Source organism: Nocardioides sp. GCM10027114, from assembly GCF_042659625.1.
Lineage (GTDB): Bacteria > Actinomycetota > Actinomycetes > Propionibacteriales > Nocardioidaceae > Nocardioides.
This window is the reverse complement of record NZ_JBHSSS010000026.1, coordinates 333,448-444,327: the sequence shown is the minus strand read 5'-3', so window position 1 is coordinate 444,327 and position 110,880 is coordinate 333,448. Positions and strand designations below refer to the sequence as shown.

The 110,880-nt window shown below is 72.8% G+C and carries 113 protein-coding genes and 2 tRNA genes (1 of these 115 only partly in view); 59 read left to right on the top strand and 56 right to left on the bottom strand.

All coding sequences use genetic code 11. The features are described 5' to 3' along the window. The 6 genes from ACFP2E_RS16585 to rsmI all read right to left on the bottom strand — a co-directional run. Positions 1-214 carry the 5' portion of a 4-(cytidine 5'-diphospho)-2-C-methyl-D-erythritol kinase gene (locus tag ACFP2E_RS16585; RefSeq protein WP_378523912.1) on the bottom strand. The gene continues 719 nt to the left of window position 1, outside the view, so the window shows 214 of its 933 coding nt (coding positions 1-214); it begins with the start codon at positions 212-214; its stop codon lies off the left edge, out of view. Beyond that, positions 211-1,149, bottom strand: coding sequence for a 16S rRNA (adenine(1518)-N(6)/adenine(1519)-N(6))-dimethyltransferase RsmA (gene rsmA / locus ACFP2E_RS16580; RefSeq protein WP_378523911.1), 939 nt, complete (start codon positions 1,147-1,149; stop codon positions 211-213). Before rsmA ends, ACFP2E_RS16585 begins: the two co-directional genes overlap by 4 nt. 52 nt (positions 1,150-1,201) lie before the next feature. Further along, complete coding sequence (locus tag ACFP2E_RS16575) at positions 1,202-2,344, bottom strand: transglycosylase family protein (protein ID WP_378523910.1); 1,143 nt, start codon at positions 2,342-2,344, stop codon at positions 1,202-1,204. Positions 2,345-2,623: 279 nt separating this feature from the next. Beyond that, entirely contained in the window at positions 2,624-3,514 is an 891-nt protein-coding gene (locus ACFP2E_RS16570) for a TatD family hydrolase (RefSeq protein ID WP_378523909.1), read from the bottom strand. Beyond that, entirely contained in the window at positions 3,511-4,350 is an 840-nt protein-coding gene (locus ACFP2E_RS16565; RefSeq protein WP_378523908.1) for an alpha/beta fold hydrolase, read from the bottom strand. The genes ACFP2E_RS16570 and ACFP2E_RS16565 overlap by 4 nt, the downstream gene beginning before the upstream one ends. After that, on the bottom strand, positions 4,347-5,216 hold the full coding sequence (rsmI, locus tag ACFP2E_RS16560; protein ID WP_378523907.1) for a 16S rRNA (cytidine(1402)-2'-O)-methyltransferase: 870 nt from the start codon (positions 5,214-5,216) through the stop codon (positions 4,347-4,349). The genes ACFP2E_RS16565 and rsmI overlap by 4 nt, the downstream gene beginning before the upstream one ends. 67 nt (positions 5,217-5,283) lie before the next feature. Between rsmI and ACFP2E_RS16555 the strand changes: the two genes are divergently transcribed. The 4 genes from ACFP2E_RS16555 to ACFP2E_RS16540 all read left to right on the top strand — a co-directional run bounded on the left by ACFP2E_RS16555 (position 5,284) and on the right by ACFP2E_RS16540 (position 7,968). Continuing rightward, positions 5,284-6,930: a dolichyl-phosphate-mannose--protein mannosyltransferase gene (locus ACFP2E_RS16555; RefSeq protein ID WP_378523906.1), complete on the top strand. Its 1,647-nt coding sequence runs from the start codon at positions 5,284-5,286 to the stop codon at positions 6,928-6,930. A 26-nt stretch (positions 6,931-6,956) separates the two neighbouring features. Next, positions 6,957-7,313 (top strand): YidH family protein, encoded by a 357-nt coding sequence (locus ACFP2E_RS16550; RefSeq protein ID WP_378523905.1) that lies wholly within the window; start codon positions 6,957-6,959, stop codon positions 7,311-7,313. 2 nt (positions 7,314-7,315) lie between these two features. Further along, positions 7,316-7,612, top strand: a complete 297-nt coding sequence (locus tag ACFP2E_RS16545; protein ID WP_378523904.1) for a DUF202 domain-containing protein — start codon at positions 7,316-7,318, stop codon at positions 7,610-7,612. A 104-nt stretch (positions 7,613-7,716) separates the two neighbouring features. Further along, on the top strand, positions 7,717-7,968 hold the full coding sequence (locus tag ACFP2E_RS16540; RefSeq protein ID WP_378523903.1) for a hypothetical protein: 252 nt from the start codon (positions 7,717-7,719) through the stop codon (positions 7,966-7,968). A gap of 44 nt (positions 7,969-8,012) precedes the next feature. Here the strand turns inward: ACFP2E_RS16540 and ACFP2E_RS16535 are convergent, their stop codons facing one another. The 3 genes from ACFP2E_RS16535 to ACFP2E_RS16525 all read right to left on the bottom strand — a co-directional run bounded on the left by ACFP2E_RS16535 (position 8,013) and on the right by ACFP2E_RS16525 (position 9,386). Further along, on the bottom strand, positions 8,013-8,288 hold the full coding sequence (locus tag ACFP2E_RS16535) for a DUF6343 family protein (RefSeq protein WP_378523902.1): 276 nt from the start codon (positions 8,286-8,288) through the stop codon (positions 8,013-8,015). A 5-nt stretch (positions 8,289-8,293) separates the two neighbouring features. Then, complete coding sequence (locus ACFP2E_RS16530) at positions 8,294-8,533, bottom strand: hypothetical protein (RefSeq protein ID WP_378523901.1); 240 nt, start codon at positions 8,531-8,533, stop codon at positions 8,294-8,296. A 61-nt stretch (positions 8,534-8,594) separates the two neighbouring features. Further along, positions 8,595-9,386, bottom strand: coding sequence for an HAD-IIA family hydrolase (locus ACFP2E_RS16525; protein ID WP_378523900.1), 792 nt, complete (start codon positions 9,384-9,386; stop codon positions 8,595-8,597). 159 nt (positions 9,387-9,545) lie between these two features. Here ACFP2E_RS16525 and ACFP2E_RS16520 point away from each other — a divergent pair, with 159 nt between their 5' ends. Further along, complete coding sequence (locus tag ACFP2E_RS16520) at positions 9,546-11,501, top strand: hypothetical protein (RefSeq protein WP_378523899.1); 1,956 nt, start codon at positions 9,546-9,548, stop codon at positions 11,499-11,501. A gap of 25 nt (positions 11,502-11,526) precedes the next feature. Here the strand turns inward: ACFP2E_RS16520 and ACFP2E_RS16515 are convergent, their stop codons facing one another. From ACFP2E_RS16515 to ACFP2E_RS16500, 4 genes are all read right to left on the bottom strand, one after another. Beyond that, positions 11,527-13,044 (bottom strand): hypothetical protein, encoded by a 1,518-nt coding sequence (locus ACFP2E_RS16515; RefSeq protein WP_378523898.1) that lies wholly within the window; start codon positions 13,042-13,044, stop codon positions 11,527-11,529. Between the two features lie 227 nt (positions 13,045-13,271). Further along, entirely contained in the window at positions 13,272-13,448 is a 177-nt protein-coding gene (locus tag ACFP2E_RS16510; RefSeq protein WP_378523897.1) for a hypothetical protein, read from the bottom strand. A gap of 93 nt (positions 13,449-13,541) precedes the next feature. Next, positions 13,542-15,122: a hypothetical protein gene (locus tag ACFP2E_RS16505; protein ID WP_378523896.1), complete on the bottom strand. Its 1,581-nt coding sequence runs from the start codon at positions 15,120-15,122 to the stop codon at positions 13,542-13,544. 153 nt (positions 15,123-15,275) lie between these two features. Beyond that, entirely contained in the window at positions 15,276-16,115 is an 840-nt protein-coding gene (locus ACFP2E_RS16500) for a siderophore-interacting protein (protein WP_378523895.1), read from the bottom strand. A gap of 257 nt (positions 16,116-16,372) precedes the next feature. Between ACFP2E_RS16500 and ACFP2E_RS16495 the strand changes: the two genes are divergently transcribed. Then, positions 16,373-17,992 (top strand): ATP-binding protein, encoded by a 1,620-nt coding sequence (locus ACFP2E_RS16495; protein WP_378539353.1) that lies wholly within the window; start codon positions 16,373-16,375, stop codon positions 17,990-17,992. Next, entirely contained in the window at positions 17,989-20,388 is a 2,400-nt protein-coding gene (locus tag ACFP2E_RS16490; protein ID WP_378523893.1) for a putative bifunctional diguanylate cyclase/phosphodiesterase, read from the top strand. The genes ACFP2E_RS16495 and ACFP2E_RS16490 overlap by 4 nt, the downstream gene beginning before the upstream one ends. Here the strand turns inward: ACFP2E_RS16490 and ACFP2E_RS16485 are convergent. Both ACFP2E_RS16485 and ACFP2E_RS16480 read right to left on the bottom strand, forming a co-directional pair. Beyond that, positions 20,375-20,761, bottom strand: a complete 387-nt coding sequence (locus ACFP2E_RS16485; protein WP_378523891.1) for a hypothetical protein — start codon at positions 20,759-20,761, stop codon at positions 20,375-20,377. The two genes, ACFP2E_RS16490 and ACFP2E_RS16485, sit on opposite strands and share 14 nt — an antisense overlap. A gap of 9 nt (positions 20,762-20,770) precedes the next feature. Then, on the bottom strand, positions 20,771-21,460 hold the full coding sequence (locus ACFP2E_RS16480) for a hemerythrin domain-containing protein (protein WP_378523890.1): 690 nt from the start codon (positions 21,458-21,460) through the stop codon (positions 20,771-20,773). Positions 21,461-21,615: 155 nt separating this feature from the next. Here ACFP2E_RS16480 and ACFP2E_RS16475 point away from each other — a divergent pair, with 155 nt between their 5' ends. Then, a complete protein-coding gene (locus ACFP2E_RS16475) occupies positions 21,616-22,041 on the top strand; it encodes a MarR family winged helix-turn-helix transcriptional regulator (RefSeq protein WP_378523889.1) in 426 nt (141 codons plus the stop codon). 89 nt (positions 22,042-22,130) lie between these two features. On the opposite strand, the gene ACFP2E_RS16470 is transcribed toward ACFP2E_RS16475, so the two are convergent. The 7 genes from ACFP2E_RS16470 to ACFP2E_RS16440 form a co-directional block, all read right to left on the bottom strand. Continuing rightward, positions 22,131-22,206, bottom strand: a tRNA-Ala gene (locus tag ACFP2E_RS16470). A gap of 43 nt (positions 22,207-22,249) precedes the next feature. Continuing rightward, entirely contained in the window at positions 22,250-23,092 is an 843-nt protein-coding gene (locus ACFP2E_RS16465) for a hypothetical protein (protein ID WP_378523888.1), read from the bottom strand. 506 nt (positions 23,093-23,598) lie between these two features. Beyond that, entirely contained in the window at positions 23,599-24,153 is a 555-nt protein-coding gene (locus tag ACFP2E_RS16460) for a GNAT family N-acetyltransferase (RefSeq protein ID WP_378523887.1), read from the bottom strand. Positions 24,154-24,188: 35 nt separating this feature from the next. Further along, the gene (locus ACFP2E_RS16455) at positions 24,189-24,698 is read right to left on the bottom strand and encodes a molybdenum cofactor biosynthesis protein B (RefSeq protein ID WP_378523886.1); all 510 of its coding nucleotides are present in this window, start codon (positions 24,696-24,698) and stop codon (positions 24,189-24,191) included. Further along, positions 24,695-25,210: a cyclic pyranopterin monophosphate synthase MoaC gene (gene moaC, locus ACFP2E_RS16450; RefSeq protein ID WP_378523885.1), complete on the bottom strand. Its 516-nt coding sequence runs from the start codon at positions 25,208-25,210 to the stop codon at positions 24,695-24,697. Before moaC ends, ACFP2E_RS16455 begins: the two co-directional genes overlap by 4 nt. Continuing rightward, positions 25,210-26,442: a gephyrin-like molybdotransferase Glp gene (gene glp / locus ACFP2E_RS16445; protein WP_378523884.1), complete on the bottom strand. Its 1,233-nt coding sequence runs from the start codon at positions 26,440-26,442 to the stop codon at positions 25,210-25,212. Before glp ends, moaC begins: the two co-directional genes overlap by 1 nt. Beyond that, positions 26,435-27,841 (bottom strand): UTP--glucose-1-phosphate uridylyltransferase, encoded by a 1,407-nt coding sequence (locus ACFP2E_RS16440; RefSeq protein WP_378523883.1) that lies wholly within the window; start codon positions 27,839-27,841, stop codon positions 26,435-26,437. Before ACFP2E_RS16440 ends, glp begins: the two co-directional genes overlap by 8 nt. Before the next feature lie 23 nt (positions 27,842-27,864). Between ACFP2E_RS16440 and ACFP2E_RS16435 the strand changes: the two genes are divergently transcribed. Beyond that, positions 27,865-28,512, top strand: coding sequence for a 5-formyltetrahydrofolate cyclo-ligase (locus ACFP2E_RS16435; protein WP_378523882.1), 648 nt, complete (start codon positions 27,865-27,867; stop codon positions 28,510-28,512). Here ACFP2E_RS16435 and ACFP2E_RS16430 read toward each other — a convergent pair. Beyond that, complete coding sequence (locus ACFP2E_RS16430; RefSeq protein ID WP_378523881.1) at positions 28,478-31,123, bottom strand: penicillin acylase family protein; 2,646 nt, start codon at positions 31,121-31,123, stop codon at positions 28,478-28,480. The genes ACFP2E_RS16435 and ACFP2E_RS16430 overlap by 35 nt on opposite strands. Positions 31,124-31,218: 95 nt before the next feature. Between ACFP2E_RS16430 and ACFP2E_RS16425 the strand changes: the two genes are divergently transcribed. The 3 genes from ACFP2E_RS16425 to ACFP2E_RS16415 all read left to right on the top strand — a co-directional run bounded on the left by ACFP2E_RS16425 (position 31,219) and on the right by ACFP2E_RS16415 (position 33,179). Then, positions 31,219-31,509 (top strand): FmdB family zinc ribbon protein, encoded by a 291-nt coding sequence (locus tag ACFP2E_RS16425; RefSeq protein WP_378523880.1) that lies wholly within the window; start codon positions 31,219-31,221, stop codon positions 31,507-31,509. A gap of 584 nt (positions 31,510-32,093) precedes the next feature. Beyond that, complete coding sequence (locus ACFP2E_RS16420; protein ID WP_378523879.1) at positions 32,094-32,765, top strand: SAF domain-containing protein; 672 nt, start codon at positions 32,094-32,096, stop codon at positions 32,763-32,765. A 57-nt stretch (positions 32,766-32,822) separates the two neighbouring features. Further along, positions 32,823-33,179 (top strand): MscL family protein, encoded by a 357-nt coding sequence (locus ACFP2E_RS16415; protein WP_378524178.1) that lies wholly within the window; start codon positions 32,823-32,825, stop codon positions 33,177-33,179. 34 nt (positions 33,180-33,213) lie between these two features. Here ACFP2E_RS16415 and ACFP2E_RS16410 read toward each other — a convergent pair whose 3' ends face one another. Both ACFP2E_RS16410 and ACFP2E_RS16405 read right to left on the bottom strand, forming a co-directional pair. Beyond that, complete coding sequence (locus tag ACFP2E_RS16410; RefSeq protein ID WP_378523878.1) at positions 33,214-33,426, bottom strand: hypothetical protein; 213 nt, start codon at positions 33,424-33,426, stop codon at positions 33,214-33,216. A gap of 8 nt (positions 33,427-33,434) precedes the next feature. Beyond that, entirely contained in the window at positions 33,435-34,670 is a 1,236-nt protein-coding gene (locus tag ACFP2E_RS16405; protein ID WP_378523877.1) for an LCP family protein, read from the bottom strand. Positions 34,671-34,861: 191 nt separating this feature from the next. On the opposite strand from ACFP2E_RS16405, the gene ACFP2E_RS16400 reads away from it, so the two are divergent. From ACFP2E_RS16400 to ACFP2E_RS16385, 4 genes are all read left to right on the top strand, one after another. Then, a complete protein-coding gene (locus tag ACFP2E_RS16400; protein WP_378523876.1) occupies positions 34,862-35,410 on the top strand; it encodes a GrpB family protein in 549 nt (182 codons plus the stop codon). A gap of 131 nt (positions 35,411-35,541) precedes the next feature. After that, the gene (locus ACFP2E_RS16395; RefSeq protein WP_378523875.1) at positions 35,542-36,375 is read left to right on the top strand and encodes a universal stress protein; all 834 of its coding nucleotides are present in this window, start codon (positions 35,542-35,544) and stop codon (positions 36,373-36,375) included. A 144-nt stretch (positions 36,376-36,519) separates the two neighbouring features. Beyond that, positions 36,520-36,592, top strand: a tRNA-Arg gene (locus ACFP2E_RS16390). A gap of 34 nt (positions 36,593-36,626) precedes the next feature. Next, entirely contained in the window at positions 36,627-37,400 is a 774-nt protein-coding gene (locus ACFP2E_RS16385; RefSeq protein WP_378523874.1) for a 2-phosphosulfolactate phosphatase, read from the top strand. Positions 37,401-37,418: 18 nt separating this feature from the next. Here the strand turns inward: ACFP2E_RS16385 and ACFP2E_RS16380 are convergent, their stop codons facing one another. After that, the gene (locus tag ACFP2E_RS16380; protein WP_378523873.1) at positions 37,419-38,591 is read right to left on the bottom strand and encodes a saccharopine dehydrogenase family protein; all 1,173 of its coding nucleotides are present in this window, start codon (positions 38,589-38,591) and stop codon (positions 37,419-37,421) included. 142 nt (positions 38,592-38,733) lie between these two features. On the opposite strand from ACFP2E_RS16380, the gene ACFP2E_RS16375 reads away from it, so the two are divergent. The 3 genes from ACFP2E_RS16375 to ACFP2E_RS16365 are packed head-to-tail and all read left to right on the top strand — an operon-like array spanning position 38,734 to position 42,137. Further along, complete coding sequence (locus ACFP2E_RS16375; RefSeq protein ID WP_378523872.1) at positions 38,734-40,989, top strand: beta-propeller domain-containing protein; 2,256 nt, start codon at positions 38,734-38,736, stop codon at positions 40,987-40,989. A 15-nt stretch (positions 40,990-41,004) separates the two neighbouring features. Next, positions 41,005-41,274 (top strand): DUF2277 domain-containing protein, encoded by a 270-nt coding sequence (locus ACFP2E_RS16370; RefSeq protein WP_378523871.1) that lies wholly within the window; start codon positions 41,005-41,007, stop codon positions 41,272-41,274. Then, on the top strand, positions 41,271-42,137 hold the full coding sequence (locus ACFP2E_RS16365; RefSeq protein ID WP_378523870.1) for an NAD-dependent protein deacetylase: 867 nt from the start codon (positions 41,271-41,273) through the stop codon (positions 42,135-42,137). The genes ACFP2E_RS16370 and ACFP2E_RS16365 overlap by 4 nt, the downstream gene beginning before the upstream one ends. Positions 42,138-42,264: 127 nt before the next feature. On the opposite strand, the gene ACFP2E_RS16360 is transcribed toward ACFP2E_RS16365, so the two are convergent. Continuing rightward, a complete protein-coding gene (locus ACFP2E_RS16360) occupies positions 42,265-42,951 on the bottom strand; it encodes a metal-dependent transcriptional regulator (protein WP_378523869.1) in 687 nt (228 codons plus the stop codon). A gap of 60 nt (positions 42,952-43,011) precedes the next feature. Between ACFP2E_RS16360 and ACFP2E_RS16355 the strand changes: the two genes are divergently transcribed. The 3 genes from ACFP2E_RS16355 (at position 43,012) to ACFP2E_RS16345 (ending at position 47,020) form a co-directional block, all read left to right on the top strand. Continuing rightward, positions 43,012-44,367: a cryptochrome/photolyase family protein gene (locus tag ACFP2E_RS16355; protein WP_378523868.1), complete on the top strand. Its 1,356-nt coding sequence runs from the start codon at positions 43,012-43,014 to the stop codon at positions 44,365-44,367. Then, positions 44,364-45,161, top strand: a complete 798-nt coding sequence (locus tag ACFP2E_RS16350) for a hypothetical protein (protein WP_378523867.1) — start codon at positions 44,364-44,366, stop codon at positions 45,159-45,161. Before ACFP2E_RS16355 ends, ACFP2E_RS16350 begins: the two co-directional genes overlap by 4 nt. A gap of 236 nt (positions 45,162-45,397) precedes the next feature. After that, positions 45,398-47,020 (top strand): glycoside hydrolase family 13 protein, encoded by a 1,623-nt coding sequence (locus ACFP2E_RS16345; RefSeq protein WP_378523866.1) that lies wholly within the window; start codon positions 45,398-45,400, stop codon positions 47,018-47,020. Positions 47,021-47,146: 126 nt separating this feature from the next. On the opposite strand, the gene ACFP2E_RS16340 is transcribed toward ACFP2E_RS16345, so the two are convergent. Further along, positions 47,147-47,593: a MarR family winged helix-turn-helix transcriptional regulator gene (locus ACFP2E_RS16340; RefSeq protein ID WP_378523865.1), complete on the bottom strand. Its 447-nt coding sequence runs from the start codon at positions 47,591-47,593 to the stop codon at positions 47,147-47,149. 150 nt (positions 47,594-47,743) lie between these two features. Here ACFP2E_RS16340 and ACFP2E_RS16335 point away from each other — a divergent pair, with 150 nt between their 5' ends. Further along, positions 47,744-48,388 (top strand): response regulator, encoded by a 645-nt coding sequence (locus ACFP2E_RS16335; protein WP_378523864.1) that lies wholly within the window; start codon positions 47,744-47,746, stop codon positions 48,386-48,388. 336 nt (positions 48,389-48,724) lie between these two features. Here the strand turns inward: ACFP2E_RS16335 and ACFP2E_RS16330 are convergent, their stop codons facing one another. The 7 genes from ACFP2E_RS16330 to flgN all read right to left on the bottom strand — a co-directional run bounded on the left by ACFP2E_RS16330 (position 48,725) and on the right by flgN (position 54,938). Continuing rightward, positions 48,725-50,398, bottom strand: coding sequence for a GMC family oxidoreductase (locus ACFP2E_RS16330; RefSeq protein WP_378523863.1), 1,674 nt, complete (start codon positions 50,396-50,398; stop codon positions 48,725-48,727). Continuing rightward, positions 50,395-50,913, bottom strand: coding sequence for a sugar dehydrogenase complex small subunit (locus tag ACFP2E_RS16325; RefSeq protein WP_378523862.1), 519 nt, complete (start codon positions 50,911-50,913; stop codon positions 50,395-50,397). The genes ACFP2E_RS16330 and ACFP2E_RS16325 overlap by 4 nt, the downstream gene beginning before the upstream one ends. A 489-nt stretch (positions 50,914-51,402) precedes the next feature. Further along, positions 51,403-51,639: a carbon storage regulator CsrA gene (gene csrA, locus ACFP2E_RS16320; RefSeq protein ID WP_378523861.1), complete on the bottom strand. Its 237-nt coding sequence runs from the start codon at positions 51,637-51,639 to the stop codon at positions 51,403-51,405. A 79-nt stretch (positions 51,640-51,718) separates the two neighbouring features. Next, complete coding sequence (fliW, locus tag ACFP2E_RS16315) at positions 51,719-52,114, bottom strand: flagellar assembly protein FliW (RefSeq protein ID WP_378523860.1); 396 nt, start codon at positions 52,112-52,114, stop codon at positions 51,719-51,721. 31 nt (positions 52,115-52,145) lie between these two features. Then, positions 52,146-53,036 carry a flagellar hook-associated protein FlgL gene (gene flgL, locus ACFP2E_RS16310; protein ID WP_378523859.1) on the bottom strand — a complete coding sequence of 297 codons (891 nt, stop codon included), beginning with the start codon at positions 53,034-53,036 and terminating at the stop codon, positions 52,146-52,148. Beyond that, positions 53,036-54,451, bottom strand: coding sequence for a flagellar hook-associated protein FlgK (flgK, locus tag ACFP2E_RS16305; RefSeq protein ID WP_378523858.1), 1,416 nt, complete (start codon positions 54,449-54,451; stop codon positions 53,036-53,038). The genes flgL and flgK overlap by 1 nt, the downstream gene beginning before the upstream one ends. Position 54,452: 1 nt before the next feature. Continuing rightward, positions 54,453-54,938 (bottom strand): flagellar export chaperone FlgN, encoded by a 486-nt coding sequence (gene flgN, locus ACFP2E_RS16300; protein ID WP_378523857.1) that lies wholly within the window; start codon positions 54,936-54,938, stop codon positions 54,453-54,455. A 272-nt stretch (positions 54,939-55,210) separates the two neighbouring features. Between flgN and ACFP2E_RS16295 the strand changes: the two genes are divergently transcribed. The 19 genes from ACFP2E_RS16295 to ACFP2E_RS16205 all read left to right on the top strand — a co-directional run bounded on the left by ACFP2E_RS16295 (position 55,211) and on the right by ACFP2E_RS16205 (position 70,011). Beyond that, the gene (locus tag ACFP2E_RS16295) at positions 55,211-56,080 is read left to right on the top strand and encodes a sigma-70 family RNA polymerase sigma factor (RefSeq protein ID WP_378523856.1); all 870 of its coding nucleotides are present in this window, start codon (positions 55,211-55,213) and stop codon (positions 56,078-56,080) included. A 138-nt stretch (positions 56,081-56,218) separates the two neighbouring features. Beyond that, positions 56,219-57,016: a flagellin gene (locus ACFP2E_RS16290; RefSeq protein ID WP_378523855.1), complete on the top strand. Its 798-nt coding sequence runs from the start codon at positions 56,219-56,221 to the stop codon at positions 57,014-57,016. 98 nt (positions 57,017-57,114) lie between these two features. Continuing rightward, positions 57,115-58,446: a flagellar filament capping protein FliD gene (gene fliD / locus ACFP2E_RS16285; RefSeq protein WP_378523854.1), complete on the top strand. Its 1,332-nt coding sequence runs from the start codon at positions 57,115-57,117 to the stop codon at positions 58,444-58,446. A 13-nt stretch (positions 58,447-58,459) separates the two neighbouring features. Continuing rightward, positions 58,460-58,843 (top strand): flagellar export chaperone FliS, encoded by a 384-nt coding sequence (fliS, locus tag ACFP2E_RS16280; protein ID WP_378523853.1) that lies wholly within the window; start codon positions 58,460-58,462, stop codon positions 58,841-58,843. 5 nt (positions 58,844-58,848) lie between these two features. Next, positions 58,849-59,232, top strand: coding sequence for a hypothetical protein (locus tag ACFP2E_RS16275; protein ID WP_378523852.1), 384 nt, complete (start codon positions 58,849-58,851; stop codon positions 59,230-59,232). A gap of 62 nt (positions 59,233-59,294) precedes the next feature. Beyond that, positions 59,295-59,666, top strand: a complete 372-nt coding sequence (locus ACFP2E_RS16270) for a response regulator (RefSeq protein ID WP_378523851.1) — start codon at positions 59,295-59,297, stop codon at positions 59,664-59,666. Next, positions 59,663-60,181, top strand: a complete 519-nt coding sequence (locus ACFP2E_RS16265) for a hypothetical protein (RefSeq protein WP_378523850.1) — start codon at positions 59,663-59,665, stop codon at positions 60,179-60,181. Before ACFP2E_RS16270 ends, ACFP2E_RS16265 begins: the two co-directional genes overlap by 4 nt. Before the next feature lie 198 nt (positions 60,182-60,379). Then, the gene (locus ACFP2E_RS16260) at positions 60,380-60,727 is read left to right on the top strand and encodes a flagellar basal body rod protein FlgB (protein WP_378523849.1); all 348 of its coding nucleotides are present in this window, start codon (positions 60,380-60,382) and stop codon (positions 60,725-60,727) included. Further along, complete coding sequence (locus ACFP2E_RS16255) at positions 60,727-61,119, top strand: flagellar basal body rod protein FlgC (protein ID WP_378523848.1); 393 nt, start codon at positions 60,727-60,729, stop codon at positions 61,117-61,119. The genes ACFP2E_RS16260 and ACFP2E_RS16255 overlap by 1 nt, the downstream gene beginning before the upstream one ends. Next, complete coding sequence (locus ACFP2E_RS16250; protein ID WP_378523847.1) at positions 61,119-61,460, top strand: flagellar hook-basal body complex protein FliE; 342 nt, start codon at positions 61,119-61,121, stop codon at positions 61,458-61,460. The genes ACFP2E_RS16255 and ACFP2E_RS16250 overlap by 1 nt, the downstream gene beginning before the upstream one ends. After that, positions 61,457-63,064: a flagellar basal-body MS-ring/collar protein FliF gene (gene fliF, locus ACFP2E_RS16245; RefSeq protein WP_378523846.1), complete on the top strand. Its 1,608-nt coding sequence runs from the start codon at positions 61,457-61,459 to the stop codon at positions 63,062-63,064. Before ACFP2E_RS16250 ends, fliF begins: the two co-directional genes overlap by 4 nt. Further along, the gene (gene fliG / locus ACFP2E_RS16240) at positions 63,064-64,077 is read left to right on the top strand and encodes a flagellar motor switch protein FliG (RefSeq protein ID WP_378523845.1); all 1,014 of its coding nucleotides are present in this window, start codon (positions 63,064-63,066) and stop codon (positions 64,075-64,077) included. Before fliF ends, fliG begins: the two co-directional genes overlap by 1 nt. Continuing rightward, positions 64,061-64,750, top strand: a complete 690-nt coding sequence (locus ACFP2E_RS16235; protein WP_378523844.1) for a FliH/SctL family protein — start codon at positions 64,061-64,063, stop codon at positions 64,748-64,750. The genes fliG and ACFP2E_RS16235 overlap by 17 nt, the downstream gene beginning before the upstream one ends. Next, positions 64,747-66,066 carry a FliI/YscN family ATPase gene (locus ACFP2E_RS16230; RefSeq protein WP_378523843.1) on the top strand — a complete coding sequence of 440 codons (1,320 nt, stop codon included), beginning with the start codon at positions 64,747-64,749 and terminating at the stop codon, positions 66,064-66,066. Before ACFP2E_RS16235 ends, ACFP2E_RS16230 begins: the two co-directional genes overlap by 4 nt. Continuing rightward, positions 66,063-66,566 carry a flagellar FliJ family protein gene (locus ACFP2E_RS16225; RefSeq protein WP_378523842.1) on the top strand — a complete coding sequence of 168 codons (504 nt, stop codon included), beginning with the start codon at positions 66,063-66,065 and terminating at the stop codon, positions 66,564-66,566. The genes ACFP2E_RS16230 and ACFP2E_RS16225 overlap by 4 nt, the downstream gene beginning before the upstream one ends. After that, positions 66,563-67,525, top strand: a complete 963-nt coding sequence (locus ACFP2E_RS16220) for a transglycosylase SLT domain-containing protein (protein WP_378523841.1) — start codon at positions 66,563-66,565, stop codon at positions 67,523-67,525. The genes ACFP2E_RS16225 and ACFP2E_RS16220 overlap by 4 nt, the downstream gene beginning before the upstream one ends. Next, positions 67,522-68,640, top strand: a complete 1,119-nt coding sequence (locus ACFP2E_RS16215) for a flagellar hook-length control protein FliK (RefSeq protein WP_378523840.1) — start codon at positions 67,522-67,524, stop codon at positions 68,638-68,640. Before ACFP2E_RS16220 ends, ACFP2E_RS16215 begins: the two co-directional genes overlap by 4 nt. Before the next feature lie 9 nt (positions 68,641-68,649). Continuing rightward, positions 68,650-69,132: a flagellar hook capping FlgD N-terminal domain-containing protein gene (locus tag ACFP2E_RS16210; RefSeq protein WP_378523839.1), complete on the top strand. Its 483-nt coding sequence runs from the start codon at positions 68,650-68,652 to the stop codon at positions 69,130-69,132. Positions 69,133-69,153: 21 nt separating this feature from the next. Further along, the gene (locus ACFP2E_RS16205; RefSeq protein WP_378523838.1) at positions 69,154-70,011 is read left to right on the top strand and encodes a flagellar hook protein FlgE; all 858 of its coding nucleotides are present in this window, start codon (positions 69,154-69,156) and stop codon (positions 70,009-70,011) included. A 171-nt stretch (positions 70,012-70,182) separates the two neighbouring features. On the opposite strand, the gene ACFP2E_RS16200 is transcribed toward ACFP2E_RS16205, so the two are convergent. Both ACFP2E_RS16200 and ACFP2E_RS16195 read right to left on the bottom strand, forming a co-directional pair. Next, positions 70,183-70,506: a hypothetical protein gene (locus ACFP2E_RS16200; RefSeq protein ID WP_378523837.1), complete on the bottom strand. Its 324-nt coding sequence runs from the start codon at positions 70,504-70,506 to the stop codon at positions 70,183-70,185. Beyond that, positions 70,503-71,138 (bottom strand): hypothetical protein, encoded by a 636-nt coding sequence (locus ACFP2E_RS16195; protein WP_378523836.1) that lies wholly within the window; start codon positions 71,136-71,138, stop codon positions 70,503-70,505. The genes ACFP2E_RS16200 and ACFP2E_RS16195 overlap by 4 nt, the downstream gene beginning before the upstream one ends. A gap of 296 nt (positions 71,139-71,434) precedes the next feature. Between ACFP2E_RS16195 and ACFP2E_RS16190 the strand changes: the two genes are divergently transcribed. The 13 genes from ACFP2E_RS16190 (at position 71,435) to ACFP2E_RS16130 (ending at position 81,809) form a co-directional block, all read left to right on the top strand. Beyond that, the gene (locus tag ACFP2E_RS16190; protein WP_378523835.1) at positions 71,435-71,749 is read left to right on the top strand and encodes a flagellar FlbD family protein; all 315 of its coding nucleotides are present in this window, start codon (positions 71,435-71,437) and stop codon (positions 71,747-71,749) included. Then, entirely contained in the window at positions 71,749-72,519 is a 771-nt protein-coding gene (locus tag ACFP2E_RS16185; RefSeq protein ID WP_378523834.1) for a motility protein A, read from the top strand. Before ACFP2E_RS16190 ends, ACFP2E_RS16185 begins: the two co-directional genes overlap by 1 nt. Before the next feature lies 1 nt (position 72,520). Further along, a complete protein-coding gene (locus ACFP2E_RS16180; RefSeq protein WP_378523833.1) occupies positions 72,521-73,414 on the top strand; it encodes a flagellar motor protein MotB in 894 nt (297 codons plus the stop codon). Further along, a complete protein-coding gene (fliL, locus tag ACFP2E_RS16175; protein WP_378523832.1) occupies positions 73,411-73,845 on the top strand; it encodes a flagellar basal body-associated protein FliL in 435 nt (144 codons plus the stop codon). Before ACFP2E_RS16180 ends, fliL begins: the two co-directional genes overlap by 4 nt. 98 nt (positions 73,846-73,943) lie before the next feature. Further along, positions 73,944-74,897 carry a flagellar motor switch protein FliM gene (locus ACFP2E_RS16170; RefSeq protein WP_378523831.1) on the top strand — a complete coding sequence of 318 codons (954 nt, stop codon included), beginning with the start codon at positions 73,944-73,946 and terminating at the stop codon, positions 74,895-74,897. Then, entirely contained in the window at positions 74,894-75,730 is an 837-nt protein-coding gene (fliN, locus tag ACFP2E_RS16165; RefSeq protein WP_378523830.1) for a flagellar motor switch protein FliN, read from the top strand. Before ACFP2E_RS16170 ends, fliN begins: the two co-directional genes overlap by 4 nt. A gap of 2 nt (positions 75,731-75,732) precedes the next feature. Then, a complete protein-coding gene (locus ACFP2E_RS16160; RefSeq protein WP_378523829.1) occupies positions 75,733-76,275 on the top strand; it encodes a flagellar biosynthetic protein FliO in 543 nt (180 codons plus the stop codon). Further along, on the top strand, positions 76,272-77,168 hold the full coding sequence (gene fliP / locus ACFP2E_RS16155; RefSeq protein ID WP_378523828.1) for a flagellar type III secretion system pore protein FliP: 897 nt from the start codon (positions 76,272-76,274) through the stop codon (positions 77,166-77,168). Before ACFP2E_RS16160 ends, fliP begins: the two co-directional genes overlap by 4 nt. A 13-nt stretch (positions 77,169-77,181) precedes the next feature. Continuing rightward, positions 77,182-77,451 (top strand): flagellar biosynthesis protein FliQ, encoded by a 270-nt coding sequence (gene fliQ / locus ACFP2E_RS16150; RefSeq protein ID WP_378523827.1) that lies wholly within the window; start codon positions 77,182-77,184, stop codon positions 77,449-77,451. A 10-nt stretch (positions 77,452-77,461) separates the two neighbouring features. Further along, a complete protein-coding gene (locus tag ACFP2E_RS16145; RefSeq protein ID WP_378523826.1) occupies positions 77,462-78,229 on the top strand; it encodes a flagellar biosynthetic protein FliR in 768 nt (255 codons plus the stop codon). Positions 78,230-78,232: 3 nt separating this feature from the next. Next, complete coding sequence (locus ACFP2E_RS16140) at positions 78,233-79,396, top strand: flagellar biosynthesis protein FlhB (protein ID WP_378523825.1); 1,164 nt, start codon at positions 78,233-78,235, stop codon at positions 79,394-79,396. Positions 79,397-79,473: 77 nt separating this feature from the next. After that, positions 79,474-81,522, top strand: a complete 2,049-nt coding sequence (gene flhA, locus ACFP2E_RS16135) for a flagellar biosynthesis protein FlhA (RefSeq protein ID WP_378523824.1) — start codon at positions 79,474-79,476, stop codon at positions 81,520-81,522. Next, positions 81,519-81,809, top strand: a complete 291-nt coding sequence (locus tag ACFP2E_RS16130) for a hypothetical protein (RefSeq protein ID WP_378523823.1) — start codon at positions 81,519-81,521, stop codon at positions 81,807-81,809. Before flhA ends, ACFP2E_RS16130 begins: the two co-directional genes overlap by 4 nt. A gap of 94 nt (positions 81,810-81,903) precedes the next feature. On the opposite strand, the gene ACFP2E_RS16125 is transcribed toward ACFP2E_RS16130, so the two are convergent. Further along, positions 81,904-83,430: a GAF domain-containing protein gene (locus tag ACFP2E_RS16125; protein ID WP_378523822.1), complete on the bottom strand. Its 1,527-nt coding sequence runs from the start codon at positions 83,428-83,430 to the stop codon at positions 81,904-81,906. Positions 83,431-83,753: 323 nt separating this feature from the next. Further along, on the bottom strand, positions 83,754-84,413 hold the full coding sequence (gene pdxH, locus ACFP2E_RS16120) for a pyridoxamine 5'-phosphate oxidase (RefSeq protein WP_378523821.1): 660 nt from the start codon (positions 84,411-84,413) through the stop codon (positions 83,754-83,756). 89 nt (positions 84,414-84,502) lie between these two features. Between pdxH and ACFP2E_RS16115 the strand changes: the two genes are divergently transcribed. Beyond that, positions 84,503-85,627, top strand: coding sequence for a citrate synthase 2 (locus tag ACFP2E_RS16115; protein ID WP_378523820.1), 1,125 nt, complete (start codon positions 84,503-84,505; stop codon positions 85,625-85,627). A gap of 65 nt (positions 85,628-85,692) precedes the next feature. Then, complete coding sequence (locus ACFP2E_RS16110; protein ID WP_378523819.1) at positions 85,693-86,352, top strand: class I SAM-dependent methyltransferase; 660 nt, start codon at positions 85,693-85,695, stop codon at positions 86,350-86,352. A gap of 40 nt (positions 86,353-86,392) precedes the next feature. Here ACFP2E_RS16110 and ACFP2E_RS16105 read toward each other — a convergent pair whose 3' ends face one another. After that, on the bottom strand, positions 86,393-86,962 hold the full coding sequence (locus ACFP2E_RS16105; RefSeq protein ID WP_378523818.1) for a hypothetical protein: 570 nt from the start codon (positions 86,960-86,962) through the stop codon (positions 86,393-86,395). A 247-nt stretch (positions 86,963-87,209) separates the two neighbouring features. Here ACFP2E_RS16105 and ACFP2E_RS16100 point away from each other — a divergent pair, with 247 nt between their 5' ends. Continuing rightward, on the top strand, positions 87,210-88,265 hold the full coding sequence (locus tag ACFP2E_RS16100) for a TerC family protein (protein ID WP_378523817.1): 1,056 nt from the start codon (positions 87,210-87,212) through the stop codon (positions 88,263-88,265). On the opposite strand, the gene ACFP2E_RS16095 is transcribed toward ACFP2E_RS16100, so the two are convergent. Continuing rightward, complete coding sequence (locus ACFP2E_RS16095; RefSeq protein WP_378523816.1) at positions 88,238-88,678, bottom strand: GNAT family N-acetyltransferase; 441 nt, start codon at positions 88,676-88,678, stop codon at positions 88,238-88,240. The genes ACFP2E_RS16100 and ACFP2E_RS16095 overlap by 28 nt on opposite strands. Before the next feature lie 91 nt (positions 88,679-88,769). After that, positions 88,770-89,240: a zinc-ribbon domain-containing protein gene (locus tag ACFP2E_RS16090; RefSeq protein ID WP_378523815.1), complete on the bottom strand. Its 471-nt coding sequence runs from the start codon at positions 89,238-89,240 to the stop codon at positions 88,770-88,772. Between the two features lie 95 nt (positions 89,241-89,335). Between ACFP2E_RS16090 and serC the strand changes: the two genes are divergently transcribed. Further along, positions 89,336-90,460, top strand: a complete 1,125-nt coding sequence (gene serC, locus ACFP2E_RS16085) for a phosphoserine transaminase (RefSeq protein WP_378523814.1) — start codon at positions 89,336-89,338, stop codon at positions 90,458-90,460. 6 nt (positions 90,461-90,466) lie between these two features. Here serC and ACFP2E_RS16080 read toward each other — a convergent pair whose 3' ends face one another. The 14 genes from ACFP2E_RS16080 to ACFP2E_RS16015 all read right to left on the bottom strand — a co-directional run. Beyond that, entirely contained in the window at positions 90,467-90,958 is a 492-nt protein-coding gene (locus ACFP2E_RS16080) for an O-acetyl-ADP-ribose deacetylase (protein ID WP_378523813.1), read from the bottom strand. A 61-nt stretch (positions 90,959-91,019) separates the two neighbouring features. After that, on the bottom strand, positions 91,020-92,018 hold the full coding sequence (locus tag ACFP2E_RS16075) for a DNA topoisomerase IB (RefSeq protein WP_378523812.1): 999 nt from the start codon (positions 92,016-92,018) through the stop codon (positions 91,020-91,022). A gap of 169 nt (positions 92,019-92,187) precedes the next feature. Then, complete coding sequence (locus ACFP2E_RS16070) at positions 92,188-93,186, bottom strand: hypothetical protein (RefSeq protein WP_378523811.1); 999 nt, start codon at positions 93,184-93,186, stop codon at positions 92,188-92,190. Then, a complete protein-coding gene (locus ACFP2E_RS16065; RefSeq protein ID WP_378523810.1) occupies positions 93,179-94,405 on the bottom strand; it encodes a class I SAM-dependent methyltransferase in 1,227 nt (408 codons plus the stop codon). Before ACFP2E_RS16065 ends, ACFP2E_RS16070 begins: the two co-directional genes overlap by 8 nt. Positions 94,406-94,487: 82 nt before the next feature. Next, the gene (locus ACFP2E_RS16060; protein ID WP_378523809.1) at positions 94,488-97,277 is read right to left on the bottom strand and encodes an FAD-binding and (Fe-S)-binding domain-containing protein; all 2,790 of its coding nucleotides are present in this window, start codon (positions 97,275-97,277) and stop codon (positions 94,488-94,490) included. Positions 97,278-97,284: 7 nt separating this feature from the next. After that, entirely contained in the window at positions 97,285-98,547 is a 1,263-nt protein-coding gene (locus tag ACFP2E_RS16055; protein ID WP_378523808.1) for a hydroxyacid-oxoacid transhydrogenase, read from the bottom strand. Next, positions 98,544-99,440 (bottom strand): NUDIX hydrolase, encoded by an 897-nt coding sequence (locus ACFP2E_RS16050; protein WP_378523807.1) that lies wholly within the window; start codon positions 99,438-99,440, stop codon positions 98,544-98,546. Before ACFP2E_RS16050 ends, ACFP2E_RS16055 begins: the two co-directional genes overlap by 4 nt. Before the next feature lie 71 nt (positions 99,441-99,511). Further along, positions 99,512-100,030 (bottom strand): glycine cleavage system protein R, encoded by a 519-nt coding sequence (locus tag ACFP2E_RS16045; protein WP_378523806.1) that lies wholly within the window; start codon positions 100,028-100,030, stop codon positions 99,512-99,514. Positions 100,031-100,072: 42 nt separating this feature from the next. Beyond that, complete coding sequence (locus tag ACFP2E_RS16040; protein ID WP_378523805.1) at positions 100,073-100,867, bottom strand: lysophospholipid acyltransferase family protein; 795 nt, start codon at positions 100,865-100,867, stop codon at positions 100,073-100,075. Positions 100,868-100,884: 17 nt separating this feature from the next. Continuing rightward, complete coding sequence (locus ACFP2E_RS16035) at positions 100,885-102,132, bottom strand: geranylgeranyl reductase family protein (protein WP_378523804.1); 1,248 nt, start codon at positions 102,130-102,132, stop codon at positions 100,885-100,887. A gap of 51 nt (positions 102,133-102,183) precedes the next feature. Next, a complete protein-coding gene (locus ACFP2E_RS16030; protein WP_378523803.1) occupies positions 102,184-102,651 on the bottom strand; it encodes an NUDIX domain-containing protein in 468 nt (155 codons plus the stop codon). A 188-nt stretch (positions 102,652-102,839) separates the two neighbouring features. Beyond that, positions 102,840-106,715: a DNA-directed RNA polymerase subunit beta' gene (locus tag ACFP2E_RS16025; RefSeq protein ID WP_378523802.1), complete on the bottom strand. Its 3,876-nt coding sequence runs from the start codon at positions 106,713-106,715 to the stop codon at positions 102,840-102,842. Between the two features lie 90 nt (positions 106,716-106,805). Further along, positions 106,806-110,270 (bottom strand): DNA-directed RNA polymerase subunit beta, encoded by a 3,465-nt coding sequence (gene rpoB / locus ACFP2E_RS16020; RefSeq protein WP_378523801.1) that lies wholly within the window; start codon positions 110,268-110,270, stop codon positions 106,806-106,808. Between the two features lie 248 nt (positions 110,271-110,518). After that, positions 110,519-110,880, bottom strand: a 362-nt coding sequence (locus ACFP2E_RS16015; protein WP_378539352.1) for a hypothetical protein, incomplete at its 5' end; no start/stop codon positions are given.

Below are 110,880 nucleotides of genomic sequence, written 5' to 3'. Positions count from 1 at the left end.
GGTCGTCCTCGACCGCCGGCAGCGCCGAGGCGTCGACGTACGACGCCGCCCGCGACGCCAGCGACCAGTCGTCGGCGGGGCGGGCGACCAGGTCGTCGTGCAGCGAGATCGCCTGGTAGACCGTGTGGAGGGGGTGGAAGCCGTCCTCCCGCACGCGACCGACCCCGAGGTGGAGGTTGACCTTCGCCGACGCGCGCACCCGCAGCGCAGTCACCTGTCGTCCTCGGGGGTCTCGACGGGCTCGACCGCCGTGGAGTCGGGTCGACTGGAAGGAAGCGCCTCGGCGACGCGCACGAAGTCCCCGATCTCCAGCGACTCGCCGCGCGCCATCGGGTCGACGCCGGCGGCGACCAGCGTGGACTCGGCGGCCTCACCGGAGCCGGCGAGCCCCTTGAGGACGCCGCGCAGCGCCTTGCGGCGCTGCGCGAAGGCCGCGTCGATCACCCGGAAGACGGTCTCGCGGGAGACCGCCGAGGTCGGCGGCTCCCGCCGGGTCCAGGCCACCAGCCCGGAGTCGACGTTGGGGGCGGGCCAGAAGACGTTGCGGCCGATGGCGCCCGCGCGCCGGACGTCGGCGTACCAGGCGGCCTTGACCGACGGCACGCCGTAGACCTTGGAGCCGGGGCGCGCTGCCAGCCGGTCGGCCACCTCGGACTGCACCATCACCAGGCCGCGCTCCAGGGAGGGCAGCAGCGCGAGCAGGTGCAGCAGCACCGGCACGGAGACGTTGTAGGGCAGGTTGGCCACCAGCGCGGTCGGCGCCGGCCCGGGAAGCTCGGTGATCCGCAGCGCGTCGGCGTGGACGAGCTCGAACCGGTCGGCCTGCGCGGGGGCGTACTCGGCGATGGTCGAGGGCAGCAGCGAAGCGAGCTTCTCGTCGACCTCGATGGCCACGACGCGGCGGGCGACCTCGAGCAGGGCCAGGGTCAGCGACCCGAGCCCGGGACCGACCTCGACCACGACGTCGTCGGGGCCGATGCCCGACTCGCGCACGATCCGGCGGACGGTGTTGGCGTCGATGACGAAGTTCTGGCCCCGCTGCTTGGTGGGGCGGAGGTCCAGCGTGGCGGCCAGCGAACGCACGTCCGCCGGGCCGAGGAGTCTCGGCCCGGCGGAGGTGGTGTCGGCCGGGGGGCCCTGCTCAGGCATGGCCCAAGGGTAGGCGTTGCTCAACCGGTCACTGACCAGCCGGTCACTGCACTCACTGGGGAAGCCCGAGCTGCTGCGAGCAGTGCGGCCAGGCGCCGTAGCCACCGTTGGCGGCGCGGAGCCGCTCGGCGATCATGATCTGGTACTCGCGGCTCTGCTGGTGCGGGTACCCCTCGCCGCCGTAGCTGCGCCAGGTGCTGAGGTTGAACTGCAGGCCGCCGTAGTAGCCGTTGCCGGTGTTGATGGCCCAGTTGCCGCCGGACTCGCACTGCGCGAGCCGGTCCCACACGGTGCCGCCGGAGGCGAAGTTGGCGGTCGGCTCCTCCTTGGTGCCGACCCGGACGATCGCGTCGACGGGCGCGCTGAGCACCTTCTGCTTCAGCACCTTGCGGGCGACGAGCTCGCCGTTGCGGAACGTGAGGCGGTAGGTGACGTCGCGGGCACCGGTCTCGCCGGAGCGGACGACCTCGGTCTCGCCCTCGAACATCGAGGCGTCCTCACGCTCGATGGTCGAGAAGTCGACGGTCTCGTTGGCGAACCGCTTCTTCACCACGCGGAAGTCGGTGAAGACGACCTTGTCGCCGTCCTCGAGGGTGGCCTTCTTGCCGGGCGTCACCTTGTCGATCTTCTCGACCTTGACGCCCATCTCCTCGAGGGCGTCCTTGGCGGTGAGTGCGGTCAGCTCGCGCTTGACGAACTTCTTGTCGGCGACCTTGATACGCAGCGTCTTGGGGGTGACGACCTCGAGGGCCATGCCGTCGCGGCTGATGCTGGCGCCACGGCTGACGGACAGGTCGGCGCCCTCGTAGCGGGTGCCGATCTCGCCGAGCGCAGCGTTCACGTCGGTCGAGGTCACCCAGTGGGTGGACTCGTCGCCGTCGACGGTCAGCTCGAGCGGCCGTGCGAAGCGGACGCTGATCCGGTCGCCGTCGTCGATCTGCTCGTCGAGGCCCGGCGCGACGAGGTCGCGCTCGCCGATCTCGATGCCCTCGGCCTCGAGGACCTCGCCGACGGTGTCACCCATGGTGGAGACCTGCTGGGTGGAGCCGTCGAGGGACAGCGTCACGTCGCGGTTCAGGGCGGAGTAGCCCCAGGTGGTGCCGGCGACCGCCAGCAGGACGGTGGTGCTCAGGGCGACCAGGGCGGCGCGGCTGCGGAACAGGCTTGCGAAGGTGGTGTGCTGGAAGAAGCGCACGATTCTCCGGACGTCGTACTCCCCGGGCCTCGGGCCAGCGCGCCTGCTCACACCACTCGGGGCCGTGGGGGCTCCGTGGGGAAGTGTGACGGGGGTGGGGCGGCACGGCTGCGTCGCTGCGTCCGTGCCTCGCGCTGGTGGAAATCGGTCCCGATCCCGGCCAACAGTCACAGGACGATAACGACGACTGCGGGCCCCGCCAACTCCTCACGGCAGATTTGTGGACGGACGTGACCAGACTTACGTGTCCGGAAATCGGACGTCAGCGTCCCCGTGCCCTCACCAGGCACCCCCGAACGCCCGCTCGGTGTTGGCGTCGATCGCCCTGCACAGCTGCTCGAGGTCGTCGCCGCGGACCTCCGCCATCGCCCGCACCGTGAGCGGCACGAGGTACGACGCGTTGGGGCGGCCGCGGTAGGGCGTCGGAGTCAGGTACGGCGCGTCGGTCTCCACGAGGACCCGGTCCTGCGGGGTGACGACCAGCGCGTTGCGCAGCGGCGCGGCGTTCTTGAAGGTGACCGTGCCGGCGAAGGAGAGGTAGGCGCCGCGGTCGAGGCAGCGGCGCGCGAAGTCGGCGTCGCCGGAGAAGCAGTGCATCACCCAGCGGTCGGGCGCCCCCTCTGCGTCGATGACCTCGAGCACCTCGTCGTGCGCGTCGCGGTCGTGGATCACCAGCGTCCTGTCGAGCCGCTTGGCGAGGTCGAGGTGGCGAACGAACGACTCCACCTGGGCGGCGCGGCCGTCCTCGCCGGTGCGGAAGTGGTCCAGTCCGGTCTCCCCCACTGCGCGCACCTTGTCGTGGGCCTGCGCCAGCCGCTCGATCTCGGCCAGCGCCTCGTCGAGGGTGCCGGCGGCCGCGTGGCGCGGCGCCTCGTTGGGGTGCAGGGCGACGCCGGCGACCAGCGCGTCGTGGGTCGCGGCGGCCTCGACGGCCCACCGGGCGCCGGGCAGGTCGCAGCCGATCTGCACGATCCGGGTGACCCCGACGGCCGCCGCCTCGGCCAACGCGTCCTCGGTGGCCAGCCAGTCGCCGTCGGCGATGTCGAGGTGGCAGTGGTTGTCGACGACCGGGTGGGGCAGCGGCTCGGGGCGCGGCGGGCGCTCGCGGTCGCGCCGGGCACCGCTCTTCTCCTCCGTCGCGGCACGGCTGCGGGTCGGCTGGTCGTTCACCCCACCGACGCTATCCGCGCCAGGATCGCGTCGGCCAACGGCCCCGGCGCCAGCGTGGGGATCCAGTGGCTGACGTCGTCGAGCACGACCAGCTCGTACGGCGCGTCGACGTACCGCTCGCAGGCCTCGGCGCCGACCCGGGACAGCGCGACGTCGCCGGTGCTCCACACGTACGTCGTGGGCACGGCGACCCGGCGTCCGGCGTACCCGGGCGAGGAGAGCATCACCGCGCGGTACCACGACAGCCCGCCGCGCAGCGCGCCGTCGGAGACGATCTCCTCCCGCACCCGGGCGAGGTCCTCGTCGGTCATCCCGCCCCGCCGCAGCAGGTCCTCGAGCACGTGCGGCCGGTAGCGCGCCAGTCCTTCGACGAGGAACGGGACGTTGAAGGGCAGGAAGTACCACGAGTCCCGCAGCTGGGGTCCGCGGCGGACGGCCTCGAGGAAGGCGCCGGGGTGCGGCACCGAGACCGCGGTGAGGGTGCGCACGAGCTCCGGGTGGTGGGCGGCCAGCGCCCAGGCGACCACCGCGCCCCAGTCGTGGCCGACGAGGTGCACCGGCCGGCCGATCCGCTGGCACAGCTCGACGACGTCGGCGACCAGGGTGGGCAGCCGGTAGGACCACCGGAAGCGGGGCCGGGCGCCGGGGCTGTAGCCGCGCTGGTCGGGGGCCAGGGTGCGCAGCCCCCCGGCGTTCAGCCGCTCGCTGACCGCCTCCCACGAGGTGGCCCGCTCCGGGAACCCGTGCAGCAGCAGGACGGGGTCGCCGTCGGCCGGCCCGGAGTCGGTGACGGCGAAGACCAGGCCGTCCCTCGGGAAGCTCGTCAGCCCGCTCACGACGCGTGCACCACCTGGTAGACCTCCCGCTTCGGGATCCCGGCGAGCCGCGCCACCTCGGCGATCGCCTCCTTGCGGCTGCGGCCCCGCTCCTCGAGGTCGGCGACCGCCTGCCGCAGGCTCTCGGGGTCGCTCCCGACCGCCGCGGTCGGCTCGGCGCCGGCCACCACGATCGTCACCTCGCCGCGGACGCCTTCCGCCGCCCACGCGACGAGCTCGCCCAGCGGCCCGCGGCGGACCTCCTCGTGGGTCTTGGTGAGCTCGCGGCACACGGCGGCCGGCCGGTCGTCGCCGAACGCCTCGGCCATCGCGGCCAGCGCAGCCTCGGTCCGGTGCGGCGCCTCGAAGAAGACCATCGTCCGCTCCTCGCCCGCCAGGGACGCCAGCCGCCGGCCGCGCTCCCCCGCCTTGCGGGGCAGGAAGCCCTCGAAGCAGAAGCGGTCGACCGGGAGCCCGGACACCGCGAGCGCCGTGAGCACGGCGGAGGGGCCCGGCACGGCCGTCACGTGCACGCCGTGCTCGACGGCGGCCGCCACCAGCCGGTAGCCGGGGTCGGAGACGCTGGGCATGCCGGCGTCGGTGGCGAGCACCACCCGCTCGCCGGCCAGCAGCGCCTCGAGCAGCTGCGGCGTACGGGCGGTCTCGTTGCCCTCGAAGTAGGAGACGACCCGGCCGGACACCGTGACGCCGAGCTCGGTGGTGAGCCGCTTGAGCCGGCGGGTGTCCTCGGCCGCGACGACGTCGGCGGCGGCCAGCTCCTCGGCGAGGCGGGGCGGGGCGTCGGCGACCTGCCCGATGGGGGTCGCCGCGAGCACGAGCACGCCGGTCGGGCCGGACTGGCCTGCCGGGCCGGGGAGCGGAGTCACGCGGCCGATCATGTCAGGCCGACGGACGGGCGGGTACGGGCCAGTACGGGCCAGTAGAGTCCCGGGCGTGACGACCGCGGCCCCTCCCGAGCAGCCGGGCACCCGGCCGGTGCCGCCCTCCGCCGCGGAGCGGGCGCGGCCGCGCACCCGGGGCGAGGACCCGCTCGTCGCCTGGAGCGCCGCCGTCGGGATCACCCTGCTGGCGTTCTTCCTGCGGGTGTGGAACCTCGGCCGCCCCGACGACTTCGCCTTCGACGAGACCTACTACGCCAAGGACGCCTGGGCGCTGGCCAACTTCGGCTACGCCCGCTCCTACAACGTCACCGACAACCGGATCCTCGACGGCGCCACCCAGGGCGTCTGGGACGAGGGCCCGTCGATGGTGGTCCACCCCGAGCTCGGCAAGTGGCTGATCGCCCTGGGCGAGAAGGCGTTCGGGATGGAGCCGTTCGGCTGGCGGATCGCGTCGGCCGTCGTCGGCTCGCTGATGGTGCTGGTGATGTGCCGGCTCGCGCGGCGGCTCACCGGCTCCACGCTGCTCGGCTGCGTCGCCGGGCTGCTGCTGTGCTTCGACGGGCTCCACTTCGTGCTGTCCCGGCTCGCGCTGCTCGACATCTTCGTGGCGTTCTTCCTGCTCTGCACCGTCGCCTGCCTCGTCAACGACCGCGACTGGTTCCGGGCCCGGATGGCGGCCCGGGTCGCCGACCGGGGTGAGGTGGCCGGCTTCGGCCCGGTGCGCGGCCTGCTGCTGCGGCCCTGGCTGCTGCTCGGCGGCGTCTGCGTCGGGCTCGCCGTCGGCACCAAGTGGACCGCGCTCTACCCCGTCGCCGCCTTCGGCCTGCTGGTGTGGGCGTGGAGCTGGGGCGCCCGGCGCTCGTTCGGCGTCCGCTGGCCGGTGGTGAGGTCGGCGCTCGTCGACGGCGTCCCGGCGTTCCTGCAGCTCATCGTCGTCGGCTTCATGGTCTACGTCGCCACGTGGACGGGGTGGCTCGTCAACGCCCACGAGTACGAGACGCACCTGTCCGCGACGCAGTACACCCACTTCGACGGTGGCGAGAACTGGCCGACGCGCGACGAGTCGGACGCGGAGGGGGTCGGCGAGGTGTGGCAGTCGCTGCGGTCGCTGGCGAGCTACCACCGCGACGTCTACGTCTTCCACACCCACTTCCTCAACGACTCCGAGCACACCTACGCGTCCAAGCCGTCCGGCTGGCTGCTGCTCAACCGTCCGGTCGGGGTCTCCGCCGACACCGACATCGCGCCCGGCACCCAGGGCTGCGACGCGGCACCCGACAGCGACTGCCTGCGGCAGGTGCTGCTGCTCGGCACCCCGGTGCTGTGGTGGGGCGGCTGCCTCGCGCTGGGGTACGCCGTGCTGCGCTGGGTCGGCGGCCGGGACTGGCGGTTCGGCCTGGTCGTGGTCGGCGCCGCCTCGAGCTGGCTGCCGTGGCTGCTCTACGACGACCGGCCGATCTTCTCGTTCTACGCGGTGGTCACGCTGCCCTTCCTCGTGCTCGCGGTGACGCTCGCGATGGGCCGCATCATCGGTCCGTCCCGCACGCCCACGCCCCGGCGTACGGCCGGGGTCGTGGTCGCCGGCACGTTCTTCGTGCTGGTGCTGCTGAACTTCGCGTGGTTCCACCCGATCTACACCCACGAGCTGCTGACGCACTCGCAGTGGCTGGACCGGATCTGGTTCGACCACTGGGTCTGACCGGCGACCGGAGACAGGAGGCAGGCATGGCACGCAGGCGGTGGCCCGCCTGGGTCTACGGCAGCGGCGAGGAGCCCGACTACCGCTTCTCGTTCGCCAACGAGCGGACCTTCCTGGCCTGGATCCGGACCGCCCTGGCGCTGATCGCCGGTGGCGTGGCGCTGGACGCGTTCGACCTGGGGATGCGAGGCGGGGTCGACCACGTCGTCGCGGCCGTGACGGTGCTGCTCGGGCTCGGGGCGGCCGTGGCGGCCTGGTGGCGCTGGGCGGTGGCCGAGCGGGCGATCCGGCACCGGCGCCCCCTCCCGGCCCAGACCTACAGCGTGGCGCTGACGGCGGTCGTCGTCGTGGTCGCCGTGGTGCTGCTCATCGGGATGACCTGACGGTGCCCGATCGGGTCGAGGTCCACGACGTCGGCGCCCCCCGGGCGCGGACCACGCTGGCCTGGCAGCGGACGGCCCTCGCACTGCTCGCGGGCTCTGCCGCACTGACCAGGCTGACCGTCGACCGGCTCGGCTGGGTCGCCCTGGCCGCGGTGGCGGTCGCGGGACCGCTCGCCGTGTGGGTGTTCCTCGAGAGCCGCCGGCGCAGCGAGGACCGCAGCGGGCGGTCGCCGTTCGCCCTGGCGGTCGCGACCGTGGTGCTGGCCGGGGTGGAGCTGGCCGCACTCCTCACCGGCTGATCCGGCTGCCACCCGGACGGGGCATTGCCTCGACGTCCGGCCGGGGCGCAGACTCGAGGTCCGAGCGGCTGCGGGGGCACCGCCGAGGGCACTACGGGGGCGTCGTGGCCGACCAGATCACGTTGCAGGAGCTGAGCGAGTTCGTCACGGCGCGGGTCGCCGACGACGTACGCCGGGCCGAGGAGGCCGGCGACAAGGCGGCACTGTCCTGGTACGAGGGGACCCGGGTCGTGGTGGACCAGGTCCGCCGCGACGTCGAGGAGCGGCCGTTCGCCCGCGACGAGGTCGGCCGCTACCTGATGCGGTCGGCGCGGCTCTACCGCGACCACCCCGACTTCCGACTCTGGTGGGACTGACCCTCCCCACGGCTGCTAGCTGTACCCAGCAGCCCTCCCGGGCGTCAGCCCGGCTCGCCGCTGCGCTTGCGGCGCACGACGACCACGGCGTCGACCAGCGCGACCACGGCCAGCACGCCGGCGCCGACGACCCAGCCGGTCGCGGCGTCCGCGGCCCACAGCACCACCGCGAAGCCGAGGCAGGCCACCAGCCCGAAGGTCGCCAGCACCAGCCGCAGCGTCAGCGCGCTGCGCGCCGGCGCGGCGCCGCCGAGCCGGTAGGTCGGGTCGTGGTGGCCGGGTCGCGCCCGGCCCCGCCCGCCACCGTCCTGTCCGGGCACCACCGTCAGCCCGCGGGCTCGGAGGTGCTCTCGTCGCCGTCGGCCTCGCCGTCGCCGCCGTCCGGGTCGGTGACGTCCTCGCCGCGCACCTGCTCCTCGGGCTCCTGACCGTCCGCGCGCTCGGCGGCCTCGCCGGCGACCCGCTCCTCGAGCGCGTCGACGGTCTCGGCCTGGTGGTGCTCGGGGTTGTCGGGAAGATCCTGGTCCGCGGCGCGGTCCGTATGGTCCTGCTGCTGCTCCGTCATGGTGCCCTCCCGAGGGGTCGACTGCAGCGGTCGGTTCGAGGCTACTCCGCGGCCGAGGCGCTCACAGCCCCTGCCCCACCAGCTCGACGAGGTCGGCGATCGAGTCGTGGACGGCGGTCGGCCGGTAGGGGAATCGCTCCACGTCCTCGGGCCGGGTGGAGCCGCTGGTGACCAGCACGGTCCGCAGCCCGGCCTCCAGACCGCTGACGATGTCGGTGTCCATCCGGTCGCCCACCATCACGGTCGTCTCGGAGTGGGCGTCGAGCCGGTTGAGGGCGCTGCGCATCATCAGCGGGTTCGGCTTGCCGACGAAGTAGGGCTGGCGGTTGGTGGCGGTCGCGATCAGCGCGGCGACCGACCCGGTGGCCGGCAGCGTGCCCTGCTGGCTCGGGCCGCTCGGGTCGGGGTTGGTCGCGATGAACCGGGCGCCGGCCTCGATGAGCCGGATCGCCTTCGTGATCGCCTCGAACGAGTAGGTCCGGGTCTCCCCCAGCACGACGTAGTCGGGGTCGCGCTCGGTCAGCACGTAGCCGACGTCGTGCATCGCGGTGGTCAGCCCCGCCTCGCCCACGACGTACGCCGACCCGTGCGGGCGCTGCTCGGCGAGGAACTGCGCGGTGGCCATCGCCGAGGTCCAGATCCGGTGCTCCGGGACGTCGATGCCGCTGCCCAGCAGCCGCGCCCGCAGGTCGCGCGGCGTGAAGATCGAGTTGTTGGTGATGACCAGGTAGTCGAGGCCGGCGCGGTTGAGCGCCTCCACGAAGTCCTGGGCACCCGGGATCGGGACCTCCTCGTGGACCAGGACGCCGTCCATGTCCGTCAGCCAGGTCTCCACGGGCCGCTGCTCGCTCATGGCGACAGTCTGGCGGAACCGGGCGCGCGCTGGGGTGCGCCTCGTCCCACGCGGACGACCGTCATCACCAACAAGGGGGATGAAGCCTGCGCCGACCGCTCCTAGCGTCTAGGTACTCGGGTTGACCGCGGGGACGGGCGGAACGACCAAGGGGACAGATTGCTGCTTCGACGAACGGTGGCCCTGGTGGCGGCGGGGCTGCTCCTCGGCGCGCTCGTGACCCCGGTCGCGGGCGCCCCGGCAGCCGTGCCGCCGGACCCGGGAGCCCCCGTCGTCTCCGACTTCCCGCGCCGCGGAACGCCGCACGCCATGGACGGAACCGTCCTCGACGTGGTCGAGGTGGGCGACCTGGTCGTCGTCGCGGGCACCTTCCGCAGGGTCAGCCCCGGAGGGACGTTCCACGACCCCTCCGACGACCTCGACCGGTACGGCATCTTCGCGTTCGACGCCGACACCGGCGAGATCGATCCGCAGTTCGCGCCGCGGCTCAACGGGTCGGCGTACGCGCTGGCGACCGACGGGAGATCGGTCCACGTCGGCGGCGCGTTCAGCGGCGTCGCCGGCCAGACCCGTTACGCGCGGCTGGTGCGGCTGTCGCTGGACGGCAAGGTCATGAGCAGCTTCCGCGCCTCCCCCGACCTGCCGGTGACCGACCTGGCCGTCGACGGCAAACGGCTCTACGTGGCCGGCGCGTTCCAGAGGATCCGGACCGACTTCGGTCGGCCGTCGCGTGGCGCACTTGCGGCGCTGCGCACAGAGACGGGCAAGGTGCTCGACGCGGTGGACCTGCGCTTCCGTGGCTACTACGACCCGCACCGCAGCAACCGGGGCCGCACCAACGTCCGGCGTTTCGACGTCTCCGCCGACGGGGACCGGCTCGTGGCCATCGGCAACTTCGCGCGGGTCGACGGGAAGAAGCGAAGCCAGGTCGTCGTGCTTGACACCAGCCGCTACCGGGCGCGGGTGACCCGGTGGCGCACGGTCCGCTTCGACCGCCACCACAGCGTGTGCGGCAGCGCCGTCAGCAGCCCCGTCCGGGGCGTGGCGCTGAGCCCCGACGACCGCTGGTTCGTCGTCACCACCGCGGGCGGCTGGGGCGGCGGCAGCCGGACCGGCAGCCTGTGCGACACCGCCAGCGCCTGGACCACCAAGGGACGCGGCCGGCAGCCGCGGTGGGTCGCCTACACGGGCGCCGACACGGTCCTCGGCGTGGCCGTGACCGAGGCCGCGGTGTACGTCGGCGGGCACTTCCGGTGGTTCAACAACCCGTTCCGGCGGGCGAAGCCCGGACCGGGCGCCGTGCCGCGGCAGGGCATCGCCGCGCTGGACCCGCGCAACGGCCTGCCCCTGTCGTGGAACCCCGGCAAGCAGCGCGGGATCGGCGCCGAAGCCGTGGTCGCGACTGGGCGCGGGCTGTGGGTCGGCAGCGACACCACGCTGTTCGCCGCGCAGCGGCGGGGGCGGATCGCCTGGCTGCCGTGGGAGGGCGGCTCGACCGTGCCGGAGGTCGGCCGGGCGGTGCTGCCCAACGACCTGTTCGTTGCGCGGCACGAGCTGCTGCGGCGCCCGGTGGGGGCGGACGGTGTGCCGACCGGCGACCCCGTGCCCGTCGGCTCCCCCACTGACTGGTCGTCGGTGCGGGGCGCTGCGCTCGTCGACGGCGAGCTCTACCTGGGCCGCTCGGACGGCACCCTCGAGGCGCGCACCTTCGACCCGGCCTCCGGCGCCCTCGGCCCGCCGGAGCAGATCGACCTGCGCCCGGGCATCGACGGGCGACGGCTGCCGTTCCCCGTCGAGGACATCACCGGCATGTTCTTCGACCCCTCACGACACCGCCTCTACTACACGCTCCGCGGCGACCGCCGGCTGTTCTTCCGGGGCTTCACCCCCGAGAGCCGCGTCGTCGGCGCCGAGACCCATCAGGCCGCCCGGGACGGCCTCGACCTGCGGAAGGTCCGCGGCATGACGCTGGCCGGCGACCGCGTCCTGTACGGCGCCAAGGACGGCACGCTCCGCTCCGCCCGATTCGTCGGCGGTGGGCTGTCCGGCGAGCCCCGTGTCCTGAGCGACGACGGCAGCTGGCGGGCCAAGGGGCTGTTCGTGCCCACGGACTGAGCCGGCAAGCCCGGCCCGCTGCCCCTCAGCAGCCGCCCGAGAACGGGCTGGAGGCGAGTCCGGGGCCCGACGCGACCGTGCGGCCGTGCTCGAGGGTGAAGCCGCGCTGCCAGTCGGAGATCAGGTCGGTGTGGTTCATCTCCCGCTTCCCCTTCCCCACCAGGCTCAGCCGGAGCGTCAGCGGGACGTCCGGGATGGCGGCCTGGTTCTTCAGGGTGGCGGCGACCCGGCCGTTGACGAACCAGGAGATGTGGCGTCGGGTGACCTCGACGGCGACGGCCATCGGCCGGTTGTCGAGAGGCCCGACGTCGCGACTGCGCCGCCACTTCCGGGTGACCGCGTTGGCACCCATCAGCACCCTGCGGCCGTGGGCGGCGAAGTCGGCGACGGTGATGCTCCGGGCGCCGCAGTCGTGGTCGGCGGCCGACACCGGGACCAGCTCCACCTTCGCGCGGTAGTCGCCGCGGGACGACTCGTGCGACCGGGCCCGCAGCCGCACCTCCCAGCGGCCGTAGGTCAGGGCGTGGTCCCGCAGGGTGGCGCGGGTGGTGCCGAAGTCACCCCGGCCCGGGGCGTTCTCGCGCTTGCTCGAGATCGTCAGGCCCCCGTTGTGCTTCGCCACCCGGCCGGCGCCGCCGGTGTAGTCCTGCCACCAGCCACTGCGGTGGGTCCCGCGGTAGGGCGGGCTGGTCAGCGACTCCCCGGAGACCCAGGCGAAGTCGAAGCGCGCGGGCGCCCAGCCGAAGGCCTTGCTCGCGGTGGCGTTGGAGACGTCGCGGTGGGTGGCGGTCCGCTCCGGGGCGCTGCGGGAGACCGGGGCGGTGCGGGCTGCCACCCGGGGGGCCCGGTCCAGCACACGCACGTAGGTGGGGAACGACGGGAACCACCCGATCTCGTGGGCGCCCGCCGTCCAGTCCTCCATCCGGACCCGGTAGACGACGGTGCCCGGGTCGGCCACCGTCACGCCGAAGCGCCCGTTGCCACGGTCGTCGACGGTCGTCGTCTGCAACGTGGTCCAGGTGTCGCCGTCCACCCGCCGCTGGAGCGTCAGCTTCCGCCCGGGGATCGGCTTGAGGCCGTCGACGTCGGGCCGACGGAACAGGTCGGGGGTCGTGTCGACCCTGACCGTGAAGCGTCGTCCGGCGAGCACCTGGTTGGCGCGGAGCCCGGAGACGCCCGACACGGCCTTGACCGTCAGGTCCTGCGACTTCGCCTTGAACGTCCAGGCAGGCGTCACGGATCCCTTGGTCTTGACGCGGTACCTGATGCCGAACATCGACGGCGCCGGGTGGGTGAAGCGGAAGTCCCCCGAGCGGTCGGTGCGGGCACTGAAGCCCTCGACGCGCTCCCAGGAGTCGCCCGAACGGCCGAGGTGCTGCTGCAGCACGATCCGGCGCTCGCCGGTACGGCCGACGTTGCCGGTGAAGGTGACGGCCTGGCCACCGACGTACACCCGCGGCGAGACGGTCAGCGACGCGCGCGGGCCGGCGACACCCGGCTGCGGCGTCAGGGCCACGAGAAGACCGCCCAGCAGGGCGGTCACGAGTATGAGCGGAACTGCGTGGACGCGCGACGCACTGTGCATGGCGGACTCCAGCTCGGTATCGACCCCCGACTGATCGATTTCGAGACGAGCTGTCCCGCGGCGCGCGGCAGGCCCGTCCGCCCCGCAGTATGCGTGTTACCCGCCGGTAGGCGTTGTGACCGTGGTCACGGCGCGTCGCCGTCGGGGCCCTGACCGCCGGGCCCCGACGGCGACGCCGGCGTGGATCACACTGACCAGAGCACCGCCTCGACGGCGAAGTCGGCCGGCCGGTGCACGCCCTCGAGGTCCGGCCGCCGCTCGAGCAGGTCCTTGAGGCCGTGGGACCGCCACGCCTCGCGGCGCTCCCGGCCGACCACTTCCTCCCGCGACCGCGGCGTCTTCCGTCCCTGCTGCTCACTCATGTCGCCCCCTTTCCCGGATGTCGCGAGAAGACTCGCCGACCCGTGTGTCGCGGGCGTTACGGCGCGGCAACGCCAGGTGACGCGGAGGAGGGCTCAGCAGCTGCTGGCGTAACGGTTGCGCTTCACGGCCGACCCCGAGCCCACCTTGTCGCCCCGCTTGAGCGTGAAGCCGCGCTGCCAGTCGGAGACGAGCTGAGTGTGGTTCATCTCCTGGGCACCGTTGCCGACCAGGCTCATCCGCAGCGTCAGCGGGACCCGCGGGACGGCCTTGCGACCGACCGTGCCCACCACCCGGCCGTCGACGAACCAGGACACGTGCTTGCGGGTCACCTCGACGGCGACGGCGATCGACCGGTTGTTCACCTCGGCGACCGACACCTTGCCGCGCCAGGACCGGGGCGCCTTCACCGCGCCGTACCGGATGAGGCCCGAGTGGGCCGACATGTCGGCCACGGTGATCCCCGGGACACCGCAGGCGGCCCGCGCGGCCTCGTCGGCCGGGACCAGCTCGACCAGCGCCCGGTAGTCGGCGTGCGACGACTCGTGGGCCTTCAGCCGCAGCCGGGTCTCCCAGCGGCCGAACTTGAGGGAGTTTCCCTCGAGGGTGGCCATGGTGGTGCCGAAGTCGCCCAGCATCTCCTTGGTCTTGCGGCTGCTGTCCAGGACCAGGCCGCCGTTGTGCTTGCCGACCCGGCCGGCGCCGTCGGAGTAGTCCCGCCACCAGCCCTGGAGCCGGGTGCCGCGGTAGGGCGGGCTGGTCAGCGACTCGCCCGAGACCCAGGCGAAGTCGAAGACCGACGGCGCCCAGCCGTTGACCGAGCTCGCGGTACTGGTCGCGACGTCGCCGTTGGCGGTCGCCGGTGCCATCGCCCCGGTCCGGCTCGACGTGCCCGACGAAGTCGTCTCCGCGGAGTCGTCCGACGGGGCCGGCAGGACCGTCCGGGGTGCGCGGGGGTCGAGCACCTCGACGTACGTCGGGAAGGAGGGGAACCAGCCCACCTGGTCGCCGTCGCGGGTCCAGTCCTCCTGGACGACCCGGTAGACGACGGTGCCGGGCTCGGCGACCGTGACGTCGAACCGCCCGTGGCCCTCCTGGTCCGCGATCGTGTCGTCGACGTGCTCCCACTCGTTGTCGCCCCCCCGGCGCTCGAGCGTGAGCACGCGGCCCGGGAACGGCAGCAGCCCGATGGTGTCCGGGCGGCCCCACAGGCTGGGAGTCGTGTCCACGAGCAGGCTGAACTCCCTGCCGGCGCGCGCCTCACCATCCAGCTCGAGGGTCAGGTCCTGCGACTTGGCGTTGAAGGTCCACGCGGGGGTGACGGCGGCGCCACCGGCGACCACGCGGTACTTGATGCCGAACATCGACGGCGCCGGGTAGGTGAACTCGAAGGCGCCGTAGGCGTCGGTCTGCGCGCTGAAGCCCTTGATGTCGGCCCAGCCGTCCCCGGACCGGCCGAGGTGCTGCTGCAGCGTGATCCGTTGCTCGCCAGGCGCGCCGATGTGGCCGGTGAAGGTCAGGGCCTGGCCGCCGACGTAGTCGTCCGGCGTGACGTGCAGCGAGCCGTCGACCTGTGCCGACTGGGCCGCCTGGGCAGTCTGGGCCGCAGGCGCCAGGGCGAGCACGAGCACTGCCGTCGACAGTGCCACCACGAGACTTGTTCGCAGGTTCCGCATGACCTATCCCCCACAGATCGGGTCCTCCCGAAGGTAGGTCGGCAGGTCGGGTGGCGTCCTGAGAACTTTCGAGGCGGCGAAGGATGGTCCAGACGGGCCCTCGATCGGGGGCAGACACGCCGACCCGCCCGAAACTTTCGGGCGGGGGCGGAGTCAGGCGACCGGCACGTCCGCCTCGACCTCGGCGTTCCAGGCCTTCTTCACCCGGCGCCACGCCTCGTCGGTCATGGTGCGGCGCCAGTAGCCGCTGACCGACAGGTCCGCACGCGGGACGCCCCGGCCGCCGAGCAGGTGGCGACGCACCTCGCGCACCTCCCCCGCCTCGCCGTGGACGAAGCCGTGCACCCGGCCGGGACGGAAGTCGAGGGCGCGGACCGCGTCCACGAGCAGGGACGCGTCCTCCGGGCGGCCGGCGCGGTGGAGCCAGGTGACCTCGAGGTCGCCCGGACAGGCGAGGTCGACCTGGTGGTCGGGCCCGTCGCACAGCAGCACGGCGACGGCGCGGCTGCCCGCCGGCACCGCCTCCAGCGACGCGGCGATGGCGGGGAACGCGGACTCGTCGCCGACCATCAGGTGCCAGTCGGCGCGCGGGTCGGACCGGTAGCCGCCGCGCGGGGTCGTGAGCACGACCCGGTCGCCCGGCTGCGCCTGCTGGGCCCACGGCCCGGCGATCCCGGCGTCGCCGTGGACGACGAAGTCGATCGTCAGCTCCTGCTGCCCGGCGTCCCAGCGGCGCACGGTGTAGTGGCGGTGCGAGGGCCACAGCTCGGCCGGGTGCTCAGCCTCGACGGCCTCGACGTCGAAGGGCGCGGCGTACGGCGCCCCGGCCGGCGGGAACCACAGGACGAGATAGGCGTCGGTGACGTCGCCGGTCACCCCGTCGGCGTCCCACCCGGCCAGGCCGTCGCCGCCGAGCACGATCCGGACGAGGCCGGGGGTGAGCTGCTCGCGGCGCAGCACGGTGCCGTGGTGGGGCGTGTGCTTGCTGGGCACGTCGACTCCTCGTGGTTCCGGGCGCGTTCGCGCTCATCGGAGGCGAACGAGGTTAGGTCAGCCTAACAAGATCTGTTCGGGGACCCTGGTCGCGACCCGGGCCGTGACCCCGGTCCCGGGACCAGCGTCCCGACTCCACGCCTCGGCGTGAAGGAATTGTGTGGATTCGCGCGAAGCAGTCCGCAGCACCCGTGCCGGTGGCCGACCGTGGCTACCGAGAGGCCGGCCCGGACGGGGGGCCGGCGACACCTGTGGGGGTGCTCGCGGTGCAGGACAACGAACAACAGACGCTGTCGCAGGCCTTGGAGGAGGCCCAGGCGGCGCTCGGCCTCCTGTCGGGCATCGATGCCTTCGTGGTCGGGCTCCGGCCCGGCTGCGACGAGGTCGTGTCGGTCAGCGCCGGCGCCCTGGCGTGCACCGGGATGCGCCTCGAGCAGCTCGTCGGCAGACCGCTGTGGCGGACGATCGTCCACCCCGCCGACCGGTTCGCGATGCGCCAGCTGCTCGCCCCCGACTCACCCCTGGGTCTGGTCATCGAGTCGAGGCTGCACACCCGGTGGGGCACCCTCGTCCACACCTGGAGTCGCCGCGACATCGACCTCCGGCACGACGGACCCTGGATCCTCCTCAGCGCCCAGGCCCACGAGCCGGACGGGCCCGGCGCGTACCCCGCACCCTTCGCGGACGCGTCGCTGTTCCAGACCGACCGCGACGGCAGGATCACCCGGGTCGGGGTGGATGCGGAGCAGCTTCTCGGGTACGACGCCGCCGAGCTCCTCGGGCGGCCCGCCCTGCACCTGTTCGAGCCGGCCCAGGTGGCGCACCGTGCCGATGCCGCCGGGCTCGAGGCCGGACCCCAGCTGCTGCGGGCGGACCCGCGCTGCTTCGACCGGCGTCGGCGCGAGCAGCAGGTCGATCTCGGGGACCTCGACCGCCGGCAGGGCGAGCGCCCCCGGCAGGAGCCCGGGTCTTGCGACTGGAGCCTCGTGCACAAGGACGGACGCGAGCTGGTGGTGTCCCTGACGGTGCGCCCGCTGGCCGCCCCGGGCGGCGAGCCGGTGGGCTACCGGTTCTCCGGCCGTGACGTCACCGAGGAGCGCCGGACGAGCAGCCTCCTGGTCCGGGCGCTGCTCCGGGAGAAGGATGCGGCCGGTCGGGCAGCGCAGCTCGACAAGGCACGGACCGAGTTCGTGGCGGCGGCCAGTCACGAGCTGCGCACCCCACTGGCCTCGATCCTGGGGTACGCCGAGCTGATCAGCGACCAGGCCCACGCCCTGCCGCCGGAGCTGCGGCAGTTCGTCGACGCCATCGTGCGCAACACCGAGCGGCTCCAGCACCTGGCCGAGGACCTGCTGACGCTGTCGCCCCACTCCGGCCAGATCCCGCTGCCCGACGACGTGGTGGAGCTGGCCGAGGTCCTCGCCGCCGTGGCCGAGACCATCGAGCCGATCGCCGCGGCCCGGGGCATCCGACTGGCCACCACGACGAGGACGGCGTCGCCCCTCCTCGTGCGTGGCGTCGGATCCCGGCTCGAGCAGGTCCTGGTCAACCTGCTGGGCAACGCCCTGAAGTTCACCGGGTCGGGCGGCGAGATCGGCTGCCACCTCGATCGCGAGGGCCTCCAGGCCGTCATGGAGGTGACCGACACGGGCATCGGGATCGACGCAGCCCACCTCCGCGAGATCTTCCTGCCGTTCTTCCGGGCTCCCGAGGCCACGAAGCGTGCCATCCACGGGACCGGGCTGGGACTCAGCATCACCGAGCAGATCGTGAACGAGCACGGCGGCAGCATCGACGTGGCGTCACGCGTCGGGCGCGGCTCGACGTTCACCGTCCGGTTCCCGCTCGTCTGCGAGGCCGACCCGGAGGCGGGATGAGCCGGAGGCGCGTCGTCGGCAAGCGCCCTGCGTACGTCACCGGCGCGGCGGCCGGCGTGCTGCTGCTCTTCGTCAGCATCGTCGTGGGCGCCGAGGGCGGCAGCCGCATGTCGCAGGAGCGGTTCGACAGCGGCCTGACCGGCTCCTCCGGCGCGACCTCCCAGGCGCTCGAGGAGTACTTCGACCGGGCCCGGGCGATCGACCTCCTGATGGCGAACACGCCGTCCGTGACGCAGTACGTCGCCCGCGGCAGCGACCCGGCGGCCGACGGTGGGCACACGCACGGACACGCGGCTGCCGAGCTCGGCCAGATCAACAGCATGCTGGCCTACCTCGAGGACCTGTACGGCAACACCATCTCCTCGGCCAGCCTCCTCGACCGGCACGGCGTCGAGATCGCCCGTTCGGTGTCGGGGGACACGGCGCTCCGCGACGACCTCCCCCACGAGGCCGAGAACCCCTTCTTCGCGGACACCTTCGCCACACCGGTGGGGAGGGTCCACCAGGCGCTCCCCTACCTGTCCCCCGACACCGACGAGTGGGTGATCTCCAACTCGACCGTGGTGCCCGACGGCAAGGGTGACCCCGCTGCGGTCATGCACTTCGAGGTCACCCTCGACAGCTTCCGCGAGCAGCTCGCGCAGGCTTCCTCGCCGGGCACGGAGGTGCGCGTCATCGACCTGCGAACCGGCGGAACGGTGCTCACGACCGACTCCGTCTCCATCGGCGGGTCACTGGCCGCCAGCGACGCCGCCGGTCGCATGGTGGCCGACAGCGATGCCGTCTCGGGCTCGTTCACGGAGGGGGACCGGCGGTTCGCCTACCGGAAGCTGACCCGCACGCCGGACAACCTCAACCACTGGGCCGTCCTGGTCAGCAAGCCGTACGCCGCGTCGGTCTGGACGACCGCCCCGGGCCAGGGCGCCCTCGCGGCGGCCCTGGCGGCGTTCGTCCTGCTGGGCACGCTGCTGCTCGCGATGCTGGGCGGCCAGCGAGACCTGCGCCGCCGTGCCAGCACGGACCCGCTCACCGGGCTGGCCAACCGCGCGGTCCTGCTCAGCTGCCTCGAGCAGGTCGAGGTGCCGCGCGGTCGGGGTGCCTCGATGCTGATGCTGCTAGACCTGGACGGCTTCAAGGAGGTCAACGACACGATGGGCCACAGCCGGGGCGACGAGTTGCTGTGCGAGGTCGCACGGCGGATCAGCTCCGTGGTGCGGGACTCGGACCTGGTGGCACGCCTCGGCGGCGACGAGTTCGCCGTCCTGCTCGAGGACGTGCCCGGGGGGCCGTCGGCCGGCGAGACGCTCGCCCAGCGGATCCTCACGGCGATCCGCCTGCCCTTCGACTTCGACGGCACCGGCGTCCGGATGGACGCCAGCCTGGGCATCGCGGTCGTCGGCGAGCACGGCGAGACGCCGGAGGTGCTGCTCCAGCGCGCCGACGTCGCCATGTACCGCGCCAAGACCGCAGGGATCGGCTACGCGTTCTACGACGCGGACGAGGACCCGCACAGCACCCGTCGCCTCGGCATGACCGCGGGACTCCTCGACGCGATCGAGCACCGCCACTTCGAGCTGCACTACCAGCCGAAGGTCGACACGGAGTCCGGCGACGTCGTGGCCCTGGAGGCGCTGATCCGGTGGGTCCACCCCACCCTGGGTCCGTTGGCGCCGGCCGAGTTCATCCCGATTGCGGAGAAGACAGGCCTGATCCGTCCGCTGACCGAGGCCGTGCTCGACATGGCCCTGGCCCAGTGCAGGGAGTGGCACAGGTCGGGTCACCCGGTGCCCGTCGCGGTCAACATCTCCGCGGTCGACCTCGCCGGTGACGCCCTGGTCGAGCACATCGCCTCGCTGCTGGCCACCTACGGCCTTCCGGCGAGCGCGCTGCAGCTCGAGCTGACGGAGAGCGCCATCATGGTGGACCCAGAGCGCGCGCAGCGCGTGCTGGAGCGCCTCGCCGACATGGGCGTACTGCTCGCTGTCGACGACTACGGGACGGGCTACGCCTCGCTCACGTACCTCAAGCGCCTGCCCGTGACCGAGCTGAAGGTCGACCGACTGTTCGTCTCCGGCGTCACCCACGACGACGCCGACCGGATGATCGTCAGCTCCACGATCGAGCTGGCGCACCGGCTCGGGATGAGCGTGGTCGCCGAGGGGGTCGAGGACGGGATGACCATGAGCTTCCTGCGCGAGCACCGCTGCGACAGCGCCCAGGGCTTCTTCCTCGCCCGGCCGATGCCGCACACGGACGTCACCGCGTGGCTCGACGGTCGGTCTGTCGACGCGGCTGCGCGGCCTGCGCAGGACCCGCGCGGCGACGCACCGCACACGGCTCGTGGGCACATCACGCCCGCCATGGCCTCGCCGGCCAGGACCCTCAGGCAGCCCTGACCCCGGACGCCAGCGCGGCCAGCACCAGCGCGGTGCGCACCAGCCCCAGCAACGGACCGAACGGCAGCGCGAAACCGACCCAGAAGACCAGCTCCAACGGGAGCAGGGCCAGCGCAAGCCACAGCGCGGGGACGTTGCCCAGCCAGAGCAGGACCCCGATCGCGACCTCGGCGGCGCAGACGGCGACGAAGGCGACCAGCAGCGTGGTCCCGGTCGGGATCCCCCAGCGCAAGAACGGACCGCCGCCGTACGTGGGGAAGCCGAGGAAGGTCCACACCTCGCCGTTGCGGGCGAGGTGCCACGCGCCGTACGCGCCGGGCAGGCCGAACCCCAGGCCGAGCACGAGCGAGCAGACGGCAGCCGCCCTGGTCACGACTGCCCCTCAGGCGGGCTGCCGGCCGCGGACCGCGGTGATGTGGCGGCGGTAGCGGCGCCGGCCGGTGAGGTGCCACAGCAGCTTCACGGGGGGCGGGAGCTGGCCGAACATCACGGCCACCTCCTCGGGCGTCGCTACCTCGACCATCTGACCGGTGGCGATCCACCGCTGGGCGGGGGTGAACTTCTCGAAGGCGCGCTCACCGACCTCCTGCCACTCGGCCGGGGTGAGGTGACGGTCGATCAGCGGCACCACGACCCGTTCCTCCTCGTCGAGGTGTGCCTCGAGCACGAGCAGGAACTCGTCGAGGCGGTCGGCGAGACCCGCCGACGTGGCCGTCGTCGGACCGGAGCGCCAGGCCGCCAGCGCGGTGCGCACTGCGGCCACCGAGAGGTCGATCTGCTGGTGCTGCTCCTCCATCCGCTTCACCAGCGGCGCGTCGAGGCCGCAGCGCTCGAGGAGCCGGGGCCAGACCAGGTCGTCCTCGGTGGTGTGGTGCAGGTGCAGCTCGTGGAGCAGGAAGCCGAGGTGGTCGGCGACCGCCCCCACCCGCGACGTGCCCGCCGCTGGGGTAGCCGCCACGAGCATCCTCACCTCGGTGAGCTGCCGCCGGAAGATCCGGTGGATGAGCGGCATCTCGCGGGTCGCCGGCCCCACGGGCCCGCCGGCCGACCGCCCGCCGTGCATCGCGTCCATGGCCTCGCTCCTCTCACCCGAGAAGGACCACGCCGACCGACTCCCTCGCCGACTCCCTCGCGGCCTCCCTCGCGGCCTCCCTCGCGGCCTCCCTCGCGGCGAGGCGTCGCGATTTGTTCAGGTAACCTGAATACTCTTCCTCAGGAGAGATGTCAATGGACGAGTCGCTGAACACCGTGTCGATGCTGGGCCAGGCCTACAGCCTGCTCGGCTTCCAGGTCGTGGACGGCGTGGTCGGCGCCGGCTACCCGCAGAAGCCGAAGCACTCCGCGGTCTTCGCCCAGATCTCCCCCGCTGGCTCCCGCCTGACCGAGCTCGCCCGGAAGGCGAACATGACCCCCCAGGCCATGGGAGAGCTGGTCGACGAGCTCGTCGACATGGGGTACGTCGTGCGGCGGCCCGACCCGGCGGACGGCCGGGCGAAGCTCATCGTGCTGACGAAGCGGGGCAGGGACGCCGTCGCGGCGGGGCGCGCGACCATCGAGGGCATCGAGGAGCAGGTGACCGCGGCGCTCGGCGACCGGGGGCACCGCGAGCTGCGGCGGCTGCTGACAAAGCTGCTCGCGGTGACAGGCAAGTGAGGCCGACGGCGCTCGGCGCGGCGGCACCGGCGAGGAAATGCACGAGGCCGGACCCGCGCGGGTCCGGCCTCGATCTCTCAGGGAGAGAGTGGTGGAGCTGAGGGGATTCGAACCCCTGACCTTCTCATTGCGAACGAGACGCGCTACCAACTGCGCCACAGCCCCAAGCGAGGCGCAACGTTAGCACCCGCTCTCGCGCACCGCCGAATCAGGACCCGACGGCGCGCTGCCCCTCGCCCTGCCGCTGCGCGCGGGCTGCCCGGTCGGCCTCGTCGGCCTCGCGGGCGAGCTGGGAGTCGGCGTCGGTCCGGCCTGAGGTCCAGACGCCGGTGGAGTCGAGGTCGATGGTGCGGACCGTGCGGCGGGCGGCCGCCGGCTTGGTGACGTAGGTCGGCAGCGTCATCGGCATCGGGTCCCACAGGCTGGGGTCCGTGACCGCGGGGATCCGACCGGTGTCCGCCAGGTCCTCGACGGCGACCTCGCCGACGCCGGTGGGGGCGCAGTTCTCGTCCCCGGTCTCGGGGAACGACCCCGGGATCCGGACGGCGGCGGGCCGGCGCCGGATGCCGCGCTCGCGGCGCACCATCAACCGGCACGCGACGAGCCAGGCGACCAGCAGCCCGCCGGGGATGGCGGCGTACCAGCCGCTGATCAGCCCGAAACCGGCGAGCGTCACGACGACCGCGTTGGCGAGCAGCAGCAGCCCGAGCACCCGACGGCGCCGGCGGGCGGCGCGGTTGGCGGCCTCCCTGTTGTACGCCGGTCGGGCCGGCCGCTCCTCGCCGCGAGCGTCGGCCGGCTGAGCCGGCTGGCCGGCCCGGCTGGGCTTGGTGACGACCACCGGCGGGGCCGGGGCCCGGCCCGGCGTGACGACCAGGCGGGCGTTGCGGGCGGTGACGGGCTCGCGGCGCGCGAGGACGCGCATCGTGTGGGAGAAGCGGTCGACGGAGCGGCTGCGCACCACCTCGTCGTGGTGCTTGAGCGCCTTCGGGATCAGGTAGACGGCCCACGCGACGGCGAGGGCGACGAAGATCAGAGCGCTGAGGTCCACGTGTCAGAGGTTAGGAGCGCGGACGCAAGTGGGGACGCATGTCAAGTGGTGTGTCGCAAAACAACCTGTGTGACTGGTGTGATTTCGCGGCGACCGGGGAAGGAGGAGGGGTCGCGAGGGTTCCCGCGGGCTCCGAAGCGATCCCCGGCTATCCGGGGATTCGTGGTGCGCGCGTGCGCAACCGCAGGTCAGGGTCCCTGTTTCACCTGCGGATGCGCACAAGTGAGCGGGTCCGGAGTCGGTACCCAGCATCCCGGGCGCCACTCCCCCAGGGGTCTCGACGGGCTCGACCGGCGGTGGTCACCGTCCTGCGCGCGTCGGTCTCGACGGGCTCGACCGGCGTTGGTCACCGTCCTGCGCGCGTCGGTCTCGACGGGCTCGACCGGCGGTGGTCACCGTCCTGCGCGCGTCGGTCTCGACGGGCTCGACCGGCGTTGGTCACCGTCCTGCGCGCGTCGGTCTCGACGGGCTCGACCGGGGTTGCTCGCGGTCGACTGCCGATCCCGTCAGGAGGAGGGCAGCCGGGAGACCAGGCCGCCGGGGGGCAGCTCCTCGACGGTGATCGCGTAGAGCCGGTGGTCGCGCCAGTCGCCGTTGATGTGCAGGAACCGCGGGGCGTAGCCGATCTCGGGGATCCCGAGCTTCTCGACGACGCGCAGGGAGTTGGTGTTCTCCGGGCGGATCGCGATCTCGATGCGGTGCAGGCCGGCGGTGGTCAGGCAGTGGTCGATCGCCAGCGCGACGGCGGTCGGCATGACGCCGCGGCCGGCGTACCGCTGGTCGAGCCAGTAGCCGACCGAGGCGAACTGGGCGGAGCCGCGCACGATGTTGTTGACCGTCAGCTGGCCGGCGAACTCCCCGCCCACCTCGACCACGAAGGGGAGGACGGAGCCGTTGCGGGCCATCGCGTTGAGCCGCCGGACCAGCTGCCGGAACGTCGTGGGGCGGGCCTCGCCACCGGGCGGGACCGTCGCGTCCCACGGGGTCAGCCAGTCGGCGTTGCGCTGCCGGGCGTCGCGCCAGGCGCGGCGGTCACCCGCGTCGATGGGCCGAAGCGTCACCTCCCCGTGGGTGAGCCGCGCGGGCCACCCGCGATTCAATGGTCGCTCCCGACGACCTGCTCCACCGCGTGGACCAGGACCGGCTCGAGCACGGCGAGACCGTCCTTCACGCCGCCGCGCGAGCCGGGGAGGTTGACCACCAGGCAGCTGCCCACGACGCCGGCGACGCCGCGCGAGAGCACGGCCCCGGCCACGCCCTTGGCGACGCCGGCCGCGCGCATCGCCTCCGCGATGCCAGGCACCTCGAAGTCGAGCAGCGCCCGGGTCACCTCAGGAGTGCGGTCGGTGGGGGTGAGTCCGGTGCCGCCGGTGGTGAGCACCAGCCGGGCGCCGGCCACGGCGGCCGAGGTGATCGCCTGCCCCACCGGGTCGCCGTCGGGGACCACGACCGGGTCGCCGACGGCGAAGCCGAGCCGGCGCAGGAAGTCGACGATGACCGGGCCGGTCTCGTCGGCGTAGATGCCGGCGGCCGCGCGGTTGGAGGCGACCACCACCTCCGCGAGCGGGCCGGTCACGTCCTCGCCGCCCCCCGACGGGCCGGTCACGGACGGGCCCAGTCGCCGGACCGGCCGCCGGACTTGGTCTCCACCCGTACGTCGGTGATGACCGCTGCCTTGTCGACCGCCTTGACCATGTCGACCACGGTGAGCGCGGCGACCGAGACCGCGGTGAGCGCCTCCATCTCGACGCCGGTGCGGTCGGTGGTGCGGACGCCGGCCCGGATCTCGACGGCGTCGTCGGCGACCTCGAGGTCGACGGTCACGCCCGAGATGGCCAGCGGGTGGCACAGCGGGATCAGCGCCGGTGTCTGCTTGGCGCCCATGATCCCGGCGAGCCGGGCCACCGCGAGGGTGTCGCCCTTGGGCACGCCTGCGCCACGCAGCAGTGCAACCACCTCGGGTGAGACCAGCACCCGGCCGGACGCCGTGGCGGTCCGGTCGGTGACGTCCTTGCCGGAGACGTCGACCATGCGGGCCGCGCCGCTCTCGTCGACGTGGGTCAGCCGGTCCCCCTGCGGGTCCCCCGGTCGGTCCCCCGGTCGATCCCCCTGCCCCATCAGAACTCCTCGTCCAGCCACACGATCTGCACCTGCTCCCCCGCCGGCACCGAGGTGACCTCCTCGGGGACGACGACGAGCGCGTTCGAGGCCGCCAGGTCGCCGATCAGGTGCGACCCGTGGCCGCCGACCGGCGTCACGAACGGGCCGCCGCGGTCGACGGCGTACTCGCCGCGGACGAACTGGCGCCGCCCGGCCGGCGAGCTGATCGGGTGGGTCAGCCGGGCCCGGGTGGTCGGCCGCGACCAGGGCTTGCGACCCATCATCTTGCGGATCGCCGGCAGCACGAACGTCTCGAACGAGATGTACGACGAGACGGGGTTGCCCGGGAGCGTGAAGATCGGGGTGTCGTCCTCGCCGACGGTGCCGAAGCCCTGCGGCTTGCCCGGCTGCATCGCCACGCCGCCGAACCAGACGGTGCCGAGCGGCGCGAGCGCCTCCTTGACCACGTCGTAGTCGCCCTGGGAGACGCCGCCGCTGGTGACGACGATGTCGGCGCGGACCAGCTGGTCGCCGAGGGTGTCGAGGAAGGCCTGCGGCTCGTCGGGGACGATGCCGACCCGGTAGGCGACGGCCCCGGCCCGGCGCGCGGCGGCGGCGAGCAGGTAGGAGTTGCCGTCGTAGATGGCGTCGGGGGCGAGCGGGGTGCCGGGCTCGCGCAGCTCGGAGCCGGTGGACATGATCACCACCCGCGGCCGCGGCCGGGTCACCACGGTGCCGCGGCCGACCGCCGCGAGCAGGCCGAGGTGCCGCGGGCCGAGGACCGTGCCCTGCTCGACGAGCAGGTCGCCCTCGGCGACGTCCTCGCCGGCGCGGCGCACGTGCTGCCCCTCCCTCGGGGCCTGGGTGATCCGGACCCGGGCGACGCCGCGGTCGGTCCACTCGTAGGGCACCACGGCGGTGGCGCCGGCCGGCACCGGCGCGCCGGTCATGATCTTGACGGCGGTGCCGGGCGACATCGCCAGCAGCGAGGCCTGGCCCGCGCCGATCTCGCCGGTCACCGGCAGCTCGACCGGCTCCTCGGCGGAGGCCCCCGCGACGTCCCCGTGGGCGACGGCGTAGCCGTCCATCGCGGAGTTGTCGAAGGTCGGCAGCGAGATGGGCGCGACGACGTCCTCGGCGATGGCGAGCCCGAGCGCGTCCATGAGCGGCTGCGGGAACGCCGGCAGCGGCGTGACCGCGTCGAGGACCCTCCCGAGCAGGTCCTCGACCGAGGCCAGCTCGTCAGGCATCCGCGTCCGGCTCCTCGTCCGCGCCGCTGCCGACCACGGAGCCGGGCTCGACGCGCTGGGCGGAGTCGGCCTTGAGCTTCACCTCGCCGACGAGCCGCACGTCCCGGCCGAAGGTGAAGTCGCCGTCGACGTGGACCTCGCTCGCGTCACGCATCGAGGGGGCGCCCTCGGGGAAGCGCTTGTCGAACTCGCCGACGTACTTGTAGAAGCTGCTGTCGAGGTCGACGAACGGCACCTGTGGCGCCGTCTGGTCGAGGACGTAGTCGCCGCCGAGGTCGTAGACGTCGGAGCGCAGCACCAGCAGGTCGTTGGTGGTCTTCACCGGGACGAACCGGTCGCGGCCGACCTCGATGGTCTGCGCGCCCTCGAAGATCTCGATGGCGGCGCCCATCGCGGTCTCGATCTGGATGACCTCGGGCGTGGAGGGGTCGCTGGGGTCGACGTGCTTGACGTTGCGGATCAGCGGCAGGCCGAGGATGCCGCCGCGCTTGTCGAGCTCGGCCTGCATAGCGCGCAGGTCGAACCACAGGTTGTTGGTCGAGGAGTACTTGTGCCGGTCGAGGTCGGCGAGCGCCTCCTTGTCCTCCTCGAGCGTCTGCGCACTCTCGCGGAGCACGATCCGGCCGTCCCGCTTGCGGCGCGCGAAGTGGCCGCCCTTGCGGTCGGAGGGGGTACGCCGGACCGCCTCGATCGCGAACGGCGCGCCGGAGGTCGCGAACCAGCCGGCGACCCGGGCGTCGGGGACCGCGCCCAGGTTGTCGGAGTTGGAGACGAAGACGTAGCGGTAGCCCGCGTCGATCAGGGTCGTCAGCAGGCCGGTGCCGCGCAGCGCGGTGTAGAGGTCGCCGTGGCCCGGCGGGCACCACTCCAGGTCGGGGTCCTGGGGGTGGCTGACCGGAGTCAGGTCACGGGCGAGCAGCTTGGGCTCCTTGTTCTGCAGGAACTCCAGCGGCAGGCCCTCGACCGGCAGGTCCTCGTAGCGGGCGATCGCCTCCATCGTGTCGGCGGAGGTGCGGAAGCTGTTCATGAAGATCAGCGGCAGCGGCACGCCGTACTCGCCGCGCAGGTGGAGCACCTGCCGGGCGATGATGTCGAGGAAGGACAGCCCGCGCCGCACGCACAGCAGCGACTTCGCGCGGTCCATGCCCATGGAGGTGCCGAGCCCACCGTTGAGCTTGATGACCGCGGTGGCGCGGATCGCCTCGGCGGCGTCCTCGTCGGACACCGAGACGTCGGCGAGCGACTGCATGTCGTGCGGCTCGATGGTGGACTCGGGGATCATCCCGGTCTCGCCGTGCTCGAGCAGGCGGTAGTAGTGGGCGAAGGTGTCGATCGCCACCTCGTCCACACCCGCCGCCGCCATCTTCTCGCGGGCCTTCTGCAAGCCAGGGCTAGCCATGCTCCCGATCGTAGGCTGGCCGGGTGGAATCGCCACAGCGCCCCCATGACGACGGTCACAGCGACCCCCGCGACGACGGCTCCGCGGCCGCCAAGCTGGCGCTGCGCGACCAGCTGCTGACCGCGCGCGGCCGACGGCCCCTGGCCGACGTCGCCGAGGCCGGCCGGGCGATCGCCGAGCACCTGCTCGCCGCCCCGGAGGTACGCCGGGCGGCCACCGTCGCGGCGTACGTCTCACGCGGCGCGGAGCCGGGCACCGGCCTGCTGCTGGACGCGCTGCGCGTCCGCGGGGTCCGGGTGATCCTGCCGGTGGTGCAGCCGGGCCGGGTCCTCGACTGGGCGGTCGACACCGGCCCGGACGGCTTGGTCCCGGCGACGTTCGGGCTGCTCGAGCCGGCCGGCCCGCGGCTCGGACCCGACGCGATCGCCACCGCCGACGCGGTGCTGGTGCCCGGGCTCGCGGTCGCCCGCACCGGGGTGCGGCTGGGCCGGGGCGGCGGCTTCTACGACCGGGCGCTCGGTCGGGTGCCGGTCGGCACCTTCACCTGCTGCCTGCTCTACGACGACGAGGTCGGTGTACCCGTGCCCGCGGAGGCGCACGACCGGCCGGTGACCGCGACCGCGTCCCCCTCGGGGATCAGGAGGCTCCCGGCTCGGCCGGCACCAGGGTGAGCTCGTCCTCCCGGGCCTCCTCGACGGCCTGGGCGCTGAACGGCCAGGCGACCGTCTCGCCGCGGGCCCACAGGTCGGTCTGGTCGGTGTAGTGGTCGCTGGCCGGGTGGCCCGAGACGCCGGTCAGCGAGACCCAGCGCGACTCGTCGAGGTCGGCCATCGAGATCACCATCCGCATCGACGGCGCGGCGGTCACGCCGTACCCCTCGGCGGCGTCCCACGCGGTGGCGTCGACGGTGGCGGAGCCGCCGCCGACCTCCCAGGGGCCGCGGTTGACCAGCCACTCGACGACGCCGACGCCGGAGGTGCCGAGCGTCTGGTTCTCGAGGTCGAGGTGGTGCAGCCGGCCCCACTCCCACTCCTCGTGGTCGAGCGCCTGCAGCCGCGTCAGCTCATCGCGGGCCTCGAGCAGGCTGCCGGTGAGGATGTCGTCGCGGGTCTCCACGGTGTCCTCGGTCTCGAGGTCGTCCCACCACGGGTCGGCCGGGCGCTCCAGCAGCGCGTCGACCACGGCCACCCACCGCGAGCCGCCGTCGGGCCACAGCTCCTCCGGCAGCTCGTCGTGGAAGGTCCGCTCGAGGACGGTCCGCCAGACCACGTTGAAGTACGCCGCCGCCGCGGAGTCGGCGGGCTGGGAGAAGTCCCAGGTCTGCAGCAGCCGCTGCCCGTCGGAGTAGTAGCCCTCCGGAAGGTCGAGGTCGAGCAGGTAGGGGGTCAGCACCGGGCCGGCCGGAGTGCGGCTGTCGAGCTGGAGGTCCAGCATCTCGGTCAGGGAGAGCTCGCCCTCCCGCTCGAGCAGGTCGCGGATCCGCTGCGCCCGGTAGCCGCGGTCCCAGTCCTCGGTGAGGGCGAAGGGGTAGTCGGGCCCGGCGACCGCCTGGTTGGCGGTGACGATGAACCCCTCCTCGGGGTCGAGCACGCTCGGCAGGCCGCGGAACGGGACGTAGTCGCCGCTCCAGTCGTCCTCCGGCCGCCAGCCCTCGGCGGGCAGGGTGCCGTCGTTGCCGGACTGCCGGATCGGGATCCGGCCGGGCGCCTGGTAGCCGATGTGGCCGTCGCGGTCGGCGTAGACGAGGTTCTGCGCCGGCACGTCGAACTTCGACGCCGCGGCGCGGAACGACTGCCAGTCGGTGGCCGTGTTGAGCGCGAGGATCGCGTCGGCGGTCGCGGTGGGCCGGAGCGCGGTCCACGCCAGCGACACGGCGTACCCGCCGAGCGGGCGGGGCCGGGACCCGTCGGTCGGCGCGACGTCGCCCACCTCGGCGACCTCCTCGAGGACGTCGGAGAGCAGCGGGCCGTGGCGGGTGGCGCGGACGGTGAGCTCGACGTCGTCCTCGCCGCGGACCTCGATGGTCTCGGTGCGGATCCGCAGCTTGCGCCAGCGGCCGTCGTAGCGCCAGCGGTTGCCGGCGACCCGCTCCAGGAACAGGTCGGTGACGTCGGGGCCGAGGTTGGTGAAGCCCCAGGCGATGTCGGCGTTGTGGCCGATGATCACGCCGGGGACGCCGGAGAAGGTGAAGCCGGCGACGTCGAGCGGGCAGTCGGCCGAGACGGTGCGGCAGTGCAGTCCCATCTGCATCCACACGCCCGGCATCGAGACGCCGAGGTGCGGGTCGTTGGCGAGCAGCGGCTCGCCGGTCGAGGAGTGCCGGCCGTCGACCACCCACGAGTTGCTGCCGATCCCGTCACCGCGGCCGAGCAGCACCGGCATCCGGTCGAGGGCGGCACGGGTGCCGCGCAGCGCGTCCCGCGCCCCGGCGTCGTACGCCGGACGCTGCGGCAGGCGGGTGCCGGCCTCGGTGGCGTCCTGCTCGAAGACGCCGTCGACGACGGCGCCCTGCCCGACGATCGGGAGGTTCTCCTCGTAGGGGTAGGGCGGGTAGAGCTGGGCGACCCGCTCCGGAGAGAGCTCGGCGAGGGCCAGCGCCCGGTCGATCTCGTCGTCCATGTTGCCGCGCAGGTCCCACGCCATCGCCTTGAGCCAGGCCAGCGAGTCGACCGGCGTCCACGGCTCGGGGGTGTAGTCGAGCCCGCCGACGCGCAGCAGGGTGTACTCGACGGCGAGCTCGGTGGGCGAGCGCTCGTCGAGGTAGGCGTTGACGCCGGCGGCGTAGGCCTCCAGCGCCTGCCGCGTCTCCGGCTCGACGATCGCGAGCTCGCGCTCCGCGACCCGGCGCCAGCCCATCGTGCGGATCACCTTGTCGGTCTCCAGCGCGGGCTCCCCGAACAGCTCCGCCAGCCGGCCGGAGGTGACGTGGCGGCGCACGTCCATCTCGTAGAACCGCTCCTGGGCGTGGACGTAGCCCTGGGCGAGCATCAGGTCGTCGACGGTCTCGCCGTAGACCTGCGGGATGCCGTGCCGGTCCCGCACCACCTGCACCGGCGCGGAGAGCCCGGGCACGTCGACCTCCCCCGAGGTCTCCGGCAGCGGCCGGCGCAGCATGACCACCCCGCCGAGCAGGGTGAGCAGCAGGAGCAGCACCAGGCCGGCGGCGACGTACGTCGTGATGCGCGCCGGCCGCGGCCACCCGCGGAAGGTGGCCCACCAGGAACGGCGGGTCCGCTCGTGCTCGGAACTGGCCGCAGAGGGGCTGCTCGTCTGCTCGGTCATGGTGTTCGCCATTGTGCCGTATCATTAGCAGTCGACAGGGGTGAGTGCCAGCGCCTCGCCCCGGCCGCGACCACAGCTCTTCCCGGAGGACGACCGTGCCGACCTACCAGTACGCCTGCACCGCGTGCGACCACGCCTTCGAGCAGTTCCAGAGCTTCTCCGACGACGCCCTCACCGAGTGCCCCCAGTGCCAGGGACGGCTGCGCAAGCTGTTCAACGCCGTGGGCGTGGTGTTCAAGGGCTCCGGCTTCTACCGCACCGACAGCCGCGCCACGAGCGGCTCGTCCGGGTCCTCGGGCTCGTCCGGCTCCTCGGACTCGTCGGGCTCGGGCGCCTCGTCGACCGCGACCAAGACCGACAGCAAGCCCGCCGCCGCGTCCGCCTGACGCCGCACAGCCGGTGGTCGAGGTGCGAGGCCGGTCACGGCCGAGCCTCGAGACCCCCGCACCGGCGCAGGGCAGCACGCACCCCGCCCTGCTCCCCTCACCGGGTTTCGAGGCTCGGCGCTGAGGCGCCTCACACCTCAACCACCGGTGCCACCCACCACCCGCCGGTGGTCGAGGTGCGAGGCCGGTCACGGCCGAGCCTCGAGACCCCCGCACCGGCGCAGGGCAGCACGCACCCCGCCCTGCTCCCCTCACCGGGTTTCGAGGCTCGGCGCTGAGGCGCCTCACACCTCAACCACCGGTGCCACCCACCACCCGCCGGTGGTCGAGGTGCGAGGCCGGTCACGGCCGAGCCTCGAGACCCCCGCACCGGCGCAGAGCAGCACGCACCCCGCCCTGCTCCCCTCACCGGGTTTCGAGGCTCGGCGCTGAGGCGCCTCACACCTCAACCACCGGTGCCACCCACCACCCGCCGGTGGTCGAGGTGCGAGGCCGGGCACGGCCGAGCCTCGAGACCCCCGCACCCGCGCAGGGCCTGTGGAGGAACGGCGCGGGCCGCTGGCCGAGCGCCTAGCGTCACCGGCATGCCCGACCTCGCCGACACCTCCGCCGACGGCACAGCCCGGCCCCTCCCCCTGCGCGACCGGGTCGCCCGCCGGCTGGGCCGGGTACGCCGGGCGGTGCTGGCCCGCCGCCGCCCGCTGGCCGCACTGCTCGCCGCCGTCGCCGTCGCGGCGGGGCTGCACGCCACCGCGGCTCCCCCACCCCCGTCCGAGACCGTCCTCGCCGCGGCCCGCGACCTGCCGGCCGGGACCACCCTGGAGCCGGGCGACCTCATCGAGGTGGCGCTGCCGCCCGACGCCGTCCCGGACGGCGTCGCCGACGCCCCGGTCGGCCGCACCCTGGCCGCTCCCCTGCGCGCCGGCGAGGCGCTGACCGACGTCCGCCTCGTCGGCCCCGCGCTGACTGCCGCGGACCCCGGGCTGACGGCGCTGCCGGTCCGGCTGCCCGACCCAGCCGCCGCGTCCCTGCTCGAGGTGGGCGACCGCATCGACCTGCTCGCCACCGACCCGCAGCGCCCGGGCGCGCAGGTGGTCGCGTGGGATCTCCCGGTGCTGGCCGTCCCACCGCCCGCCGACGCCCTCTCCGGCGGCCAGCCGGGCGCCGTGGTGGTGGTTGGCGCCGACCCCGCCGAGGTCACCGCCGTGACCGACGCCGCCGTACGCCTGTTCCTCACCTTCGCCTACGCCCGCTAGCGTGAGGACTCCTGCCACAAGGACGAGGGCCCTCGGGGGCGTTGAGGAGGAGTCATGCTGTCCGGATTCAAGAACTTCCTGCTGCGGGGCAACCTGGTCGACCTGGCGGTCGCGATCATCATCGGCACGGCGTTCGCCACTGTGGTCACCACCTTCACGAACTGGCTCACCGCCCAGCTGCCCGAGAGCAGCTCGGAGTACTTCACCAACACCGAGAACAGCTTCGGCGCGTTCCTGAACGCGGTGATCTCGTTCGTGATCCTCGCGGCGGTCGTCTACTTCTTCGTCGTGATGCCCTACACCCGCGCGAAGGAGCGGTACTTCCCGAGCCCGGCCCCCGGCACCCCGGAGGACATCACGCTCCTCAAGGAGATCCGCGACATCCTCGCGGGCGGGCAGCGTCCGCAGGCCTGAGCACGGCCTGAGCCCCCGCCGGGGTCGCCACGGCTCAGCCGTGGTGCGGCGGCACCTGCTCCTCGAGCCACTCGTCCTGGGGCGACTTGCGCCCGGGCCGCGGCCGCTCGCCGGGCTCGCGCTCGTCGGACGTCGTCTCCGGCAGCGCGTCGCCGAACACCTCGGCGAGACGCCTCCGCCGCTCCCAGTCGCTCTCGCGCCGCCCCTTGTCGGAGCGCGGGCTGCGGTCGGACTGTTGGTCGGACACGGTGGACCTCAGGCGCAGAGCCCGTTGGCGGCGGCCTGGGCCGCGGCCTCCTGGTCGGGCTCGGGCGTCGTGCTCGGCTCGGTCGACGGCTCCGCGGACGGACCGCCCGACGGGCCGGCGGACGGGTCCTTCTTCGGCTTCTGGCCCGGCGGCGCCGCGGCGGTGATCGCGTCGCTGGTGAGGCGCTTGGTGAGCGGCTCGTCGGCGGCGATCTTCTCCCAGAGCTTGTCGGCCTCCGGCTTCCAGGCGACGCGATTGGGGTCGATCTCGTCGTACTCCCACGGCACGGTGACGAACTGGATGTTGTCCATGCCGATGCCCTGGAAGCCCATGCCGATGCGGGCGATCTTCACGACGCTCTCGAGGTCGGTCTGCAGGGACGCCGTGGCGGCGTCGAGGAAGCCGACGAGACGGTCGAAGCGGGCCAGCGTGCCGGCGGACATCACCTTGTTGACCATGGCGGCGATGAACGCCTGCTGCCGCTTGATCCGGCCGAGGTCGGAGCCGTCCCCCAGCGTGTAGCGGGCGCGGACGTAGTTGAGGGCCTCGCGTCCCTCGATCTCGCGGGTGCCGGCCGGGATGTTGATGCCGTGGGTGGGGTCGTAGATGTCCTCGGGGATGCACACGGGGACGCCACCGATGGCGTCGACCATGCCCTCGAAGCCGGCGAAGTCGACGACGACGTAGTGGTCGACGTACACACCGGTGATCTGCTCGAACTGCTGGATCGTGCAGGCCGGCCCGCCGAGGGCGAATGCCTCGTTCCAGAACACCCGCTCGCCGCCCGGGATGGTCTCGCCGTTCTCGCCCTCGCAGTCGGGGCGCGTGACGAGGGAGTCGCGGGGGATGCTGATGCCGTAGGCCCGCTGCCTGTCGGCGGACAGGTGCATGAGGATCGTGGTGTCGGAGCGGTCGTTGCTGCCCAGCTCCTGGTTGTCGATGTTGTTGCCCTCGCCGTCGCGGTCGTCAGACCCCATCACCAGCACGTTGAGCGGCTCCGCGGGGCCCTCCGCGCGCTCCTTGTCGGGACGGTTCTCGAGCTGGTCGGTCACGTCGATGACGTCGAGGTTCCCGTTGAGGTGCCGGTAGAGGTAGACGACGCTGAGGCCGGTCCCGAGGGCCAGCACGAGCGTGGTGGCGAGCAGCACCTTGCCGACCGTGTGCTTGCGCTTCGTCTTGCCCCGGCGCTTCGGCGCCCCGTTGCCGTTGGCCGCGGGCGCGCTCTGGGCGTCGGCGTCGGCCATGGTCGGGTCCTCCGGGGGTCAGGATGCGTCGAGGGTCGGGACAACCTACGACAACGCTCAAATATCGGGGTCGACCGACCCGTTCGACAAATGCCCGCCCCGGCGGGGACCGAAACCGTCATCCGAACGTGACGAAGCCAGCAGCGCCTCCGACCCGGGGCGGCGCGGCGGCGGTCTGCGACGATGCGGGCGTGGCAGTGGACGTCGTCGAGTACCGGCCCGAGTGGCCGGCCCGGTTCGAGGAGGTCGCGGTCCGGCTGAGGCGGGCGCTCCTGGGCGTGTCGTCGGCCCGGGTCGAGCACGTCGGCTCCACGTCGGTCCCCGGCCTCGCGGCGAAGCCGGTCCTCGACATCGACGTCATCGTCGAGCGCCGGGACGTGGGGCTGGCGATCCGGGCGCTGGAGGGGCTCGGGTATGTCCACCGTGGCGACCTCGGCGTTGCCGGACGTGAGGCGTTCCGGCCGCCGGACCAGGACCCGGCCCGCAACGTCTACGTCTGCGAGGCGGGCACGCTGAACGTCCGCAATCACCTCGCGGTACGGGACGTGCTCCGTCAGCGCGACGACCTGCGGGATGAGTATGCCGCCTGCAAGCGCGCGCTGGCCGCCGACCCGGACATGGACATCGACCGGTACATCGCGGGGAAGACCGACGTGCTCCAGCGGGTGCTGGCCGACTCACCTCTGGTGTCCGACGACGAGCGGCGACAGATCGACCGTCTCAACCGGGCACTGGGCTGACCCTCGCCTCCCACCTCCTCGGGAGGGAGCGGGCGCGGGGCCAACGGCAGGCCCGACCGGGACCCACGGCCCTGCCGTCCTCGGCTGAACGGGCGAGGCTGGAGGTGGACCCCACCGCCGAGGAGGCAGTCATGCACACCAAGCGGATCGTGGTCGGGTACGACGGCTCCGACGGCGCCCGGGCGGCGCTGGCCTGGGGGGTCGACCACGCCGAGGGCCGCGAGCTGGACGTTCTCGTCGTGGTCACGCTCATGGACCCCCTGGTCGGTGGCTTCCGGGAGGCCGACGAGCGGGAGGGGGCGCAGCACCGCGACGAGGCCGTGCGCGCGCTCCAGGACGCGGCGCTGCCGGACGCCCGGGTCCAGGTCGTCCACGGCCCCACCTCGGAGACGCTCATCGACCGGACGGGCCCCGGCGACGTGCTGGTGGTCGGCAGCCGGGGACACGGGGTTGCGACGGGGGCACTGCTCGGCTCGGTGAGCCAGCACCTCGCGCACCACGCGCGCTGCCCGGTCGTGGCGGCACGGCCCGCCCGCAACCCGGAGGAGCGGCGGATCGGCGTCGGGCTCGACGGGTCCTCCGCCAGCCTCGAGGCCCTGCGCTGGGCGTGCGACCTCGCCTCCACCACCGACGAAAGGGTCGTCGCGGTGCACGGCTTCTACGCCCGCCGGCACGGCCCCGGCTCCGAGGTCTCGACCGCCGAGGCCCTCAACCGCGAGATCGCCCAGCACGAGCAGGACCTCGCGGCGTGGGTCGAGCAGGCGGGCCCGCTGCCCGAGTCGGTGCAGGTGGACCGCGAGGTGGTCGCCGTACCGGGCAAGCAGGCCCTCGTCGACCTCAGCGAGCGCGCGTCCCTGGTGGTCGTCGGCTCGCACGGGCACAGGCCGGTGGCGGAGATGCTTCTCGGATCGGTCGGCCAGCACGTGCTGCACCACGCCCACTGCCCCGTCGCCGTGGTCCGCTGACCCGGCACCGCCTGCACGACCGCTGAGCCCCTGCCGCGTCGCCGCCGGCCTGGGGCGGCTCCGCCGCGCGTCCGGGTGTCGACGGCCCGGGGCGATCCGCGTGACATCATGGCCCCGCCGCGACGGGGACCCCGGCGCGGTGCCGCCCCAGTAGCTCAGCGGATAGAGCAGCCGCCTCCTAAGCGAAAGGTCGCAGGTTCGACTCCTGCCTGGGGCACTCGCTCCTCCTCGGCCTCGGTAGCGTCGCGCGCATGTCGGACCCCTTCAGCCAGGCAGCGTTCGACGTCCGCTTCGACTGGGGTCCGGTCGGCGCCGCCGCTGCCCGGGCAGACGTCTCGGTCGTCGTCGACGTGTTGAGCTTCTCCACGTCCGTCTGCGTCGCGGTGGAGCGCGGGATGCGCGTCTACCCGTACCGGTGGCGGGACGAGGGCGCGGAGGCGTTCGCGCGGGCGCACGACGCCGTCCTCGCGGTCGGTCGGCTCGAGGCCGGACGCGGCGGCCCCACGGCGCCGGTCCCGTCGCTGTCCCCGGCGGGCCTGCTCGAGTGCGCCCCCGTGGCCCGGCTGGTCCTGCCGTCACCCAACGGGTCGACCATCGCGGCAGCACTGCAGCGGAGCGGTGCCGAGGTCGCCGTCGGCTGCCTGCGCAACGCCGGGGCCGTCGCAGCGTGGCTCGCGCCCGCGCTGGAGGCCGGACGTTCCGTCGCCGTCGTCGCCGCCGGCGAGCGGTGGCACCAGGACGACTCGCTCCGACCCGCCCTCGAGGACCAGCTCGGCGGCGGCGCCGTCATCCGATCGCTGGCGCGACTCGTTCCCGGCGCGGCGATCAGCCCCGAGGCCCGGGCAGCCGCGGATCTCTTCGCGGCTGCCCGGAAGGATCTCGAGGCACGTCTCCACGCCTGCGCGAGTGGCCGGGAGCTCGCGGCCCAGGGCTTCGCCGCCGACGTCACCGCGGCGTCCGCGCTGGACGCGTCCCCCGTCGTGCCGGTCCTCGCCGACGACGGCGGATTTCTCCCGAGCTCCTGACCGCGCCCGCCCCTCGGCTCAGTCGACGGTCTCGAAGGTGATCCCGGCCTTCTGCAGGCGGGCCAGCAGGTTGTCGCCCATCGCCTGCGCGGTGGTCACCTGGCCGGCGGTCTCCGGGTTGTCGTCGAGCGCGAGGCACAGCGCGGCCTCGGCGAGCATCTTCGCGGTCTCGTCGTAGCCGGGATCGCCGCCGGAGACACGGGTGTGCAGCGTGGTCCCGTCGAGGGTCTCGGCGACCAGGTCGACCCGGAACCACGACTTCGCGCGGCGCTCGGGGCTCGGGCCCTGGCCGGGCTGGAGCCGCCCCTGGAGGAACTCGCGCACCGGCTTCACCTGGGCCGCGAGCCCGAGGGCGGCGACCGCGGCGCCGCCGCCGGCGGCGTACCGAAGCGTCTTGGTGCCGGCGTAGTGGGAGTAGCGGAAGTCCGGCCCGTACGCCGGCAGCGCGCGGCCGCTGCGGGCGACGACCAGCGGGTCGAGGGTCGGCAGCGGCAGCAGCCAGTAGCCGAGCAGCGGGTCGCGGTGCGGCTTCCCCTGCACGGCCCGCGAGGAGCGGCCCTCGGGACGCTGCTCGGCGCGGCGCCGGGCGGCCGAGGCGGCCCGCATCTGCCGGGCCCGGGACATCTGGGTGAGCGCGCTGTGGAACGTGCCGCCGGAGGGGCCGCCGCTGGCGCGGACCACGCCGCGCATCCGGATCGGCTGGTCGTCGGGCAGCAGGCCGACGGTGTAGTAGGCGCCGAGGTCGTAGGGGATCGAGTCGAAGCCGCAGGCGTGGACGAGCCGGGCGCCGGTGCGCTCGGCGGTCCGGTGGTGCGCGGTGTACATCCGGTCGACGAACTCCGGCTCACCGGTGAGGTCGAGGTAGTCGGTGCCGGCCTCGGCGCAGGCCGCGACCAGCGGCTCGCCGTGGGTCAGGTAGGGGCCGACGGTGGTGGCGACCACCCGGGTGGCGTCCGCGACGTCGGCGAGCGAGACCGGGTTGGTGGAGTCGGCGACGAGCAGCTCGAGGTCCGCGAGCCGGGGCTCGATGCCGGCGAGGCGGTCGCGAACCTCGGCCAGCTTGGCCTGGTTGCGGCCGGCCAGCGCCCAGCGCAGGTCCGCGGGGGCGTTGCGGGCGAGGTACTCGGCGGTCAGCCGGCCGGTGAAGCCGGTCGCGCCGAACAGGACGAGGTCGAACCGTCGGTCAGCCATGCGGGTCATCGTGGCATCCCCCGCCGGACGGGTGGAGGGCGGCAGGTCCCGGGCGACGGCCTCCGGACGGGAACCCGGACCGGCCCGCGCCCGTCCCATCCGTGGAGAACCGCTCGGGAGCCGCCAGGGAAGGGGAGCCACGATGGCCGTCTCACGCAGGACCGGAATCGCAGCGCTGGCCGTGGCCGGCCTGGTATCGGCTGGGGTCGCCGCCGGGGTGGCCGGCGGGGTCGGCGTCGGCGCCCTCACCGGCGGCTCGGGCGCACCTGGCGACCCGGACGGACCGCGCGTCCTGGCCGCGCCCGCCGGACCGCAGGCCTTCGGCCGCTCGCTCCTCGGCAGCGAGCTCGCGCCCGCCGACTCGTGCGACGACCTGCTGGCCTGGTACGTCGAGCGCGGCCTCCAGCGGGTCGGCCCGTGGGGCTGGGAGTACCCCTACTTCACCGCCGACGGCGTCATGCTCATGCCGCAGGCCGAGATGGACAACGCCGGGGGCGCCCGCTCCGGCGCCCCGGGGTCCCCGGTGGAGGAGGCCACCTCCACCGCCACCGGTACGAACGTGCAGGAGGCCGGCGTCGACGAGCCTGACACGGTCAAGACCGACGGCACCACGCTGTTCCGGGTGCGGAGTGGCGAGCTCACGGCGTACGACGTGACCGGCGAGCGGCCCGAGGAGCTCGGCGAGCTCGACCTTCCCGGGCTGGCCGACGCCGAGATCCTGCTGGTCGGCGACCATGTGGTGGTGATCAGCCGCCCGCTGGGCCACGACCACCACGGGTTCGACGAGCACCACGGCACCGGCCTCGACGGCCCCTCGTCGCGGGTGCTGGTGGTCGACGCGGCCGACGCCGCCGCGATGCGGGTCGTCGACGACACGACGTACGACGCCCGGGTCGTCGCCGCGCGCCAGCACGGCGACGTGGTGCGGCTGGTGCTGGGGCACGGCCTGCCCGACCTCGACTTCGTGCAGCCGCGGGGCGGCTGGCGCGACGACCGGAGCGCGCTCGAGCGCAACCGCCAGGCAGTGCGCAACAGCACCCTGGCCGACTGGCTGCCCACCCAGACCCGCGACGGCGTGACCCGGCAGCTGCTGGCCTGCGACCAGGTCGCGCTGCCCGACGACGGCACCCTCGGGACGCTCGCCGTGGTCGGACTGCGGCCCGCCTCGCCGGACGTCCGGGTCGCGGCCGGCGTCGCCACGAGCTCCGACCTCGTCTACGTCTCCGACGACCGGCTCCACCTCGCGACGTCCCACCACGGCGACTTCTGGTGCTGCCCGGAGCCGCTGCCGCTGCCCGGACCGGAGGTCGGGCCCGGCTCGTTCCCCGGCATGGGGATGCTCTTCGAGATGCTGCGCCGCGACGACGCGAGTGACGACACCGGCGACGACGTCGGCGGCGGCGGCGGCAGCGGCAGCGGCAGCGATGGCAGCGGTGGCAGCGGTGGCAGCGACGCCGACGTCGCCGAGCCGCCGGTCGAGGACCTCGTCGAGCCGGCCCTGCCCGAGACGGAGCTGCGCACCGAGCCGGAGCTCCCGGACGAGCCCGAGATCGAGCCCGACATCGAGATCGAGCCCGACGTCGGCCGGCCGACGGTCGTCGGCGGCAGCACCACGCTGCACTCCTTCGCCCTCGACGGGATCGGCGCGACCTACGTCGCCTCCGGCGAGGTGGACGGCTCGATCGCCGACCGCTGGTCGATGGACGAGTCCGACGACGTGCTCCGGGTCGCGGTCGGCCCGACGGTCCGCACCGGCAACTTCAACTCGGTGGTCACCCTCGCCGAGCGCGGCGACGACCTCGTCGAGATCGGCCGCGCCGACAAGCTCGGCCCGAACGAGACCATCCGGTCGGTGCGCTGGTTCGACGACCTTGCCATCGTTGTCACCTTCCGCCAGGTCGACCCGCTGCACGCCGTGGACCTCACCGACCCGGCTGACCCCGTGGTGCTCGGCGAGCTGAAGATCCCCGGCTTCTCGGAGTACCTCCACCCCATCGCCGGCGACCTGCTCATCGGCGTCGGCCAGAACGCCGACCTGAACGGCATCGCGCGGGGCGCCCAGGCGTCGCTCTTCGACATCTCCGACCTCACCGACCCGAAGCAGCTCGACGTGGTCACCTACCCGCGCGGCAGCCTCGCCGGCGCCGCCACCGACCCGCGCCAGTTCACCTGGCTGCCGGACCGGCGTACCGCGCTGACGGTCGTGACCTCCGGCTGGCCCGGTGGCGGCGGCGTCACCGGCTGGCTGTCGGTGCTCGAGGTCGACGGCGACGACCTGACCCAGCGGCTCGTCGAGGTCGACTACGGCGTCGAGGTCGCGGAGGTGCGGACCCTGCCGCTGCCCGACGGCCGGGTGGTGCTGGTGACCGGCGACGGCGTGTCGTTCCTCGACCTCTGACGTACCGTCGGAGCCATGTGCCGCAACATCCGCCCGCTCCACAACTTCGAGCCGCCGGCCACCCGCGAGGAGGTCGAGGCCGCGGCCCTGCAGTTCGTGCGGAAGGTCAGCGGCAGCACCAAGCCCTCCCAGGCCAACCAGGCCGCCTTCGACCGGGCGGTCGCCGAGATCGCGCACGTCACCCAGCACCTGCTCGACGAGCTCGTCACCGCCGCCCCGCCGAAGAACCGCGAGGTGGAGGCGGAGAAGGCGCGGGCCCGTGCGGCCCTGCGGTACGCCCGATGACCACCGCGGCTGGCCCTGCGGCCGCCACCACGGGGGTCGAGCCCGTCGAGACCCATCCCCTGGCGGCCCCCGCCCTCGCGCTGCTCACCGGCCGCCCGCTGGTTGTGCTCACGGGCGCCGGGGTCTCCACCGACTCGGGGATCCCCGACTACCGCGGCCCCGGGTCCCCGAACCGGACGCCGATGACCTTCCAGGAGTTCGTCTCCGGACCCGCCTCCCAGCAGCGGTACTGGGCGCGCAGCCACCTCGGCTGGGGCCGGATGCGGCACGCCGCCCCGAACGCCGGCCACCACGCGCTCGCCCGGCTCGACCCCGAGCTGCTGATCACCCAGAACGTCGACGGCCTCCACGAGGCGGCCGGCTCCCGGCGGGTGGTGGCGCTGCACGGCCGGATCGCCGACGTGGTCTGCCTCGACTGCCGCACCACCTCGCCGCGCGGGACGCTGCAGCGGCGGCTCGCCGAGCTGAACCCCGGCTTCGCGGAGCGGCACGCCGACGCCGCGGTGCGGCCCGACGGCGACGTCGAGCTCGACGCCACGGCCGGCTTCCGGGTCCCGGGGTGCGAGGCGTGCGGCGGCACCCTCAAGCCCGACGTGGTCTTCTTCGGCGAGAACGTCCCCGCGCCGCGGGTGGAGCGCTGCTACGCCGCCGTCGACGCGCTGGCCGACACCGACGGCGCGCTGCTCGTGGCGGGCTCGTCGCTGACGGTGATGAGCGGGCTGCGGTTCGTGCGCCGTGCCGCCAAGCTCGGCGTCCCGGTCGTGATCGTCAACCGCGGGACGACCCGCGGTGACGAGCTGGCGGCGTACAAGGTGGACGACGGCTGCAGCGGCTTCCTGGAGCGGCTGGCCGCGACCGCCTGAGCTGCGCGGCTGGCCGGGACCACTGCTTCACCAAGGTCCCGTGGTGAAGCAGCACCTCCCCAGGCGTATGCACCCCGGGAAGTGCGGGCACACCACGGGACCTTGGTGAAGCGGAGGCGACCCGGGCTCAGAGCTTGCGCACGAAGATGTGGTCGGCCGCCTCGGGCACGATCTCGGCGGTCTCGCCGCCGGACCCGACCAGCACGCCCTCCTCGGTCGCCGCGACCGTGACCGTCTTGTCCGGCAGCGCGCCGACCCGCCGCAGGGCGCTCATCAGGACCTCGTCCTTCTGCATCTCCTCGGAGATCCGCCGGATGTGGACCCGCGACTCCTCGTCGCCGGCGGCCTTCGAGAGCGGCTCGACGCCCTCCATGAAGTCCTCGCCGAGCGCAGACTCGCCGAGCTCGTCGAGGCCGGGGATCGGGTTGCCGTACGGCGACTCGGTCGGGTGGCCGAGCAGCTCGATGAGGCGCCGCTCGACCTGCTCGGACATCACGTGCTCCCAGCGGCACGCCTCGGCGTGCACCAGCTCCCAGTCGAGGCCGATGACGTCGGTGAGCAGCCGCTCGGCGAGCCGGTGCTTGCGCATCACGCGGGTGGCCAGCCGGTGGCCCTCCTCGGTCAGCTCGAGGTGGCGGTCGCCCTCGACGGTGAGCAGCCCGTCGCGCTCCATCCGGGCCACGGTCTGCGAGACCGTCGGGCCGCTCTGGTGCAGCCGCTCCGCGATCCGGGCGCGCAGCGGCACGATGCCCTCCTCGATCAGCTCGTAGATCGTGCGGAGGTACATCTCGGTGGTGTCGATCAGGTCGCTCACACCCTCATTCTTCCCCATGACCGGTGCCCGACTGTGGCACCCGGTGGCACAGTGGTCGGGGTGACAGCCGTGATGTGGTTCCGCCGCGACCTGCGGCTCGCCGACAACCCGGCCCTGGTCGAGGCCGCCGCCGACGGCGAGGTGCTGCCGCTGTTCGTCCTCGACCCCCATCTGTGGGGTCCCGCCGGGCCGGTGCGCCGGGCCTACCTCGGCGCCTCACTGCGTTCCCTGGACGCCTCGCTGCGGCAGCGGCAGGCCGGGCTGAGCGTGGTCCGCGGCGACCCGGTCCGCCGCGTGGTCCTCGCGGCCAGGGAGGTCGGCGCGACCCGGGTGCACGTCGCCGCCGACTACGGCCCCTACGGCCACCGCCGCGACCAGGCGGTCGAGGAGGCGCTCGCCGAGCACGACATCGAGCTGGTCCGCACCGGCTCGCCGTACGCCGTCGCGCCCGGGCGGGTGACCAACGGCTCGGGCGACCCGTACAAGGTCTACACGCCCTTCTACAAGTCGTGGGTCGACCACGGCTGGCGGCAGCCGATCGACGCACCGACCGGCTCGTCGTGGGTCCAGCTGGAGAAGGACACCGCCGACCTGCCGGACCCGACGCCGCCCGACGGCGTCGAGATGCCGGAGGCCGGCGAGGCCGCGGCGCTGAGGCGGTGGCACGAGTTCCTCGACGGGACGATCGAGGACTACGACGACGACCGCGACAAGCCCGGCGTCGACGGCACCTCCCGGATGTCGATGCACCTGAAGTGGGGCGAGATCCACCCGCGCACGATCCTGGCCGACCTGGCCGGCCGCCGCGGGAAGGGCGCCACCACCTACCGCAAGGAGATCGCGTGGCGGGAGTTCTACGCCGACGTGCTCTTCCAGCGCCCGGAGACCGCCCGCGAGTACCTCAAGCCCGAGTTCGCGAAGATGCAGTACGACGACCCGGGCGACCACCTCGACGACTGGCGCCGCGGCCGCACCGGCTTCCCGATCGTCGACGCCGGGATGCGGCAGCTGCGGGCGACCGGCTGGATGCACAACCGGGTCCGGATGATCGTGGCGAGCTTCCTGGTCAAGGACCTCCACGTCGAGTGGCAGCACGGCGCCCGCCACTTCCTGCACTGGCTCGTCGACGGCGACCTGGCCTCCAACAACCACGGCTGGCAGTGGGTGGCCGGCAGCGGCACCGACGCCTCGCCGTTCTTCCGGGTCTTCAACCCGACCACCCAGGGCCGCAAGTTCGACCCCGACGGCGCCTACATCCGGCGCTGGGTCGAGGAGCTCGCCGACCCCGAGGCCATCGACGACCCGCACGAGCCGGACGAGGAGACCCGCAAGCGGGTCGGCTACCCGCTGCCGCTCGTCGACCACAAGGAGGAGCGTCAGGAGGCGCTCGACAGGTGGGAGAGGATCAAGGGGTGACCGCCACCCCTCGCGAGCTGATCGTCCCGCGCCGCTTCTGTGGTCCGCCGTCCTCGGGCAACGGCGGCTGGACCTCCGGCGCGCTCGCCGCGCTGCTCGGCCACGACCTGCCCGCCAACCGCGCCGACCGCTGGCCGACGATCCGGGTCGCGCTGCGGCAGCCGCCGCCGCTGGACACCCCGATGCTGGTGACCCGGAAGGACGAGCGCACCGAGGCCGGCTTCGGCGGGTCGCTGGTCGCGCACGCCACCCTCGACGACACCGACCTCACCCCGGTCGACGCCGTACCGGCCGAGGACGCCCGCGCCGCGATGGCGGCGTACCCCGGCCTGACGTCGCACCCGTTCCCGACCTGCTTCGCCTGCGGCCCCGACCGCGAGGAGGGCGACGGCTTGCGGATCTTCGCCGGTGCGGTCGAGCCGCTCGACGGCGCCACCCGGATCGCCGCCACCTGGACGCCCCACCCGAGCACCGCCGAGGACTGGCACGCCTACGTCGACCGCGACGGCGACGCGCACGCCTCGCTCGCCGTCACCTGGGCCGCGCTGGACTGCATCGGCGGCTGGGCCGGCGACCTCACCGAGCGGATGATGGTGCTCGCCGGGATGACCACCCGGGTTGACGCGCTCCCGGTCGTCGGCGACGAGCACGTCGTCGTCGGCCACCACCGCGGCACCGACGGCCGCAAGACCTTCACCGCCAGCACCCTCTACGACCCCGACGGCCGGGTCGTGGCGCTCGCCGAGCACGTCTGGGTCGCCGTCGACCCCGCCACCTTCGACCCCAACCGTTGAGTCGGCACTTCCTACGGCCGAGTCCGCACTTTCCACGGTCGAGTCCGGACCTCCGACCGTCGAGCCCGACCCAAACCCTGGACTCGACCGTCGAAACTCTGGACTCGACGTCCCGAAGTCTGGACTCGGCGGTCGCAAGTCCCGACTCGACCGGGGGTCCGGGGTGACGCGCGCAACGCTCCGGATCGACTGATCTCGGTTGACGTCGCGAGGCGCGTGCATGGGATGATTTCCGCATGACTTTGAACGATCCAACTGCGCCTTGGTGGCGGCACGCCGTCTGCTACCAGGTCTACGTCCGCAGCTTCGCCGACAGCGACGGTGACGGCATCGGGGACCTGCCCGGCATCACCTCGCGACTGCCGTACCTGCGTGACCTCGGGGTGGACGCGCTCTGGATCACGCCGTTCTACACCTCGCCGCAGAACGACCACGGCTACGACGTCGCCGACTACTGCGACATCGACCCGCTGTTCGGCTCCCTCGACGACGCCGACCACCTCGTCCGCCGGGCCCACGACCTCGGCCTGCGGGTCATCGTCGACCTGGTGCCCAACCACACCTCGTCCGAGCACGAGTGGTTCCAGGCCGCCCTCGCCGCCGGCCCCGGGAGCCCGGAGCGCGAGCGCTACCACTTCGTCCCGGTCGACCCGGAGAACCCCGACACCCCGCCCAACAACTGGAAGTCCGTCTTCGGCGGCCCCGCCTGGACCAAGGCGGAGGCTCCGGAGGGCGCCGACTTCCCGGCGGAGTGGTACCTCCACATCTTCGACTCCACCCAGCCCGACCTGAACTGGCGGAACCCCGCGATCGGCGACATGTTCGAGGGCGTGCTGCGGTTCTGGCTCGACCGCGGCGTCGACGGCTTCCGCATCGACGTGGCGCACGGCCTCTTCAAGGCCGCGGGCCTGCCCGACGAGGTCCTCCCCGAGGAGACCGACGGCGAGACCGTCCACGTGGGCGAGGGCAGCATGGTCGAGCGCGGCCCCGGCGACGAGCCGATGTGGGACCAGCCCGAGGTGCACGACGTCTACCGCCGCTGGCGCAAGATCCTCGAGGAGTACGACGGCGACCGGATGGCCGTCGCCGAGGCGTGGACCAAGACCACCGAGTCGATGGCCCGCTACGTGCGCCCCGACGAGCTGCACCAGGCGTTCAACTTCTCCTGGCTGCTCGCCGAGTGGTCGGCCGAGTCGTTCGCCGAGGTCGTCACCGGCACCCTGGACGCCGTCGACCCGGTCGGCGCCTCCCCCACCTGGGTGCTCAGCAACCACGACGTGGTGCGCCACCCGAGCCGGTACGGCGCCGAGCGCGGCCACGCCCGCGCCCGAGCGGCCACGCTGGCGATGCTGGCGCTGCCCGGCTCGGCGTACGTCTACCAGGGCGAGGAGCTCGGCCTGGAGCAGGTCGAGGTCGAGCCGGAGTTCCGGCAGGACCCGTCCTGGTTCCGCACCGGCGAGCCCGGCCGCGACGGCTGCCGGGTGCCGATCCCGTGGGGCGGCGACGAGCCGCCGTTCGAGTTCGGCCCGGGCGAGGGCCAGCCGTGGATCCCGCAGCCCGCGGAGTGGAAGGCGCTGACGGTGGAGGCCCAGGAGGCCGATCCGGAGTCGACGCTGGCGTTCTACCGCCGGGCGCTGGCCACCCGCCGCGAGGCGGCGCTGCCCGAGGGCGACCGGGTCCAGGTGGCCCAGCCGTCGCCGCTCGGGGCCGACGTGCTCGACCTGCGGCGCGGCAACCTGCGGGTGCTGCTCAACTGCGGCGACACCGCGGTCGACCTCCCCGAGGGCGAGGTCGTCATCGCCAGCGGCACCCTGCCGGGCGGCAAGCTCCCGGCCGACACCGCGGTCTGGCTGCGCTGACCCAGGCGACCAAGCCAGTCCAGCCACCGCACCCGCGCGCAGCGGCGTGCCCCACCCAGACGCCCCGGTCGCCCTCGGCGGCCGGGGCGTCGGCGTGTCCGGGGTCGGGCGGGACTGCTGGAGCGGTCAGTCCTGCGGGTCGGCGAGGCTCTCGTTGTAGCGGGCGAACGCCGTGGTGAAGCCCTCGAGCTCGTCGTCGGACCACTCCCACAGTCGCTCGGCCACGACCCGGCGCCGGGCACCGGCCACCTCCGCCGCCCGCTCCCGGGCCCCCTCGCTGAGGGAGAGCAGCGCCGCCCGCCGGTCGCCGGGGTCGGCGCGCCGCTCGAGCAGGCCGAGGTCGACGAGCTGCTGCACCTGCCGCGAGATGGTGCCCTTGTCGAGCCCGAACGCCTCCGCCACCTGCGAGGAGCGGACCGGGCCGTACTCGGCGACGTACGTCAGCACGAGGTACGACGCCCGCTGCAGGTCCGGGTGCATCTGCCGGGCGCGCTCGAGCATCACCCGCCGGACGCGGCGGATCATCACGCCGACCTCGTGCTCGAGCGCGAGGATCGTGCGGTCTCGGGACATGGGCATCACCCTGTTCGCGGCGGGTTGCGTTCCCCCGGCCCCTGCAGCGTATCGGCCCGGGGCAGCCCACCGGCCCGTCCTGCGTACGTATCCCCCGTTCGCGGCTTAGGGTGGGACCTCCGGGCCACGGGGGAACTGCAAGGAGGAAGCATGGGAACACCGATCAAGGTGTACCTGCTCGACGACCACGAGATCGTCCGTCGTGGTCTGCGGGGCCTCCTCGACGACGAGCCCGACATCGAGGTGGTCGGCGAGTCCGGCAGCGCCGTCGCGGCCGTCCCCGAGATCCTCGAGCTCAAGCCGGACGTCGCGATCCTCGACGGCCGGCTGCCCGACGGCTCGGGCATCGAGGTCTGCCGCGAGATCCGCGCGGCCGACCCCGGGATCAAGGGCCTGATCCTCACCAGCTACGACGACGACGAGGCGATGTTCACCGCGATCCTCGCGGGCGCCGCCGGCTACGTCCTCAAGCAGATCGAGGCCACCTCGCTGCTCAGCGGCATCCGCGCGGTCCACCAGGGCCACTCCCTCATCGACCCCGCGGTCGCGATCCGCGTCATCGAGCGGATGCGCACCGGCGCCCCCGGCCCGAGCGAGCTCGCCGCGCTGACCCCGCAGGAGTCGAAGATCCTCTCCCTCATCGCCGAGGGCATGACCAACCGCCAGATCGGCGAGCAGCTCTTCCTCGCCGAGAAGACGGTCAAGAACCACGTCACCAGCGTCCTGGCCAAGCTCGGCGTGCAGCGCCGCACCCAGGCCGCCGTCATCGCCTCCCGCCTCAAGCACCAGCAGTAGCCAGCGGCCGGTGATCGCCGGGGGTGACCCCACGGGGGTCGAGCCCGTCGAGACCCCGGCACACGCAGGGCAGCAACCGACGGAGGTCGAGCTCGTCGAGACCTGGTGACCCCGTCGGTCGAGCGGCGAGCCAAAGCGAGCGTGTCGAGACCCGTCGCGCCGCAGCAGGGCCCCAACTACGCGGCGTGCCCACGGAGGTCTCGACGGGCTCGACCGACGTGTGGTCGCCGCCCTGCCTTCCCGTCTGAGGTCTCGACGAGCTCGACCCACGCGTGTCGCCGCCCTGTCTTCCCTCCAGGGTCTCGAGGCTCAGCCGGCTCGTCATCGCCTCCCGCCTCAAGCACCAGCAGTAGCCGCACTCCGTCCAGCCGCGGGCAGGCTGGGCAGCGCGGCGCGCAGCGCGACCGCGGTGCGCAGGGCCAGCGCTGCCAGGGTCAGGGTCGGGTTGGCGGTGCCTGCCGTGGGGAAGACGCTGCTGCCGACGATCCACATGTTGGGGACGTCGTGGCTGCGGCCGAACCCGTCGGTCACCGAGTCCGCCGCGCTGGTGCCCATGATCGTGGTGCCCATGATGTGGCCGGCGCCGAAGGCGAACGGAACATGCGTGCGCTCCCGGGCGCGCATCGCCGTGAACAGCCGCTCGTGCAGTTCTTGGGCTTCGTCGAGACCGGCCCGCGTGTAGGCATCGATGGAGAACGTGATCCGCGGCCGGGGGATGCCGATGTCGTCGACGAGGTCGAACGCCGGCGTGACCGTGTTGGCCCGGTCGGGGAGCTGCTCGGTGAGCGAGGCGAACCGGATCTCGTGGGCCACGTGGTCCCTCCACCGCGCGGCCAGGGCCGCGCCGCCCTCGCGGAGCGCCGGGAACGGGCCCTGCGTGAACTCGAAGGTCGGGTCGCCGATGGGGAAGCGCCAGCCGTCGTTGCCGACCTCCACGCGGAACGCCGAGCGCTGACCGCGGGTCGCGGCCTGCCGGGGCGACTCGATGCCGGCGGTGGACAGCGGGCCGCGCTGGGGGTAGACGGGCTCCTCCGGGGCCGACAGTGCGTAGGACAGGGCGATCGGGTGGTCCATCAGGTTCTGGCCGACCTGCCCGGACCGGTTGGCGATCCCGCGGCCCCCGTCGGACATCAGCAGGATCTTGGGGGTCTCGATCGCGTTGGCGGCCATCACGACGGCACGGCCCAGCACCTCGTCGTCCGTCCCGTCCGGACGGCGGAACCGCACCCCGCGGGCCGTCCCGTCGGCGCGGACCAGCACCTCGTGGACCACCGCGTCCGCGATGATCCGGGCGCCGTGCTCGGCGGCCCGGTCGAGGTGGATGACGGCGTCGTACTTCGCCCCGATCGGGCAGATCGGGATGCAGTTGCTGTTGCCGACGCAGCGGTGGCGGTCGTTGTACGTCTCGGTGTTGCGGGCCTGCGGGGTCGAGAGCACACGCAGCCCGATCCGTCGGGCGGCCCGGTCGACCACCGTGTCCAGGAACGACAGCGGGATCGGCGGCATCGGGAAGCCCGCGCTCCGCGGCGATCCCTGGTCCTCGGTGCCGTCCCCGGCCACTCCCAGCTCGCGCTCGGCCTCGACGTAGAACGGCTCGAGGTCGTCGTACGACAACGGCCAGTCCCGACCGACCCCGAAGCGCGTGAGCATCTCGAGGTCGCTCGGCAGCAGCCTCGGGGTGCTGCCCAGCCAGTGCCAGGTGGTGCCCCCGACGACCCGCTCGTAGGTGGAGCCGAACGGCTCCGGACCCTCCTGGACGAAGTAGCCGGTGCCTGGCACGCCGATGTCGAGCACCGTGGGTCGGGGGGCGTGCGGCGTGGACGGGTACGGCGACTCCGGCACCTTCGCGGGAGCCTGCCGGAAGATCTCGACCGCCCGGTCCCGGTCCACCGGCGGCCCGGCCTCCAGGACCACGACCCCGACCCCGTGCCTGGCCAGGCGGTCGGCGACCAGGGCCCCGGCCACGCCGGAGCCGACGATGACGACGTCGGTGGTGGCCACGACGCTCATGGCGCCTCGTCCCACTTCGGGAAGCCGAGCTTGGTGCTCGCCGGCTCGGCGAACGGGAGCGTCTGCCAGGCGAGTGCCTCGAGGTAGTCGGCGGTGCGACCGTCGACGAGCCCCGAGTACCAGAGCACCAGGACCTGCTGCGCCGTCCGGGCCGCCGCGTCGGTGCGCAGCGCCCCGGCCCGGAGCACCTCGTCGAACGTGCTGGGCTCCCTCGCTCTCCGGACCGTGTCCTGCACCAGGCCACGGAGCGGCGCCCGGAACGCCGGGTCGGCCTTCAGGGAGGCGAGGTACCGGGCCCCGGGGCCCTCGTCGAGGCTGAACTCGTTGTCGGTGAGGATGCGGGAGAGCTCCATGAACTCGTCCAGGGTGACCGGTCCCGGGCGGGCGCGGGCGCCTGCCGGTTCGATCAGCAGGCCGCCGGCGGTGACTGTCGCGAGCCCGGCCAGCAGGCCACGGCGGGTGAGCTCCGAGATGCGGTCGTCCGGCGGTCGCGCGCCGGCTCGTGAGGGTTCCATGCGGTCCCCGGCTCTTCTGGTGTGGCCCCCCCGGGTCACGACCGAGGGCCCCGCGGGACCGGCGTCGTGGACGCTCGACCCGAAGGACCTTGCGGCCTTGACGGACCACGGAGACGCCGGCGCACCCGAGCCCACGCGCGTTGCCCCGGATCCGCGTTCGTGCTGCCCACCAACTTCGCACCGGCCGCTGGCAGGGTCAAGGGACGGCGGCCAAACCGTGCGAACGGGGTCTCGACGAGCTCGACCGACGTGTGGGCGCCGCCCTGCCTCCCCTCCCGGGAGTCTCGACCAAGCACCGACGATCGAGGTGCGAGGCCGGCCACGGCCGAGCCTCGAGATCCCCGCACCGACGCGGGGCGGCGACTCAACGGCGTACCCACAGAGGTCTCGACGGGCTCGACCGACGTGTGGTCGCCGCCCTGCCTACGCTCGGTCTCGACGGGCTCGACCTACATGTGGTCGCCGCCCTGCCTGATGTCCCGGACAGGGCTACTGCGGGCGGCGCTTGAGCGCCTCGCTGAGCGAGGCGACGGTGTCCTCGCTGGGCGAGGCGGCACTCTTGTTGGTCTCCTCGAGCTGGGCGAGCAGCTCGGCGCGGTGGACCGCGACCGAGCGGGGCGCGGAGATGCCGACGCGGACGACGTCGCCGCGGACCTCGAGGATCGAGATGGTGACGTCGTCGCCGATGACGACGCTCTCACCCGCGCGGCGGCTCAGGACCAGCATGGCGTCACGGTACCCGGCGTGGTCGCGCGCGGGGCGCAGGCGTCCCGGCCGGCGGCCCGGCGTACGTCGACAGCGAGCCTCACGCTACCTGCGCCACGAGCGGCGTGGCGACCGACAGCTTCGGGTCGTCGAGAATGACCTGCAGCGCGCGGCGGGTGGCGGTGTTGACCAGCACCGGGGCGGCCAGGTTGGCGGTGGTGTCGGCCAGCGACTGCCCGGCGGTGAGCACGCAGAGCACCAGCACGTCGTCGGGCGAGTCGATGCCGAGGTGGGTCACGGCCTCGTCGTCGACCTCGACGGCGTAGTCGGGGAAGAACTGCACCGGCGGCACCACCAGGAACCGCAGGTCGGGCTCCTCGAGCGAGGTGAGGCTGCACAGCACACCGTCGTCGTCGAGCTGGACCAGCGCGAACTTCGAGTGGTCCGGGAAGCCGGGCATGGGCTGCACCAGCTCGATCACCGGGATCTCGGGCATGTCTCTCCTGCGGGCGTGACGGACCGGGCGATCATCTCAGAAAGTCCACGAGGCTCGGCTGCAGCACGCGCGAGGTCGCGGCGAGAGCCGCCTGGTAGGCGACCTCCTGCATCTGCAGCTCCACGATGGCCTTGGGCAGGTCGGTGTTCTCGACCTCCGACAGCGAGCTGGTGAGGTCGAGCTCGGCGTCCTTGGCTCGCTGCACGGCCTGCTCGATCCGGGCGGCGCGGGTGCCGACGTCGGCGAGCGCGCCGGTGACCCGGTCCATGTCGGCGTTGAGGGCGCCGACGTGGGCCTGGACGTTGCCGATGTTTCCGGCGCGCAGGTCCGCGGCGAGCTGCTCGAGGTGGTCGAAGACGTTGCCGCCGTCGGGACCGAAGGCCTTCGGCCCGGCGACCTGCACGTCGACGACGATGCCGTCGGCCACGGTCCGGTTCACCGAACCGGGCGTGCCAACCCAGTCCGCGGTCCCGGAGTCGTACGCCACGCTGCGGTTGGTGACGCCCCCGAAGACCGGCCGGCCGAGGTACGTCGTGTTTCCGGCGGCCAGCATCCGCTCGCGGATCTGCTCCACCTCGGTGGCAAGGGCCTCGCGAGCCTGAGGACCCAGCGCACCATTGACGCCCTGGACCGCGAGATCGCGGGCACGACGCAACTCGTCGTTCGCCCCCCGGAGGGTGGCGTCGAGGGTGTTGAGCCAGCCGAGGCCGTCCTCGGCGTTGCGGGCGTACTGCTGCTGGTCGGCGAGCGCCGAGCGCAGCCGCATCGCGGCGGTGGTGCCGGTGGGCGAGTCCGAGGGCCGGTTGAGCTCGCGGCCGGTGGAGATCCGCTCCTGGATCCCGGCGAGCCGGCCCAGGCTCGTCTGGAGGCTGCTGAGCGAGCGCTCGGTCATCATCGACTGGGTCACACGTGAGATGGCCATCAGCGCACCAGCCCGGTCCGGTTGATGAGGGTGTCGAGGACGGAGTCGAGGGTGGTCATGAGGCGGGCCGCAGCCTCGTAGGCGCGCTGCGCCTGCACCATGGTCACCATCTCCTCGTCGAGGCTGACGCCGGAAAGCTGCTCGCGGGCGCCGTCGACCTGGTTGGTCAGGGTCTGCTGGTTGAGGGCGAGCCGCTTCACCGAGGCGACCTCGGTGCCGAAGCCGTTCACCAGCCGCTGGTAGACGCCCTCCGCGCCGCCGAGGGCGCCGGCGAGCTTGCTGGCGTTGCTGCCGTCGAGGTCGCCCCCAGTGGCGCCGACGCCCGACGCTGCCACCGACCGCGGGTTGGTGAGGGCGACGGTCAGCGGGCCGTTCGGCGCTGCCGGGTCATAGGTGAACAGGGCGGACCCCGTGTTGCCGTCCTGGTCGTAGCCCGTGCCGTGCACGGCGTTCACGTCGTCGGCCAGCTTCTTGGCCACCTCGTTGAGGGCTGTTGCGTAACCCGGCAGCGTCAAGTTGAGCAGCTCGGTGATCGCACCGGCCTCGCCGCTGGGGGTCGCCGCAGCGGCGGCCCCACCCGGCGGGGTCACCGAGAACGTGACCGGGTTGCCGTCGGCGGTGCCGTCGGCGCGTACGCCGGTCGCGATCGCGAACTGGCTGACCTGCTTGCCGGAGACCAGCGGCGTCACCGTGCCGGAGGCGTCCTGGAACGAGACGTCCATGCCGCCCTGGGCGTTGACCTGGCCCCTCGCCCCGGTCAGCTCGGAGAGCCGCATGGCCAGCGCGTCGCGCTGGTCGAGCAGTACACCGGCGTCCGTGCCATTCATCTTGGCGATCGCGATGCTCTCGTTGACCTGGCCGAGGTCGGCGGCCAGCGTCCGGACCTCCGACTCGACGGACAGCAGCGCGTAGCGCTGCGACTCGGCCTCGGCGGAGACGTTGCGGGACTGCGCGGCGAAGCTCTCGGCGAGGGTGTTGGCGCGGGCCAGCACCTGGCTGCGTGCGGCCTCGGAGCCGGGGTTGTTGGCCAGGTCGTGCCAGGCGCTGCGGAACTCCGCGAGCGAGGCGGAGACCCCGTTCTCACCCGGTTCGCCGATGCCGGACTCGAACCGCGCCAGCACGGCGTACCGGGTGTCGAGGAAGGACTGGTTGGCGTGCTCGCGGCGGGCGCGGGCGTCGAGCAGCGGGTCGGTCATCCGCTGCAGCTCGCCGACGCGGACGCCGAGGCCCGACTCGTCGTACCGGCTGTACCTCGCCGGCTGCGCCGGGGCGCCGACCGCCTCGCCCATCACGCGCCGCCGGGCGTAGCCGTCGGTGGAGGCGTTGGCGATGTTGCCGCCGGAGACGTCCATGACGACCTGGTGGTAGCGCAGCGCGCTCAGCGCGCTGTTGAAGGAGCCGAACGTCGCGCCCATGTCAGAGGCTCTGGTCGATCAGCCGGTGGCGGGCGGGCTCGGCGGTGGCGGTGCCGTCGGCGGAGTAGCCGTCGGTGGTGTCGCCCAGCGCCAGCAGCGTCTCCCGCGCGGAGCGGTAGCCGGCGGAGATCAGGTCCCGGTTGGAGTCGGCGAGCGCGGCGATGTCGGCGGTGACCTTGACGAAGGCCTCCCGGTGCTCCGTGAAGATCGCCGACCACGGCTCGGGCGCCGCCTCAGCGAGCGCGCCCAGACTGGGGTTGGAGGACATGCCGATCGACGCGGCGGCCTCGTCGGCGGCGACGGCGCGCAGCACCTCGGTCTCGCGGATCGTCCCCAGCACGGCGTCGACGTCCCGCGCGGCCTCCATCAGCCAGCGTGAACGACCGCTGGCGAGGACCAGCTGCTCGACCTCCAGCTTGTAGTGGAGGGTCTCCAGCAGCTCGCGCTCGCGCCACAGCACGAGCGACAGCCTCTCCATGACGTCCATCGGTCCGGTCCCTTCTCCCCCGCGGTCGGGTTCGCCCTTCCCATCGGGCAGGCAGGAGGGGATCTGAGCCGTTCGGGGGCCTGCCATCGACTACTTCCCCGATTCGGGGTAGATCCGGGCCGGACCATGCCCGGAGAGTGGTTCGGCTCACACGTCGCTGGCCCGGGCGGGCCATGGTCCCGGGACCCATAGGTCCCGATGTGGGCCTCCAAGGGTCTGGAACCCCTCAGGAACGCTTCCGGTGGGCCGTCGTCCCGCCCAGAGTCCTCGTCGTGCCTCTCGGAACCTCTCCCCACGCTGCCTCGGCCGCCGACACCGACGACCTGGTGACCAGCCACATCCCACTGGTCGGCCACGTCGTCCGCGAGACGATGTCGCGCGTCCCGGCCCACGTCAGCCGCGACGACCTGACCTCCGCGGGCCTCACCGCGCTGGTGCAGGCCGCGCAGGGCTTCGACGAGTCCCGCGGGGTGCCGTTCGCCCGGTACGCCGCCACCCGGGTCCGCGGCGCCGTCCTCGACGAGCTGCGCGCCGTTGACTGGGCCTCCCGCTCGGTGCGCCGCCGTGCCCGCGACCTGGACGAGACCCGCAGCCGGCTCACCTACTCCCTCGGTCGGGCGCCGACCGACGCCGAGGTGGCCAGCGCGCTGGGCCTCACCCCGGAGGAGGTCGTGGCCAACGCCGACGACATCGCCCGGGCGCAGATCCTCTCGCTCAACGGCACGGACGAGCACACCTCGTACGCCGAGTCACTGGTGTCGAAGGCCCCCTCGCCCGAGGCGGTCCTCGAGCACCAGGAGCAGCTGACCTACCTCTCCGAGGCGGTCGCCGAGCTGCCCGAGCGCCTGCGCATCGTGGTGGAGGGCTACTTCCTCGCCGAGCGGCCGATGGCCGAGATCGCCGAGGAGCTCGGCGTCACCGAGTCGCGGATCTCGCAGATGCGGGCCGAGGCGATGGTGCTGCTGCGCGACGCCCTCAACTCCCAGCTTGACCCCGACCTCGTGAAGCCGGCCGAGCGGCCCGACGGCGTCGCGGCTCGGCGCCGCGAGGCCTACTTCGCCGCCGTCGCCACCCGGCACGCCGCCGGCAGCCGGATCGACCCGGGGGCCTTCGACGTCCCGCGCATCGGGGTCAGCGCCTGACCCCTGCTCCTCCCGAGGTGTTCTCCGGACGAGTTTCCGCAGAACTCCTCAAGCGACCCCCGCACCCGCCGATCACCACCGCGACGGAGTCCACGGACGGACTCCAGCACGTGATCCAGAATCCAGGAAGGAACCATCATGGGTCTTCGCATCAACCAGAACATCGACGCCTTCAACTCGTACCGCAACCTGTCGGTCACGCAGGGCCAGATGAGCAAGTCGCTGGAGAAGCTCTCCTCGGGCTTCCGCATCAACCGGGCCGCCGACGACGCCGCCGGCCTGGCCATCTCCGAGGGCCTGCGCTCGCAGGTCGGCGGCCTCAAGATGGGCGTCCGCAACGCCCAGGACGGCATCTCGGTCGCCCAGACCGCGGAAGGCGCCCTCACCGAGGTCCACTCCATGCTGCAGCGGATGAACGACCTCACCGTGCAGTACGCCAACGGCACGCAGAACACCGACTCGCAGGCTGCCATCAAGGCGGAGTTCGACGAGCTCAAGACCGAGATCGGCCGGATCCAGGACAACACCAAGTTCAACGGAAACGCGCTCTTCGATGGGGCAGCAAAGACCTTCCAGGTCGGCTACGCCAGCACCGACACCATCGACATCTCTGCCACCGCGTCGGCCGACTTCAAGACGAGCGTCGCTGCGCTGGACATTGCAACGTCCACCTCGGACACGGTCCAGGCGGAGATCACCAAGGTCTCCACGCAGCGCGCCGAGCTCGGTGCCATCCAGAACCGCTTCGAGCACACCATCAACAACGTGAACGTGGCGATCGAGAACCTCTCGGCCTCCGAGAGCCGGATCCGCGACACCGACATGGCGGCGGAGATGATGAACTTCACGCGTTCCCAGATCCTCAGCCAGGCCGGCACCGCGATGCTCGCGCAGGCCAACCAGGCCCCGCAGGGCGTGCTGTCCCTGCTCCGCTGATCGGTCACCTGATCACGAGCAGGACCTGAGCTCCGGGCGGTGCGGGGGCCCCGATCCCCGCACCGCCCGGATCCACCCCACCGGACGGAGGAGAGACCATGAGCGGATCCGCCAGCATCAGCGGGCTCGCGAGCGGGCTCGACACCGCCGGCATCATCAGCCAGCTCATGCAGCTGGAGGCCATCCCGCAGAACCGGCTCAAGCAGCGCGTCACCGCGCAGGAGTCCGAGGTCAAGCTGCTCCAGGCCCTCAACACCAAGCTCGCCGCGCTGGCCACCCGCGCCGCCGAGCTCACCAAGACGACCGCCTGGACCCCCGTCACCGCCACCAGCTCCGACGAGGGCGTCACCGTGACCGCCGCCGCCGGCGCAGCCACGGGCACCCTCTCCTTCACCGTCGACCAGACGGCGCTGGCCCACAGGCTCACCTTCGCCTCGCCCGCCGCGATGACCGACGTCGTCGTCCCTCCGGACGCCGACGGCAAGCGCACGGTCACGCTGACCGTCGCCGGCGAGGCCACCACGATCGACACCGGCGACGGCACCCTCGCCTCGCTCGTCAGCACGCTCAACGCCGGCGGCACCGGCGTCTCGGCCACGGCCCTCAAGCTGGACGACGGCACCCACCGGCTCAGCGTCCAGTCCAGCACGACCGGTGCGGCCAACACGGTCACCCTGACCGCCGCCGACGGCAGCGACCTCCTGGGCGGCACCACGGTCGTCAACGGCCGAGACGCCGCCATCACGGTAGGCCGCGACCAGATCCACTCGGCCACCAACTCCTTCGCCGACCTCGTCGCCGGCGTCACCGTCACCGTCTCGACCGCCGCCGTCGGCAAGACGGTCGACGTCACGACGGCCCGGGACACCGCGGCAGCCGGCAAGGCGGTCAAGGAGCTCGTCGACCAGGTCAACGCCGCCATCGCCGACATCGACGCGCACACGAAGTACGACGCGGCCACCAAGAAGGCCGGTGCGCTGGCCGGCGAGTCCGCGGTCCGTGACCTCCGCACCGCTCTGCTCGACGCCGTCTACCCGACCGACGGCTCCTCCCTGGCAGGGATCGGCATCCAGACCGACCGCTACGGCAAGCTCGTGCTCGACGAGGCGGCCTTCGACAAGGCCTACGCCGCCGACCCGACCGTCGTCACCGGTCAGCTGACCGCGTTCGCCGGTCGCGTCGAGAGCGAGGCGAAGGGTGCGAGCGACAAGGTCGACGGCACCCTCACCACTGCGATCAACGGTCGCAACGACGGCATCCGCCGCCTCAACGACAGCATCGAGGCCTGGGACGACCGCCTCGCACTGCGCCGCACCACCCTGACTCGTCAGTTCACCGCCCTGGAGACGGCGCTGAGCCAGATGAACAGCCAGTCCGCGTGGCTGGCCGGGCAGATCAAGTCGCTGCCGCAGATGAACACGGGAAGCTAAGGAAGGCACCCACATGATCCCCAGTGCACGCACCGCATACATGGATGCATCGGTGCAGACCGCCAGCCCGGCCAAGCTGCTCGTGATGCTCTACGAGCGCCTGGTGCTCGACGTCCAACGCGCCCTCGAGGCGCAGCAGGCCGGCGACCACCTCGTGGCCCACGCCCAGCTCGTCCACGCGCAGGACATCGTGATCGAGCTGCGCAGCACGCTGAAGACCGACGCCTGGGACGGCGGCCCCGCGCTCGCCTCCCTCTACGACTACCTGCTGTCCCGCCTCGTCAGCGCCAACGTGAAGCGCGACGCCGAGCTCACCCGGCACTGCCTCGAGCTGGTGACCGGCCTCGCCGAGACGTGGCGCGAGGCAGCCCTGCAGACGCTCGCGGTCGGGGCGTGACTGCCATGACCGCCCCCACTCCCTCAGCCCCGGTCGACCCGGACTTCGTCGCCGCCCGCGCCGCGTCGGCCGCCAACTACGACGCCTGGGTGGAGATCCTCGACCGCCTCGAGCGCGACGTGGTCGCCCACGAGAGGTTGCTGCACACGGGCAACGTCTTCGCGCCGTTCGAGCCGGAGCCCTGGATCCCGCCCGCCGTCAACGGGGCGCTTCCCGACTCGCTGCTCCCCCGCGCCCAGGCCATCCACCAGCGCCAGACCAAGGTGAAGACCGAGCTGGCCAAGGCGATGGCGGCGGTCCGCGCCAAGCACCGGATGGCCGACCGCGCCGGCCGCAGCGGCGTCGCTCAGGCCCCCGCGACCGCGACCTACGTCGACGTCTCCGCCTGACGTACCCGGCCGGAGTCCCGGAATCCCGGCGGCTCCGGCCCGGGTCGCCTAGGGTCCGTCCCGTGAAGGTCCTCGTCGCCGATGACAGCCGCGTGATGCGACAGCTCGTCGTGCGCGCGCTGCGCCAGGCGGGGTACGGCGGCCACGACGTGCTCCACGCCGCCGACGGCAAGGAGGCCCTCGAGGCAGCGCTCCGCGAGCGGCCCGACCTCGTGCTCGCCGACTGGAACCTCCCCGGCCTGGCCGGCCTCGAGACGCTCACCGCGCTCCGGGCCGCCGGGGTCGGGGCGCCGTTCGGCTTCGTCACCGCCGACGCATCCGAGCAGGTCCGAGACCACGCGCGCGCTGCGGGTGCCGCCTTCCTCATCGCCAAGCCGTTCGGGGTCGAGGACTTCGAGGAGGCGCTGGCCGGGCTGCTGCCGGTCACGCCATGACCTCCCGGGCCGAAGCCCCCGTAAGGCTGCCCGAGCCGGAGCGGGTCGAGGCGCTCTTCACCAAGCTGCTGGGGCAGCCGGTCGAGGTCGGTCCCGCCCGCCCCGTCACCCCAGGTCCCGCCACGCCCGCCGCCGTCTCCGTCCACGGCCACGGCGGGGCGCTCGCCGACCTCCTGGTCGCCTGGGACCTCCCCCTCGCGGCGTACGCCGCCGCCGCGATCGCCGTGGCCCCCGTGAGCGACGCCGAGGACTGCGTGGCCGCCGGAAGGCTGACGCCGATGCTGGCCGAGAACCTGCACGAGGTGGCCGACATCGCGGGCTCCACGTTCGAGGTGGCCGGCCGCGACCGGCCCCGGCTGCAGGCCCTGTACCTCCCCGGTGAACCGTTGCCACCGCGGGTCGCCGCGCTGGTTCTCACGTTGGGGCGACGAGCCGACCACGGGCTGACGATCGCCGGCTACGGGACCGGCCGGCTCTCGGCGGTACTGCTGCCGGCGCCGACCAGCACCGCCTGAGCACAGCTCAGTAGCCCGACCGGGTGACCCCACCCGGGACCAGGGTCCCGATCCGTGCGCGCAAGGGTCCCGAACCTCGACGGACGCCTCAGACGGCACCCCCGCCGGACCGAAGGGCACCGCGGAGCAAGGACCGCTCTCCCCCTCGCCGAAGGATCGGCAGCCACTTCGGCCCGGAGGACTGTCGTGTCCCTTGCCATGCCCGACCCTGTCGGCGCGGTGCTCGGCTCCGCCCTCGACGGCCTGTCGCTGCGCCAGCGGGTGATCGCGGACAACATCGCGAACGTCGACACCCCCGGCTTCCGCGCGACCGCCGTCGACTTCGAGTCCTCGCTCGCGGCTGCCATCCGCTCCGGCTCGATCCCGGCTGGCGGCGTCACCGCCAGCGAGCTGCCGACCCAGACGCCGGTCGGCCCCAACGGCAACAACGTCGACCTGCGCAAGGAGACGCTCGCCGCGATCCAGTCGCAGTTCCAGTACCAGCTGATGAGCCGCGCCGTCACCGACCGGCACGACTGGGTCACCACCGCGGCGGGTGCGGTCTGATGGGCGCCTTCGACATGCTGCGCATCGCCAGCAGCAGCCTGGGCATGCACCAGACCTGGCTCGACGCGCTGGCCCACAACATCTCCAACGCCAACACCGTGGTGCGCACCGACGAGACCGCTTTCCAGGAGCAGATGCTGGTCGTGGAGGCCCGCGAGAACGCCGGCGTCGCCGTCACCGGCATCGAGCTGGGTGACGCCGGGGGCACCCTCCAGTACGCGCCGGAGCACCCGCTCGCCGACGAGAACGGCATGGTCCGCGGGCCGGCCATGGACATGACCACCCAGATGACCAGCCTGATCCAGGCCCAGCGCGGCTTCCAGGCCTCGGTGCAGACCACCAAGACGGCGCAGGACACCTACGCCGCCGCCCTGCAGATCGGACGGCCCTGATGAGCGTCTCGGGAATCGAGGGCCTCGGCGGCTTCACGCCGTACGTCCCGCCCACCGTCGGCCCCAGCGGTCCGAGCGCGGCAGGCACTGGCGGGCTCGGTCGCGCCGGCGGCCCGGGCGGCGCCTTCGGCGACATGGTCATCGACGGCATCGAGCGCCTCGAGGGCGTCCAGGACCGCGCCGACCAGCTCGCCGTCAAGGCCGCCACCGGCGACCTGTCGAACCTGCACGACTACACGATGGCGGCCAGTGAGGCCGCGCTGACGACCAAGCTCACGGTCGCGGTCCGCAACAAGGCCATCGAGTCGTTCACCGAGATCATGCGGATGCAGGTCGGATGAAGGAGAACGTCACCCGGGCCCTGGCGCGCTACCAGCGGTCCTTCAACGGGTTCACCGCCGGCCAGAAGGTCGTCGCCGTCATCGGTACGGCGGCGCTGGTCCTCGCGGGCGTCCTGGTGTTCCGCTGGGCTGCCACGCCGAGCTACTCGCCGCTGTTCACCAACCTGTCCGCCAAGGACGCCTCCGCGGTCATCGAGCAGCTCGACGCCGAGGGCGTGCCCTACGAGATCACCGGCAACGGCGGCACGATCATGGTGCCGCGCAGCCAGGTCTACGAGACCCGGATCTCGCTGTCCGGCGAGGGCCTGCCGAGCAGCAGCGGCCAGGGCGGCTACGCGCTCCTCGACGACCAGGACATCTCCACGTCGCAGTTCAAGGAGCAGACCGACTTCAAGCGGGCGATGGAGGGCGAGCTCGCCAGCACCATCGAGGCCATCGACGGCGTCGACACCGCTGTCGTCCACCTCGCGCTGCCGCCGCAGCAGGTCTTCGTCGAGGAGCAGGACCCCGCCACCGCCTCGGTGCTCGTGGCCACCCGTCCCGGCTCCGACCTCGACCCGCAGCAGGTGCAGGCGGTCGTCCACCTCGTCGCGTCCAGCATCGACGGCCTCGACCCCGACCGGGTGACCGTCGCCGACGCCGCCGGCCGGGTGCTCTCGGCCACCGACGGCGCCGACGGCGTGGCCAGCACCCGCGCGCAAGCGGTCGACGAGTTCCAGCAGGACATGAGCGGCCGGATCCAGACGATGCTCGACCGCGTCGTCGGCCCGGGCAACTCCACCGTCCAGGTCACCGCCAACCTCGACTTCGACAAGGTCGTCAGCGAGACCACGACGTACACCGCCGACGAGGACAACCCGCCGCTGTCGTCGAGCTCGGAGAAGGAGACCTACAGCGGCGCCGGTGCCGGCGGCCGGAACGGCGCCGGCGGCGTCGTCGGCCCGGACGGCGGGACCGAGGTCGGTGCCGGCGGCGCCTCCGGCTCCTACGAGAAGGAGTCGGTGACCCGGGACAACGCCGTGAACCGGACCGTCGAGCAGCGCGAGAACTCCCCCGGCAGCGTCGAGTCGCTCCACACCGCCGTCGTCATCGACTCCAACGCCCCGATCAAGATCGACCCGCTCGAGGTCGAGGACATCGTCGCCGACGCCATCGGCATCGACCCGCAGCGCGGCGACACCGTGCAGGTCTCGGCGCTGCCGTTCGACCGCACCGCCGAGGAGGCTGCCGCCGCGGCCCTCGAGAAGGCCGAGGCCGCCGACAAGACCGCCCGGCAGCTCGAGATGCTGCGCAACGGCGGGCTCATCGGCCTGGTCCTGGTGCTGCTGCTCATCGTCTGGCTCAAGGGCCGCAAGCGCAACAAGGCCCGCGCCCAGGCCACGACGTACGTCGTCGAGCAGCTCAAGCAGGAGCAGGCCGAGCGGGCCGCCATCGCCGCCGCCGCCCAGCAGCAGCGGCTCGACGTCTCCCCCGCGACCATCGCCCTCAACCGGGCAGAGCGCGACGCCGCCGACGACATGCGTGACGAGCTGTCCGCCCTCGTCGAGCGGCAGCCCGAGGAGGTCGCGGCGCTGCTCCGCGGCTGGCTGGTGGAGCGCCCCTGATGTCGACGGTCACCACGAGCGCCGGCGCGCGCAAGGCCGCCATCGTGCTCATCCAGCTCGGCCGCGAGAAGGCGGCCTCGGTGCTCGCCCACTTCAACGAGGCCGAGGTGGAGCTGATCACCGCCGAGATCGCCCAGCTCGAGGCGGTCGAGTCGGGCGAGAGCGCCACGGTGCTCAGCGAGTTCCACCAGATGCTGCGGGCCCGTGCCCACATCCTCCAGGGCGGTCTCGAGTTCGCCCAGCACGTCCTGGAGGAGTCGCTGGGCAAGGAACGCGCCGCCGAGATCGTGCAGCGCCTCAACGCGGTCGCGATCCAGCTTCCCTTCCAGTTCCTGCACCGCGCCGACCCGACGCAGCTGCGCTCGTTCATCGCCGACGAGCACCCGCAGGTGATCGCGCTGGTGCTCGCGCACATGACCCCTGAGAAGGCCTCGCTGGTGCTGTCCGGGCTGCCGCCGGAGCAGCAGGCCGACGTGGCCCACCGGATCGCCGTGATGGGCCGCACCACACCCGAGGTGATCCGGAACGTCGAGGCGATCCTCGAGCGCAGGCTCTCGTCGGTGCTGCAACCTGCGGAGATCTCGCGCGTCGGCGGCCTCGACCCGCTGGTCAACATCATCAACCGGTCCGACCGCTCCACCGAGCGCCAGATCGTGGAGGGGCTGGAGTCCCTCGACGCGGAGCTCGCCGAAGAGGTCCGCAGCCGGATGTTCATGTTCGAGGACATCGTCCAGCTCGACGACCGCTCGGTGCAGCAGGTGCTGCGGCAGGTCGACAACGCGCTGCTCGCCCTGGCGCTCAAGGGCACCAGCGAGACGGTGCGCGAGAAGATCACCACCAACCTCTCCGAGCGCGCCGCGCAGAACCTCCTCGAGGAGGTCGAGCTGCTCGGCCCGGTCCGCCTCGCGCAGGTGGAGGAGGCCCAGCAGGGCGTCATCCGGACCATCCGCGAGCTGGAGGAGAAGGGCGAGATCCTCATCCGCCGAGGGGGCGACGATGAGTTCATCGACTGACCCGGCGCCGCTGCGGGTGGTGCGACCCGCTCCCTCGGCCGCCGCGACCGGGCTCCCCATGCCGGACCTCCGCACCGGCCGCTGGACCCGGCTCGGCGCCGACGCCGTCCTCGGCGACGATGTCACCGAGCAGCTGCTCGACGGCCTCGCCGAGAGCACCCGCAGCGCCGCCCGCGCCCAGGGGTACGCCGTCGGCTGGGCCGAGGGCCGCCGCGAGGCCGAGGCCGCCGCCCAGCAGCTCACGGTGGACGTCGCCGCCCGCGCCGAGGCCGAGGAGCGTCGCCGCGAGGCCGAGCACCAGGAGGCGCTCGCCGCCCTCGCCGCCGCGGCCACCGCGCTGCGGGAGCGGACCGCCGAGGTCTGCGCCGCCGTCGACGAGCAGGCCGCCACGCTCGCCCTCGAGCTGACGACCGAGCTGGTCGGCCGCGCCGCCGCCGACGCCGCCGAGCACGCGGTACGCCGCGTCGTCGGCCTGCTGCCCGACCACCCGGTCGCCCGGGTCCGGCTGCACCCGGACGTGGCCGCCACTGCCGCCGACCTCCGTGAGCAGGGCGTCACCGTCGTGGCCGACCCCTCGCTCGGCCGCGGCGACGCGCTCGTCGAGGCCGACACCCACGTGGTCGACCTGCGGCTCGACACGGCTCTCGACCGGCTGCGGGAGGTGCTCGGATGACCACCACCCTGACCAGCTCGTTGACCGAGGTGCTGCGCGCCCGCGCCCTCGACGCCGCCCGTCCCGTCCGGCTCGGCAAGGTCGCCGAGCTGCTCGCGCTGCACCTGCGCGTCACCGGCCTGCCCGCCGCCGTCGGCGACCTGGTCGAGGTGGCCGGGCCCGTCCCGGTGCTCGCCGAGGTCGCCGCCAGCGGCCCGGCCGGCCTCGTCTGCCTGCCGCTCGGCGACACCTCCGGCCTGCGGGTCGGCGACACCGTCCGCCACACGGGCGGCCCGCTGCGCATCGGTGTCGGCGACGCGCTGCGCGGCCGGGTGCTGGACGGCCTCGGCCGACCGGTCGACGGCCTGCCCGCCCCGGTCGGGCTGGAGACGGTCGCCGTCGAGCACCGGGCACCCGCCGCGCTGAGCCGGCCCCGCATCGACCACCAGATCGGGCTCGGGGTCCGCGCCCTCGACGCGCTCACCCCCTGCGGGCGCGGCCAGCGCGTCGGCATCATGGCCGGCTCCGGCGTCGGCAAGTCGAGCCTGCTGTCGATGGTCGCCCGCGGCACCGACGCCGAGATCTCGGTGATCGCGCTCGTCGGGGAGCGTGGCCGCGAGGTCCGCGAGTTCCTCGAGAACGACCTCGGCCCCGAGGGCCTGGCCCGCTCCGTCGTGGTCGTGGCGACCTCGGACGCGCCGCCGGTCGAGCGGCTGCGCGCGGCCTTCGTCGCCACCCGGATCGCCGAGTGGTTCCGCGACGCCGGCCGCCACGTCGTGCTGATGATGGACAGCCTCACCCGCGTCGCCATGGCGCAGCGCGAGATCGGCCTGTCCGCCGGCGAGCCGCCCGCCACCCGCGGCTACCCGCCCAGCGTCTTCACCCTGCTGCCGCGGCTCCTCGAGCGCGCCGGCACCTCCCCGACGGGCAGCATCACCGGCCTCTACACCGTGCTCGTCGAGGGCGACGACATGCAGGACCCGATCGGCGACACCGCCCGCTCCATCCTCGACGGCCACGTCGTGCTCTCGCGACGGCTCGCCACCTCCGGCCACTTCCCCAGCATCGACGTGCTGGAGTCGATCTCCCGCGTCACCAGCGCGGTCACCACGCCCGAGCAGCGGGCCGACGCCACCCGGCTGCGCCGGATGCTCGCGGCGTACCGGTCGGTGCGCGAGCTGGTCGAGATCGGCGCGTACGTCGCCGGGGCCGACCCCGACGCCGACGCTGCGATCGCGCTGATGCCGCGCATCGAGGACTTCCTGCGCCAGCCCATGGACGAGTCGGCCTCCCTGGTCGAGACCTGGTCCCGGATCAGGGAGCTGGTGGCGCCGTGAGCGAACAGCAGCACGACGCCGGTATGCGGGCGGTCGCCCGGGTCCGCTCCGTCCGCGAGCAGGACAGCCGCCTCGGCCTCCAGCGCGCCCACCGGGAGGAGCGGGAGGCCCTCGCCCGGGTGATCTCCCTCGAGGAGCGGCTGGCGACCGAGACCGCCGGCTCGGGCGGCTCGGGCGGCTCGGGCGGCTCAGGCGGCTCAGGCGGCGCGGACATCGCCACCTTCCTCGCGACGCGGGTCTCGCACGGTGCGCTCGCCGCCGACATCGCCGCGTCGCGGCTGGCCGCGGCCACCGCCCGCACCGTCACCTCCGCGGCCCGTGACCACTGGCAGCAGGACAAGACCCGGCTCTCCGCCGTGGAGCTGCTGCTCGAGCGCCGTGCCGAGGAGCGTCGCGCCGAGCGCGCCCGCCGCGAGGCCCGCGACCTCGACGACGTCGTCGCCCAGCGCTGGCTGCGCGCCCGCAGGGCCGGGCTCCCCGAGAGCGGAGCCGAGGCATGAGCGTCACCGACGTCACCACCCGGATCCAGCAGATCCAGGCCCAGCTGGCGATGCTGCCGTCGCAGCCCGCCACGTCCCGGGTCACCGCCGCGTCCGGCACGCAGTTCGCCAACGCGCTCGGCCGCGCCGGCGCCCCCGGCGTCACGGGTCCGGGCGGCGTCACCGGCGACCAGGTCGTCGCCGAGGCCCGCAAGTACCTCGGCCTCCCCTACGTCTGGGGCGGCACCGACCCGCAGCGCGGCATGGACTGCTCCGGCCTGGTGCAGGTCGTCTACGGCAACCTCGGCATCGACCTCCCCCGCGTCTCCTACCAGCAGGCACAGCAGGGCACCCCCGTCGCCAGTCTCGCCGAGGCGAAGCCCGGCGACCTGGTCGCCTGGGACAACTCCAGCCGCAACAACGGCGCCGACCACATCGGGATCTACATCGGCAACGGCCAGATGATCGAGGCGCCGCGGCCCGGCACCACCATCCGGGTCACCACGATCACCGACCCGCCCGACTACATCCGGCGGATCCTCCCCGACTCCGGGGTCGGCGGCCCCGGCGCGGTCTCCTCGGCCACCGGCCGGCTCGCGCCCGGCACGCCGTACGCCGGCCTGTTCACGCAGGCCGAACAGCGGTACGGCGTCGACGCCGGCCTGCTCGCGGCGATCGCGAAGCAGGAGTCCGGCTTCAACCCGGGCGCGGTCAGCCACGCCGGCGCGCAGGGGCTGATGCAGCTGATGCCGGCCACCGCCCGCGGCCTCGGCGTCACCGACTCCTTCGACCCGGCGCAGGCCGTCGACGGCGCGGCCCGGCTGATGCGGGACCTGCTGTCGCGCTTCGGGCAGACCGACCTCGCGCTCGCGGCGTACAACGCCGGCCCGGGTGCCGTGCTCCGCTACGACGGCATCCCGCCCTACCCCGAGACCCAGAACTACGTCCGCAGCGTCCTCGCCCTGTGGGAGGCAGCATGACCACCGCACCGATGGCGCCGATGACCCCGCTCCCGGCGGGCCAGCCGGTGAGCCCCACCAGCCTCGGCAAACCAGCCGCCGCGGCAGTGTCGTCGTTGCCGGCCGCCACCGACTCCGCCTCCACGGGCTTCGCCGCCCTCGTCGCCGGGCTGCTCGCCGGCCAGGCCGGCGCGCCCGGCCTGACCGCCCCGGCAACCGGACTGACCGGGACCGGGCAGGCGGAGGAGCCCGGCACCGTCGAGGGCGGCGCGGAGGGCACCGAGGAGGACGCCGTCGGCGCCGACCCGCTGCCCGTGCTCGGGCTGGCCGCGCTCTTGCGTAGCACCGTCGTCACCGAGCCGACAGCCAGGCCGGCGGGCGGGGCAGCCGGCGAGGTCTCCGCCGAGGGGCCGGCCGGTCCGTCGACGGCCCCCGCGGCCGGCTCCATCCCGGGCGAGGCAGGCGAGGGCGCGACCGACGAGGCGCGACCCGCGGCCACCGGGACCGCCTCGGCCAGCCCGGCCACACCGGCCGCGCCGGCCACCGCCACGGCTGTCGACGCCTCACCCGCACCGGTGGCCTCGGTCACCGTCTCCTCCGCCACGACTCCGACGACGGCGGCCTCCGCCGCCCCGGCGGCGTCGGCCGCCGCACCGGTCACCCAGCAGGTCTTCCCGGAGATCACCCGGCTCGCGACGGCCGGCAACGGCACCCACCGGCTGACGATGACGCTCCAGCCCGAGCAGCTCGGCGAGGTCCGGGTGACGCTGACCGTCCGCCAGGGCGAGGTGCACGTCCGGCTCGCCGCCGGCGACGAGGCGCAGCAGGCGCTCCTCGAGGGCGCCCCCGAGCTGCGGCGGATCCTCGAGCTCACGGGCGCGACCGACACCCGGGTCGTGGTGCGCGACCTCCAGTCGGGCGCGACCACCTCCCCCGCCCCGGCGTTCGGCGCCGAGACGCGCGGCGACGCCGACCTGTCCGGTCGCAGCGCGGAGGGCAACGGGGACGACACAGACCACCAGCACGCAGGGACGCGTGGTGGAGCAGGCGCCAGGGACGGCAGTCACGACGAGGCGGTCACGCCCCGTCCCGACCCGGTCGCACACGCCCGCACGGGCGTGGACGTGACCATGTGAGGAGGAGCCGTGTCGATCCAGGCCACCGAGGCCGTCGGCGGCGGCAGCTTCGTCCCCGGCATGCCCGGGACCCCCGGCAGCAGTGCTGCCGAGGACAAGCAGATGTTCCTGGAGCTGCTGGTCGCCCAGCTGCGCTACCAGGACCCGTTGAACCCGACCGACTCCGGCGAGTTCCTCGCCCAGTCGGCGCAGTTCACCGCACTGGAGAAGATGCAGGAGGTCGCCGAGGCGACCACCGCGATGCTCGGCGTCCAGATGGCCTTCGGCGCCAGCAGCCTCGTCGGCCGGCACGTCAGCTGGACCGGCGAGGACGGCCAGCCGCTCAGCGGCACGGTCGCCGGCGTGACCTTCGGCGCCTCGGGCCCGGTGCTCGACGTCGACGGCACCGACGTGCCGCTCGCGTCGGTCGTCTCCGTCACCGCCTCCCCCTCAGCCTCCCCGTCCCCGGGCACCCAGTCCACAGGCTCTGCGCCCACCACCCCGGCCCCCTGAGGCCCTCCGAAAGGACCCACCATGCTTCGTTCGCTCTTCTCCGGCATCAGCGGGCTGCGCGTCAACCAGACCATGCTCGACGTCACCGGCAACAACATCGCCAACGCCAACACCATCGGCTACAAGGGCAGCACCGTCGTCTTCCAGGACAGCCTGAGCCAGGCCATGTCCGGCGCCGGTGCGTCCAACCCGCAGACCGGCGGCACCAACCCGATCCAGGTCGGGCTCGGCGTCCAGGTCGCCGCCACCGTCGGCAACTTCAACCAGGGCTCGGCCCAGGTCACCGGCCGCGCCACCGACCTCATGATGCAGGGCGACGGCTTCTTCGTGGTCCGCAAGGGTGGCGAGAACCTCTACACCCGCGCCGGCGCCTTCACCTTCGATGAGCAGGGGGACCTGGTCACGCCGACCGGCAGCCGGGTCCAGGGCTACGCCCTCGACGCCACGGGCGCCCGCACCGGCGCACTCAAGGACATCAACATCAACGACACCGCCGGCGTGACCCCGCCGATCCCAGCCGGCGTCGAGATGACGTCGTACAGCATCGGCAGCGACGGCGTCCTGCGCGGCTCGTTCTCCGACGACGTGCAGCGGGAGATCGCCGTCCTGGCGGTCGCGGACTTCGTGAACCCGATGGGTCTCGAGAAGGTCGGGGAGACGGCCTTCCGTGCCAGCGCCAACTCCGGCGTGCCGGAGCTCGGCGTCGCCGGCGAGGGCCGTCGCGGCACCATGGTCGGCGGCGCGCTGGAGATGTCCAACGTCGACCTCGCCGCCGAGTTCACGAACCTGATCCTCGCCCAGCGCGGCTTCCAGGCCAGCTCGCGCGTGATCACCACGTCCGACCAGGTCCTCGAGGACCTCGTCAACATCAAGCGCTGACGCGCCGGACGCCACAGGACTCGACTGTATCCATGGATGTGGAGATCGCCTGGACGGGCATTCTAACGCCGAAATGGTGACGAAGGGAGCGGCGCTCGAACGAGTTGCCGGTGCCGCTCCCTTCAGGTTCGCCAGCCATCAGGACGACCGAGCTCGCAGGGCTTAGGGCCTTCATCCGGTGGGGGGAGCGTCCCCCCACCATCTGACGCCGGCATCGTCGATCTCCCGAGGCTCCGCCGGGGGCGGCTCATCCAGATCGATGCGCAACATGATGGCCGACTCGGTGGCGTCCTCTCGTTCGGCAACAGCCCACCGCGTCACGTTTCGACGAAGTCCGAAGCGCCCCGGGTAGCGCGCATGCCGATAGACGATGGCCACGTCGTCCGCACCTTCGGTCCACATGCCGAGGATGTGAGCCTCGTGCAGGGGGTCGGAATGGTGACCTGACTCGACCAACCTCCGCAGCTCCGCCAGCACTTCCTCCGCGTACGTCACGGTGCGCCCTCGCCGAGCCATGGGACGTCGACCACGGGGATCAGACCTTGGTCATCGACGTTGGCGTACTCAGTCGAGTCCTGAACGACATCGTTCGAAATCTCCGCGCTCGTGGCGGGCCTGCTGCGCACCTGTTGGCCGAGGACCGGAGCCCCTGTCGTGGCGCGTTGGTAGTCGTTGAGCCACACGGGACAGGGCTCGCGGTCGATGCAGTAGGTCGTAATCATGCCCTTGCGAGCCTCACGCATGATCTTGCGTTGCACGACAGATCTGACCGTCGTCTTGTCAATCGTCTCGCAGCCGGAACTCCCGCACGCCTCCAGGACGAACGTTGCGTGGTACACCCACGTTGTGGAACCCGCGTCCTGCTGGCCGCAGGTCGTGTCGACTGTCGTCTCCCAGACGTCCCACTTCGACAACTCGTGCTTGAAGTGCATCTTGTACCAACCCCACCCTCGCTTGGCCTCGGTGTCCCAGTAGCCGCTGCGCATGGGGTTCCACTTGCCACACGGATCTTTGATCTGCGTCAACTTGGTCCAGCTGGGGCCGTACTCGACAGCGTGGGCGGGGGAGCCGGCAACTACTGCGACTGGTAGTAGAAAGGACAGCGCGCCAAACGTCCATGCGGCCACAGCATGATTCTGCACAACGTGTCCTTTCTCGTAGCACTCCAACGGGTTGGAAGACAAAGGGGCGACGGATGAAAGCAAGCGGAACCTAGGCCCGACGCCCCCGGTCTGTCGAGACCCCCCGACTGATCACGAAACCTCAGATCGCGCACCCGTGAACTTGGTTTGGTCCGGTAGTCGAATGACGAAGCCGGAAGTAGGCGTCGCGATCGGCTCAGGTCTGCCGGTGAATCGCCGATCAACCTCCCCGAAGGGCCACGGACGGCCCGACGCAGACCAGGCACAGGGATGGTGCACGGATGATCACGCTCACGCGACTCTCAGGAACGGTGTTCGTACTGAACGCCGACCTGATCGAGCGCCTCGACGCGACGCCCGACACGGTGATCACGCTCGTCGACGGCAAGAAGTACGTCGTGGCCGAGTCCATGGCCGAGATCGTCCAGCTCATCCGTACCTACCGCGGTGAGGTCATCGCGATGAGCGGCCTGGTCGTAGGAGGGAACGGTCAGGTGGACCAGTCGGCGGAGGCCGGTCATGGGGCGCAGCCGCCCCGACCGGTCCACCTGGCGCCCGTCACCCCCCACCCGACGACGACGCGGGAGGACGACTGATGGACCCGGCAACCCTGCTCGGGGTCCTGCTGGGCCTCGTCATCATCGTCGTCTCCAACATGCTCGAGGGTGGCAACCCGACGAGCATGCTGCTGCTGCCGCCGATGCTGCTGGTCTTCGGCGCCACGCTGATGGTGACCGTCGCCGGCGGCACCATGCTGGACGCGAAGAACGCCGTGAAGTCGTTCGTCATGGCCTTCACCGCCAAGGTCCGTCCGGCCGGCGACGTCGTGCCGACCGTGGTGTCCCTCGCCGAGAAGGCCCGCCGCGAGGGATTGCTCTCGCTCGAGGACGCCCTCAAGAACGTGGACGACCCGTTCCTGGTCAAGGGCGTCACCCTGGCCATCGACGGCACCGACCCGGAGGAGGTCCGCGACATCCTCGAGGCCGAGCTGCACGCCAAGAAGCTCGAGGACAAGCACTCCGCCAAGTTCTTCGGCGACGCCGGCGCCTACGCCCCCACGATCGGCATCGTCGGCACCGTCATGGGCCTCGTGCACGTGCTCGAGAACCTCGCCCAGCCGGAGAAGCTCGGCCACCTCATCGCCGCCGCGTTCCTCGCGACCCTGTGGGGCGTGCTGTCGGCCAACGTGTTCTGGCTGCCGATCAGCAGCCGGCTCAAGCGGCTCAGCGAGCTCGAGGCCGCCCGCATGGAGCTGATCATCGAGGGCGTCGCCGCGATCCAGGCCGGCTCCAACCCGCGCGTCATCGCGCAGAAGCTCAAGTCCCTGCTGCCCGCCGGACAGCAGGACCAGGCCGAGGCGGCGTGACATGGCGCGGCGCCGCAAGGAGATCCACGAGGAGCACGAGAACCACGAGCGGTGGCTGGTGACCTACGCCGACATGGTCACGCTGCTGATGGTGCTCTTCATCGTCATGTTCGCCATGAGCGCGGTCGACGAGCGGAAGTTCAACGCCCTCAAGGCCGGCCTGGCCGCGGGCTTCGGCCAGTCCACGTCGGTGATGACCGGCTCCGAGTCGATCCTCGACCACCCCGGCGCGTCGGCCGTGGAGCCGATCAAGGCGAACCTGTACCTCGCCGACGTACCTCCCGCCCACCGCGAGGAGGTCGAGAAGGCTGTTGCCGAGTACGAGCGCCTCGCGCAGAGCCGGCGGATCGCCGAGGCCGAGGCCGAGGTCGACCGGCTCGCCGTCCTGATGCGCAAGATCGACCGGGCCCTCGGCGAGGCCGGGCTGCGCAAGGACGTGCAGGCCGGCATCGACGAGAACGGGCTGGTGCTCAGCCTGACCTCGCGACACGTGGTCTTCGAGCCCAACCTCGCCCAGCTGAGCCCACGGGGCATCGACGTGCTCGACACCATCGCACCCGTGCTGCGCGCCGCGCCCGACGACCTGCGCATCGACGGGCACACCAACCAGGTCCCGGTGAAGCCCAAGTACTACGACACCGACTGGGACCTCTCGGCGGCGCGAGCCATCACCGTGCTGCGCCACCTGAACGAGGTCGGACGCATCCCCGAGCCGCGGCTCACCGCGGCGGCGTACGGCCACGAGAAGCCGCTGATCGACCCGGACGAGCCGGGCTCGCAGGCCGTCAACAAGCGGGTGGACGTCGTGGTCCTGTCCGACCTCCCACCCGAGACCCGTGCCCTGCTGGACGACGTCGCCGCGTCCCGCGGGCTGCAGACCGGAGGAGACTCATGAGCACGACGATGCTGCCGACCGACGACGAGCTCGAGTCCGAGGAGGGCGGCGGGAAGCTCAAGAAGATCCTGCTGGTGCTGGTCGTGGTCGTCGTGGCCGTGGCGGCCGTCTGGTTCCTCTTCCTCAAGCCGAAGCCGGTGGAGGAGCCGAAGCCCGGCGAGGTCGTCGCCCTGGACCCGATCCAGATCAACCTCGCCGGCGGCCACTACCTGCGCATGGGGCTGGCGCTCCAGCTCGTGGAGGGGGCCCACGAGGTCGACGGCTCCAAGGCCCTCGACGCAGCCATCGACCTCTTCAGCGGCGAGGACATCGGCCACCTGGCCGACGCCAAGCACCGCAACGAGCTCAAGCACGAGCTCGAGGAGGAGCTGGACGAGGCCTACCACCACGAGGTGCTGGGCGTGTACTTCACGGAGTTCGTCACGCAGTAGCCCAACCAGCACCCTTCCCGGACCCCCCAACCGGGGAGATCGGCCGGCGATCCGGCCGATCTCCTCAGGTCCCCCACGCTCCGGCCGATTGCCGGGACGTGAGCCTGTTCGCGCCCTCCACGCGACCGGCGTCCTCGGGCGGCCGGGCACGTCGGCGTACCCGCGCGGCGGAACCGGTCGCCTACGACTTCCGGCGCCCGATCCAGCTCTCGCGCGAGCACGCGCGGATCCTCCAGCTCGGTCTGTCCGGCTTCGCCCGCCAGGCGACCACGGTCTTCACCTCCGCGCTGCGGACGGTCTGCTCGGTGCAGCTGCTGTCGATCACCCAGGACACCTATGCGGAGTACGTCGACTCGCTCAACGCCCCGACGTACCTCACGAAGTTCTCCGCCGAGCCGATGACCGGCCTCGGCGTCATCGAGATCCCGCTCCCCGCGACCATGTCCTGCATCGACCTGATGCTCGGCGGCCCCGGCTCGCCCGTGCAGCCGGTCCGGCCGCTCACCGACATCGAGAGCGGCGTCGTGAAGACGATCGTCGAGCGGCTGCTCGGCGAGATGCGCTACAGCCTCGCCGGCATCGCCGACCTCGACCCGAAGGTCGCCGGGGTGGAGTACAGCCCGCAGTTCGCGCAGGTCGCCGGCGCCGCCGACGTCATGATCGTCGCCCACCTCGACCTGCGGATCGGCGAGCGCACCCACAAGATGACCATCTGCCTGCCCTTCAGCGGGCTGCAGCCCTACCTGACCAAGGCGTCCGCGCCGGCCCCGGTCTCCGAGCGGGAGCGGGTCCAGCGGGCCCGCGCCTCCGAGCTCGTGCACCGGCAGTTCGAGCAGGTGCCCGTCGACGTCACCGTGCAGTTCCGCGGCACCCGGCTCGACCCCGACACCCTCGGCGGCCTGGCCGTCGGCGACGTGCTCCGGCTCAGCCACCCCGCCTCCGCCCCGCTCGACGTGACCGTCGACGGCACCACGTTCGCGCACGCCACCGCCGGCACCCAGGGCGCCCGGCTCGCCGCCCTCATCGTGGGGACACCGAAGGAGAACCGATGACCACCGACCAGGCTGTCGACCAGGCTGCAGACCAGAACGTCCCCGAGGCCACCGACGTGACGCTCGCCGTCGGCCCGCACGCGGAGCGTGCCGTGGCCGCGGCCACCGCGATGGTCGCGGTGCTGCCCGCCTCCGAGCCGCTCACGGTGGCCCCGGCCCAGCAGGGCACCGAGCACGTCACCCAGACCTTCGCCGGCGCCGCGATCGCCGAGCTCGACCTGGCCGGCCAGCCGCGTATCGCGGTCCTCGTCGCCGAGGACCTCGTCGCGGCGCTGGCCTCCAGCCCGCTCGGCGGGCTCGACCTGGCCGCCGCCACCCAGCCCGCCCTCGACGCGGCCGCCGCGGCGCTCGGCACCACCGCCCGGGCGGCCAAGGCTGTGGACCTAGGTCTCGTCGTCGCGGACCTCGGCGGCCCGTTCACCGTCGTCCCGCTGGTGGGCTCCAGCTTCGCCGCGGCCCTGCTGGTCCCGGACGCCGCGCTCGCGGCCGCGCCGGCGGCCCAGCCGGAGGCCGCCCCCACCCCTGCCTTCCCGCCGCCGCTGGCAGCCGGCCAGCCGGTCGCCGCGCAGCCCGCGGGCGTCACCAGCCGCGGCATCGAGATGCTGCACGGCGTCGACATGGAGGTCACGGTCGAGCTGGGCCGCACCCGGATGACGGTGCGGGACCTCCTCGCCCTCTCCCCCGGCGCGGTGCTCGAGCTCGACCGCGCGGCCGGCAGCCCGGCCGACCTGCTGGTCAACGGCCGGCTGATCGCGCGCGGCGAGGTCGTCGTCATCGACGAGGACTTCGGCCTGCGCGTGACCGAGATCGTCGACGACACCGCGGCGGGCTGACCATGCTCGAGCTGACGGTGCGGCTGATCGCCTCCCTGGCGGTCGTCGTCGGACTCCTCCTGCTGCTGGCCCGGTTCGCCGGACGCCGGTACGCCGGTCGTGCCGGCGCGCCCGTCCAGGTCGTCCACCGCCAGCAGCTGAGCCGGTCCAGCGCCATCGCGGTCGTCAGCGTCGGCAGCCGCCTGCTCGTCATCGGCACCACCGACCAGCAGGTCAGCCTGCTCACCGAGCTCGACCCCGAGGACCTGCCCGAGGCGGCCGCAATGGACGACGCGCGCGACCCCGATGAGCTGGTGCTGCTGCCGGCCTCACAGGTCGACCCCGCGACCGTCCTCGAGGCTGCCGAGGAGGCGAGCGACGGGCTGCCGCATCTGCCCCGCCGCGGCGGCGCCCACCGGGCCGCTCCGGCCAGGCCGACCGCGCCGGTCCGGCCGGCGCAGGGCCCGCTCGCGGGCTCGGTGCTGTCCCCGCAAACCTGGCGGCAGGCCCTCGCGGCCGCCACCGGCCAGTCCTCCGGCGACCACACCACCGGCCGGGCGTCGTGAACCGGGCCGGGGGCCGGGCGTTGCGCGCGCTCGGGATGCTGCTCGTCGCGCTCACCCTCGGGTTGGCGTGGCTCGTGCTGCCGGCGACGGCGGCTCACGCCGCTGCCCCGGTCGCGACCGTCCAGCAGTCCACGCCGGTGCTGGCCACCCCGGTCGCACCCGCTCCCGAGGCACCCGAGGCCCTGGCCGAGCAGGGTCCGCGCGGACCGGGCGGCCCCGGCAGCGGCGACGGCTCGGTGACGATCGATCTCGACGGCCTGACCGAGAAGCCGAGCACCTCGGTGACCGTGCTGCTGACGCTCACCCTGCTGTCGCTGCTGCCCGCGATCCTGCTGACCTGCACCAGCTTCACCAAGGTTCTCGTGGTCCTCGGCCTGACCCGCAACGCACTCGGCCTGCAGCAGATCCCGCCGAACCAGGTTCTCGCCGGGCTCGCGCTGTTCCTGAGCCTCTTCATCATGGGCCCGGTCCTCGCCGAGATGAACGACGAGGGGCTGCAGCCCTACCTCGACGGGGACAAGAAGGCGGGGCTCGCGTTCGAGGACGGCGTCGACCCGCTGCGCGACTTCATGCTCGACCACACCGACGACGGTGAGCTGACCCTGCTGACCAACGTCGCGGGCCGCGACCTGCCGGCCAACCGCGACGAGGTGTCGATGTCGACGCTCGTCCCGGCGTTCGTGCTGAGCGAGCTCAAGCAGGCCTTCATCATCGGCTTCATCGTCTTCATCCCGTTCCTCGTCATCGACATCGTCGTGAGCGGGGCGCTGATGGCACTCGGCATGATGATGATGCCGCCGGTCATGGTGTCGCTGCCGTTCAAGCTCCTGCTGTTCGTCCTGGTGGACGGGTGGGGGCTCGTCATCACGTCCGTCGTCTCGAGCTACGGATAGCCGGGGGGCCACCATGACCGACACCACCGTCATCGCGATCGCGCTGCAGACCATGATGGTCGCGCTCAAGCTCTCCGCGCCGATCCTCGTGACCTCGCTCGTCATCGGCTTCACGATCTCGCTGTTCCAGTCGATGACGCAGATCCAGGAGTTCACGCTCAGCTTCGTGCCCAAGCTCGTCGGGGTCGGCGCCGCGCTCGTCGTCTCGGGCAACTGGATGCTGCACACGCTGATGGACTTCACCGTGGACCTCTTCGAGAGCATCCCCACGCTCCTCGGCTGAGGCGGGCCCGATGACCCTGACGATCGCCGGCGAGCCGCTGCTCGCCTACCTGCTCGCCTCGGTGCGGATCGTGGCGTGGCTAGCGCTCGTCCCGCCGTTCGCGGGCCGGGCGGTGCCCGTCACGGCCAAGGTCGTGCTGTCGCTCGGCCTCTCGCTGGCGGTCGCACCGGCGCTCGCCGACGGGACCATCCCGGTCAGCAACAGCGGCCTGCTGCTGGTCGTGGTGACCCAGGTGCTCATCGGCGCCGCGATGGGCTTCGTGACCTACCTGCTCTTCGCCGCCGTCGCCACCGCCGGCAGCATCGTCGACATGTTCGGCGGCTTCTCGCTGGCGCAGGGCTTCGACCCGCTGGCGATGAACATGAACACCGTCTTCGGCAAGTTCCACCAGATGCTCGCCACCATGCTGCTGTTCGCCACCGGCGGCCACCTGCTGGTGATCGGCGGCCTGCTGAAGTCGTTCGACGTGCTGCCGCTGGGCGAGTCCCCGGACGTCGCGGGGGCGCCGGACGTGATGACCACGGCGTTCGGCATGTTCTTCGTGACTGCGGTCCAGATCGCACTGCCGCTCGTGGCGGTGCTGTTCGTCGCCGACCTCGGCCTCGCGCTCCTCACGAAGGTGGCGCCGCAGCTCAACGCCATCAACGTGATGTTCCCGGCCAAGATCGGGCTGACGCTGATGCTGCTCGGCCTCTCCTTCCCGGTGCTGCCCGAGGCGATGACCCGCCTCGTCGAGCTCGCCAACCAGGCCATGTCGGCCCTGGCCGGAGGGGGGTGAGCCATGTCCTCGGGCGAGGAGAAGACAGAGAAGCCGACAGCCAAGAAGCGCAAGGAGTCCCGCAAGGAGGGGCAGGTCCCCCGCACCCAGGAGCTGGGCGGCTGGTCGGCCCTGCTGCTCGTCGGGCTGGCGCTGCCGATCCTGCTCACCCGCGAGCTGACCGCGCTGCGGGACCTGATGGCGCAGTGCCTCTCGCTGCCCCCCGACGCGGCCGCCGAGGACGCGCTGATGCTGCTCGGTGAGGGCGGCAAGCACGTGATGGTGACGCTGCTGCTGCTCGGCTCGGGCGTGCTCGTGGTCGGCGTCGCCGCCGCGCTGGCCCAGGGCGGCTTCTACCTCGCGACCAAGAGCATGAAGCCCAACCTCAAGAAGCTCGACCCCATCAAGGGCGCCAAGCGGGTCTTCGGCCCGCAGGCCCTGTGGGAGGGCGCCAAGATGCTCCTCAAGAGCGCCGTCGTCGCGACCATGGCCTGGGGGACGATGCAGGCGATGCTCCCCCTCATCGGCGGGCTGGTGCCGATCCCGGCCGTCCTGACGATGGTGCGCGACGAGGTCTTCGCCCTGGTCCGCAACGTCGCCGTCGCCGGCATCGTCATGGCGGCCGCCGACTACGCGATCGTGCGCCGCCGGATCGGCAAGCAGACCCGGATGACCAAGCACGAGGTCAAGCAGGAGCACAAGCAGTCCGAGGGCGACCCCCTCGTCAAGGGCGCCATCCGCTCCCGCCAGCTCGCCGCCGCCCGGAACCGGATGATGGCCGACGTCCCCGAGGCCGACGTGGTGCTGGTGAACCCCACCCACGTCGCCGTGGCGCTGCGGTACGACGCCGAGCGCGGCGCACCCCGGGTGGTGGCCCGGGGCTCCGGGGTCATCGCGCAGCGGATCCGCGAGCTCGCCGCCGAGCACCGCGTGCCGATGGTGCGCGACGTGCCGCTGGCCCGGGCGCTGCACTCCTCCACCACGGTGGGCCAGGAGATCCCGCCCGAGCTGTATGCCGCCGTCGCCCAGGTGCTCGCGTTCGTCATCAGCCGACGCACCCGCGGGCAGCACGGCGGGGAGCACCGCAGCCCCCGCACCCAGGCCGACCTGCCGGAAGTGCTGGCCGCGAGCCGCCGCCGTCGGATTGCCTCCCCGGATCCCTCAGCCGGCACCCCCACCGGCCGATAGGCAGCACGGACGCCAGGACGGCGTACACCCCGGTGCCACGGAGGGCGCCGCCGCAGGCGACCTCCGAAAGGCCTCACGTGGATCCCAAGCGCCTCACCCAGCTGGGCGTTCCGGTCGGCATCGTGCTGATCGTCGTCATGCTGGTCGTGCCGCTGCCGGCGATCGTGCTGGACCTGCTGATCGCGCTCAACATCACCGGCGCGCTGCTGATCCTGATGGTGGCGATGTTCGTGCACCGTCCACTCGACTTCGCCGCCTTCCCGGCGGTCATCCTGGTGATGACCCTGTTCCGGCTGGCGCTCAACGTCAGCGCCACCCGGCTCGTGCTCCTCGACGGCTACGCCGGCAAGGTCATCGACACGTTCGGCCACTTCGTGGTCGGCGGCTCGCTCATCGTCGGCCTCATCGTCTTCGCGATCCTGCTGGTCATCCAGTTCGTCGTCATCACCAACGGTGCCGGCCGGGTCGCCGAGGTCGGCGCGCGCTTCACCCTCGACGCGATGCCCGGCAAGCAGATGGCCATCGACGCCGACCTGAACTCCGGCCTCATCGACGAGGACGAGGCCCGCAAGCGCCGCCAGGAGGTCCACGCCGAGGCCGACTTCTACGGCGCGATGGACGGCGCGTCGAAGTTCGTCAAGGGCGACGCAATCGCCGCCATCGTCATCACGCTGGTGAACCTGATCGGCGGCTTCGCCGTGGGCGTCGCCCAGAAGGGGATGACGTTCGGCGACGCGATCACGACGTACAGCCTGCTCTCCGTCGGCGACGGCCTCGTCTCGCAGATCCCGGCGCTGCTGCTGTCGGTCGCCACCGGCCTCATCGTCACCCGCAACACCGGCGACGCGGACATGGGCTCGGACATCCTGCGCCAGATCGGCGCGAACCGGATGCCGCTGCGGATCGCCGGCTTCGCCGCCCTCGCGCTGTGCCTGATCCCCGGCCTGCCCAAGCTCCCCTTCGTCGCCGCCGGCGGGCTGATGCTGCTGGCCTCGGCCCGGATCCCGGAGGAGCCCGACGTCCCGGAGCCGGACGAGGCCGCGGCGGCGCAGGCCGCTCAGCCGTCGGACTCCCCCGAGCTGCTCGCCGCGGAGATCCAGGTCGACCCGCTGGGCCTCGAGCTGGCCGCCGACATCATCGACCTCGTCGACCCCAGCAGCGGCGGCGACCTGCTCGACCGCGTGAAGGCACTGCGCCGCAAGGTCGCCGGCGACATCGGCATCGTCGTCCCGCCCGTCCGCACGCGGGACAACCTCGAGCTCCCGAGCCGGACCTACGCGATCAAGCTGTTCGGCATCGAGGTCGCCCGCGGCGAGGCTCCCCCGGGCACCGTCCTCGCGATCGGCGACTTCCTCGGCTCGCTGCCCGGCGAGCCCACCACCGAGCCGGTCTTCGGGCTCGAGGCCAAGTGGATCCCGGCCGAGCTGCGCAACCAGGCCGAGCTCAGCGGCGCCACCGTCGTTGACCGGGCCTCCGTCATCACCACCCACCTCGCCGAGGTGGTCACCACCCACGCCGCCCGGCTGCTCGGCCGCGAGGACGTCAAGCTGCTCACCGACGTCGTCAAGCGGAACCACCCGGTCGTCGTGGAGGAGCTCACACCGGTCCACCTCAGCCTCGGCGAGGTGCAGCGGGTGCTGCAGAGCCTGCTCGAGGAGCAGGTGTCGGTGCGCGACCTCGTCCGCATCTTCGAGGCGCTCTCCCTCAAGGCCCAGGCCACCAAGGACCTCGACGCGCTCGTCGACGCCGCGCGGACCGCGCTCGGTCCGGCGATCGTCGCCCCCCACCTCACGGAAGGAACGGTGTACGTGATCAGCTTTGAGCCCCAGCTCGAGCAGCGGATGCTCGAGGCGCTCCGACCCGGCGACCAGGGCGCGGTGATCGCGCTCGACGCCACCACCGGGCAGAGCGTCCTCACCGAGCTCCAGCAGCTGCGCACCCAGGCCGAGAACGACAACCTCCGGCCCGTCCTCGTCTGTGCGCCGCAGCTGCGCGCCGCCGTCCACCGGATGGTGCGCCCGGCGCTCGAGAGCACCGCGGTGCTGTCCTACACCGAGCTCGTGGGGGCCCAGCAGGTCCGCTCGGTCGGCGTCATCAGCGGCAACCGGATGGCGGTGACCGCATGATCCCGCTCAACGGCTGGGTCCTCGCCGCCGCCGCCCTCGTCTCCTCCCCCGCCCTGTGGTCCAGCATGGTCGAGGGCACCATGCCGCTCGACGTGGCGATCACCCGCTTCCTCGTCGCCGCGGCCGCCTGCTGGGTGGCCATGTCGGCCGCCTCCGAGCTCGTCTGGCCGTCCCGGGTCCCGCAGCGCGTCACCAATGACGACGCAGGCGGTCAGCAGTCCGGCGGGACGACCGACCGGGCCACCGACCGGGACGCAGAGCGCAGCGCAGCCGCCGACACGCCCTGACCGCGAACTGCCAGCAGTTCCCCTCCTGAGCGCGCCCAGCTGCCACCAGTTGCCCGCGCCGCGGGCAACTGGTGGCAGCTCGGCGTGAGTGGGGTCAGGCTCCCTGGCACTCCGGGACCGGCACGCGCCACTCGAAGCGGGTGCCGGCCGGCTCCGACGGGGCGAGCAGCAGCGAGCCGCCCAGCTCGTCGGCGCGACGCCGCAGGTTGCGCAGCCCACTCTCGTGGACCACGTCCTCGAGGCCGACGCCGTCGTCGACGACCCGCAGCGTGAGCCAGCCCTCCTCCAGCTCCAGCTCCACGAGGCACGACCGCGCGGCCGCGTGCCGGGCACAGTTGGAGAGCGCCTCGCGCAGCACCGCCAGCGCCTGCTCGGCCAGCGGCCGGCTCACCAGCGAGTCGAGGGGACCCGTGGTCCGGACGGTCGGCGGGAAGCCGAGGACCTCGGCGTACTCGCGCACCAGCCCGACCACACCCGCCCGGAGCGAGGACTCGTGGCCGTGCTGCAGCTCGAAGATGGTGGAACGGATGTCGCGGATCGTGACGTCGAGGTCGCGCACCGCGTTGTCGATCCGCTCCTGGGTCTCGGGCGGGATGCCGGACCGGCGGCCGCCCTGCAGCTGCAGCCCCGTGGCGAAGAGCCTCTGGATCACCAGGTCGTGCAGGTCGCGCGCGATCCGGTCGCGGTCGGCCGCCACCATCGCCTGCTGCCGGTCGACCAGCGCGACCGCGCGGTCCATGGCCAGCGAGGCCTGCGCCGCGAACGACGTCAGCAGCTCGCGGTCCTCGGCGGGCAGCCGGCCGCAGCCGCGCTCGGTGACGACGAGGAGCACACCCTGGAACGCCAGCGCCGCGTCCAGCGGGAAGACCGCGACGGAGCCGTCGTCGTCATACTGGGCCTCGAAGGACTCGCCGCTGGTCTGCGCGATCGAGATCCGCTCACCGAACGTGTCGAGCAGCTCCGCCAACGTCGCGTAGGCGGGTCCGTCGGCGGCCGGGACGTCGAAGCCGTGCTCGGTGCTGTGCACGACCGCGGCCAGGCTGGCCCGGGCGACCCGGCGGGCGCCGGTCGCGATCCGGGCGAGCGGCTCGCTGAGCGCGACGGGCGGGTGCAGCGAGTCGGCGAGTGCGGCGATCGCCTCGACCCACTCGCGCCGCCGCTCGCTGAGGTGGAAGGTCCGGGCGTTGCGGACGGCCACGCCGGCGACCCGCGCGAGGACCGCGACGGCGTCCTCGTCCTCCTCGTCGAACGGCAGCCCGTCGGCCTTGTCGGAGAGGTAGAGCTGGCCCAGGACGGTGTCCTGGAACCGGATCGGCAGGCCCACGAACGTCGTCGCGGTCTCGTCCGCCGACTGCCGCACCGACTCCCCCATCAGCCCACGGCCGACGGGCAGCGCACCGAGCTTCCTGGCATCCTCGGCGGAGAGCCCGTGGACCACCTGGTCGGTGACCTCGCCGTCCTCGGACAGCACGGCGAGGAAGCCGTAGCGCGCGCCGGTCAGCCGGCACGCGGACCCGACGATGCGGTGCAGGACGCTGTCGAGCTCGAGGTCGGCGCTGACGGCCAGCACCGCGTCGAGGAGCTCCGTCCGCCGTGCGTGCGCGGTGCCCGAGTTCGCCACGGCCACACCCTAGCCATGCCTTTACTTTGCAGGGGACGGAAATGACCTCGAAATGTCCGGAAAATGCAGCAACCCGCAGGTGTCGCCGGGTCAAGGTCCCAGCTGGCCCGGCGGACGTGGCCGGACCCACCTGCGGGTCGGGTAGCTGCGGTGGATTCGCCGGCAGTCCAACTGGTCCCGACGTACCCACGCGGGGTCATCGGCTGCTAGCGCGCAGCCACCTCACGCGTCCTCGAAGATTGCATCTGTCGGACCACCTCCTTTCCCGTGTGCCAACACGGTAGGCGGGCGACCGTCGCCGCTCAAGGGATTTGCGCCGCGGTTCAGGGGGCGAGACGCCCGGTCGCCCAGCCGCCGTCGGCCGTGCGGGAGTAGACGAGCCGGTCGTGCATCCGGTCACGGCGGCCCTGCCAGAACTCGACGACGTCGGGGCGGACGACGTACCCGCCCCACTCCTCCGGTACCGGGACGTCGCTGCCCTCGGGGAACCGGGCCTCGGCGTCGGCCATGGCCCGGTCGAGCGCTTCACGGTCGGGCACGGGACGGGACTGCTGCGACGCCCAGGCCCCGAGCCGGGAGCGGTGCGGGCGCCGCGAGAAGTAGGCGGCGACCGCCTCGACGGCGACCGGCGAGGCGACCCCGTCGACCCGCACCTGGCGTTCGAGCGGGTGCCACGGGAACAGCAACGAGCAGTGCGGGTTGGCGGCCAGCTCGCGGCCCTTGCGGGACCCGGTGTTGGTGAAGAACACGAAGCCGGCCTCGTCGAGACCCTTCAGCAGCACCATCCGCGAGGACGGCCGGCCGTCGGCCGACACCGTCGAGACGACCATCGCGTTCGGCTCGTGCAGCCCCGCGTCGGCAGCGTCGTCGAGCCACCGCCGGAACATGGTGACCGGGTCGCCCTCGAGATCGGGCTCGAGCAGGCCGCCCCGGGAGTACTCCGCGCGCAGGTCCGCGAGGTCCATCTGGTCGCGCCTCTCCATGGCAGTGACCCTAGGTGACCGAGCCAACGAGGGTGCAGAATGCGACGGCGGCGCCGCCCCCGGCGTCCCCCGACTGACAGGAGCCGCAGGTGACCGAGGTTCAGCCCGACGTGCAGCACGGCCTGGAGGGCGTCGTCGCCTTCGCCTCCGAGATCGCGGAGCCCGACAAGGAGGGCTCGGCGCTGCGCTACCGCGGCGTCGACATCGAGGAGCTCGTCGGCCGGGTCCCCTTCGAGAAGGTGTGGGGGCTGCTGATCGACGGCGCCTACGACCCCGGACTACCGCCGGCCGAGGCGTACAACATCCCGGTCCACACCGGCGACGTCCGCGTCGACGTCCAGGCCGCGATCGCCATGCTGGCGCCGGCGTTCGGCTTCCGGCAGACCTACGACATCAGCGACGAGCAGGCCCGCGAGGACCTCAGCCGGGTCGCCGTCATGGTGCTGTCGTACGCCGCCCAGGCCGCCCGTGGCCTGCACCTCCCGGTCGTGTCGCAGCGTGAGGTGGACGAGGGCCGCACCCTCGCCGAACGCTTCCTGATCCGGTGGAAGGGCGAGGCCGACCCCCGCCACGTCCGGGCGATCGACGCCTACTGGAGCTCGGCGGCCGAGCACGGCATGAACGCCTCCACGTTCACCGCCCGCGTCATCACCTCGACCGGCGCGGACGTGGCCGCGGCCTTCTCGGGCGCGATCGGCGCGATGAGCGGCCCGCTGCACGGCGGCGCCCCGTCCCGCGTGCTCGGCATGATCGAGGAGGTCGAGCGGCGCGACGACGCGGCGTCGTACGTCCGGGAGCTGCTCGACAACGGGGAGCGGCTGATGGGCTTCGGCCACCGGGTCTACCGCGCCGAGGACCCGCGCGCCCGCGTGCTGCGCCGCACGGCGCGGGAGCTCGACGCGCCCCGCTACGAGGTCGCCGAGGCACTCGAGAAGGCAGCGCTCACCGAGCTGCGCGAGCGCCGCCCCGACCGGGTGCTCGAGACCAACGTGGAGTTCTGGGCAGCGATCGTCCTCGACTTCGCCGAGGTCCCGGCACCGATGTTCACCTCGATGTTCACCTGCGCCCGGACCGGCGGCTGGTCGGCCCACATCCTCGAGCAGAAGCGGACCGGCCGGCTGATCCGCCCCTCGGCCGTCTACACCGGCCCCGCCGCCCGGGCCGCCACCGAGGTCCCCGGCTGGGACGACGCCTGGGCAGCGACCACCACCTGACCGCGAGGTGGCGGGGCGGGCCCCGACGTCCGACCGGCCGTCGGTGGATCGTGCTTGGATGCAGCATGACCTCTCGGGACGACTCCGCCACGCCCACCGCGACCCCGACCGCCGAGCCGGCCGTGGCCGCCCCGGGCGGCAGGGTCGCCCTCTGGGACGCCGAGGCGGTCACGTTCGACGAGGCGGCCGACCATGGCCTGCACGACCCGGACGTCCGCGAGGCGTGGCGCAGCCTGCTGGTCCCGCTGCTGCCCCCCGCCCCGGCTCGGGTCGCCGACCTCGGCTGCGGCACCGGCACGCTGTCGCTGCTGCTCGCCGAGGAGGGGCACGACGTGGACGGCGTCGACTTCTCCCCGGAGATGCTGCGCCACGCACGGGAGAAGGCGGCCTCGTCGCCGACCAGCGGCCGGGTCGACTTCGCGCTCGGCGACGCCGCCGAGCCACCGCTCGACGCCTGCGCGTACGACGTGGTCCTGAGCCGCCACGTGCTCTGGGCGATGCCCGACGCCGCGGCCGCGCTCACCCGGTGGATCGACCTGCTCGCGCCCGAGGGCCGGCTCGTCCTCGTCGAGGGGAGCTGGTCGACCGGCGCCGGGCTGAGCGCCGAGGAGACCGTCGCGCTGGTCGAGGCGACGGGCCGCACCGCCGTGATGCAGCGCCTCTGCGAGCCGTTGCTCTGGGGGCGGCCGGTCGACGACGACCGCTACGTCGTCGTCAGCCGCTGACCCGGACCCTGGTCCGGGGCGGCAGCCGGCGCGAGGCGGCTCAGCCCTGCGGCACGCGCCCGTCGTACCAGCTGGTGCGGCCCTTGCCACCCGGCCGGCTCAACGAGATGTGCATGTGGTCGCGGTGGCGCAGGGTCTTGGAGCACTTCTTCTTCCGCTTGCAGCTCGAGCTGAGGTAGTCGGTCCGCTCGAAGTGCCGCCACGAGGACCACGAGTGGTCGTTCCAGATGATGTACATGATCCCCATCCGGCGCGCCTTGGCGTGCTCGTTGCCCCGCCTGTCGGTGGCGAAGGCCAGGTCGAGGAAGTCGCGCGCGATCCTCCGGTCGCGCTTCTTCGTCGCGTCGAGGATCCAGTCGAAGGCCCGCCCCTCCTTGTGCTCGGAGGTTCCCCCGATCCTGCAACGACGCGACATCGGTCCCTCGCCGCCGCCGCGCCGGACGAGCCAGCGGGCCAGCGCCTTGGTGCCGGGCTTGGGCTTGGGGCTGCAGCGGGTCTGCGGCTGGTAGTCCGCGTAGTCCTCGATCGCGGCGCTCGCCGGCGCGGCCAGCGCCAGCAGGACCACGAGCGCGGTCAGGCAACCCGCGACGGAGCGGAAGACGTACGACATGGTGGATCCTCCCGAGAGTCGGCACCTGTCTGGACCAGGGCTCCTTCGAGGGTAGGCGCAACCCGGCGACGACGGGAGCGTCTCGCCGATTCTTTGTCTACTCGACCAGTTGCATTAGACTCCTCCCCGAGGGGAGTACCTCCACGGACTGATCCGGTCACTACGGCGCCTCGGCAGACGCCCCGGACGGTCGCCCGCCTCGTCGGGTGAGGGAGACCTCGGACCACCGCCGTCCGAGGAGGACCCTGTGCACATCACCGCTGCCGCCCCGGCATCCGCCGCCGGCCTCGACTCCATCGCCACGCCCGGCCTGTGGGCAGTGACGATCGGCGCCGTCGTGGCGCTGCTGGTCGTCGACTTCGTCATCACCCGCAGACCGCACGACGTCTCCATGCGCGAGGCGATCGCCTGGTCGGTGTTCTACGTCGCGCTCCCGCTGGCCTTCGGCGTCTACATCTGGTCGTCCCACGGCTCCGAGCGCGGGCTGGAGTACTACACCGGTTACCTGGTCGAGAAGTCGCTCAGCGTGGACAACCTGTTCGTCTTCATCCTGCTGCTCTCCGCCTTCGCGGTGCCGCGGGTGCTGCAGCAGCGGGTGCTGCTCTACGGCATCGTCGGCGCGCTGGTGCTCCGCGGCATCTTCATCGCGCTCGGCGCGGCGGCGCTTGCCCGCTTCGACTGGGTGTTCCTCGTGTTCGGCGCGATCCTGCTGCTCACCGGCGTGAAGCTGCTCCGCGACAACCTCGCCGGCGCCGACCACGCCGTCGACGTCTCCCAGCTGCGTGTGGTCCGGCTGGTCCGGCGATTCATGCCGGTCTCCGACGACTACGAGGGCACCCGCATGACTACCCGGATCGGCGGGCGCCGGGCCTTCACCCCCTTCGCCCTGGTCGTCGTCGCGGTCCTGGCCACCGACGTCGTCTTCGCCGTCGACTCGGTCCCCGCCGTCTACGGCATCACCGGCGACCCCTACCTCGTGTTCGCCACCAACGCCTTCGCCCTGCTGGGTCTGCGGGCGCTGTACTTCGTGCTCGAGGGCGCGCTCTCGAAGCTGGTCCACCTCGGCTACGGCCTGGCCGCGATCCTCGGCTTCATCGGCGTGAAGCTGGTGCTGCACTGGGCGCACATCGAGTGGCCGGCCGTCCCGGAGATCCCGACCCTCGCCTCGCTCGGCGTGATCATCGGCATCCTCGTGGTCACCACGCTGACCAGCCTGGCCGCTGCTCGCCGCGCCGAGGCCCGCGAGGGCGCGGGCGCCCCCGTCGAGCCGGAGGATCAGCTCGAGGAGAGCCGCTTGCCGTAGCACCGCGACAGCGGCGCGTGGCAGTAGAAGCCGAACTTCGGCACCTCCAGGTAGCCCGAGGACTCGTACAACGCGATGGCCTCGGGCTGCCTGAGCCCCGTCTCCAGGATCGCCACCTCGGCACCCGCCTCGGCGGCGGTGGCCTCGAGGTGGGCGAGCATCCGGCGGGCCAGCCCGAGGCCGCGGGCACCCGGGGCGACGTACATCCGCTTGATCTCGGCGGTCGCGGTCGACCCCAGGGCGGTGACGTCGTCGCGGCGCCGCCAGGCGCCCGACACCACGGCCCGCTCCTCGAGGTAGCCGACGAAGAAGCTGCCTCTGGGCGGGTCGAACATCGCCGGGTCGAGCGGGGTCTCGTCCTCGCCGCCGTAGCGGACGACGTACTCGGCCTGCACCTCGGCGATCAGCCGCATCGCGTCGGCGTGGCCGAAGCCGACCCGCTCGACGCGGAAGCCGGCCGCCCCGTTGTTCGGCCGGCGGGCCGTCCTACGGCTCGTCGGGTGGTCAGGCGATTGAGGAACCGCAGCCGTCACAGAACCGTGCCTCCTGGTCGTTGCGCACCCCGCACGAGCGACAGTACGGGCCGGCAGCCGGCGCCGCACCCGGATTCTCGCCGGTCCGGTGGCCCGCCCGGTCGTCGACCGTGCGGCCGACGCCGAGGACGCCCTCGCCGTCGGTGAGGTACGCCGCGCTGTCCTTGACCACGGGCATCGTCTCGCCCGCGCCGTACCGGGCCGCGGCGCCCATGAAACCCGCCTGCAACAGCATGAGCGAGGCGCCGATCAGGGGCAGCCCGCCGATGAACGCCGCGACGTGGAGGCCCTCGGGGCCTGCCCATGAGTCGTTCCCGAACACGTTGACCACGCCCCACGCGAAGACGCCCAGGGAGATGGGCAGCAGCACGAGACCGGCGATTCGAAAGAAGGTGCGGACGCCGGCCTGCTGGGCCAGGCCCGGACGCGGTGCGTTGCTCATGGAATGCCCCCCGGAAGACGTGTGGTGTCCGTGACACAATAGGGCCGCTGACAGCGTCGTCAGGTCCACCGCACGCCATCACGGAAGGCTGCCGCATGAGCGACGCCCCTCAGATCCCCGCCGACCTGCTGCCGTCCGACGGCCGCTTCGGCGCCGGTCCCTCGAAGATCCAGACGAGCCACCTCGACGCGCTGGCCGCCACGGGCACCTCCCTCATGGGGACCTCCCACCGCCAGGCGCCGGTGAAGAAGACCGTGGGCCGGGTCCGCGAGGGCCTCGCCGCGCTGTTCGGGCTGCCGGAGGGCTACGAGGTCGTCCTCGGCAACGGCGGTGCGACGGCGTTCTGGGACATCGCGACGTTCGGGCTGATCCGGGAGAAGAGCCAGCACCTGTCGTTCGGCGAGTTCTCGGCCAAGTTCGCCAAGGCGGCCCAGCAGGCGCCGTGGCTGGCCGACCCGTCGGTGGTCGAGGCGGCCCCCGGGACGTTGCCCGAGCCGGCCGCCGAGGACGGCGTCGACGCCTACGCGTGGGCGCACAACGAGACGTCCACCGGCGTCATGGCTCCCGTACGCCGCCCCGCCGGCGCCGCCGACGACGCGCTGGTGCTGGTCGACGCCACCTCGGGAGCCGGCGGCCTGCCCGTCGACATGGCCGAGGTCGACGCCTACTACTTCGCGCCGCAGAAGTCCTTCGCGTCCGACGGGGGCCTGTGGCTGGCCGTCATGTCGCCTCGAGCGCTCGCCCGGGTCGACGAGATCGCCGCGACCGACCGGTTCGTGCCCGCGTTCTTCGACCTGCCGACCGCGGTCGACAACTCCCGCAAGAACCAGACCTACAACACCCCGTCGGTCGCCACGCTCTTCCTCATGGCCGAGCAGCTCGACTGGATGAACGCCCACGGTGGCCTCACCGGGATGGTCGAGCGGACCACGGCGAGCTCCGACGCGCTCTACGGGTGGGCCGAGAAGACGTCGTACACCTCGCCGTACGTGCAGGACCCCGAGCACCGCTCGCTCGTCATCGGCACCATCGACTTCGACGAGTCGATCGACGCGGCCGCCATCGCCGCGACGCTGCGGGCCAACGGCATCGTCGACACCGAGCCCTACCGCAAGCTCGGCCGCAACCAGCTGCGCATCGCGATGTACCCCGCAGTCGAGCCGGCCGACGTCGAGGCGCTGACCGCCTGCATCGACCACGTGGTGGAGCGGCTCGCCTGAGACCCCTCAGAAGCGCGCCGTGATCGCGTCGTACGACGACGCGGAGTACGCCACGAGCCGGGCCTCCTCGACCTGCGTCGGGGAGGCCCGGAGCGTCTCCAGGGCCGCGTCGATGGCGTCCTCGAGCGGCCAGGCGTAGATGCCGGCGCTGATCAGCGGGAAGGCCAGGGTCGCCGCGCCGAGCTGGTCGGCCACCTGCAGCGCACGCGCGTAGCAGGAGGTCAGCAGGCTGCGGTCGGTCTCGCCCGCGCCGTGGTTGGGCCCCACGACGTGGATGACCCATCGTGCCGGCAGCTCGCCTGCCGTGGTCCAGCCGGCGTCACCGGTCGCGAGGCCGTGCGGGAAGCGCCGGACGCAGTCCTCCAGCACGGCGGGGCCGCCCGCCGCGTGGATGGCGCCGTCGACTCCCCCGCCGCCCCGCATCCGGCGGTTGGCCGCGTTGACGACCGCGTCGACCTGCTGCCGGGTGATGTCGCCCTGCACGACGGTGATCTCCATGGCTCCAGGCCTACCACCCCGCCGCCCGAGCCGGGAGGTCCGGCCGAGGCCGCGGCTCGGGTCAGCGGAGCAGCCGGAGGACGGCGCGCTCGAGCGCGGCCTGGCGGTCGTCGACCCGCTCGTAGTGCCTCCGGGTCGCGGTGGAGATGGTGCGGCCCTGCTCGTAGGCGTCCACGACGCGCGGGTCGACGTACGACGACCGGGCGAGCGTCGGGGTGTTGCCGAGGAAGTCCGCGACCTCCTTCATGGCGGCGCTGACGGCGCGCTTGCGCGAAGCCTTGGAGGTGCCCTTCTCGTCGGTGTCGGCGAGCGAGGCGGCGGCGATGACGGTGGCGTGCCAGGTCCGGAAGTCCTTGGCCGTGGCGTCGAGCCCGGTGGTCTCCCGGACGTAGTCGTTGACGGTCGCGGCGTCGAGGGGACGCCACCGGCGGCCGTCCTTCCACGCCAGCAGCCGGTCGCCCCCGCCCCGGCGGCGGCGCATGGTGTCGAGCGCATCGATCACGGCCTCGTCGTCGATCTCGATGCAGTGCTCCACCCCGGACTTGCCGTTGAAGCAGAACACCAGGTGGTCACGACGACGACGCACGTGCCGCCGCTCCAGCGTGGTCAGCCCAAAGCTGCCGTTCTGGTCGGCGTACACGTCGTTGCCGATCCGGAAGTACCCGAGGTCGAGCAGCCGTACGGCGACCGCGCAGCCGCGCTTCAGCTCCATCCCCTCGGTGCCGAGGTCGGTCAGCACCTGCTCCCGCGCCCTCGACAGCGCCTTGCCGAACTGCAGCACCCGGTCGAACTTCTCCGCGTCGCGCCGGCTGCGCCACTGCGGGTGGTAGAGGTACTGGCGGCGGCCCGCGTCGTCGGTGCCGACCGCCTGCAGGTGGCCGTTCTCGTGCGGGGTGATCCACACGTCCTGCCAGGCAGGCGGGATGACGAGGTCCTTGCAGCGCTGAGTGTCCTCGTCGCAGAGGCGCGCGCCGTTCTCGTCGAGGAAGACGAAACCGCGACCCGCGCGGCGCCGCGTCCAGCCGGGCTGGTCCGGCGAGGTCCTGCGGAGGCGTGGCACGCGGTCACCCTAGCCACCTCCTGGTCGCGGCCGGGGTGGACCGGTGGCCCGGCCCGGGGCCGACCCGCGGCTTCACCACGGCATGTGGCCGAACCTGCACTTCCCGAGGGTCCTGCACCACGGGAGGTGCAGGTTCACCACGGGACCATGGTGAAGCCACAGCAGCCGATCAGCGGCGTCGGAACACCCAGGCGAGGCCGACCAGCGCCGCCAGTCCGATCCAGCCGGTGAGGAACCACGGCCAGGCCGGGCGCTCGCGGGCGAACTCGTCGGGCTGCTGCACGGGCTCGCCGGAGACCGGAGCGGATCCCGTCTCCTCCCCCTCCGGCTCCGCGGGCTCCGATGGGCCGTCACCCGCCATCGCCGCCGCCACCGAGTCGGGCAGCGGGACCCGGTGCACCGGCGAGTTCCGTCCCTCGGTGCTCACGTAGACCGCACCGTCGTCGCCGACGGCGATGCCCTCGCCCTGCTGCACGTCGGGCAGGTCGAACGACCCGACCTCCTGCAGCGAGGGGAACGCGTAGACGACCGCGCGGCCGTAGTCGCGCAGCACGAGGTGCCGGCCGTCTGGGAAGAAAGCGCCGTCGGTGGCCAGCGACATGACCCGCCCGACCTCGGTCAGCCGGTTGGGCCGGTCGGCACTCAGCCGCCGGGGCGCCTCGTAGAGGGTGCCACCGAGGACCACCTTGCTGGCGACGTACAGCCGGCCGCTGACCGGGTGGTGCAGCAGCGTCTCGGCGTCGACGGCGCCGCCCGGGTAGGTCAGCGAGTACGTCGCCGGGTCGACCGTGCGGGCGCCGTCACCGAGCGGGACCCGGGCCACCTCGATGGTGGAGCGCTGCTTGGGGTTGTCGCCGATGTCGCCGACCCAGACCTCACCCGCGCCGGCCGGGGCGAGCGCCTCCACGTCGACGGGCGACTCGCTCCACGTGGTCACGCCGACCGTGCGGCCGCTGTTGCCGTCGACGACGAAGACCCGGCCGGTGTCGCCCGAGTCGTTGACCGTCGCGAACCGGCCCCCCGTGGCGACCAGGCCGCTCGACTCCACGATCTCGGGGTCCTGGAAGCGGAACAGCACGTCGGCCGCCGGGGCCGCCGACGCCGGTCCGACGAGGGTCCCGACGAGGAACGGCACCGCCACGGCGACGGCCCACAGCCGGTCACCCACGAGTCGCTCCTCCCTGCGACGACAGCAGCTCCGCCAGCCGCGGCCGGACCTGCCAGGCCGTGACCAGCTCGTCGTACTCCTTGCGGACGCCGCCGCCCTTGACGGGCGAGCCGGTGCGCACCGCGCGCAGCAACGTGTTGCGCGGCGTGTGCTGGGACTCGACGAACTGGACGACGTCGACGCGGTAGCCCTCGAGCCGCAGCAGCGACGCGCGCAGCGCGTCCGTCAGCGTGTCGGCGAACCGCTCGCGCAGGATGCCGTGCCGGGTGAGGGCGGCGTACGGCGCGGGCGTGGGGCTCCTGCGCAGCTGCGCCGCGATGTCGTGGTGGCAGCAGGGCGCGGCCAGCACCAGCGGCGCGTCCCACTGCACGGCGCGGGCGAGCGCCTCGTCGGTGGCGGTGTCGCACGCGTGCAGCGCGAGCACCACCTCGGGCGGCTGCGTCAGCTCCGCGCCGGCGATCGAGCCGACGACGAACTCGGCGTCCACGCCGAGCCGACCGGCCACCTCGGTGTTGTGCTCGCGCGACTGCTCCTTGACGTCGACCCCGACGAGGTGGACCGGCAGCCCCTTCACGTGGCCGAGGTAGCGCTGCGCCGCGAAGGTCAGGTAGGCGTTGCCGCAGCCGAGGTCGACGATCCGCAGCGGGTCGTCCGCGGTGGGCCGGCGCAGGTGGCCGCGGTCGAGCGCGTCGGTGAGCGCCGCGTCGAGCAGCCGCAGGAACTCCTCGACCTGGCGGTACTTCGCCTGCCGGCTGGGCTTGACCCGGCCGTCGCGGTCGGAGATGCCGAGCGCGACCAGGACCGGGTCGTCCTCGGGCAGCAGCCGCTCCTTGTCGCGGTCGTGGCCCCGGTCGACCTCCACCTCGGCCTCGCGGTCCCTGGTGTGGACGACCGCCTCGAGCTTCTTGGTCACCCGCACCTGGTGGGTCTGCGTGGTGGTCTCGACGTGCCAGTTGCCGAACGGCTCGTCGAGCAGATCGTCCACGGCGTCACGGGCGGCGTCGCCGGCGAGGTGGTTGGAGGTGTGCGCCTGCGTGGCGTCGTACGCCGTGACCTGGAGGTGGCGGCCGGCCTTGAGGTCGACGTAGCGCAGCTCGACCCGCCGCCAGCGCGGCTGCTCCCCCTTCTGCCGGCCGGAGGCGACGGCCTTGACGAGCGTGTCGGGGTCGAGCAGGTGGCCGCGCATCCGCGCGAGCGCCCGGAGCAGCGGCTCGCTCATCGGTTGAGCACCGCCGCGACGAGGACGATCAGCAGGAGCCCGCCCAGCGCCGCGGGGATGACGAGTCGGCGGTGACGGGGGTTCACGCGTCGAGTCTAGAGACCAGCAGTTCACCGAGGTGCATCGCCCGCACGCCCGCGAGGTCGGCCAGCTGGTGGCGGCAGGACAGCCCGTCGGCGAGCACGACGGCGCCCGGGTGGGCGCGCACCGCCGGCAGCAGGTGGGTCTCCGCGATCGCGACCGACGTGCCCCAGCGGCCGTCCTCCATCCCCCAGCTGCCGGCGAGGCCGCAGCAGCCGGGGACCCGCACCACCTCGGCGCCTGCCTGCCGCAGCAGCGACGCGTCGGCCGCCCAGCCGAGGACGGAGGCGTGGTGGCAGTGGGGCTGGGCGACGACGGTGGTGCCGGTCAGGTCGGGCGGGGCCCAGCCGATCCGGACGAGCAGCTCGGCCAGCGTCAGCAGCCCGCCGGCCACGACCTCCGCCCGAGGGTCGTCGGTGAGCTCCCGGGCGTCGCCGCGCATCGTCGCGAGGCAGGACGGCTCGAGGCCGACGAGCGGCGTCCCGTCCTCGACGTACGGCGCGAGCGTGGCGACGGCGTGCTCCACCCGGCGGCGGGCCCCGTCGAGCTGGCCGGTGGTGAGCCAGGTCAGCCCGCAGCAGGCCGCCTCCGGCACCACGCCGACGCTCAGGCCGGCCGCCTCGAGCAGCCGTACCGCGGCCTGCCCACTCTGGGGCAGGAAGCGGTCGGTGAAGGTGTCGGCCCACAGCCACACGTCCGGCCGGCCGGTTGTCCGGTCGGCGGCGCGGCGGCCGGCAGCCAGGCTGCGGAACGACCGGCGAGCCGGCCGCGGCAGGCTGCGCCGGCGGTCGACACCGGCGACGACCTTGGCGACCCGTCCCAGCGGACCCGCGGCGAGGACCCCGGCCGCGCCCGCCACCGGGGCGGCGAGCGCCAGCCACTGCGGGAGCCGGCCCAGCGCGTAGTGGCTGCGGGGGCGGCGGCGACCCGACCACGTCTGGTGCAGCACCTCCGCCTTGTAGGTCGCCATGTCGACACCGGTCGGGCAGTCCGACGCGCAGCCCTTGCAGGCCAGGCAGAGGTCGAGGGCGTCGTGCAGCGCCGGGTCGGCGAGGCCCGCGACGAGCTCGCCGTCGAGGGCCTCCTGCAGCACCCGCGCCCGGCCGCGTGTGGAGTCCTTCTCCTCGCGCGTGGCCTGGTGGGACGGGCACATCACTCCGCCGGGCGAGGACGAGAGCGCCGCGACGCACTTGCCGACTCCCGTGCAGCGGTGGGCGGCCGCGGCCAGCGAGCCGCCGTCGTGGGTGAGCCGCAGCGCGGTGCGCACCAGAGCGGCACGCCGGGCTGGGCGCAGGTCGGCGTCGAGCGGCGCCGGGTCGACGAGCACGCCCGGGTTGAGCAGGTTGTCGGGGTCGCAGGCCGCCTTCACCGCGCCGAACAGCTCCAGCGACTCCGCGTCGTACATCAGCGGCAGCAGCTCCGACCGTGCCCGGCCGTCGCCGTGCTCGCCGGAGAGCGAGCCGCCGTGGCCACGCAGCGCGCGGGCGGCCTCCTGCAGGAAGGTGCGGAACCGCGCCCCGCCGTCTTCGAGGTCGAAGTCGATCCGGACGTGGACGCAGCCGTCGCCGAAGTGGCCGTAGGGCACGCCCTGCAGGCCGTGCTCGTCAAGCAGCGCGTCGAAGTCCCGCAGCCACGCGCCGAGCCGGTCGGGCGGCACCGCGGCGTCCTCCCACCCGGAGTACGCCGGCCGGCCGAGGCTGCGCGCCGCGAGACCGGCGCCGTCCTCCCGGATCCGCCACAGCGCGGCGGCCTCGGCGGGGTCGGTCACGGCCCGGGCGCCGACGGCGCCGGCCACCGCGACGAGGTCCGGAAGGACCGCCTCCGGCGCCAGCCCGGCGACCTCGACGAGCAGCCAGCCGGCGCCGCGCGGCATCGCGGGGACGGGCGTCCCCGCGGCGCGGACCAGGTCGACGATCCGGGCGTCGAGGCCCTCGCAGGCCACCATCCGGCCGGCCTCGTGGCGGCCCGCGAGGAGCAGTCCGGGCACGGCGTCGGCCGCCTCCGCCATGGACGGGTAGCCCAGCACCAGCAGCCGGCGGTGGGGCTCCTCCTCGACCAGCTCGACGGTCGCCTCGAGGACGATCCCCAGCGTGCCCTCGGAGCCGACGAGGAACCGGTCGAGCCGACGGTGCTCGGGCAGCAGGTGCTCCAGTGAGTAGCCGCTGACCTGGCGCGAGAACCGGCCGAAGGTCGTGCGGACGTGCGGCAGGTGGGCGTCGACGATCTCGTGGAGCCGGTGGCCGGCGTCGCCGCCGCCGGCGTCGCGGGTGTCGACCACCTCGCCGGTGCCGAGGGCCACCCTCAGCCCCGCGACGTTGTCGGCCGTCCGGCCGTAGCCCAGCGCCCGCGAGCCGCAGGCGTTGTTGCCGATCATCCCGCCGACGGTGCAGCGCGAGTGGGTCGACGGGTCGGGGCCGAAGCGCAGCCCGTGGCGGGCCGCGGCGGCCTGGACGTCGGCGTGGACCGCTCCCGGCTCGACGGTCGCGGTCCGCGCCTCCGGGTCGACCTCCAGCACCCGACCGAGGTGGCGGGCGGTGTCGACGACGAGGCCGGGGCCGACGGCGTTGCCGGCGATGGAGGTCCCCGCGCCGCGCATCGTGAGCGGCGTCCCGGTGGCGCGGGCGACCTCGAGGACGGCGGGCAGCTCGTCGGCGTGCCGGGGCCGGACCACGACCTGTGGCACCACCCGGTAGAGGGAGGCGTCCGAGGAGTAGAGGGCCCTCGCCAGCGTGGAGTCGTCGACGTCCTCGACGCCGCGGCGTCGCAGCTCGGCGAGGACCTCCGCGGTCACGGCCGGCTCACCACAGCTCCAGCGACCGGCCGATGATCCCGGCGAGGTCGTCGGCGGTGACGTCGCGCGGCGCGGTCGCGAGCAGCCGCTGCTGCTGCAGCGCGCCGCCGACGAGGTCGTCGACGTCGTCCTTGCCGTAGCCGACGGCAGCCAGGCCGGGCGGCAGCCCGACGTCGCGCATCAGGGAGGTCAGCACCCCGGCCAGCACGTCCGGCCCGTCGCCGGTCGCGGTCGGGTCGAGCAGCCGGGCCGCCCGCAGGTGGCGGTCGGGGGAAGCCTCGAACGTGAACCGGAACGCCTCCGGCGCGGTCAGCGCGACCGCCATGCCGTGCGGCACGATCGGCTCGTCGGCCGGGTAGCCCTCAGGCCGGTAGTCGCGGACCCGGCCGGCGACCGGGTAGGCGTTCGCGTGCGGCACGTGGACGCCGGCGTTGCCGAAGCCGAGACCCGCCATGGTGGCCGCCAGCGCCATCTGCTCGCGGGCGGCCTCGTCCTGCCCGTCGCGCACGGCCGTCCGGAACGCCCCGGCCAGCAGTCCGAGCGCCCGCTCCGCCCACAGGTCCGAGATCGGGTTGGCGCCGCAGTAGGGGACCCGCTGCTCGGGTTCCTTGGCCCCGAAGTCGGCGTACCAGCGGGCGGTGTAGCTCTCCAGCGCGTGGCACAGGATGTCCATCCCCGCGCAGGCGGTCACCATGGCCGGCTGCGTCACGGTCAGGGCCGGGTCGACGACTGCGAGGGTGGGGCGCAGCCGCGGGTGGCTGATGCCGGTCTTGACGTGCAGCGACAGCACGTCGAGCACGCAGATCGTCGTCGACTCGCTGCCGGTGCCGGTCGTGGTCGGGACCGCCACCAGTGGCAGCAGCGGGTGGTCGGGCGCCCGGCCGCCGCCCACCGGCACATTGACGTAGTCCATCAGCTCGCCGGGGTTGGTCAGCATCAGGTCGACGGCCTTGGCGGTGTCGATCGCGGAGCCGCCGCCGACCGCGACGACCGCGTCGAACGGCCCGGCCCCGCGCGCGAACGCCACCGCCTCCACCAGAGAGGCGTCGGTCGGCTCGACGTGCACCCGGTCGTACGTCGTCACCTCGAGGCCGCAGCCCGCCATCCGGTCGGCGACCCGCGCCGGGTGGCCGGTGGCGGCCACACCGGGGTCGGTCACCAGCAGCACGCGGCGCGCGCCGAGCTGGAGCAGGTCGTGCCCGATCTCGTCGGACGCGCCGCGGCCGAGCTTGAGCGCGGGCGCGCCGTAGGTGAAGACGGTCTCCGTCATGGCGTCCCCCGGAGCTGGTCGAGCACCTGCAGCGCGTGGAGCACGACGTCGAGCACGGGCACCCGGCCCGCGCGCACGTCGGCGAACGGCACCCAGGCGACGTCGTCGGTGGTGCCGTCGAGCTCGACGAGCCGGGGCTCGGCGTCGTCGGGCACGGTGGCGTCGAAGAGCAGGTGCACGCCGTGGAAGTCCTCGTGGCGGCCGGTCGGGGCGGTGCCGTCGAACCGGGCGTCGTGGACGTCGAGCAGCTCCCCCACGTGGCACTCGAGGCCGGTCTCCTCGGCGACCTCGCGCACCAGCGCGGACCGCGGCGACTCGCCGTGGTCGACGCCGCCGCCGGGCAGCGTCCAGCGGCCCGGGTGGGCGCCGATCCCGGAGATCCGGGTCAGCAGCAGCCCGTCGCCGCGGGTGATGACGGCGTAGGCCGCGAGCCGCTGCCGCTGGAACGGCTGATGGTCGGCGAGAGCCTCCAGCACCATCGGCACGACCGGGACGGCCCCGGAGAGCACGTCGGCCACCGGCACCCAGGCCGACGCCATGGTCGACCCGTCCTCCTCGAGCACTCGCGGCGGCGGCGAGTCGGCGGGTACCCACCCGTCGTACACGATGCGCAGCGCGTGGGCGTCCACCCGGCGTCCCTCCCGCCAGGCGGCGGGCAGGTGGGCGGAGTAGACGCGGGCGGTGTCCCCCACCGCGGCGTCCAGCCCGGTCTCCTCCTTGACCTCGCGGACGACGGCGTCGCGGGGGTCCTCGCCGTGGTCGAGCCCGCCCCCGGGCAGCGTCCACAGCTCGTCGCTGGTCACGGCGGGCGCGAGCCGGCTCAGCAGGATGCGCTCGTCGCGCAGGATGACGGCGTACGCCGCCACGCGCTGCCGCTTCGGAAGACTGCCCACGGGGACAACCTAGGGCAGGGCAGGTTCCCCGGACGCCCTCGAGCCCGCTCCCCCGCGGACCGGGGCGGACCTCACACGTCGTCCGAGAGCCTGATCTCGACCATGAGCTCGTCGGCCAGGCCCTCGAGCATCCCGCGGAGCTCGTCGGTGCCGGCGTCGGGCGGCGCGACGAGGACGGCCCGCGCCTCGAAGAGCGTGCCGCCGGCCATCGGGGCCTCGCGCACGTCGGTGGCGAGCTCCTCGATGCTCACCCGGCGCTCGGCCAGCGCGGCCGAGATCTCGGCGACGATGCCGGGACGGTCGGCGCCGAGCAGGTCGAGGTGGAGTCGCTGCGTGACCGGCTCGGCGGGCACGTCGGTCGGGTCGACGGTGACCCGCAGCCCCGACCCCTCGAGGGCGCGCAGGTCAGCGATCAGCGCGTCGCGGCGGTCGTCCGCGACCGCCACCAGCAGCACGCCGGCGAACTTGCCGGCCAGCCGCGCGAGCTGGCTGCGCTCCCAGCTCGCGCCGTGGGCGGTGATCGGGGCCGACAGTGCGGACACCAGGCCGGGCCGGTCGTCACCGATGACCGTGAGGAGCAACGTCGCCATGTCGACAACCTAGCGGCCCCCCAGACCCCGAGCCGGGGTCGATCAGTCCAGCGGCCCCCAGACGGGCGGGATCGCCGAGCGGGGCACGTGGTCGTACACCGCCGCCTCCCGGCGGTCCGGGGCGTGGCCGCCGAGGTGGGCGGGGAACCACGGTGCCTGCTCGCCGGGCCGCGGCCGGTGCTCGGGCAGCGCCTGCAGCTCCTCGAGCGCCGCGGTGAGGGCCAGGCCGAGGCGGCCGGTCGCCGCCGTGAGGTCGTCACCGGGGGCGACGCGGAGCGGTTCACCGAACCGCACGTCGACCGTGCGGCCCCGTCGCAGGCTCGGCCGCGGGCCCCGCCCGTCGACGGGCCGGCCGACGCTCCAGATCCGCTGGCTCCCCCAGATCGTCACCGGCACGACCGGGACGCCGGTCTCCCGCGCGAGCGAGGCCACACCGGGCATCAGCGCCCGGACCGTGTAGGAGTAGGAGATGCCCGCCTCCGGGAACGCGCACACGGTCTCCCCGTCGCGCAGCAGGGCGCGGGCGCCGAGGTACGCCGCAGCGGGAGCAGTGCGGTCGACGGGCACGTGCCGCATCGCGGTCATCGCGCGGCCGACGAACGGGGCGTGCCACACGTCGTGGCGGCACAGGAAGCGCACCGGCAGCCGGCGCCGCCAGGCCGCCTCCGCGACGAAGACGAAGTCGGGGTAGGAGACGTGGTTGGCGGCCAGCAGCACGGGCCCGTCGCCCGCACCCGGCAGCCGGTCGAGGCCGCCGACACGGACGGTGACACCGAGCGCCCGCAGCGCGACGTGGCCGGCCGCCACGGTGGCGCGGTACCACCCCAGCCCCGCCATGCCGTCAGTCCCCCGGCTCAGGAGAAGGGGGGTCGGTGGTCGCGGGCCAGCGAGCGTCGTCCCGCCCAGCGCCAGACCCGCGCCGCGCGGTCGCGGTCCTCGTCGGTCACGAGGTTGCCCATCCAGCGCAGCGCCAGCGTCATCATCCAGTCGGAGCGCATGCCGGCCGGGCCCAGCGTGGGCAGCAGACGCGGCACGGTCACCAGCCCGGCGAGGCGGCGGGCGATCGAGAACGCCTCGCCGTAGTGCTCGCGCAGCAGCGCCGGCCACACGGTGCCGAGGTCGGCGTCGAGCCCGTCGGCTGCCAGGATCTCGGCCACGACCCGACCGGTCTCGAGGCCGTAGTCGATGCCCTCGCCGTTGAGCGGGTTCACGCAGCCGGCGGCGTCGCCGATGAGCGCCCAGTTGCGGCCGGCAACGCCGGAGACGGCGCCGCCCATCGGCAGCAGCGCGGAGGTGGGGGCCCGCAGCTCGTCGCCGAGCCGGAACTCCTCGCGCCGCTGCGAGGCGTAGAAGGACATGAGCGGGCGGAGCGCGACGTTGGCGGGCCGCTTGGCGGTGGCGAGCGTGCCGACGCCGAGGTTCACCTCGCCGTTGCCGAGCGGGAAGATCCAGCCGTAGCCCGAGAGGATCTCGCCGGACTCGCCGCGCAGCTCGAGGTGGGAGCTGATCCACGGGTCGTCGGAGCGGTCGGAGGTGACGTAGCTGCGACCGGCGACGCCGTAGACGGTGTCGCGGTGCCACTCGCGGCCGAGCGCCTTGCCGAGGGGCGAGCGCACCCCGTCGGCCACGACCAGCGCGCGGCAGGCGACCTCGAAGGATTCGCCGGCGCCGGTGCGGAACATCACCGCCGCGACCCGCTCGCCGTCACGGCGTACGTCGATCGCGCGGGCGTCGTCGACCGCGGTGGCGCCCGCCTTGATGGCGGTCGTGCGCAAGTGGTCGTCGAGCTCGGTGCGGGCGACCGCGGAGCCCCATGCCGGAAGCGACCCGCCGGGCCACGGCAGGTGCAGGGTCTGGCCGAAGCCATGGGCCCGCAGGCCCTGGTTGACGGTGTGCGCGCGGAGCCAGTCCTCGAGGCCGAGCCGCGAGAGCTCCGCGACGGCGCGGGGCGTGAGCCCGTCGCCGCAGGTCTTGTCGCGGGGGAAGACCGCCGCGTCGGCGAGCACCACGTCGAGGCCCTGGCGTGCCGCCCACGCGGCGGCGGCCGACCCGGCCGGGCCGGCGCCGACGACGAGGACGTCGGTCGCGGTCGGAGTGCTCACCCGACGATCCTCTCAGGCCCGGCCAACTCGCCGGAAATCACCTCAGGCCCCTCAGACACGGAACCGCGCCCGTTCCTCCCCCGCCCACGCGGCCGCGATGCGCTCGCGCGGGTCGTCGCGCATCTGCGGCAGCGCGTCGACGGGGAACCAGGCGACGTCCACCGACTCGTCGTCGGCCACGCGCGCCTCGCCCGACACCCAGGTGCACGCGAACACGTGGTCGAGGTAGCTGGTCCGGTCGCCGTTCGGGTAGGTCACCGGGCCGACGACGCCGACGGAGGCCAGCCGGTCGACCGTGATCTCGACGCCGGTCTCCTCCAGGGCCTCGCGCCGCGCTGCGACCGCCGGCTCCTCCCCCGGGTCCACGATCCCGGTCACCGGCGTCCACTCGAGGTTGTCCGACCGCTGCACCAGCAGAACCTCGTCGCCGCGGCGGACCACCGCGGTCACCCCCGGCAGCCACAGCTCGGTGGTGCCGACGAGACGGCGCAGCTCGACGATGAACGCGGGGATCGGCATGCCCTGACCCTACGAAATGACAGCGGCCCCGCTCCCGTGGAGGGAGCGGGGCCGCGGTGTCAGTCAGACGACGACGTCAGCTCTGGTACGAACTTGGTTTCGACACGCGTCACGCAGCCCCGCTGACGCGGGATCTGCGTCGACGCTGCTCAACCTGGTTCGTTCCACCAGAGCGGAGCGCTTCGCGCTCAGCTCTGGTACGAACCAAAGTCGAAGTCGTCGAGGGCGACCGCCTGGCCGGTGCCGGCACCGAACTCGTAGTCGTACGAGTCGTAGCCAGTGACGGAGTAGGCCGCCGCACGGGCCTCCTCGGTCGGCTCCACCCGGATGTTGCGGTACCGCTCGAGGCCGGTACCAGCCGGGATCAGCTTTCCGATGATCACGTTCTCCTTCAGGCCGCGCAGCGAGTCGGAGCGACCGTGGATCGCCGCGTCGGTGAGGACGCGGGTGGTCTCCTGGAAGGAGGCTGCCGACAGCCACGACTCTGTGGCCAGCGAGGCCTTCGTGATGCCCATCAGGACCGGACGGCCCGAGGCCGGCTTGCCACCCTCGGAGACGACCCGACGGTTCTCCTCCTCGAAGAGCACACGGTCGACGAGGTCGGACGGCAGCAGGTTGGTGTCGCCGGACTCGATGACCGTGATCCGGCGCAGCATCTGCCGGACGATGATCTCGATGTGCTTGTCGTGGATCGACACGCCCTGCGAGCGGTACACCTGCTGGACCTCGTCCACCAGGTGCTCCTGCGCCTTGCGGACACCGAGGACGCGCAGCACGTCCTGCGGGTCGGGGGTACCGACCGTCAGCATCTGGCCGACCTCGATGTGGTCGCCGTCGGCGACCAGCAGGCGGGACCGCTTGGAGACGGGGTACTCCTGGACCTCGGAGCCGTCGTCGGGGGTGACGATGACCTTGCGGGCCTTGTCGGTCTCCTCGATCTCCACGCGACCGGCGGCCTCGGAGATCGGCGAGCGACCCTTCGGGGACCGGGCCTCGAAGAGCTCGACGACGCGGGGCAGACCCTGCGTGATGTCGTCGGCCGACGCCACACCACCGGTGTGGAAGGTACGCATGGTCAGCTGCGTGCCCGGCTCACCGATCGACTGGGCGGCGATGATGCCGACGGCCTCACCGATGTCGACCAGCTTGCCGGTGGCCAGCGAGCGGCCGTAGCACTTCGCGCAGGTACCGGTGCGGGCGTCGCAGGTCAGCACGGAGCGGACCTTGACCTCCTCGATGCCGGCCGCGACGAGTTCGCCGATCTTGACGTCGCCGAGGTCCTCACCGGCACCGGCGAGCACCTCGCCCGTCTCCGGGTGGGTGATCTCGACGGCCGCCGAGCGGGCGTACGCCGCGGTCTCGGCGTTCTCGGCCTTGACGACCGTGCCGTCCTCGCGACGCTCGCCGATCCGCTTCGGCAGACCACGCTCGGTGCCGCAGTCGTCCTCACGGATGATGACGTCCTGCGAGACGTCCACCAGACGACGGGTCAGGTAACCCGAGTCGGCGGTACGCAGCGCGGTGTCGGCGAGACCCTTGCGGGCACCGTGCGTGGAGATGAAGTACTCCAGCACGGAGAGTCCCTCGCGGAAGTTCGCCTTGATCGGCCGCGGGATGATGTCGCCCTTCGGGTTGGCCACCAGACCACGCATGGCCGCCACCTGACGGATCTGCATCATGTTTCCGGAGGCACCGGAGTCGACCATCATGTAGATCGGGTTGGCCCGGTCGAAGTTCGCCTCCATGGCCCGCGCGACGTCGTTCGACGCCTGCGTCCAGATCTCGATGAGCTCCTGGCGGCGCTCCTCGTCGGTGACCAGACCGCGCTCGAACTGCTTCTGGACCTTCTCGGCCTGGGCCTCGTACTCGGCGAGGATCTCGGCCTTGTTGTCCGGCGTGACGACGTCCTCGATGGACACGGTGACACCGGAGCGGGTGGCCCAGTGGAAGCCGGCGTCCTTGAGCGCGTCGAGCGAGGCGGCGACCTCGACCTTGGTGTAGCGCTCGGCAAGGTCGTTGACGATCGCGCCGAGGGCCTTCTTGCCGACCTCGAAGTTCACGTACGGGTAGTCGGCGGGCAGGGTGTCGTTGAACAGCGTGCGACCCAGGGTGGTGTCGAGGGTCAGCGAGCGACCCTCCTCCCAGTCGGCGAGCTCGAGGTCGAGCGGCGGGACGATGTCGTCGAGCCGGATCCGGACCTTGCTCTGCAGCGAGAGCTCGCCACGGTCGAACGCCATGATCGCCTCGGCCTGCGAGCCGAAGGTGCGGCCCTCGCCCGGCTCACCGTCGCGCTCGGCGGTGAGGAAGAAGAGGCCGATGATCATGTCCTGCGTCGGCATGGTCACGGGGCGACCGTCCGACGGCTTGAGGATGTTGTTCGTCGACAGCATCAGGATCCGCGCCTCGGCCTGGGCCTCGGCGGACAGCGGCAGGTGCACCGCCATCTGGTCGCCGTCGAAGTCGGCGTTGAACGCCGAGCAGACGAGCGGGTGGATCTGGATGGCCTTGCCCTCGATCAGCTGCGGCTCGAAGGCCTGGATGCCGAGGCGGTGCAGCGTGGGCGCACGGTTCAGCAGCACCGGGTGCTCGGTGATGACCTCCTCGAGCACGTCCCAGACGACCGGGCGGGCGCGCTCGACCATCCGCTTGGCGGACTTGATGTTCTGCGCGTGCGACAGGTCGACGAGCCGCTTCATCACGAACGGCTTGAACAGCTCGAGCGCCATCTGCTTCGGCAGACCGCACTGGTGCAGCTTGAGCTGCGGACCCGACACGATGACCGAACGGCCCGAGTAGTCGACGCGCTTGCCGAGCAGGTTCTGACGGAAGCGGCCCTGCTTGCCCTTGAGCATGTCGGACAGCGACTTCAACGGCCGGTTGCCCGGGCCGGTGACCGGACGACCGCGGCGCCCGTTGTCGAACAGCGAGTCCACGGCCTCCTGGAGCATCCGCTTCTCGTTGTTGACGATGATCTCCGGCGCGCCGAGGTCCAGGAGCCGCTTGAGGCGGTTGTTCCGGTTGATGACCCGGCGGTAGAGGTCGTTCAGGTCGGAGGTCGCGAAGCGGCCACCGTCGAGCTGCACCATCGGGCGCAGGTCCGGCGGGATGACCGGGACGGCGTCGAGCACCATGCCGATCGGCTGGTTGCCGGTCTTGCGGAACGCGTCGACGACCTTCAGCCGCTTGAGGGCACGGACCTTGCGCTGGCCCTTGCCGGTGGCGATGGTCTCGCGCAGGTTGTCGACCTCGGCGTCGATGTCGAAGCTCTGCAGGCGCTTCTGGATCGCCGTGGCGCCCATGTGGCCCTCGAAGTACTTGCCGAACCAGGTCTTCATCTCCCGGTACAGCATCTCGTCGCCCATGAGGTCCTGGACCTTGAGGTTCTTGAAGGTGTTCCAGACCTCGTCGAGCCGGTCGATCTCGCGCTGCGCGCGGTCGCGCAGCTGCTTCATCTCCCGCTCGGCGGCGTCGCGCACCTTGCGGCGAGCGTCGGCCTTGGCACCCTCGGCCTCGAGGGCCGCGAGGTCCTCCTCGAGCTTCTTGGTGCGGTCCTCCAGCGACTGGTCCCGGCGCTTCTCGAGCCGCTCGCGCTCGAGACCGACCTTGCCCTCGAGCGAGGACAGGTCGCGGTGGCGGGCGTCCTCGTCGACGTGGGTGATCATGTACGCCGCGAAGTAGATGACCTTCTCGAGGTCCTTCGGGGCCAGGTCGAGCAGGTAGCCCAGCCGCGACGGCACACCCTTGAAGTACCAGATGTGGGTCACGGGGGCGGCGAGCTCGATGTGGCCCATCCGCTCACGGCGGACCTTGGACCGGGTCACCTCGACGCCACAGCGCTCACAGATGATGCCCTTGAAGCGGACTCGCTTGTACTTGCCGCAGTAGCACTCCCAGTCCCGGGTGGGACCGAAGATCTTCTCGCAGAAGAGGCCGTCACGCTCGGGCTTGAGCGTGCGGTAGTTGATGGTCTCCGGCTTCTTGACCTCGCCGTGGCTCCAGGTGCGGATGTCGTCCGCGGTGGCCAGGCCGATCTGAAGCTGGTCGAAGAAGTTCACGTCGAGCACGGTGGCTGCAATCCTTCGTTAGTTCTGTGAATCACGCTGTGGACTGAGGGGCCCCGCCGCGGCCCTCGTGGGGCCGCGGCGGGCACACGCTCAGACTTCTTCGACGCTGCTCGGCTCGCGGCGCGACAGGTCGATGCCGAGCTCCTCGGCCGCCCGGAAGACGTCTTCCTCGGCGTCCTTCATCTCGATCGGGGTGCCGTCCTGCGACAACACCTCGACGTTGAGGCAGAGCGACTGCATCTCCTTGACGAGAACCTTGAACGACTCGGGGATGCCGGAGTCGGGGATGTTCTCGCCCTTGACGATCGCCTCGTAGACCTTCACGCGGCCCGGCACGTCGTCGGACTTGATCGTGAGCAGCTCCTGGAGGGCGTAGGCGGCGCCGTACGCCTCCATCGCCCAGACCTCCATCTCACCGAACCGCTGGCCACCGAACTGGGCCTTACCGCCCAGCGGCTGCTGCGTGATCATCGAGTAGGGGCCGGTGCTGCGCGCGTGGATCTTGTCGTCGACGAGGTGGTGCAGCTTGAGGATGTACATGTAGCCGACCGAGACCGGGTCCGGGAACGGCTCGCCGGAGCGGCCGTCGAACAGCCGGGCCTTGCCGGACTCGTCGATCAGGCGGTCACCGTCGCGGTTCGGGATGGTCGCCCCGAGCAGGCCGGTGATCTCGTCCTCGCGCGCACCGTCGAAGACCGGGGTCGCCACCTTGGTGTCCGGCTCGGCCTTGTCGGCGTGGATCTTGATCAGGCGCTGCTTCCACTCGGCGCTGTCCGGGTCGCCGGACAGGTTGAGGTCCCAGCCCTGCTTCGCGAGCCAGCCGAGGTGGAGCTCGAGGATCTGGCCGATGTTCATACGACGCGGGACACCCAGCGGGTTGAGCACGACGTCGACCGGCGTGCCGTCCTCCATGAACGGCATGTCCTCGATCGGCAGGATCTTGGCGATGACGCCCTTGTTGCCGTGACGGCCGGCGAGCTTGTCACCCACGGAGATCTTGCGCTTCTGCGCGACGTAGACCCGCACGAGCTGGTTGACGCCCGGGGGCAGCTCGTCGCCGTCCTCCCGGTCGAACACGCGGACGCCGATGACCGTGCCGGACTCACCGTGCGGCACCTTCATCGAGGTGTCGCGCACCTCGCGCGCCTTCTCGCCGAAGATCGCGCGGAGCAGCCGCTCCTCGGGGGTGAGCTCGGTCTCGCCCTTCGGGGTGACCTTGCCGACGAGGATGTCGCCGGTGGTCACCTCGGCACCGATGCGGATGATGCCGCGCTCGTCGAGGTCGGCCAGCATCTCCTCGGAGACGTTCGGGATGTCCCGCGTGATCTCCTCGGGGCCCAGCTTGGTGTCGCGGGCGTCGACCTCGTGCTCCTCGATGTGGATCGAGGTGAGGACGTCCTCCTGGACCAGGCGCTGGCTCAGGATGATGGCGTCCTCGTAGTTGTGGCCCTGCCACGGCATGAACGCGACGAGCAGGTTGGTGCCCAGGGCCATCTCGGCGTCGTCGGTGCACGGACCGTCGGCGATCGGGCTGCCGACCTCGAGGCGGTCGCCCTCCGAGACCAGGGGGCGCTGGTTGATGCAGGTGCCCTGGTTGGAGCGGCGGAACTTCGCCAGGCGGTACGTCGAGTAGGTGCCGTCGTCGTTCATCGTCTCGACGATGTCGGCCGACACCTCCTTGACGACGCCCGCCTTGTCGGCGACGACGACGTCACCGGCGTCGACCGCGGCGCGGTACTCGATGCCGGTGCCGACCAGCGGCGAGTCGCTCTTGATGAGCGGCACGGCCTGGCGCTGCATGTTGGCACCCATGAGCGCACGGTTGGCGTCGTCGTGCTCGAGGAACGGGATCAGGGCCGTCGCGACCGACACCATCTGGCGCGGCGAGACGTCCATGTAGTCGACCTCGTCGCGCAGGATCGCGTCGACCTCGCCGTGGCGCTGGCGGACCAGGACGCGCTCCTCGATGAAGCGGCCCTGCTCGTCGAGCGGAGCGTTCGCCTGCGCGATGACGAAGCGGTCCTCGTCGTCGGCGGTGAGGTAGTGGACCTCGTCGGTGACCTTGCCGTTCTTGACCTTGCGGTAGGGGGTCTCGACGAAGCCGAACGGGTTGATCCGGCCGTAGGACGCCAGCGAGCCGATCAGACCGATGTTCGGACCCTCAGGGGTCTCGATCGGGCACATGCGGCCGTAGTGCGACGGGTGGACGTCACGGACCTCCATGCCGGCGCGGTCACGGGACAGACCACCCGGACCGAGCGCGGAGAGCCGGCGCTTGTGCGTCAGGCCCGCGATCGGGTTGGTCTGGTCCATGAACTGCGACAGCTGGGAGGTGCCGAAGAACTCCTTCAGCGCCGCCACGACCGGGCGGATGTTGATCAGCGACTGCGGCGTGATCGCCTCGACGTCCTGGGTCGTCATCCGCTCGCGCACCACGCGCTCCATGCGGGCGAGACCGGTGCGGAGCTGGTTCTGGATCAGCTCGCCGACGGTCCGCATGCGGCGGTTGCCGAAGTGGTCGATGTCGTCCGCGGCGATCGCGATCTCGCCCTGCGGCGCCTCGAGGGTCTCGCGACCGTCGTGCAGCGCGACGATGAACTTGATCGCGGCGACGATGTCGTCGACGGTCAGCGTCTGCTGGTCGAACGCCTCGGTCAGGCCGAGCTTCTTGTTGATCTTGTAGCGGCCGACCTTCGCCAGGTCGTAGCGCTTGGGGTTGAAGTAGTAGTTGTTCAGCAGCGTCTGCGCGGCCTCACGCGTCGGCGGCTCGCCCGGACGGAGCTTGCGGTAGATGTCGAGCAGCGCGTCGTCCTCGCCCTGGGTGTGGTCCTTCTCCAGGGTGAGCATCATCGACTCGTACTCGCCGAACTCCTCGCGGATCTGCTCGTTGGTCCAGCCGAGGGCCTTGAGCAGCACCGTGACGTTCTGCTTGCGCTTGCGGTCGAGGCGGACGCCGACCATGTCGCGCTTGTCGATCTCGAACTCGAGCCACGCGCCGCGCGAGGGGATGATCTTCGCGGTGTAGATGTCCTTGTCGGACGTCTTGTCGGCGGTGCGCTCGAAGTAGACGCCCGGCGACCGGACGAGCTGCGACACGACGACGCGCTCGGTGCCGTTGATGACGAAGGTGCCCTTGTCGGTCATGAGCGGGAAGTCGCCCATGAAGACCGTCTGGCCCTTGATCTCACCGGTGTCGTTGTTGGTGAACTCCGCGGAGACGTAGAGCGGCGCGGAGTAGGTGAAGTCCTTCTCCTTGCACTCGTCGACGGTGTACTTCGGGTCGTAGAACACCGGGTTCTCGAACGAGAGCGACATCGTCTCGGAGAAGTCCTCGATGGGCGAGATCTCCTCGAAGATCTCCTGGAGGCCCGACTTCTCGGAGACGTCCTCACCGTTGGCACGGCGGCGCTCGACGGTGGCCTGCCAGCTGTCGTTGCCGATCAGCCAGTCGAAGCTGTCGGTCTGGAGGGAGAGGAGCTGCGGAACCTCGAGCGGTTCCTTGATCTTTGCGAAAGAGATGCGGCGGGAGTTACCAGTGGTGGTGCGCGCGGCCAAGAGTTGTCCTTCGAAGGGGTCGCTCTGGGGATGATCGCCGCCCCCCACCCACCGGCCACCGGGCAGGCCGCAGGGCATTTGAGGGCAGACGCAAAGAGAGAGCGTAGCGCAAGACCGCGCGCGCGACAATTCTGCCAGCGTCACCCGATGCGGCGGGTGATCCGACGTTGCCGACGATCATGAACGGTGCCCGGGGCCCCGTCAAGCACCGCCCGTCGCACCGGCGTGGGGACGCCTCCCGGGCCAGGTCACTCGCAGGAGGCCCCCGGCGTGGTGATGAGGCAGTCGACCAGCCACTCGTCGTCGACCTTGACCAGCTGCACCCGGACCTGGTCCTTGTAGACGACCGGTTCGCTGCTCTGCTTGTTCGTGGTCGGCCGGTCGACGAAGACCAGCACCTCGACCCGGTCCTCCCCCGAGCGCACGATCCCGGAGGCGACCACCTCGACGTCGACCACCGTGCGCGTCCCCGGGGCGTTCTGCTCGAGGACGGCGAAGAGCTTGTCGTACTCACGCTTGTAGTCGCTGGTCATGTAGGACCGCGCGGCGTCGCCGTCGTCCTCCAAGGAGCGGTAGTCGTAGGACAGGATCGGGACGATCGCCCGCTCCG

What these genes read in the sequence shown, in the direction of transcription:
- rsmA (WP_378523911.1), bottom strand. Translation starts at nt 1,149, where the DNA reads ATGCCTGAGCAGGGCCCCCCGGCCGACACCACCTCCGCCGGGCCGAGA.
- ACFP2E_RS16550 (WP_378523905.1), top strand. Translation starts at nt 6,957, where the DNA reads ATGGCACGCAGGCGGTGGCCCGCCTGGGTCTACGGCAGCGGCGAGGAG.
- ACFP2E_RS16530 (WP_378523901.1), bottom strand. Translation starts at nt 8,533, where the DNA reads ATGACGGAGCAGCAGCAGGACCATACGGACCGCGCCGCGGACCAGGAT.
- ACFP2E_RS16525 (WP_378523900.1), bottom strand. Translation starts at nt 9,386, where the DNA reads ATGAGCGAGCAGCGGCCCGTGGAGACCTGGCTGACGGACATGGACGGC.
- ACFP2E_RS16510 (WP_378523897.1), bottom strand. Translation starts at nt 13,448, where the DNA reads ATGAGTGAGCAGCAGGGACGGAAGACGCCGCGGTCGCGGGAGGAAGTG.
- ACFP2E_RS16505 (WP_378523896.1), bottom strand. Translation starts at nt 15,122, where the DNA reads ATGCGGAACCTGCGAACAAGTCTCGTGGTGGCACTGTCGACGGCAGTG.
- ACFP2E_RS16490 (WP_378523893.1), top strand. Translation starts at nt 17,989, where the DNA reads ATGAGCCGGAGGCGCGTCGTCGGCAAGCGCCCTGCGTACGTCACCGGC.
- ACFP2E_RS16480 (WP_378523890.1), bottom strand. Translation starts at nt 21,460, where the DNA reads ATGGACGCGATGCACGGCGGGCGGTCGGCCGGCGGGCCCGTGGGGCCG.
- ACFP2E_RS16475 (WP_378523889.1), top strand. Translation starts at nt 21,616, where the DNA reads ATGGACGAGTCGCTGAACACCGTGTCGATGCTGGGCCAGGCCTACAGC.
- moaC (WP_378523885.1), bottom strand. Translation starts at nt 25,210, where the DNA reads ATGGGGCAGGGGGATCGACCGGGGGACCGACCGGGGGACCCGCAGGGG.
- glp (WP_378523884.1), bottom strand. Translation starts at nt 26,442, where the DNA reads ATGCCTGACGAGCTGGCCTCGGTCGAGGACCTGCTCGGGAGGGTCCTC.
- ACFP2E_RS16440 (WP_378523883.1), bottom strand. Translation starts at nt 27,841, where the DNA reads ATGGCTAGCCCTGGCTTGCAGAAGGCCCGCGAGAAGATGGCGGCGGCG.
- ACFP2E_RS16430 (WP_378523881.1), bottom strand. Translation starts at nt 31,123, where the DNA reads ATGACCGAGCAGACGAGCAGCCCCTCTGCGGCCAGTTCCGAGCACGAG.
- ACFP2E_RS16420 (WP_378523879.1), top strand. Translation starts at nt 32,094, where the DNA reads ATGCCCGACCTCGCCGACACCTCCGCCGACGGCACAGCCCGGCCCCTC.
- ACFP2E_RS16405 (WP_378523877.1), bottom strand. Translation starts at nt 34,670, where the DNA reads ATGGCCGACGCCGACGCCCAGAGCGCGCCCGCGGCCAACGGCAACGGG.
- ACFP2E_RS16395 (WP_378523875.1), top strand. Translation starts at nt 35,542, where the DNA reads ATGCACACCAAGCGGATCGTGGTCGGGTACGACGGCTCCGACGGCGCC.
- ACFP2E_RS16385 (WP_378523874.1), top strand. Translation starts at nt 36,627, where the DNA reads ATGTCGGACCCCTTCAGCCAGGCAGCGTTCGACGTCCGCTTCGACTGG.
- ACFP2E_RS16380 (WP_378523873.1), bottom strand. Translation starts at nt 38,591, where the DNA reads ATGGCTGACCGACGGTTCGACCTCGTCCTGTTCGGCGCGACCGGCTTC.
- ACFP2E_RS16375 (WP_378523872.1), top strand. Translation starts at nt 38,734, where the DNA reads ATGGCCGTCTCACGCAGGACCGGAATCGCAGCGCTGGCCGTGGCCGGC.
- ACFP2E_RS16370 (WP_378523871.1), top strand. Translation starts at nt 41,005, where the DNA reads ATGTGCCGCAACATCCGCCCGCTCCACAACTTCGAGCCGCCGGCCACC.
- ACFP2E_RS16365 (WP_378523870.1), top strand. Translation starts at nt 41,271, where the DNA reads ATGACCACCGCGGCTGGCCCTGCGGCCGCCACCACGGGGGTCGAGCCC.
- ACFP2E_RS16345 (WP_378523866.1), top strand. Translation starts at nt 45,398, where the DNA reads ATGACTTTGAACGATCCAACTGCGCCTTGGTGGCGGCACGCCGTCTGC.
- ACFP2E_RS16340 (WP_378523865.1), bottom strand. Translation starts at nt 47,593, where the DNA reads ATGTCCCGAGACCGCACGATCCTCGCGCTCGAGCACGAGGTCGGCGTG.
- ACFP2E_RS16335 (WP_378523864.1), top strand. Translation starts at nt 47,744, where the DNA reads ATGGGAACACCGATCAAGGTGTACCTGCTCGACGACCACGAGATCGTC.
- ACFP2E_RS16330 (WP_378523863.1), bottom strand. Translation starts at nt 50,398, where the DNA reads ATGAGCGTCGTGGCCACCACCGACGTCGTCATCGTCGGCTCCGGCGTG.
- ACFP2E_RS16325 (WP_378523862.1), bottom strand. Translation starts at nt 50,913, where the DNA reads ATGGAACCCTCACGAGCCGGCGCGCGACCGCCGGACGACCGCATCTCG.
- csrA (WP_378523861.1), bottom strand. Translation starts at nt 51,639, where the DNA reads ATGCTGGTCCTGAGCCGCCGCGCGGGTGAGAGCGTCGTCATCGGCGAC.
- fliW (WP_378523860.1), bottom strand. Translation starts at nt 52,114, where the DNA reads ATGCCCGAGATCCCGGTGATCGAGCTGGTGCAGCCCATGCCCGGCTTC.
- flgL (WP_378523859.1), bottom strand. Translation starts at nt 53,036, where the DNA reads ATGGCCATCTCACGTGTGACCCAGTCGATGATGACCGAGCGCTCGCTC.
- flgK (WP_378523858.1), bottom strand. Translation starts at nt 54,451, where the DNA reads ATGGGCGCGACGTTCGGCTCCTTCAACAGCGCGCTGAGCGCGCTGCGC.
- flgN (WP_378523857.1), bottom strand. Translation starts at nt 54,938, where the DNA reads ATGGACGTCATGGAGAGGCTGTCGCTCGTGCTGTGGCGCGAGCGCGAG.
- ACFP2E_RS16290 (WP_378523855.1), top strand. Translation starts at nt 56,219, where the DNA reads ATGGGTCTTCGCATCAACCAGAACATCGACGCCTTCAACTCGTACCGC.
- fliD (WP_378523854.1), top strand. Translation starts at nt 57,115, where the DNA reads ATGAGCGGATCCGCCAGCATCAGCGGGCTCGCGAGCGGGCTCGACACC.
- fliS (WP_378523853.1), top strand. Translation starts at nt 58,460, where the DNA reads ATGATCCCCAGTGCACGCACCGCATACATGGATGCATCGGTGCAGACC.
- ACFP2E_RS16275 (WP_378523852.1), top strand. Translation starts at nt 58,849, where the DNA reads ATGACCGCCCCCACTCCCTCAGCCCCGGTCGACCCGGACTTCGTCGCC.
- ACFP2E_RS16265 (WP_378523850.1), top strand. Translation starts at nt 59,663, where the DNA reads ATGACCTCCCGGGCCGAAGCCCCCGTAAGGCTGCCCGAGCCGGAGCGG.
- ACFP2E_RS16260 (WP_378523849.1), top strand. Translation starts at nt 60,380, where the DNA reads ATGCCCGACCCTGTCGGCGCGGTGCTCGGCTCCGCCCTCGACGGCCTG.
- ACFP2E_RS16255 (WP_378523848.1), top strand. Translation starts at nt 60,727, where the DNA reads ATGGGCGCCTTCGACATGCTGCGCATCGCCAGCAGCAGCCTGGGCATG.
- ACFP2E_RS16250 (WP_378523847.1), top strand. Translation starts at nt 61,119, where the DNA reads ATGAGCGTCTCGGGAATCGAGGGCCTCGGCGGCTTCACGCCGTACGTC.
- fliF (WP_378523846.1), top strand. Translation starts at nt 61,457, where the DNA reads ATGAAGGAGAACGTCACCCGGGCCCTGGCGCGCTACCAGCGGTCCTTC.
- fliG (WP_378523845.1), top strand. Translation starts at nt 63,064, where the DNA reads ATGTCGACGGTCACCACGAGCGCCGGCGCGCGCAAGGCCGCCATCGTG.
- ACFP2E_RS16235 (WP_378523844.1), top strand. Translation starts at nt 64,061, where the DNA reads ATGAGTTCATCGACTGACCCGGCGCCGCTGCGGGTGGTGCGACCCGCT.
- ACFP2E_RS16230 (WP_378523843.1), top strand. Translation starts at nt 64,747, where the DNA reads ATGACCACCACCCTGACCAGCTCGTTGACCGAGGTGCTGCGCGCCCGC.
- ACFP2E_RS16220 (WP_378523841.1), top strand. Translation starts at nt 66,563, where the DNA reads ATGAGCGTCACCGACGTCACCACCCGGATCCAGCAGATCCAGGCCCAG.
- ACFP2E_RS16215 (WP_378523840.1), top strand. Translation starts at nt 67,522, where the DNA reads ATGACCACCGCACCGATGGCGCCGATGACCCCGCTCCCGGCGGGCCAG.
- ACFP2E_RS16205 (WP_378523838.1), top strand. Translation starts at nt 69,154, where the DNA reads ATGCTTCGTTCGCTCTTCTCCGGCATCAGCGGGCTGCGCGTCAACCAG.
- ACFP2E_RS16190 (WP_378523835.1), top strand. Translation starts at nt 71,435, where the DNA reads ATGATCACGCTCACGCGACTCTCAGGAACGGTGTTCGTACTGAACGCC.
- ACFP2E_RS16185 (WP_378523834.1), top strand. Translation starts at nt 71,749, where the DNA reads ATGGACCCGGCAACCCTGCTCGGGGTCCTGCTGGGCCTCGTCATCATC.
- ACFP2E_RS16180 (WP_378523833.1), top strand. Translation starts at nt 72,521, where the DNA reads ATGGCGCGGCGCCGCAAGGAGATCCACGAGGAGCACGAGAACCACGAG.
- fliL (WP_378523832.1), top strand. Translation starts at nt 73,411, where the DNA reads ATGAGCACGACGATGCTGCCGACCGACGACGAGCTCGAGTCCGAGGAG.
- fliN (WP_378523830.1), top strand. Translation starts at nt 74,894, where the DNA reads ATGACCACCGACCAGGCTGTCGACCAGGCTGCAGACCAGAACGTCCCC.
- ACFP2E_RS16160 (WP_378523829.1), top strand. Translation starts at nt 75,733, where the DNA reads ATGCTCGAGCTGACGGTGCGGCTGATCGCCTCCCTGGCGGTCGTCGTC.
- fliQ (WP_378523827.1), top strand. Translation starts at nt 77,182, where the DNA reads ATGACCGACACCACCGTCATCGCGATCGCGCTGCAGACCATGATGGTC.
- ACFP2E_RS16145 (WP_378523826.1), top strand. Translation starts at nt 77,462, where the DNA reads ATGACCCTGACGATCGCCGGCGAGCCGCTGCTCGCCTACCTGCTCGCC.
- ACFP2E_RS16140 (WP_378523825.1), top strand. Translation starts at nt 78,233, where the DNA reads ATGTCCTCGGGCGAGGAGAAGACAGAGAAGCCGACAGCCAAGAAGCGC.
- ACFP2E_RS16130 (WP_378523823.1), top strand. Translation starts at nt 81,519, where the DNA reads ATGATCCCGCTCAACGGCTGGGTCCTCGCCGCCGCCGCCCTCGTCTCC.
- pdxH (WP_378523821.1), bottom strand. Translation starts at nt 84,413, where the DNA reads ATGGAGAGGCGCGACCAGATGGACCTCGCGGACCTGCGCGCGGAGTAC.
- ACFP2E_RS16110 (WP_378523819.1), top strand. Translation starts at nt 85,693, where the DNA reads ATGACCTCTCGGGACGACTCCGCCACGCCCACCGCGACCCCGACCGCC.
- ACFP2E_RS16105 (WP_378523818.1), bottom strand. Translation starts at nt 86,962, where the DNA reads ATGTCGTACGTCTTCCGCTCCGTCGCGGGTTGCCTGACCGCGCTCGTG.
- ACFP2E_RS16095 (WP_378523816.1), bottom strand. Translation starts at nt 88,678, where the DNA reads ATGCGGCTGATCGCCGAGGTGCAGGCCGAGTACGTCGTCCGCTACGGC.
- ACFP2E_RS16090 (WP_378523815.1), bottom strand. Translation starts at nt 89,240, where the DNA reads ATGAGCAACGCACCGCGTCCGGGCCTGGCCCAGCAGGCCGGCGTCCGC.
- serC (WP_378523814.1), top strand. Translation starts at nt 89,336, where the DNA reads ATGAGCGACGCCCCTCAGATCCCCGCCGACCTGCTGCCGTCCGACGGC.
- ACFP2E_RS16080 (WP_378523813.1), bottom strand. Translation starts at nt 90,958, where the DNA reads ATGGAGATCACCGTCGTGCAGGGCGACATCACCCGGCAGCAGGTCGAC.
- ACFP2E_RS16065 (WP_378523810.1), bottom strand. Translation starts at nt 94,405, where the DNA reads ATGAGCGAGCCGCTGCTCCGGGCGCTCGCGCGGATGCGCGGCCACCTG.
- ACFP2E_RS16055 (WP_378523808.1), bottom strand. Translation starts at nt 98,547, where the DNA reads ATGACGGAGACCGTCTTCACCTACGGCGCGCCCGCGCTCAAGCTCGGC.
- ACFP2E_RS16045 (WP_378523806.1), bottom strand. Translation starts at nt 100,030, where the DNA reads ATGGCGACGTTGCTCCTCACGGTCATCGGTGACGACCGGCCCGGCCTG.
- ACFP2E_RS16040 (WP_378523805.1), bottom strand. Translation starts at nt 100,867, where the DNA reads ATGGCGGGGCTGGGGTGGTACCGCGCCACCGTGGCGGCCGGCCACGTC.
- ACFP2E_RS16030 (WP_378523803.1), bottom strand. Translation starts at nt 102,651, where the DNA reads ATGCCGATCCCCGCGTTCATCGTCGAGCTGCGCCGTCTCGTCGGCACC.